Genomic DNA, 115,343 nt, shown 5'->3' with positions numbered 1-115,343 from the left:
ATGCTGATTTTCATGGCATGCAACTGACTGATTCAACGACGGCTATTCAGCCATTAATTGTTGGCGAAAACCAAGCTAGCCAACAGTTAGCCAATTTTTTACGCAACAAAAATATTTGGGTGCAAGCGATTAGGCCGCCAACGGTTCCGCCCGGGAGTGCTAGGCTACGGATCACGTTAAGTGCTGCACACCAACGTCAAGATATCGATCAATTATTGGAGGCTTTACATGACTTTATCGCTCAGTCGTGAAAAGCATAAAATTGCAGCGGCATTTGGCCGTGCAGCTAAAAGTTATGATGCAGTGGCAAGTTATCAACGATCAACAGGAACACAACTCCTTGATCATCTGACTTCAGCCTTAAATCACTCACAATCAACGGCGCCATTGCATATTTTAGATGCAGGGTGCGGTACGGGCTATTTTAGCTATAAATTGAAAAACCAAGGGCATCGCGTCACTGCATTAGACCTTTCTGTGGGAATGCTTGAAATGGCACAAACGAAAGCCGTGGCCGATCACTATTTATGTGCTGATATAGAATCCATTCCATTAGATTCACAAACCTTTGATGTGGTTTTTTCAAATTTATCGGTTCAATGGTGCCAAGATCTGAGTAAAGCATTAAGCGAATTGTATCGGGTGACAAAACCGGGTGGAGTTGCGGTGTTCACTACGCTTGCAGAGCATTCTCTCACAGAATTATCTTCAGCTTGGCATTCACTTGATGGCTATTCGCATGTGAATTCCTTTCTCAGTGTTCAACAGATACGAAATAGTTGTCAGTCATGGAGACATAAACTTATTTTTCAGAAGGATACACTCTATTTTCCTGAGTTAATAGCGTTGCTCCATTCATTGAAAGGGATTGGCGCGACACATTTGACCACTGGGCGTAAAGCTGGGCTAGTGACTCGCCAGCATTTGCAGCAACTTGCTTTGCTCTATCCAATGACAGAGCAAGGCCTACCTTTAACTTATCATACGGTGTTTGGAGTGATTTACCGTGACTAAAGTGTATTTTGTAACAGGAACGGATACAGAAGTAGGGAAAACCGTTGTAAGTTGTGCTTTACTGCAAGCCGCAGGTTATCAAGGTTTGAACACGGTGGGCTTTAAGCCCGTTGCATCTGGAAGTGAACTCACGGTAGACGGGTTGCGTAATAGCGATGCGTTATTATTACAAGCCAATAGCCGAGTAAAATTACCCTATCAGGTGATTAACCCGATTGTGTTTGAAGCACCCACTTCGCCACATATTATCAGTGAAGAATTAAATCAACCTATTGAATTTTCAATAATCAATCAAGGGTTGGCTTATTTGAAATCTCAAGCTGATTGGTTATTAGTGGAAGGTGCTGGTGGCTGGTATACCCCGTTATCCGTAGAAAAAACGTATGCAGATTGGGTGATTGAACAGCAGTTACCCGTTATTTTAGTGGTTGGTGTTAAGTTAGGTTGTATAAACCATGCATTGTTAACCATGGAATCTATCGAGGCTTCAGGTTTGCCTGTGGCTGGCTGGGTCGCCAATGAAGTTGAACCTGCTGGTCGTTTCCAAGCACAATATTTGCTGACACTTAATCGAATGATTAAGGCACCTTGTTTAGGTGTGATCCCACATCAAGACACTCTTAACGGTGAATTAGGCAGCTATTTAGATCTTTCTTTATTAACTCTTTGATTATATAAAATTTATAAATATTTTACCCCAAGTAAGTCAAGTGCTTGGGGCTGATCAATTGTTAAATAGAGATCCGATCTTTTTTAACGTTCTCAACTGAAATACTGTCAAGTATTTCAGTAAAAATACCACTCAGATCTTAATAAAAAAGATAAAATCTGTTTTTCATCGCAGTTACTACGTAAAAATTTTTTCATTAAACTGCCATCTTTTTGTCATTTAGCCTCCATTGAACAAATCTTAGGGATCTTGTGAATCCATGAGCCTAAAGGGCTTCAAGAGTTATCCACCATTTCTGTGGATAACCTTGTGTATTAACGTTATAAAACAAGTTCTACGCTAGGCGACAAGCGGCTTTGACTTTATTTGATGTGATTCTGGACTTTAAATTAATTTTTAATAAATACAAATGGTTAAATAAAATCAAGCCTTCAATTTGCATTTGAGATACGGCATAAAAATGCAATAGCATAAAATATAAAGTTTCAAAAAGGTCAAGCACTTTTTTGGGGATAACATTTTTATAAACATATTAGAACGGAGAATAACAGAAAATTTAGCTTCAATACTTGAAGCTGGTTTTTTATCCAGTATCATAATGGGAGAAACTAGTTAAGGGGCGTTAATATGAGTAAGGATTTTAAGCTGTATTCTGATTTTCAGCCGGGAGGGGACCAACCCGAAGCCATCCATAAGTTAAGGGAAGGGCTACAAGATGGACTTGCTCATCAAACCCTATTAGGGGTAACGGGGTCTGGTAAGACGTTCACTATTGCCAACGTTATTGCGCAAGAGAACCGGCCTACCATGTTAATGGCGCATAATAAAACCTTAGCGGCACAGCTTTATAGCGAAATGAAAGCCTTCTTCCCAGACAACGCTGTGGAATATTTCGTTTCTTACTATGACTATTATCAGCCTGAAGCTTACGTCCCAAGCTCCGATACTTTCATTGAAAAAGATGCGTCTGTAAACGAACACATTGAGCAAATGCGGTTATCTGCGACCAAGGCCTTACTCGAACGTCGCGATGTGATTGTGGTGGCTTCTGTGTCGGCTATTTACGGTTTGGGTGACCCTGACAGCTACTTAAAAATGATGTTGCACCTAACGGATGGCATGATCATCGACCAACGCTCAATTTTAAGGCGTTTAGCGGACTTGCAATATACGCGGAATGACCAAGCTTTTACGCGGGGGACTTTCCGCGTCCGTGGTGAGGTTATCGACATTTTTCCTGCGGAATCAGACGAGTATGCCTTACGTGTTGAGCTATTTGATGACGAAGTTGAACGGTTGTCATTATTTGACCCATTGACAGGGCAAATACAACATCGTGTTCCTCGTTTCACCGTTTATCCAAAAACGCACTATGTCACACCGAGAGAACGCATTCTTGAGGCAATGGAACAAATTAAGGTTGAATTGGCGGATAGACGAAAAGTATTACTAGAAAACAATAAATTACTGGAAGAGCAACGTATTACTCAACGAACGCAATTCGACTTAGAGATGATGAATGAGCTCGGTTATTGTTCAGGTATTGAAAACTATTCACGCTACTTATCGGGTCGTGCTCCTGGTGAGCCACCGCCGACACTATTTGATTACTTACCCGCAGATGGCTTGCTGGTGGTGGATGAATCTCACGTTACTATCCCGCAAATAGGCGCGATGTATAAAGGGGATCGCTCAAGAAAAGAAACCTTAGTTGAATATGGGTTTCGTCTTCCTTCTGCATTAGATAACCGCCCAATGCGCTTTGAAGAATTTGAAGCCTTAGCTCCTCAAACTATTTATGTGTCGGCAACGCCGGGTAACTACGAGCTTGATAAATCAGGCAATGAAGTGATTGAGCAAGTTGTTAGGCCTACTGGCCTACTTGACCCGATTATAGAAGTCCGCCCAGTTACTACCCAAGTGGATGATTTACTGTCTGAAATCCGTATTCGTGTACAGAAAAATGAACGTGTATTAGTCACTACTTTAACAAAACGTATGGCAGAGGATTTAACGGAATATCTCGAAGAGCACGGTGAGCGAGTGCGTTATCTTCACTCAGATATCGATACAGTCGAGCGTGTGGAAATTATTCGCGACCTGCGACTTGGTGAGTTTGATGTACTGGTTGGGATCAACTTATTAAGAGAAGGCTTGGATATGCCAGAGGTCTCTCTGGTGGCTATTTTGGACGCGGACAAAGAAGGTTTCTTGCGCTCAGAGCGTTCACTTATTCAAACCATAGGGCGTGCGGCTCGTAACTTAAATGGTAAGGCAATCCTTTACGGAGACAGGATCACCAACTCCATGCAAAAAGCGATTGCAGAAACAGAGCGTCGCCGTGCTAAACAAATGGCGTTCAACGAAGAACATGGAATCGTACCACAAGGTTTGAATAAGAAAATCGGTGATATCCTGCAAATTGGCCACAAAGTGGGTGGTAAAGGAAAAAACCGTACGAAAGACAATGGTAAAAATAATAATTCGGTTGATATCCAATCGATGTCGACAAAAGAGTTGGAGCAACGGATTTCGCAACTTGAAGCGCAAATGTATAAGTATGCTCAAGATCTTGAATTTGAAGCGGCTGCGCGAGTCCGAGACGAATTGCAGGAGATACGCTCTCAGTTTATCGCTAATTCGTAATTTTCCTCATACCTCACGTTGTGGGGGTGTTGGCTACGTTTAGTCACTCGGGTCACATATTTATGTATGCTCCCCGAGCTGCCTTCACTTGCCGCCTACCCATAACGCAAAGTATTTTGAAAATAGATTTTGTGGAAATACGGGAAACAAAGGGCTAATTTTAGGGAAGGTTTTCCGCTGCGGGTATTTAGCAGCGGAATGGCGGTTAGGGGGTTATAACAAGTTGATGGTTTCTTCGATGGCTTGCAGTAACAGCTTTCTATCATGGCGATAGGGAATATCGTCAGCTTCGAGTACCCGTTGAATTATTTTGCGTTCAGGGCTGATATTGCTTGTTTGTGTGCGAGGGCCAAGGATTAACGCATCAATTTTTTGGCAACCAATATAATGCTCCATCATTTTTAGCTTGTCAGGCAAAGACAGGTTTGCTGCTGGGGAGCTAATTTCTTTCGCTAAGTTACCAATATAAATCATCGGGGCTTTACATTCGCGCAGTGCAGCTGCAATTTCATCCAAAAGCAATAATGGCATTAAACTGGTAAAAAAGCTGCCGGGGCCGATAATAATTAAGTCTGCTTGGTGGATAGCCTGTAAGGCTTCTTTCGTTGCCTTTACTGTCGGGTATAAGCGTAATTCTTGCGGGATTTCATGTAAGGCATCAACATTCACCTCACCGTATACTTCATTGCCCATTTCATCGATAGCCATTAAATCAACAGGGGATTCCGACATCGGGATCAACTGCGCATCAACTTTTAGCATATTACGGATAAGATTTATGGCTTCTAACGGACGAACACTTAGGTGGTCTAATGATTTTAACATTAAATTACCTAAATTATGGCCTGAAAGTTCACCATTACCGCTGAAACGGTATTCAAACATCGCAGAAGCAATGGATGGTTCAGTAATTAGCTGATTTAAACAGTTACGCATATCTCCCCAAGCGATCCCGCCTTCAGAGCGACGAATACGGCCTGTTGAGCCCCCATTATCGGTTGTGGTAACAATACCCGTTAAACGAGAACCTAAAGAAGAAAGTGAAGACATCACGCGACCAAGTCCATGCCCGCCACCTAGAGCGACAACATGCCTGAGATCCGCCAGACTGCAATTCGGCATAGTGTTCCTATATCAGTTAATTTTCAGTACTTATAAAAGCAAGTAAACCAGCGAGTTACGAAATGCGTTTTTTACGCTAAGCCCGTTTTATGGCGACTAAAATAAATTGGGCGTTAATCTATCATAAAACATCATTCTTAGCTTAAGTACTGTGACAAAAAACAATAAAAGAGACGATTCTGTATTGATGTGAGTCTTAGAAGGAAAAATGCGCTAGGGAGTTTTCATTTTAAATTATTATCTATATCATGTAAATAATTCTCATTTTCATTATTTATTTTATGGATCAATATGTCTGATTCAGAATTACAGCGCCTGTTTGCTCGCCATTCATCGTCGTTATGCCGTTATCTGAATATGTACCTTAAAGACCATAATTTAAGTATGGATATCACACAGGAAAGCTTTGCTCGAATGGCAGAGTTAATGAAAACATCAACTATTCAAGATTTTGATGCGTATTTGTATCGAATTGCGAAAAACCTGATGGTTGACCACTTCCGGCTACAGAAAAAACAACAATTAATGGCGATCAGTGACCAACAATGGCAAGAGATCCCATCGCGGGTAAAAGGTATTGAAGCCACGGTTATTCATGATCAACAACTTGCACAAATTCAGAAAATTATTCAATCTTTGCCGCCCAGGACTCAGGAGATATTTCGCTTGCATCGAGAAGAAGGATTAGCTCAAACGGAAGTAGCGCAGCGCTTAAATATTTCATTAAGCACAGTCGAAAAACATTTAGCCAATGCATTGGCAATGCTAATTCATAAATGGAGAGACTAGTCATGAAGCCATCTGATAGTCCATCTGAAATTGAAAACAAAGCCGCAATGTGGGTTGTTAAAACCACGCAACGAGAGCTGACGTCGCAAGAAAATGAAGATTTCCAGTCTTGGCTCAATGCGTCAGAGTTACATAAGTCTACATACTATCGTGCACGGCAATTATGGGCATTAACAGCCAATAAACCGCGACAACAAACAGTAGATAACCAACAGGGAATGAATAAAAAGAGGCGGCCTCGCTATATTGGTTTATCAATAGCGGCGGTTGTGCTAGTGAGTGTGTTATCCATGTCAATTTGGTATTTTCAATATACACAGCCAGTGGATTACTATGCGAAAACCGGTGAAATACAGCATATTACCTTACCTGATGGTAGCCGTGTTGACCTCGACAGTGGTGCGCAATTGCAATTAGCGTTTAGCCCGCAGTATCGGCAAGTTAATTTATTACGAGGGCGTGCTTATTTTACTGTTGCACCAAAAACGGATACGGAACCAAGGCCTTTTCAGGTTATGGCGAAAAATGGGATAACTCAGGCACTTGGCACTGAATTTTCAGTTGATAATGAAAATAGCAAAGTGGCAGTCAGTGTTTATCAACACAGTGTAAAGGTGTCACTATTCTCAGGGCAAGAAATGGTCATTCCAGCAGGAAATTTCACTCAATATCAATCAGATATAACGCCTATGACTTCAATGGTCAACTCACATTCTACGGTATGGCGAGAAGGACAAATTATTTTTCAGCAGCAAACCTTTCCGGAGGTTATTGCTGAAATAAATCGATACCGTGACAAGCAAATTATTTTATTGACTGAGGAGCGAGTAGGGCACATTAGTGGTGTATTACAAATTAACACACTTGATAGTGGGCTAACGCATTTGGTGTCATCATATGGCTTATCCGTTTATGAAATCCCATTTTTCACTTTAATATATTGATTATTAATAATTAATATAGATATCGAATAATAATAAATTATTTTTTTAAAATTTATTTACGGGTTTTCCTAATTCCCGCGTCTTAATCTAAGTGATTATGATTTTTATTACCATTATCATTTTAGGGATGGGAAATGACTCAAAAAAAGCACCACTATAAAAAAGCAACACTCTGTGTTCACCTTGCATTATTTACGTTACCTGCATTTTCATTTTTCAATCTAGCACAGGCTAACTCAGCGGTAGCATCCGCACAGCAGGAAATAACATTTTCTGTTGCTGCAGGTTCACTTGAAAATGCTTTGCTGCAATTCGCTAGGCAAGCAAAGGTAGAAATAATCATTCAGAGCCGAGAAATTAATGACTTACAAAGTCAAGGCTTGAAAGGAAGCTTTACGCTACAGGAGGGATTACGTCGATTAATTGGTTCAAACCCTGTGCAATATCAATTACAAAATAACCGAATAACAATAGAGCGTATCGCGCCTATTACCGGTGATTCGGTGATTAAGCTAGATAACATTACCGTCACAGCAAGCCAGATCCAACAAGGAGATTGGGTATATAACAGTCCATCATCTGTCAGTGTAATTAGTAAAAAACAAATTGATGACCGCCCACCAAAGCACATAGCTGATGTGTTAGAGCTAACGACAGGTGTCTATTCGAGTGTTAGCCAACAAGACCCTTCTTTATCTGTGAATATCCGTGGGATACAGGATTATGGTCGTGTGAATATGAATATCGATGGTATGCGGCAAAACTTTCAAAAAAGCGGACATGGGCAGCGCAATGGTTCTATGTATATCGACTCAGAACTGCTTTCTGGGGTGGAAATACAAAAGGGCAATACAAGTGGAATGGGAAGCGGTGGAACCTTAGGTGGTGTGGCGACCTTCAATACAGTCAATGCGTCTGATTTTTTATCAAAAGATAAAACTTTTGGTGGAAAATTACATGCGAGTATGGGGTCAAATAATACTCATTTTATTGGCAGTAGTGTGCTGGCATTAGGGAATGAAAACGCGGATTTGTTATTTGCGGCCAGTGAACGACGTCTTGGGGATTATAAACCAGGAACTCACGGTAATATCGGTAATATTCGAGTCAATAATGGGACAGGGCATTATGATGAACTTGCGCACCAATTAAAACACACTCGTATTAATGACAGTAATTACCGAATGACCTCTTATTTGGCAAAAGCCGGTTGGAATATAAGTGACGAACAGCGTTTACAATTTAATTACTTAGAAACCAAAGTGGCAACGCCAAATGCAGGAACGCTAACGAATTTAGGTAGCTCGTGGCCTTATAAGCTAGGGTGGAAAAGTAGCGGTTTCAGTGATGTAACAGCCAAGAATTATTCCCTTGATTACACTCAATTCAGCGATAAACCATGGAGCACCGAGCTAAAAGGAAAAGTGTATTTTGTTGATACCAAAGACAATACAGACACCTATTCCACTAGCCAAATTTATAATAATGGCTACCAGATGGACACTCGAGTCAAAACGGTAGGGATACAGCTTGAAAATCATTCAGAAATTGAATTTAACCATAACAATGTATTAAAAGCGCATTATGGTTTGGAAACTTTCCAAGACAAAGCGAGTAGTAGTTCGACACGTGAAGCGGCGAGTGGAGTGACACCGGACGGAAAACGTTCATTGAGCTCACTTTTCACTAATTTGACTTATGAATACGATGATTGGTTAACATTAGAAGGGGGAATGCGTTATGACTATTATTCTCTCAAAGGCCAAACGAGTATGAGTTATGCAGTACTTCCTTATACCAAAGACAATCCATGTACAGGAAGAAGGTTACGTGATTGCAAGGTTGTTATGACGACGGAAAATTGGGATGTTGATAACTCAGAAGGGGCATTTTCACCCCATATTCGTTTAGCGGTACGTCCTAATCTTGAATGGATGGAATTGTTTACCAGTTATGGGCGGTCATGGCGCCCGCCAGCGATTACAGAAACGTTAACCACAGGAAGTGCTCACAGTAGTTCGACTCAATTTCCCAATCCGTATTTAAAACCTGAGCGTTCAAATGCTTGGGAAGTGGGGATGAACATCAATTATCCGCAATTGTTTATCGAAGAAGACCGATTTGTGGCAAAAGTTGCCTATTTTGATACACGTGTAGATAACTACATTAACTTAGCGATTGACCGTAAGAAACCAGGGATGGTTAGCCCTAATATTGGAAATGCTGCTTATAGCAACAACTTGGTTGCGACCCGTTTTAGAGGGGTTGAATATCAACTAAATTACGACGCAGGTTTTGTGTATGCAGACCTGACCTTTACCCATATGATTGGCAAAAATAAATTTTGTTCACATCCTGCATGGCTAGGTGGTGTATTGAAGTATGGCGAAGACGTTGGCCCAGGTAACTGGTATGTTGAGCCAAATGAGGCATCAAATAACCATGTGGATTGTGACAGCAGCGCCATTTTCAGCAGTGCAGCGAACTTACCCGGTGATCGTGGTTCCTTTACATTAGGTGGGCGAGCGTTTGATAGAAAACTCGATGGTGGTGTAGTCGTTCGCTTCACGCCAGGTTTTCAAGACTACTCAGTACAATCAAATTCCCCTTACTTAGCTGACTGGCCTAAATATACATTGATTGATTTATATGCAAGTTATGCTTTAACCGATAATTTAACTATTCGAGGAAATGTCGAAAACTTGACCAATCGGGCGTACGTGGTTAGTTATGGGGAAAGCTTGGCCAATACATTAGGTAGAGGGCGAACGGTGTCGGGCGGGATAGAATACCGTTTCTAAATATACGTCATACTTTACGCTGTCGTGTTATTGGTTAATAAATTTTGCACCTTACTATTTATTTTTAATTGATATGCCAATTATTCAATTTGAAATATCGGTTTTGATAAGCGTTGAGTGTTGATATTTATAACGTAAACAATTAGATGGGGAGCTTGCTCCCCATTTTAGATCTATATCAATAAATGTTTAATTAAATAGTTAGAGATGTTAATCAATTAGTATGAAATTATGCTTTTTAAAACCATCTAAAATGGAAAATTATCAGTGATAATAATAGCTTCGGTGATTCTATAATATCTTTTGTAAGTCGTTGTATATAATAGTATATATCGAATTGCAATTCGCTTTTTCAATTTCTATCGGCTAGAATCCTTACATAAATTAAGTGAACAGAGTGACGCATTTTACAGTTTAAAATCAGTGACTCGGTTCCAAATAAAACTCCTAGCCTTTGCGTCTAAGTTTGAATGACTGAATATGATGCACTGGCCGTGGCCTAGAGCCACCAGGGTGCAAGATAGAAATGTCTGCATCTCCCGTACTTGGAAAGGTGTGATTATGCAGCAACTTGTCGATCAATTTGACCGGAAATTTTACTATCTCCGGCTTTCTATAACAGATGTTTGCAACTTTCGTTGCACATACTGCCTACCCGATGGCTATAAGCCAAGCGGTCGTCATGAATTCTTAACACTGGATGAAATTCGTCGTATCAGTACGGCATTCGCAGAATTAGGCACAGAAAAAGTGCGTATTACGGGCGGTGAGCCGACCATGCGCAAAGATTTCAGTGATATTATTGCTGCCATCAATGAAAATGAATCGATCAAAAAAATCGCCGTGACCACCAATGGCTATCGTATGGCCAGAGACGTGAAAGAGTGGAAAGATGCTGGACTGAACGCGATCAACGTGAGTGTTGATAGCCTCGATCCACGTCAATTTGCGGCGATCACGGGACAAGACAAATTCTTTCAGGTGATGAAAGGTATTGATGCTGCTTTTGAAGCTGGCTTTGAAAAAGTCAAAGTGAACGCGGTATTAATGAAAAATGTCAACGATATCGCTTTGAAGTCATTCCTAAACTGGATCAAACATCGTCCTATTCAATTACGCTTTATTGAGTTAATGGAAACCGGCGACGGCAGCGATATTTTCCAACGTTTTCATATTTCGGGTGAAACTATTCGCGAGCGTTTAATTGAAGAAGGCTGGTATATGCTTCCACGTTCCCGAAGCGACGGCCCTGCTCAAGTCTTTAGTCACCCAGATTACCAAGGCGAAATCGGGCTTATCATGCCGTACGAAAAAGATTTTTGCCAAAGCTGTAACCGCTTACGTGTTTCCTCACTAGGAAACCTACATTTATGTTTATTTGGTGAAAATGGCATTCCGCTGCGTGATTTATTGGGTGCAGATGACCAAAACGAAGCGTTAAAAGCCCGCATTCAGCGAGGCTTACACCATAAACGAGAAACCCATTTTCTGCATATGGGTGATAGCGGAATTACACCTAATTTATCTGTAATCGGCGGTTAACTCTTTTTTATTTCAGGAGAAGATATGTCCCAACTGACTCACCTCAATGCGTCGGGCGAGGCGCATATGGTTGATGTTTCAGCCAAAGCTGAAACTGTTCGTGAAGCTCGCGCAGAAGCTTATGTCACTATGAATCCAGCAACTCTAACGATGATTGTTGACGGTAGCCATCATAAAGGCGATGTGTTTGCCACGGCGCGTATTGCGGGTATTCAAGCGGCAAAAAATACCTGGCAGCTTATCCCATTATGCCACCCACTGCTGTTAACCAAAGTTGAAGTGATACTCAAAGCGGAACCTGAGCATAACCGAGTTCGTATTGAAACTTGTTGCCGATTAACAGGGAAAACAGGGGTTGAAATGGAAGCATTAACTGCTGCATCCGTTGCTGCTTTGACGATTTATGACATGTGTAAAGCAGTGCAAAAAGATATGGTGATTGGCCCTGTTCGTTTATTAGAAAAAACAGGCGGTAAGTCTGGACATTTTAAGGTGGAATAATGATCACAGTATTATTTTTTGCTCAAGTACGTGAGCTAGTCGGAACAGAACGCTTAGAACTCACTGACACTTACCAAAAAGTTGAAGATTTACGTCAAGCGCTTTCACAAAAAGGCGATCGCTGGGCGTTGGCACTTGAAGATGGCAAATTACTTGCCGCTGTTAATCAATCATTTGTTTCACTAGACCACCCACTCTCAGAAGGGGACGAAGTGGCCTTTTTCCCACCAGTCACTGGGGGGTGATATGGAAAACACCCATATTGCAGTACAAACAGAAAATTTTAGTGTTGGCGAGCAATATCAATGGCTTGCTCAATGCGATAGTGATGGTGCAGTCGTGACTTTTACGGGGAAAGTGCGTAACCATAATTTAGGTGACAGTGTTGCGGCATTAACACTCGAACACTACCCGGGAATGACAGAAAAAGCGTTAACAAATATAGTTGTAGAAGCAAAAGAACGTTGGCCATTGCAGCGAGTCAGTGTGATCCACCGTATTGGTACCTTACAACCTGGCGAAGAAATTGTTTTTGTTGGGGTGACGAGTGCCCATCGAAATGCAGCATTTCAAGCTGCTGAATTTATTATGGATTACTTAAAAACTAAAGCACCATTTTGGAAAAAAGAAACATTACCTGAAAATGAGCGATGGGTGGAAGCGAAAGAAACCGACGAGGCGTCTGCAAACCGCTGGTAATCGCACTTTTTCCTCTGAAAAATACGAATTTGCTGAATGGTATTGTCAAAAGAATGTGTTAGACTTTGGTTAATTTCTCCGATTACAGTATTTTTACTGGGTCGATTTTTCTTTTAGCGAAAGGGTAACCATCATGGGTCAGTTTGATCAACGTAATGATTCTCTTGTCCAGGGTGCCAATACTGGCGTTCAGGCATTTATGTCGCAAGTATACGGCTGGATGACAGTCGGTCTACTGCTGACAGCTTTTGTTGCATGGTATTCAGTTAGCAGCGGTTTGTACTACACCATTGCAACCAATAAAATTCTCTTTTTTGGAATGATTATTGCTGAGCTCGGTTTAGTGATGGGAATTTCATTCCTACTGCAAAAAATTAGTGGCATGGCAGCAACGGGCATGTTTATGCTCTATTCATTGCTCACAGGCTTAACGATTTCAGTTATTCTTGCTGCGTATACAGGTGAGTCTGTTGCGGGTACATTTGTCATTACCGCGGTAATGTTTGGTGCATTAAGCTTCTACGGCTATACCACTAAACGTAGCTTAACAGGTATGGGTAACTTCCTGTTTATGGCGCTGATTGGTATTGTTGTTGCTTCTTTGGTTAACATCTGGCTGCAAAGCACCATGATGTATTGGGTGATCACATACGGTGGTGTTTTACTGTTTGCTGCTTTAACCGCGTATGACACACAAAAACTGAAAGAAATGGGTTCACAAATTGATGAAAACGACAGAGAAACAATGCGTAAATACTCTATCATGGGTGCATTATCTCTGTATTTAGACTTCATTAACCTGTTCTTAATGTTACTGCGTATCTTTGGCGACCGTCGCTAATTTGGTTGGCATTCCTCATTACTCAGTGAAATGAGGGGATAGCAGTCGTTAAAATTGAAAACCCTTGTTACTTTGGTAACAAGGGTTTTTTGATCTAAATACTATCGTAAAATATGATTTGAATATTATTAGCTCATTTGTAATTCAAGATGTTAATGGTAGTTCCAGCACTTTTAGTTGTACTTTCAAAGCGTAATGTTGTTTCTTTATGATCACGCTATTTTCTTCCTAAATAAATAATAAGCCACTGAACTGGTGATTATCGCAATGATAAATAATGGCCATAAACTATGGAAGATAACTGAAAAATCAGCATTTTTTAGGTATATCTGCTTAGTGATTTCAGTAAAGTGGCGAATTGGGTTAATCCAAGTAATTTGTTGCAGCCAAACTGGCATGTTCTCGACTGGGGAAATATAACCTGATAACAACACCGCTGGCATCATAAATACAAATACCCCAATGAACGCTTGTTGCTGAGTTGAACACAGTGCTGAAATAAGTAAACCAAATCCCACCAATGACAATCCGTAAAATAACATGGTGGCATAAAACAGGAGCAGGGAGCCAGCAAAAGGAATTTGATAGCAAAAGATCCCAATAACTAGGACTAAGCTCGCCTGTGCAGTCGCAACGATCAATGCAGGCACCGCCTTACCAATAAATATTTGCCAAGTGGTCAGGGGAGAAACGAGTAATTGGTCAAGGGTGCCTTGTTCTCTTTCCCTCGCGATAGAAAGAGATGTCACAATCAATACCCCAATCGTCGTTATTAAAGCTACCAATGAAGGTACAATAAACCATTTATAATCTAAATTTGGGTTGTACCAATTACGAACGATTAATTTACTGTTGTTTGGTACGGGTTGTGATTGAGTTAGCTCATGTTGGTATTGAGTGACAATTTGTGCAACATAGTTTGCTGCAATTTGCGCACTATTTGAATTACGTCCATCAAGGAGTAACAGCATATTAGCATTATGGTGACTTGCAATATCAGCACTAAAATTTTGCCCAAAACGGACAACCAGCAGCGCCTTGCGGTTATCAAGCGTTTCACGAATATCGTGTTCATTCTTCAATAATAAAACTTGAGAAAACGCACTGGCTTTAGCGAGACGTTGCGTCAGCTCGATAGAATGCTCACCATTGTCTTGGTCAAAGATAGCAATAGTTGTGTTAGTCACCTCAAGTGTGGCGGCCAGAGGAAATAAAATCATCTGAAATATTACGGGTAAAATGAGGATAACCCGTGTTTGCGGTTCTTGAAGTAATGATTGAAGTTCTTTCATAATTAAGGTGTATAGACGATAAAACATAACTTCACCTCAATCCAAACGACGGCGAGTTTTTAGCGCCGTTAGTCCAATAAATAGTATTGCAGATGCGATTAATAGCAGAAAATCTATCAATAAAACGATATAGATATCACCTGCAAGAAAGAGTGTTTGTAAGCTACTGACAAAATACCGGGCAGGGATAAAATAAGTTACAGCCTGAATAATGGCTGGCATACTATCAATTTCAAAAATAAACCCAGATAACATGATGGCAGGTAAGAAGGCGGCATTCAGAGCGACCATTGCTGCATTAAATTGGTTACGAGTAATTGTTGAAATCAATAACCCCATCCCCAGTGCGGTTGCCAAATAAAGACTGGTAATGACAAATAAGACCAATAGAGAACCGCGATAGGGTACCCCTAAGATAAATGTGGTGACAAACATGCATAACACCATCACAAAAGTACCGAGAACTTGGTAAGGCAATAATTTTGAAAGCAATAATTCAGTTTTAGTAATCTGAGTTGAAAGTAATGCTTCCATCGTGCCACGTTCCCATTCTCTTGCAATAACTAAAGAGGTCAAAATGGCACCAACTACGGTAATAATGATACTAATTGCCCCTGGAATAATAAAATGCTGACTAATTGCAGCTTCATTAAACCAATAGCGCATATTGAGCTCAATTAAGGGTTCTGTTGGGTAGCCTTTATTTTCCCCTTGTTGAATTAGCCACGTTTGCCACACGCCTTGAGTATAAGCTTGTACAAAGTTAGCGGTATTTGGTTCGCTACCATCAGTAATGACTTGAATTGCAGCATTGCCTTGTTTTTTCAACAATTCGGCTGCGAAATTCACTGGGATGACGATAATGCCGCGAATTTCTCCTGCTTGCATTTTATCGATTAATAAATGGCGGTTATTACTAATGGTGGCATCAATAAATGGTGAGCCCGTGAAGGTATCAACCAATTCACGTGCTTGCGAACTTTGTTGCTCAAGTAAAATACCGACACGTAATTTACTTGAGTCTAAATTGATACCGTAACCAAAAATAAATAATAACATCAATGGGATAAGTACAGCTATAAGGGCGCTGCTAGGATCCCGCACAATTTGTTTACTTTCTTTCCAGCATAGCGCTTTAAGCCTACGCCATGAAAAATGGGAAGCGGAGCGAGTCATTGAGCCTCCTGTTGCTTATCATAATTCATGATAAGCTCAATAAATGCATCTTCCATGGAAGGATCAGGGTTTTCAGTACTGGCGATTTGCTGTTTCAGTTCATCAGGGGTTCCTGCTGCAATAATTTTTCCATGGTAAACCAACCCGATACGGTCACAATACTCTGCCTCATCCATAAAGTGGGTCGTAACCATAACGGTAACGCCTTTATCAACCATCCCATTGATATGTAACCAAAATTCCCTACGAGTTAGTGGGTCAACTCCTGAGGTCGGCTCATCTAAAAATAAGATATCAGGCTCATGCATCAATGAGCAGGCGAGGGCTAAACGTTGTTTATAACCCAAAGGGAGGGATTCAGTAACCTGATTGATAATCGGTTTGAAGTTAAAAGCCTCAACCATTTCTTGGATTTTTTTTGCTTGCTGTTGATGATGCAAACCATAAACACCTGAAAAAAATTTCAGGTTTTGCCCTACTTTTAGGTTGCCGTACAGCGAGAACTTTTGTGCCATATAACCAAGGTGCTGTCTGACTTTGTTTGAACTTGTTTTTAAATCCATTCCAAGAACGAGTGCTTGCCCATCTGTTGGCTTCATTAACGCACACATCATTTTAAAAGTCGTCGATTTCCCTGCGCCATTTGGCCCCAATAAACCAAAAATTTCTCCACGTTTAACTTGGAAATTTACGGTATCAGTTGCCGCAAATTGACCAAATTTTTTGGTTAAGTTACGCGCTTCTATGACGGTTTCTTCAGGATTAGGCGGAATTTGCGGTACGATAGCGGCTAATTCTGAACGATGAGATGGACCCCCACCTAATAAGTCAATAAACGCATCTTCAAAACGCGGCTGCGCCTCAATGAGTTTTCCATCTGCCATATTTAATGCAGTTAATAAATTCGCTTGTGACGCATTAGGTTTCAAAATTAAGCGAATATAGCGGCCTTGGATCACACCATCGGTGGTTTCAGGTAATACGAGTGCATTTTGCAATACCGTGCGTTTTTGTGAGGCAGGTACATCAAGTAAAAACGAACGTCCCGCCATTTTTTGAGTCAATAATTCGGGTTTTCCTGCATAAAGCTGTTTGCCTTTATTTAACAGCAGCACATTTTTACATTGCTGAGCTTCATCTAAATAGGAGGTACTCCAAAGAATTAGCATTCCATCATCGGCAAGTGTATGAACCATTTGCCATAATTCGCGTCGAGCGATGGGATCAACACCAACACCGGGTTCGTCGAGTAAAAGAACTTTGGGTTTTCCTAATAATGTACAGGCTAATCCGAGTTTTTGCTTCATTCCTCCCGATAACTTACCGGCTAGCCTATCGGTAAAAGGAGCTAGGCTGGTGAAAGAAAGCAGTTGTTGGTAGGTTTTTTGCCGCTCTTCGCCGAGTACCCCACGCAAATCTGCATACAAATTTAAATTTTCTTGTACGGTCAGGTCTTCATATAAACCAAATTTTTGGGGCATATAGCCTAGGCTGGCTCGCATAGCAATGCTGTCGTCGATAGGGTCGAGCCCCATCACGCTAATTTTCCCTGCATCTGGTTTTAATAGTCCTGCAATCATACGCATTAAGGTTGTCTTTCCTGCACCATCAGGGCCGACAAGGCCTGTTACAGAACCCCCATGAATCTCGATTGTTAAACTTTCAACGGCTGGAGTATCCAAGCCAACAAATGTTTTCTCGACATTGGATAGGCGGATACTGTAATCATCACTCATAGCAAACTCTTACTGTTTATTATCAGCAAATTGAATAGTCACTGGCATTCCTTGACGTAAAGCATCATCAGCATCATTGACGACGATACGTAGTCGATAGACTAAGTCGGTTCTTAAATCGGGTGTTTGTACGCTTTTAGGGGTAAATTCGGCAGTAGGGGAAACAAAACCGATGGTGCCATGGTAAGGCTGGTTTGGGCGGCTATCCGTATACAGTAAGACTTCTTTACCGGGGATGGCATCACCAAGGTGCGGTTCACTCACATAGGCTCGAACCCAAACTGGATTTGTTAAAGTGACGCTAAAAACGGTATTACCTGCACCGATGATCGTGCCTGGCTCTATTGCTCGGGTTAAAACAGTTCCAGGGGAAGGCGCAGTTAAAACGGTATCTTGTAAGTCAAGTTCAGCTTGAGCGACAGCTGCCTCGGCTTGTAGCCATTCGCCTCGCGCAGCCGCTATCTCCTCTTGGCGAAAGCCACTTTGGTATTGATTCAGCTTATCTTGTGCTGCTTGAAGGGCGGCAAATGCTTGGTTTCGATTGTTCTTCGCGTTGTCTAAGTCATTAGCTGAAATAACGCGAGACGCAGCAAGCCCTTGCTGACGTTTATAAAAGTTATCGGCATACTGCCAAGCGGCTTGTTTTTGCGCTACTTCAGCTTCAACCTGTGCAATCTCTTGAGTTCGGTAACCACTTTCTTTCAAAGCAAGTTGAGCTTTGGCGCTATCACGTACCCCTTTGGCTTTATTTAAGGCGCTAATGTAGGGGCGATCATCCAGTTGACCAAGTTGCTCGCCTGCAATAATTTTTGCACCTTCATCAACGTTTAGGGATTTGAGCTTACCTGATACTCGGAAACCAAGATTCACTGTCCGAACATCTACATTGCCGTAGAGTGTTAATATTTTGTCTTGCTGTGATTGATAGTAGTAATAACCGCCAATTGCAGCACTGATTAATATGAGAATAATGAAAACAACAACAGAACGGTTTTTATTGCTCATAGCTAACCTTACTTAAAGAATCCATGATATGAAAACAAATTATGTTGTTAGAGGCCGCTGTTTTTAATGGGAAAATGTGGCTCAAGTTGCAATAAAATCATCAGCCTCTAGTTATTATCAATGTGAATGAATCACTTTAATATTTTTATCATATCACTTTTCATATTGTTTGCGATGGCGTAAGCCTGCTAATAATATATTTGTATGTTCAATAAGAACTTGATTAATAATTTTAAATTCATTTTCATTAATATGTTTCCAACCAGTTTGGCGTAATAACGTTTCTCGAGCAATACGAAATGAAAGGGTTTCGCCAAGGATTGCGTGTGTATGAATTAACGTTGTTAAATGATTGGGGTCAGCACCAATATAAATCGCTATCAAACGGTTTAGGCGCGAATGTATTGGGCCTAAAGCCTGTTCATGAATTATCGTATAGGCTTCGGTGGGGTTGAGTTGTTCACGTGCTAATATGCGAGAAAAGCTTAAATTTTTCTTTTCCAACTGAAAATGATTATAAGCAATGACTGTTTTTTGTAGTAAATCAAGCGCATCATCAGTTACCTGTACTGACAAAGGTTGATTTAGAAAGTTGTCAATTGCTTGAAAAACATCATGGAAATCGTCCCTGATTGTTTTTGCAATAAGCTGAGCAACAGCTAAGTAAAGCCCTTCTTTTGATCCAAAATAATAAGAAATTGCGGCAATATTTTGCCCTGATGCCTGTGCGATTTTGCGTGTAGTAGCGCCATCAAGCCCTTGTTCTCCATATACATCAGCAGCAGTGAGAAGCAATTGCATTTTCGCATTTTCTCCTCGCAACGTTGACGATGAACTTGTATTCATAACCATTCCTTTAAAAATTCAGAATTAAATAACACCTAACTAGCTCTTAATGGCTTTTCATGTTAATAAAAAGTAAAAAACGACATCTCATAGTACCATATAAGTATATATACTATACGAATGAGATTTTATATTAATTTATTAAGCAAACTAAATTAATATATTTATCATCTGCAAATAATGTTAGAATTTTACACAGTGTCGCACGGCAGTTTGCGCTTTTTCTTCTGACTCACTTCCCCCATAACTGCCACATTCAATTTGAAGCGGTGAAGCCCGGAGTAATTTAATTTGACTACTTTTTCAGACCTCGCGTTAAACGAGGAAATTTTGCTTGCCATTAATGAATTAGGTTATGAAAGCCCTACGCCTATTCAACAACAGGCTATCCCAGCTGTGCTTGCAGGAAACGACCTTTTAGCTAGCGCTCAAACTGGTACGGGTAAAACAGCAGGTTTTACATTACCAATTTTACAAAAGCTTATTACAACTCCTCGTGCAGGAAAGGATCGCAAGCCTATTCGTGCGTTAATTTTGACGCCAACAAGGGAGCTTGCAGCGCAAGTTGCTGAAAATGTAAAAGAATATAGCCGTCATTTACGTATTCGTTCTTTTGTGGTCTTTGGTGGGGTGAGTATTAACCCACAAATGATGAAGTTGCGTGGTGGGGTTGATATCTTAATTGCGACTCCGGGGCGTTTATTAGATTTAGAACACCAGAATGCGGTAGACCTTTCTCAAGTCGAAGTTTTTGTACTGGATGAAGCTGACCGTATGTTAGATATGGGGTTCATTCATGATATTCGTAGGGTGATTAATAAGTTACCCAAAAAGCGCCAAAACTTATTATTCTCAGCAACGTTTTCAGATGAAATCAAACAACTGGCAAATAAATTACTCAATAACCCTGTGACTATTGAGGTTGCTCCGCGAAACTCAGCTTCTGAGCAAGTGACTCAATATGTGCATTTGGTTGATAAAAAACGAAAAGCGGAATTACTTTCGTTTATGATTGGCCGTGAAAACTGGCAACAAGTCCTTGTTTTTACACGTACAAAGCATGGTGCAAACCGTCTGGCTGAGCATTTAAATAAAGATGGTGTCAAAGCTGCTGCTATCCATGGCAACAAAAGCCAAGGGGCTCGTACTCGTGCACTAGCTGACTTTAAATCTGGAGATATTCGTGTGTTAGTGGCAACGGATATCGCAGCCCGTGGTCTCGATATTGAACAGCTTCCTTATGTGGTGAATTTTGAGCTTCCTAATGTTGCCGAAGACTATGTTCACCGTATCGGTCGTACAGGCCGCGCAGAAGCAACTGGGATGGCAGTTTCCTTAGTGTGTATCGATGAGGCTAAATTACTCAAGGATATCGAAAAATTATTGAAAAAATCGATTCCATTGATGGCGATTGAAGGCTATGAGCCCGACCCTTCCATAAAGGCTGAGCCAATTCAAAAAACACCACAACGCAATGAACGTCGTTCAGGCGGTTCAGGTGATAGGAATCAAAGTAAAGCACCACGTCGTAGCAATGCACCATCATCAAAGCCGAGTTCAGGGAAGGGGGCGGGTTCCCCATGGAAAAACGCACAGAAAAAAGTTAAACAAGGGCGAAGTGACAGCTAACCTTCCATAAGCTTGCGGCTCTTTTTAATGTTAATAGCATTAAAAAGAGCTACTTGCAAAGTCACGTTAAGCTAGTTTTTGGTATCTCCCACCTTAGAAGTTTTTCTGCTCATCTATTAAATAAACGGTATGATAAGCAGGTATTATTACGTTTTTTGTGAGCCATTTATGCGCGTTTTGTTAGCTCCTATGGAAGGAGTTTTAGACCCTCTAGTTCGTTGTTTATTAAGTGAAGTTAATGACTATGACCTGTGCATAACCGAGTTTGTTCGCGTGGTTGATACCCTTTTACCGGCAAAAACATTCTACCGTTTATGCCCTGAACTAAAGTATGGAAGCCGCACCCCTTCAGGGACATTAGTTCGTGTGCAGCTATTAGGGCAGCACCCTCAGTGGTTGGCAGAAAATGCAAACCGAGCGGCTGAATTAGGATCTTGGGGAGTCGACTTAAATTGTGGTTGCCCATCAAAAACAGTCAATGGTCATGGTGGTGGTGCGACTTTATTAAAGCAACCCGATTTAATCTATCGAGCCGCTAAAGCAATGCGAGAAGCAGTTCCAAAAGAGTTACCTGTTTCGGTTAAGGTTCGTTTGGGGTGGGATAGTTCTGAATTTGCTTATGAGATTGCAGATGCAGTTCAACAAGCAGGAGCAACAGAACTTACTGTTCACGGTAGAACCAAAGAAGACGGTTATAAAGCAGAGAACATTAATTGGTCTGCCATTGGCGAAATCCGTCGTAAATTGTCGATTCCAGTGATTGCTAATGGTGAGATTTGGGATTATACAAGCGCACAGCGCTGCCTTGAAATCACAGGATGTGATGCCGTAATGATTGGCCGTGGAGCACTCAATACGCCAAACCTTAGCCGGGTGGTCAAATTTAATGAGTCTAAAATGCCTTGGGAGCAAGTTGGCAAGTTGCTATTAAAGTATACGGAACTTGAAAAACAAGGAGATACAGGCCATTACCATGCAGCCCGAATTAAACAATGGCTAGGCTATTTACGCAAAGAATATCATCAGGCAGATGAACTATTTTCTCAAGTTAGATCATTAAAAAATGCCCAACAGATTGCACAAGTGATAACTGAAATAGTGAACAATTAATTATGAATAATGTTAATTAGCAAGAATTTATAGTTGCGAAATTAACTTATAGGGTCTTTACTTAATTGGTAGGAGAGTGATTTAATTTATTTAAAGCTCTACTATTATATGGGAACATTTTAACATTATAGTGAAATTACCGAGTCTGGGAGGCGTAAGATGGGTGTAATTGCTTGGATTATTTTTGGTTTAATTGCTGGTGTTTTAGCTAAGTGGCTGATGCCAGGTACTTATCACATGGGGTTCATTATGACCACCGTGCTGGGGATTGTTGGTGCTGTTGTGGGTGGTTACATCAGTACTTTCTTTGGTAAAGGAAAAGTTGATGGCTTCAACTTTGGGAGTTTTGTTGTCGCGGTCATCGGTGCGATTGTCGTACTGTTCTTAGCCGGGATATTTGCCAAATAGCCATTTCTTCTACTTGGTAAATGCTCATTCTATAAGCCACTTAAATATCGAGTGGCTTATATTTTTATGGAAGAAGAGGGTTACGACTCGATTGGCAGGCCGTTATCTTGCCCCCATTGGGCCCATGAACCATCATACAAACGCAGGTTTTGGTTACCTAATAAGGTTAATGCCATTAATACCACTGCAGCGGTCATTCCTGAACCACAGGTCGTCACAGAAGGCGCATGGATATCTACACCTTGCTTAGCAAAGATAGCTTTAAGTTGCTCTGGTGATTTGAATGTACCATTTTCCACAAGAAGATCCCATGGGACGTTTTTGCTCCCTGGAATATGCCCCATACGTAAACCCGGACGCGGTTCTGGCGCTTGGGCAAGAAAGCGTGGCTCTGCGCGAGCATCAATAATTTGAATTTTGCCTTGATTTACAATCTCAAGTACTTGTTCTTGATTCAGTGCGTTACTGTCTTTACGTGTGGCATGGAATTGCTTCGCAGCTGGCGGAGTGACTTCCCCTGACTGAACATCAAACCCAGCAGCTTTCCAAGCATCGATGCCACCGGCTAAAATTTTAACGTTTTTGCAGCCCATCGTGGTGAAAGTCCACCATGCTCTTGGGGATGAAAATAAGTTATTCTGAGAATAAATAATAACTTGGGTGTCATTGCCAATACCCATGGCACTAACTGCTTGGCTAAAAACTTCAGCACTTGGCAGCATATGAGGTAAATCACAGCTTTTGTCTGCAATTTCATCTTGATGAAAGAACTGAGCGTTAGGAATATGTTCTTCTAAATATTGTTGGCGGCAGTCATAAGGTGCGGTTGGTGGTGGAGAGGAAGCATCGAGCACAATGATGTTATTATCAAATAGATGTGAATTTAACCATTGTGGGGTTACGAAATAATCGTTGTACATAAGCTATCTCCATCCTGGGTTGCTAAATTATTTAAAAATTACTGAATTTGATTAGGTGCTGGCAGTGCTGAAGGGGATTGCGGTTGACCTTGTTCAAGTGGTGTTGTTGAACGGGTATAAATGTTCATACCAGCTAAAACAATACCGCCTACAGAACCAAAAGCACATAATGCGCAAAGTGCGATAACAACCTTTTTCATTTTCTATAGCCTGCCTAGTGATAAAAATCCAAATAGTGTAAGAACTCAAAGTATAACCGGATGAGTGTTGCAAACAAGTTAAAAGCTATTTTTTCTGTCGCATAATGGGCGTTTTGCAAAAAGCTTCCCAATTTTTATGTATAATGGGTATTAATACAGTAGTTTTGCGAAGCGGTTGGCAAAAGAGTTTTTTTCATATTTCGTATTGTTGTCAGTTTCGTTATCTTTCATTTTAACTTTGGTCACCTGCATAATTTATGTCCCTGTCGAATAAAACTAAAGAACAAATAACTCAGTGGTATAAAGGGTTGTCCGTACAAATTGATGGGTTTGTTTCAAGAGCCCCGCAGCGGCAGATGATAGCGCAAGTCGCGAAAAATTTAGCGGATGATGACGGCCGCCATTTGGTCATAGAAGCGCCTACTGGGGTAGGGAAAACTCTATCTTATTTAATACCGGGGATAGCGGTTGGTAGGGAAGAAGGAAAAACCTTAGTGGTTAGTACGGCGAATGTGGCATTACAAGACCAAATTTATAGTAAGGATTTACCGTTATTAAGCAAAATTATTCCTGATCTAAAATATACAGGTGCATTTGGGCGTGCTCGTTATGTTTGCCCCCGTAATTTAGAAGCTATTTGTGCAGCAGAAGGTGAGCAAATAGATTTAATGTTATTGGTGGAAGACAAAACGGAAATTGCGAATAGTGAAGAACGGGCAATTTGTCAGCAGCTGCGGCATGATTTTCAAAGCTTTGCATGGGATGGGCTAAGGGATCATCACAAACGGGCATTTAGCGATAGCTTATGGCGTAAAGTCAGCACAGATAAAATGAACTGTTTAGGCCGTAATTGCCAATTTTATCAGCGGTGCCCATTTTTTATTGCTAGGCGAGAAATCGAAGATGCAGATGTAGTGGTTGCTAACCACGCGTTGGTAATGGCAGCTATGGAGAGTGAGTCGGTATTACCTGACCCGAAAAATTTATTATTAGTGCTTGATGAAGGTCACCATGTTCCAGACGTTGCAAGGGATGCCCTTGAAGTTGAAGGCGAAATTACGCTAGTTCAATTAACGGCACAGCTTGATAGCTTTATTCAGCATGTTGGGCAATATATGGGGCAATTTCGCCCAGCAAAACCACCAAAGTTAGCTAACCCTGAACGATTACAGCAACATGCAGAAAAATTGCGTGAAACATTTCGTGATTTTTCATTACTAGCAAATGCCTTATTGCCAGAAACGTCAAAAGAAACTGAGTATTTATTTCCGCTAGGTGTATTGCCTGAAGCAATGCAATTAAGCTGTCAGGTGCTATTTAAGCAGACAGATGCCCTACAGGGGTTAGCGGAAGCTATCTTAAATGATTTGACGGAACAAACTGCGAAGCAAGATATTGTTCGCTTACATCGGTCGATTATTGTAACTAGTAGGGCTATGGGATACTTTGAAAATATGTCGAAGCTCTGGCGGCTGGCGGCATTAGAGCAAAGTTCAGGTGCCCCTGTGTCAAAATGGTTAAGTCGGCGTTATGAGAAAAACCAATCTCGTTTCTTTATGCATTGTGCTGGGATCCGGGTGAGTGAGCAATTACAACATTTGTTATGGCGAAATATTCCTCATATTGTGATTACATCAGCAACGCTGAGGTCGTTGAACAGTTATTCACGTTTTATGGAACTTACTGGGCTGTCTGAAAAAAGTGATGATCGCTTTGTGACATTGTCCTCTCCTTTTAACCATGTTGAGCAGGGAAAAATTATTATTCCTAAAATGGAATATGAGCCAACGATAAACAATGAAGCGGAACACTTAGCGGAAATGGCGGTGTTTTTTCGTGAACAATTTATTAAAAATACTCACCGTGGCGTGTTGGTTTTATTTAGTAGTCAAAGAGCAATGGAAGGTTTTCTTGAGCACGTAAAAGATTTGCGTTTGCAGCTTTTAGTTCAAGGAGATCAACCACGTTATCGGTTAGTCGAAACACATTGTGAAAGAATTAATCAAGGGCAATCTAGTGCTTTAATTGGCTTACAATCGTTTGCTGAGGGGTTAGACCTAAAAGGGGAATATTTAACGCAGGTCCATATTCATAAAATTGCATTTCCACCAGTAACAAACCCTGTGATTATCACTGAAGGTGATTGGTTGAAGTCGTTGAAGCGATACCCGTTTGAAGTTCAAAGTTTACCGAGTGCTTCATTTAATTTGATACAGCAAGCAGGTAGGTTAATTCGTAGTCATGAATGTTATGGTGAAATTATTATTTATGATAAACGGTTATTAACTAAAAATTATGGCAAAAGATTATTAAATGCATTACCTGTATTTCCGATAGAACAGCCTGAAATATCTAAAAACAGTAAATAATTATCATTAAGTTAATGTGTTTTGTTAAGGTATTTAAATTTCAATAATAGTTTGATTTATATAGCTAATTGTTAGTAAATAAAATGGCCACTTTGCAGTGGCCATTGGTCAATTTGAATTGACTCTATTTACGACATTACTCAATATTAGCTTCTAAAAACCAGAGGAATTTATCCATATCGCGGGAAGCCGCGGTAAACATATCTGCGGTATCTTCGTCTTCCACTTCATCAATTGCTTTTCGAATATCATTCGCGACGACCGCATAACGGTCTGCTAATGCTTTCAAATGATCTTGTACACTGTGAATATTAATTGGGTAAGCCTCTAACGAAGTGAAGCGGCTAACCTCTTGGGTTGTACCAATAGCAACGCCTCCCAATTGAACTGCGCGTTCAGCGAATTCATCTAAGTGTTCAACTAGCGTGGTTCTAAAACCATCTAACATTTCATGTACGGCGATAAAATTGCGACCACGCATATTCCAGTGGGCTTGTTTAGTCATTAGAGAGAGATCGGTAAAATGGACTACCATAACATTAAGTATTCCAATGGTTTCCAATTTTACGCTGTCTTCCATATCATTGCGTGTATATAAAAGTTCATTTGAAGATGCTTTAAATAATTTAGCTGTACTCATGATTCATCCTCTCTTAAATATGAATTTGTTTAGTAACCTCATCTGTCAATAAATATAAAATAATAAACCGACTTTGTCATAATGTAATAAACGATTAGTTTAATAGGCCTATTCGATAGGTTTTATTAACTGTTAATTTATTGTGGATCTTGAATGCTGATAGTTTTTAGCAATAAGTGCTATAGCACCAATTAAATAATAAAATAAAAATAAAAAATGATTATTTCAAATTGATGAATAAATCTTTACATGAAAAAAGGTTAATAAATATCAGCATATCGAATTTATTAACCTTAACGGCTTCGTTTGCCATTAGATTTTGTAGCTAGGACACTTTTTCTATTTTTGACTTTGGTACCGCTGTTGAGGTTGAACCAATAGAAGCACAGACAATACATAACAATGCCAACCATTGAGTCATCGTTAAGTGTTCATGTAGAAAAACGATCCCCAAAAATGCGCCCATACAAGGTTCAAGGCTCATTAATGTACCAAAAGTTCGAGCAGGCAAGCGAGTTAGCGCGATCATTTCTAATGTATAAGGGAATGCGGTTGATAAAATCGCGACGGCTAGCGCAAGAGGTAAGATTGATGGGTCAAACATCACCTCGACTCCAGTTTGCATTAAGCCAATAGGGAAGAAGATCAAGGCAGAAATAAATGAACCGATTGCGACGGTTGCTGCACCGTAGCCAGCACCTGCGCGTTGTCCGAAAATAATATAAATACCCCAACAAACCCCTGCACCAAGTGCATAAATGGCGCCAAGTGGGTCAATGGAATCGATATCATCGCCAATAGGAAGTAAAAATAACAACCCAACAATAACCAGCGCTATCCACAGAAAATCAATAGGGCGACGAGAAGAAAACATCGCAACGGCTAATGGCCCTGTAAACTCTAATGCAACGGCTATCCCTAATGGAATACGCTCAAGAGAAAGGTAAAATAAATAATTCATGGTTCCTAAGGACAAGCCATAAGTTAACAATGGAACCAGTGAATTTCTTCTGAATTTTAAACGCCAAGGCTTAAAAATAACAAATAATATAATCGTAGCAAGCAATAAACGTAAACCAGTAACACCGGGAGCGCCGATAACGGGAAATAAAGTTTTAGCTAAAGAAGCCCCGCTTTGAATAGAGGTCATTGCAAGCAGTAATAACCCTATAGGTAATAGCGGAAATGCGCTCTTTTTAGTGTCGGCAGACATAAATAAGTAAACCTCGGAAAACGTAACTTAATTGATAATAAATATTTAGAAAATAAGTATTTAGTGATGAAAAATAATTTCTTAAAGATTATCTCATAAAACGGCACGGCTTTATATTTCTTTGTGGTTTAGCTATCGCTCATAAGGGGGGAAATGTGCTCTATTGGCTGTCAATATGTTGGTTTAGGTGAATTGTAGTGCTATAAACATGAATTAGTCTCATTTTATTATGACAGAGGGCGAAGCTTGAGCTTCTGCATTAGGCTCGTATAATTCAATTCTCTAAAAAGTCACAATAAAAATGGAAAATGAGGAACAGATGGGAAAGATTAAAAGTATTGCAGTGTATTGTGGTTCCAGTATGGGAAATAATGAGGTCTATCAGCAAAAAGCCATTGAATTTGCTAAAGAAATGGTTAAGCGTGATATTACATTAGTTTATGGCGGTGCTAGTGTGGGAATTATGGGGACAATTGCTGATACCGTTTTGTCATTAGGGGGAAAAGCGATTGGAGTTATCCCATCATTGCTAGAAGAACGCGAAATTTCTCATAAAAATTTAACCGAGCTATATAAAGTTGAAACGATGCATCAGCGTAAAAGTAAAATGATCGAACTTGCTGATGCCTTTGTCGCTTTACCTGGCGGTTATGGCACACTTGAAGAGTACGCAGAAGTATTTACTTGGAGCCAAATTGGTTTACATGCTAAGCCGTGTGCCTTGTTTAATATTAATAATTATTGGCAGCCATTGATTGATATGACAAATAAAATGGCAGATGAAGGTTTCCTGCATGAAAAATATCGTCATATGGCGATTGTGAATGATTCACCTGCTGAATTATTAGAAAGTTTTGAATCTTATATTGCCCCATCAATTAAAACCTACGACTAGCATCAATACTGAAATAACAGAGAGGAATGCATGATAAGGGAAGCTATCAAAAATGATGTGGACTCTATTCTTTCACTTTACCAAATTTTGTTTTCGGAGATGGCATTACTTGACCCTGAGCGCTTACAACCCGCTGAACAGGCTAAGGAATTTATTGAAAATGCAATTATTGACGATAAATTTTATGTGTTAGTTGCTGAATTCAACGGTGAGATTAAAGGGTTTTGTATTGCACAACAGCAAATCGCTGACCCTTATAGCTGCATTGTTCCTCGAAATTTTGGTTATATTTTTGACCTAGTGGTTGATCCTAATTTCCGTGGTGAAAAAGCAGGGCAAAAATTACTAACTGCGATGAAAGCGTGGGCGAAAAGTCGACAACTGAGCCACTTGGAGCTGTCAGTATTAGCGCAAAATCATAAAGCGATTAAGTTTTATGAACGAGAAGGGCTTACTGAAATCAGTCGTACTATGGGGATCACACTATAGTTTGGCAATATAATCGGTCTTTCCTTTCGTGTTAATCAATTTGCTGAAAACAGCACAAGATCTAAGCGGCGTAATATGGCATAATGCGCCGCTATTTATACCTGCCGTACTCTAATGACCATGCATGGAATGCATTTTACTGCTCAAATGATTATTTTGGGTTATTTTGCACGCCGTAGTCATGGGCCTCTAATCATCGCAGGCTATTTTACACCGTTTAATTTAAGGCATAGCAGTGTTAACAACGAACAATATCACTATGCAGTTTGGCAGTAAGCCACTGTTTGAAAACATTTCAGTTAAATTTGGCACAGGCAACCGTTATGGTTTGATCGGCGCAAATGGCGCGGGTAAATCCACATTTATGAAGATCTTAGGGGGAGATTTAACCCCTACAGCTGGAAATGTGAGCACGACTGATCCAAATGAGCGTATTGGTAAACTTCGCCAAGATCAGTTCGCATTTGAAGAATTTACCGTACTTGATACCGTGATTATGGGTCATAGCGAGCTGTGGGACGTCAAACAAGAGCGCGATAGAATCTACGCCTTACCTGAAATGAGCGAAGAAGACGGCTACCGCGTGGCTGATCTAGAGGTCGCTTATGGTGAAATGGACGGTTATAGCGCGGAAGCTCGTGCCGGTGAATTATTGTTGGGTGTAGGTATTCCTGTCGAACAACACTATGGGTCGATGAGTGAAGTTGCACCAGGCTGGAAACTGCGTGTGCTGTTGGCACAAGCCCTATTTTCTGACCCAGACATCTTATTACTCGATGAGCCGACGAATAACTTGGATATCGATACTATTCGTTGGTTAGAGCAAGTGCTGAACGATCGTAACTGCACGATGATCATTATTTCCCATGATAGGCACTTTTTGAATACCGTATGTACGCACATGGCTGACCTAGATTACGGTGAATTGCGTTTATTCACAGGTAACTATGATGAATATATGATTGCGGCAACCCAAGCGCGTGAGCGACTATTATCGGATAACGCGAAGAAAAAAGCGCAAATTGCTGAGTTACAGTCTTTCGTTAGCCGCTTTAGCGCGAATGCCTCTAAGTCGAAACAAGCGACTTCTCGTGCACGTCAAATTGATAAAATTCAATTGGATGAGGTGAAAGCGTCTAGCCGTCAAAACCCATTCATTCGTTTTGAACAAGAGAAAAAATTGTTCCGAAATGCACTTGAATTAGAAGCAGTGACCAATGGTTATGATCAAGGGCCATTATTCAAAAACATCAATTTATTACTGGAAGTTGGCGAAAAAATGGCGGTTATTGGTGCTAATGGTATCGGTAAAACGACATTCTTAAAAACGTTGGTGGGCGAGCAGCCTGCAACTAGCGGAATGGTTAAATGGTCAGAAAACAGTAACATTGGTTACTATGCCCAAGACCACGCAGAAGATTTTGAAACAGATTTAACCGTGTTTGACTGGATGAGTCAGTGGAAAAATGAAGGGGATGACGAGCAAGCGGTGCGCAGTATTTTAGGCCGTTTACTGTTTTCTCAAGATGACATTAAAAAGAAAGTTAAAGTGTTATCCGGTGGTGAACAAGGGCGTATGTTATTTGGCAAGTTAATGATGCAACAGCCAAATATTTTGATTATGGATGAACCAACCAACCACTTGGATATGGAATCCATCGAGTCATTAAACTTAGCCCTCGAATTATACAAAGGAACGTTAATTTTCGTTTCCCATGACCGTGAGTTTGTTAGCTCGTTAGCGAGCCGTATTTTAGAAATCAAAGAAGATAAAGTAATTGATTTCAAAGGTAGTTATGATGAATACCTGACAAGCCAAGGTGTAGTGCTTTAAATATCGTTTTGGATTAGAAACAAAAAGCCCTCAGTTTTGATTGAGGGCTTTTTAATGGGCGAAGTAAACTTAGTTTTTCTTCACAAACTCAGATTTCAATTTCATTTGACCGAAACCATCAATCTTACAGTCGATATTGTGGTCGCCCTCGACCAAACGGATACCTTTAACGCGGGTACCGATTTTTAGCATTGAAGAGCTGCCTTTGACTTTGAGATCTTTAATCACGGTGATGGTATCGCCATCAGCTAGCAGGTTGCCATTGGCATCTTTTACAATTAATTCATCAATATCAGCTACAGGCTCGGCATCATTCCATTCATGCGCGCACTCAGGGCAGATATACATATCGTTATCAGTATAGGTGTATTCAGACTGGCATTTCGGGCAAGGAGGGAATTGCATATTCATACTCTCAGTAACTTTATCAAAAGAATAAACAGTGGTGATATTTAAACCATCAAGCACCACAAAAGAGGGATAGTATAAGGTGAAAGGACAATTAAATTATTTTTTCGGATTATTCTTAATTTTGGTGTGATTGAAATAGGAAAAAGGCGAGAAAAGCCTCGCCTGAATGATGAAAAAAGTCAACTTGCTCGAAAATTTAGCCGTTAGCCTTTAGCACAGACTTCACAATGCGGGTCTTTGCTAAGTCTAAATTGGCGGAAATCCATTGTCATTGCATCAAATAGCAATACTTTTCCTGAATTAACCTTCCCATAATTAGCTAATAATTTAATTGCTTCCATCGCCTCTAGCGTACCAATGGTCCCGACTAAAGGGGACATGACCCCAGCTTCAACGCAAGTTAAGTTATTGTCACCAAATAAACGGCTTAAACAGTGATAGCAAGGAGTACTTTCTTCATAAGTGAAAACAGATAATTGTCCTTCCATGCGGATAGCTGCACCTGAAACCAATGGTTTTTTATGCGGTAAACACAACCGGTTGAGCTGTTCACGAATGGCGACGTTATCAGTGCAATCTAAGATCACATCATGATGTGTGATTAATTCATCAAGTTGTGCATCATCTAGCTGTGCATTGACGGTATCAATTTGGATATGTGGGTTAATGGCTGCAAGCTGTGTTTTTGCAGAATCAACTTTTGGCATATCAATGGTCGCATCACGATGCAACACTTGCCGTTGTAAGTTAGATAATGACACGGTGTCGAAATCCACCAATGTCAGGTGACCAACACCTGCTGCGGCAAGGTATTGAGTTGCAGCGCAGCCTAAACCACCAAGGCCAATAACCAGCACTTTGCCAGCTTTAAGTTTTTCCTGCCCATCGAAATCAAACCCACGGAGGATAATTTGGCGGTTGTACCGCAACATTTCCGGATCGCTAAGCTCTTGCACTGTTATTATTCACTTTTTAATAAATAGTTAAACATTTCGACTTCAACCATTTCACCCGCTTCAACACGGCCACGTTCTCTTTCAAGGACAATAAAGCAGTTAGCTAAACTAAATGAACTAAACACGTGTGAGCCTTGGTGACCCGTCGTGGCGACTTGCAATTGTCCTTGTTCATTAGCGCTTAGAATTCCTCGTTGAAAATCTAAACGACCAGGGCTTTTCTTCAACGCGGTGGTAACCGGAACTTTGAAGCGTAGCGGGGCACGCCATTGGCTGTGTCCTGAAAGGCGTGCAATCAGTGGTTGAACCAATTGGTAGAAGGTGAGTGCGGCAGAAACAGGGTTCCCCGGTAGCCCACAAAACCAAGCGTCACTTAACTTACCAAATGCAAAGGGTTTTCCTGGTTTAATGGCTAACTTCCAAAAACCAATCGTGCCTAATTCATCCAAAATTTGTTTGGTATAGTCAGCTTCACCCACGGAAACGCCGCCACTACTGATGACCAAATCAGCGTGTTGGTTAGCTTCGATAAAGGTTTGTTTGAGTTTTTCTGGCGAGTCCGGTATCACACCTAGATCAAGTACTTCGCAGTTAAGTTTTTCAAGCATCAGGCGAACGGTGAAACGGTTAGTATCATAAATTTGCCCATCTGCTAAAGGAAGGCCAACGGCTTGTAGCTCATCGCCCGTTGAAAAAACGGCAACTTTAAGGCGACGATATACGGTGACATCTGCAATCCCCAGTGAAGCAATTAACGGCAGTTGGGCTGTTGTGAGTAACGTTCCTGCTGGGAACACTGCACTGCCTTGGGCAATATCTTCCCCTGCTTTACGAACGTTACTACCTTGTTTAATAGGTTGGGTAAATACAATGCCTTCGTCCGTTTGCTCTGTAGACTCTTGCATCACAACCGTATCCACACCTTGTGGGATTGGGGCGCCCGTCATAATACGCACGCAGCAACCTGCTTTTAATTCGCCTTCCATTGGGTTGCCGGCAAATGATTTACCTGCCACTGGCATTGGTGTTTTCCCATCCCAATCGGCAAAACGTAAGCCATAGCCATCCATAGCAGAATTATCAAATGGTGGGACATTGATAGGGGAAATCAGGTCTGTCGCAATGATGCGCTGTGCAGAGGAGGTCAGTGGAATGATTTCGGTATCTGTGACGGTTTTTGTTTGAGATAGTAATTTTTCCAATGCAACATCTAGAGAAATCAAATCGTTAGTATGACACTGATCCATAAATAATGACCCTCATTATTGTTATCTGCCTTGAGGCTTAAAATGTGTTCGTAATGCATATTATGGCAGAAATCCATTAGTGGGTGAATGAATAGAAATTGATTACAGATAGCTTTTAGTGAGATTTAGTCAATCAGCTGGTATTAGCACAGAGAAAATTATGCACAAAATAACAAAACTGTTGCTGCTATAATCATGTTAAATATTCTAGGCACTTTATATTTATCTTTTAAAATTAATGTATCAATAAAAAATGTGCTATTAATCACCGTATATAAGGTGTAAAACCTTTTAAAGAATAGATTGACAGGGTGAATGAATTGCATGAATAAATGCAAATATTTCACGGTAATTATCCATGTTGTACTGGATTATCTGTACCTGCTGTTTTAGAGTACCGCACACCTGCATTTTATAAAAATAGTTATACCATTTGTGGAGGATCACATGTCATCTCTGAGTAAAGAGGCCGAATTAGTTCATGCCGCACTGGAGGCAAGAGGCTTAGAAACGCCTTTGCGTATCCAGCCAAAATCAGGCGACGAACGCAAGAAACTGATTGAAGGGCACATGACAGAGATCATGACGCTGCTGAATTTGGATTTAACCGATGACAGTTTAGCTGATACCCCTCGTCGCATCGCAAAAATGTATGTTGATGAAATTTTTTCAGGGCTAGATTACGCGAACTTTCCAAAAATCACTCTGATTGAAAATAAAATGAAAGTGGATGAAATGGTCACCGTGCGTGATATTACGCTTACAAGCACCTGTGAACACCACTTTGTTACGATCGATGGAAAAGCAACGGTTGCCTATATTCCAAAAGATAAAGTTATTGGTTTATCGAAAATTAACCGGATTGTGCAATTTTTTTCACAACGCCCACAAGTGCAAGAGCGTTTAACACAGCAAATTTTGGTTGCTTTGCAAACATTACTGGGAACTACGAATGTGGCTGTTTGCATAGATGCAGTGCATTATTGCGTGAAAGCACGTGGTATTCGTGACGCGACAAGTGCAACAACAACAACGTCATTAGGCGGGTTGTTTAAATCAAGCCAAAACACACGGCAAGAATTTTTACGTGCAGTTCGTCATTTATAATTTATGACAACAACGACACCGTCAAGTCGTATTGACGCGCTTGACGCCGTCCGTGGTATAGCGATTTTAGGTATTCTTTTAATGAATATCTTTGCTTTTGCTTTACCACAAGCGGCGTATTTAAACCCTTATTACACCAATACAACACCCGAGTCAGAGGCTTACCTCTGGGGTGTTTTCAATGTCCTTTTTCAAGGTAAAGTTCTCGCTATTTTTTCCATCCTCTTTGGGGCAACTCTCGTGTTGTTGCAGCCTCGTTCTCTTCGTTGGAACCAGTGCCGTTTATTTGTTTTAGCTCTGTTCGGGGTGATTCATGGGGTTGGCTTTTGGGACGGTGATATTCTTTTGGCCTATGCATTAACGGGCTTGTTGGTAACCTATTTGCTTAATCAATATGATGATGGTTTTTTATTGAAAATAGCACTATCACTATATTTGATTGGGTTACTTATCTTGCTCGTGTTGGGAAGTGGTGTAGATCCCTCAGGTTTTTGGCAAACCTCGGATAAGCAATTAGCATTTGAATATACTATACATACCTCTGGGGGAATGGATGGTGTGTATTATCGAGCATCAGAGATGCTCAAGATGGTTGAAATGCTGGTTATCCAATATGGCTGGCAATTATCTGCGTTGATGATTATTGGCGCGTTGTTAATGAAAAATGGTTGGTTACGAGGGCAATTCACCGCTCAACATTATCGCAAAATAGCCTGCATATTTATCTTGCCATCGTTATTGATTCAAATAGTTTCGCTATACATACAAAGCCAATTCAATTGGAGCTATTTTTCAACATCAATCATTGGTTATATTATTAATGAGCTAGTTATTCCATTTCAATCTTTAGGATATATAGCTCTGGTGTATGGCTTTTGGGGGATAGTGGTAAACAACAAAATAATCCATGGGCTGCAATATGTGGGTCGTATGGCGTTGAGTAATTATATTTTGCAAACGCTAATTTGTACCACACTGTTTTACCACTTAGGCTATTTTGGGCAATTTACACGGGTTGAATTACTTGTTTTGGTTCCCGTTATTTGGGGAGCAAATTTATTGTTTTCTTATTATTGGTTAATGTTTTTTAGCCAGGGGCCTCTTGAATGGTGTTGGCGCAAATTGACGGGAAAGTTAATAAGTAGATGAAGGTTCATCTACTTATAGGTCTAATTCAATTTATTGACTTCATCCGGTGAAACAGCCGGATAGCCTTTAATTCCTGCAGGCATTTTAATGGGAGCAGGGATGGATTCTTGCTCACCTAAAAATTTAGGTTCGCGTTTTAAAATATATAAATCCGCCAGAGCACCTAGCCGTGCAAATACTTCACGTACTCTTACTTTATACATTCCAGATGGCGTCGGAACCGCTAAACACTGCGCATCAATACCTTTATGTTTGGCGATAAAAACCGCTCGTTCACAATGAAAACGCTGGGTAATAATGGTAAAGTTATCGGTATCAAACACTTTTTTAGTACGTACCACCGAGTCTAATGTCCTAAAACCTGCAAAATCGAGCACAATTTTAGAGGCTGGAACCCCTTCTTTTATTAAATCTTTACGCATGTTGATTGGCTCATTGTAATTATGTGCGCCATTATCACCACTAAGAAGTAAATACTTAACTTTTCCACTGTGGTATGCCTCAGCTGCGCCTTTAATACGATAGGTATAGTAGAGGTTATTAACGCCAGAGGAATAATATTTGGATGTGCCAAGTACCATCCCGACATCGCGCGCAGGCAATTTTTCTACATCTTCATAGATATAGGGGGCGGTATCCCAGCTTATCCAGCGATCAAGCAACAATATGGTCGTAAATGCGATCCCTGCAAGAATAATAAGACCAAAAAACAGACGTTTCCTCATGTCCTAGCCTTGATAATAAAGAGTCATAATTTAGAAATTGTTAGCCTCAATAGGCCAGTATCTCTAGGCTACTTGACTTAAATTAGTGACGCAAGTCGCGTAACGTAAAATCATGTCAATGTCTACATTACAATCGGGGTTAACTAATATTAAGCCTATTAATTGAATCAAAATTAATCAGACATTGGATGAAAAAGATAAATCACATTCTCATCAAAGAGTGAGCAGCTTCACATCATGATAGTTTTTATAGAATGAAGCTATATATTATGAAATTTTAATTCTATATTTTGAATTGATTGTGAAATATTGTTTCTTTAATGGTTTTTTGTGAATAACAGATTTTTAATCAGGAAGGTGAGGAAAGTATGAAACTAACGACATTATTAGCCACAAGTGCTGTACTTGTTACAGCAAGTGTGGCGGCGAAAGAATACCAAATCAATCATACCGATCAGTTAAAATCACTCAATGATGCGACAAAAAGTACGGAAGTCTGGGAAAAAGCAGAAGTATTAACCGATTTTACTTACCCATGGGAAAAGGAAGCGGCTCCTAAAACAGATTTTCGTGCCCTGTGGAGTGATGACACATTATATTTCCGATTTATTGCAGATGATAAAGATATTCAGCTAGGTGATAACTCAGATAAAGACCAGGCGGTGTTAGATTCTGACCGAGTTGAACTCTTTTTCGCGACTAGTCCTGAATTAAAACCGTATTACACGGCGGAAATGGACCCGAAAGGGCGTACTTTCGATGCAAAAGCTAATTATTATCGTGAAGTTGACCCAAGTTGGAACTGGGAAACATTACAAACGGTGGGTGAAATAACGCCAAATGGTTATGTATTAACAGGAAAAATTGATTTAGATGAATTTACTAAACTCGATTTATGGCAAGATGCGGACAAACAGACACTAATGTGTGCCATTTTGCGCGGAGAGTTTAGTGCAGGTGAGCCAAAGCAAGTGCGTAAATGGATTAGCTGGATCAAACCTGATTCCGTTAAACCTGATTTTCACATCCCATCAGCCTTCGGAACCTGCAAGTTCGTAAAATAGCGCTATCGCCGGTGGCTTTCGTCACCGGTAGCTTTTCAATACAAACGTAATATTGTGAGAAAGATCATAACCTGCAATTAAGTTGGATGAAATCGCAGTGATTTAAATTGAAATAAAAATTCATTTAATGTATTTTTTAATGAAATTAAATTTCATGAGGGCGTTTGAATGTCTCTAGCCGAAAATACTCTGAGTGACTGTCTACACAATGAATTCAATCAGGAAACGCAACAGTTTTCACGTTTGGATACACTCTCTATGGTGAACGTTATTAACCAAGCAGATAGTACGGTTGCAGGTGCTATTCAGGCCGTTCTACCTGCGATTGCCCAAGTGGTTGATGCTGTTGCTGAGTGCTTAAAGCAAGGTGGACGCTTGTTTTACATTGGGGCGGGTACCAGTGGCAGGCTAGCTGTATTGGACAGTGCAGAATGCCCACCAACATTTGGTACTTCGCCTGAAATGGTACAGTCGATTATTGCGGGTGGCCAAGATGCAATGTTAAAAGCGGTTGAAAATATTGAGGATTCAGCGGAATCAGCGATTGATGAGCTTAAAAAGCGCCAGCTTTGCGCAAAAGATGTCGTGGTGGGGATTGCTGCCAGTGGACGTACACCATTTACTTTAGCAGGTATTGAATACGCCAATGAAATCGGTGCGTTAACGGTGGCTATTACCACGCGAGGCTGGGGATTAGTCAGTGATGTCGCAAAATTAGCTATTGCACCCGATGTTGGCCCTGAAGTGTTATCGGGTTCAACTCGCATGAAAAGCGGTACTGCACAAAAAATGATTTTAGGCATGCTAAGTACCTGTGTAATGGGGCGATTAGGTCGTATTCATACTAATTTAATGGTTGATGTCGTTGCTAGTAATATCAAATTACTGCGCCGCGCAGAACGGATTGTTAGTGAAGTCTGCGGTATTGATGAACACACCGCGGCAGGGTTATTGGCACAAGTGGATTATCATCCACGACGCGCAATTTTAATGCATGAGCTACAGATTAATGCACAGCAAGCAACGGATATTGTTCAACAGCATCCAAACACCACCTTGGACAGCATGTTAGCAATCACCGTTAAGTAATGGGATAGCGTGATGAAGAGCGGGTTTACTGGCTCAGTCAACATCAGGGGAATCATATGGCTAATAAGATAGAACATCTGGAAGTACTCGCCAGAGAAATAGAAAAATATGCGGGCGGCTTTGAGAACGTGGCAACATTAACTCACTGTATGACGCGTATCCGTTTAGTTTTAAAAGATAACAGTAAATTCGATGCTGAAGCTTTGAAACAAATTGAGGGTGTAAAAGGCGTTATTTTCAATGGTGAGCAACAACAAGTGATTGTTGGAATGGGAACCGCAGCGAAAGTCTTTTCGGTGATGAACAAACGCATGCAAGGTAGTACCTCTGCAACAACGGAAAGTGCAGCACCAGCAGAGAAAAAAGCATTTTCCATACGACGTATGCTAAATACGTTGGCCGCCATTTTTGTTCCAACCATTCCTGCACTGATTGGTTGTGGTTTGATTATGGGGTTGATCAATATTGTGCGTTTAGTGGCACCAGGCGTTGTTGAACAATTCCCTGAATTATTTAAGTTATTAAAATTGATTGGTAGTGCAGTCTTTGTTTATCTTTCAATTATGATTGGGGTGAATACTGCGAAAGAGCTTGGTGCATCTACCTCAATTGGTGCGGTCATGGCTGGATTACTTTCAATGCCAGGTTTAGCGGATATCACCTTATTTGGCTCGAAGTTAGTCCCGGGTAGTGGGGGAATTTTTGCAGTGCTTATGGTGGTCGTTTTCTCTTCTAAATTTGAAGTGTGGTTTAGAAGTATCATTAAAGAAAGCTTAGACCTCATCGTGACGCCATTTGTGACCATTTTAGTCTCAGCGATGGTGGCAATTGTAGTGTTCCAACCTGCAGGGCATTACTTAAATCAAATTTTAGCGCAAGGCGTTTCGGTCGCTTTATTAAATAGTGGCGGTGGCGCCGTGGCGACGGGCGGTATTTTAGGCGGTAGTTTCTTATTCTTATTATTAACGGGTTTACACCAAGGCTTGATCCCAATTCATGCTGAAATTTTACAAACGTTTGGCCTGAATTACTTGTTCCCAATTTTAGCCATGGGTGGAATGGGGCAAGTGGGTTCATGTTTCTGGGTTTATTTAAAAACCAAAAACCAACGCTTGAAGAAAACCTTAGTCGGTGCGTTACCTGTGGGTATTTTTGGTGTCGGTGAACCACTTTTATTTGGTGTGTCATTACCATTAGGTAAACCATTCATTGCAGGTTGTATTGGTGGCGCAGCTGGCGGCGCATTAATGGCGTTCTTCCATGTCGGGATCATCATTCCATTTGGTACTGCCGGGTTATCATTAATTCCATTAGTGGGTGATGGCCAAATATTGGATTTCTTAATTGCTGTTGCGGGTGCATGGATTGTCGGGTTCATTGCCAGTATGATAATAGGCTTCACTGATCCAGAAAAATAATTAGAAGGAAAAGCCATGTCGACACTGACGGTAAAACTGGAAAGCTTGCAGACACGCGGTAAAGGCACAGAACAACGTATTGCCACCTTTTTGCTGGATAACCGCGAAAGTCTTATCGCGATGAATGCAGCGGAGTTGGCGCAGGCGGCTGGGGTAAGTAGTGCATCTGTTATCCGCTTTTCACGTCAAATGGGGTACCGTGGCTATCCTGAATTTAAAGTCGATTATTTGTCGGATGAGAAACAACACAAAGCCGAAAGCCTATACGGTAATCTGAGTCGCCACGATGATACTTCTCAGATTATCGCTAAAACGGGGCACATGTTTATTTCGGCTATTGAAAAATCACTGGATCTGCTTGAACCACCAGTTGTGGATACGATTGCGCAAAAAATGTACCAGGCCAAACGTATTGTGCTGTTTGGTGTCGGGTCTTCAGCTATTGTTGCCAGTGATATTTTCCATAAATTAATTCGCATTAATAAACATGCACTGTTTAGTTATGATTTGCATGTTCAGCTAAGTTACTCGGCAAATTTGGGGCCAGAAGACCTTGCTATTGCGGTAACGGCACGCGGAAATACTCAAGAAATCAATAGCATGCTTCGTTCTGCAAAAGAAACCGGATGCCCGACAGTCGCACTGACGCGTTTTGGCCAAGATGAAGCGATGAAGTTAGCGGACTTCGCCTTGCCTTATTTTTATGATGAGCAACACTCCCAATTAGGCATCATCACCCCCCAAGTGTTACAGATGATTACTTTCGATACATTATTTTTTAAATACCTCACGTTAGCAGATAGTGATGCAAATGAAGCATTACAAAAAGGGCGACGAGCACTGATACAAGGCAAGAGTTAATGATTGTAACGGAGTTAGCGATAGGTGCACTGATTGGGCTGATTATTAGCACAACGGGTGTCGGTGGTGGTGTGATTGTATTACCGATACTGACCTATTTTTTTGGGCTAAATGCATTAGCGGCAGTAGCCACTGCCAATTTTCTTTCGATGTTAATGAAGGTTTCTTCTTCTTATATGCATTTTCGACTAGGCAATATTCCCTTTAAAGGGGCAATGATTGTGTTAGCGATTATGTTACCGAGCACCTTTCTCTCTAGCTTGTTTGTGACATGGCTGGGGGGGTTACCGGGGTATGAAAAACAAGTTGAGTGGGGGATTAATCTCTTAGTGGCTGCTGCCATTATTTTTTCGCTCTATTTATTTATTCAGCGAATGTTTTTTGTTTCGATCATCAAACAAGAAACGGCGAAAGGGGACCAGCTAAAATCCATGGCTGTGCCAGCTATCTTGGCGGGTGTTGTACTTGGTGCAACGGGTGTTGGTGGTGGGGTGGTTGTTCTCCCTATGTTATTGCGCTATATGCAACTAAATATTAAGCAAGCAATTGGCACATCGATTTTTGTAACAACCGTGTTATCCGGTTCCTCTGCTTTAGCTTATGCGCAAGATGGCTATACGGATTTAAAATTGGCGCTGATATTGTGTGCAGGGGCATTGATTGTGATGCCACTGGCTAAATATTTACTGATCCGTTTATCTGAACGCACCTTTCAATACATTACATTGTTATTAATTACCTGTAGTGCAGTAATGATGACAATGAATTTATTCACCTTCTAGGGTCATGAGTCCTATTATTGATGTTGTTAATAATAGGACTGACTCTTCACTAAAAACGGTGCGTTTATCGCTGATTAAGCTCTTTTGTCATTTCTTGGTAAATAAATTGGCGCTCATAGTTTAGGTCTTCGTCTTGTAAGGAAGAAAACTGGCTGAGTGTAATAGTGAGTAAGGCGGCGGCTATAAGTACAATTAAGCCACTAGACAGCAGTTTTGCTCGAGCTGTTGCATGGGGAGCTAGTACAAAAGCGCCACTGATAACCGCACCGAGTATTGCGCCACCAATATGAGCTGCGTTGTCAATACCTGACTGCAAACCATTGATAAGAGTTAACGCAATCATCCCAATAATATTATATAGCGGGCGTTTTAATTGGTTGCGTTCTTCAAGAGAAAGGTTGGGGTGATTAATTCTTTTTAATAAATCAATGACAGAAGCCGCAGCTAACCCCATAATGGCACCAGATGCACCAATGCCAACAGTAATATACACTGTGTTATCAGGTAAATATAAACTGTTCCATGCATTCATTGATGCTCGGCTTGCTGCTTCCTTAATGGCTTCGCTATATTGCCAATAAGCACTAAAAAATGCGGCACCAATACCTGAAAATAGGTATATCGCGAGCATCCTAAATTTTCCATAGGTGCGTTCGCATTCAATCCCAATAACAAACAAGGCCAATGTATTTAAAGCAAGGTGCATACCACCTGAGTGCAATACCATACTGACTGGATAACGCCACCAATCCCCAGTTAATGAAAGTTGGTAAACATTGGCACCAAATAACAATAAGTTATTTTCTTGGGAATCGAGTGGGGCGGCATAATTGAGCTGGTAAAAATAAACAACAATATTCAGCACTGCAATAAAAAGCGTTAGGGCTATTGCCCATAGGGAAAACTTAGGTTTCTGTGGAATAGCAGTATTGAGGTCGCCAGTCATGTAAATGTCCTATTAATCAGTCATGGCCGTTATCTTAAATAAGTGATTTGTTTAGCGCAATTTATCATTATCTGAGAATGCAGATATCATTTTGTAGGGGTCATAAAAAACAAAAAAAGAGCTCTAAAGAGCAGCAAGTCTGATAGGTTTTGAAAATAAATTAGGAAAATCAATTTATTGATTTTCGGCTGATAACACAAAGCGGGAAAAACCACGCTTTTATCCCGCTTTGTCAACAACCTCAGGAGCTCTAAGAGCTCCTTTCAACGTCATTATGACAAATTAAAACGAAGTTCGTTTATAGGTACGGTACTCAGGCTTCCAGAAATTGCGTTCAATAGCTTCATCAAGCGCGCTATCCGAAGTGACCGTTGCCACACCTTGAACTTGTGCTTCTTTTGCCACTTGTTTAGCAATAATGCGTGAAACATCTTGGATATCAGACAGTAAAGGCAATAGCGCACCTTCGCCATTTTTGGCTAGTGGCGAACAGCTGGCGAGAGCACGGCTGGCAGCCATTAACATGCCATCAGTGACACGTTTAGCACCAGAGGCAATCACACCAAGACCAATACCCGGGAAGATATAGGAGTTGTTACATTGTGCAATTGGGAACACTTGGTCTTTGTAAGACACTGGGTTAAATGGACTTCCTGTTGCGACTAAGGCCTTGCCATCAGTCCAATTGATAATGTCTTCAGGGCGAGCTTCAACACGTGATGTTGGGTTAGATAACGGCATCACAATAGGGCGTTCACAGTGCTTATGCATCTCTTTAATGATTTCTTCTGTGAATAACCCAGCTTGGCCAGACACACCAATCAATATGGTTGGTTTGGCATTGCGTACGACATCTAACAGTGAAATTGAGTCACTGTTAACATCCCAGTCGGTTAAATTTCCACTGCTTTGGGTTAATTTGGCTTGGAAATCGAGTAAATTAGGCAGTTTATCGGTTAATAAACCAAAACGATCAACCATATAAATGCGCGAACGCGCTTCTTCGTCGCTTAACCCTTCAGATTTCATTTGAGCGATAATTTGTTCTGCGATACCGCAACCCGCTGAGCCTGCACCTAAGAAAGTCACGCGTTGGTCACTTAGCTTACTGCCTGCGGCATGGCTGGCGGCAATTAAACTACCTAATGCAACTGACGCGGTGCCTTGAATATCATCATTGAAACAGCATAGTTCATCACGGTAACGGGTTAATAAAGGCATCGCATTTTTCTGTGCGAAATCTTCAAATTGCAATAATACGTTTGGCCAGCGGCGTTTAACTGCCTGAACAAATTCATCAAGGAACTCGTTGTATTCATCACCAGTAATACGTGGGTGACGCCATCCCATATACAGAGGGTCATTCAGACGCTGTGGGTTGTTGGTTCCTACGTCAATAACAATAGGTAAGGTATAAGCAGGGCTGATACCCCCGCACGCGGTATAGAGAGAGAGTTTCCCAATTGGGATGCCCATACCACCGATACCTTGGTCACCAAGACCTAAAATACGTTCGCCATCAGTAACAACAATCACTTTCACATTTTGTTTAGTGGCGTTTTGTAGCATGTCGTCGATGTATTCACGATTCGGATAAGAAATAAATAAACCACGTGCACGACGATAAATGTCAGAGAAATGCTCACAAGCTTCACCCACGGTTGGGGTATAGATAATAGGCATTACTTCAGTGAGGTGAGCATCTATAAGGCGATAAAATAAGGTTTCGTTGGTGTCTTGAATATTTCGCAGATAAATGTGTTTATCAATATCTGATTTAAAATCAATTAATTGGCGATAGGCGCGTTCAACTTGTTCTTCGATGGTTTCAACTTGTTCAGGAAGTAAACCATGCAAGTTAAAATTTGCACGCTCTTCTTCGGTGAAGGCGCTTCCTTTATTCAGCAAAGGGAATTCAAGCAAAATTGGGCCAGCGTAGGGTATATAGAGAGGGCGTTTTGTTTCGTACTCATGTTCCATGAAATATCACTCTTCGGACGATTAATCAACAAAGTCAGGGTAGATCCTAAGCTAAACAGCAAATATGTACAGTAAATAATGATAAAAAAGCGTTAAAAAATTTACTGAAAAATATTGTGCATATGATAAGGAGTTTATGCGCGAAAGGGAATGAAAGCCGATAACGGCATACGCATTACGGTAGGTAGATCACGCTTAGGCAAATAATGAATGTCTCATCGTTATTTTTACGTTTTCAAACGTTAGTTTAGCTTTTCTGCGGGTTCAATTTTTTCATGTTTTTTCTTATTTTTAGTCAGTTACAGAGAGAAAAAACGGATTCACTGAAAGTTAAATTATATTTTTAAATATCATATATTGCTGCAAGTTTTAAATTTATATAAGTTGAATTTTATTTTATATTTCATTTTTCACTAAGGAGTTTTATGAATTTAATTAATGGGGTGTTAAGAAATAAGCGTATTTATATATTACTTATTATGGCATTTCTAGGAGGAATGAATCATTCAAGAGCAGACTATAACCCAATCGAAACACTAAGGAATATTGACAGCTATTTCTATGAAAACAAATATGGCTCATCAATTTTTGGTCGAGTTATAACAGATTATTTTTATTTGGTGATGAAAGAAAAAAACAAAACAATTAATAACACATTGATAGACAAAATAAATTATGACCATGCATTAGAAATGCTTCAAGTATTGAAGCGAAAAGCGAAGAAACAGAGTACAGGTGAAAAAGTCTCTCATGATATGACTTATAAAGAAGCAGATGAAATACACTATCTGGTCATGTTACGTAATAAAATACCCGAAGAAGCTTGGGTTTTAGGTGTGGTATTTTCTGTATTAGATGAAAAAGAAAAAGAATTTTATTGGCAAAAAATTATGGCAGCTTCCGGAGACCGTGGCCATGAATTATCGGTAATATACAGCTTGATGAAAGTGATGTTAGAAAAGGAAAAGAAGGCCACTAAAAAACAGAAAATAATTATTAATAAATGGTATGAACGTATGAGTAAAACATTAGCTTCTGCTAAATCATAGTTTTCATTTAAATAAGTTTGAAAACTAAATGTTATATAAGTATTAAGGTGTCAATTATTATGAAATTATATTTTTGTTTAATTCTACCGTTATTATTATTTTCCTGCATTGTAAATGGCGAGAACCGCCCCGGTTTTGTCTGTGGGCAGTTTAATAAGAATATTATAGAAGTTCCTGGCGAGTATGTTTTTCCATTTGCTGAATATGAAGGGTATAGCTATTTTGACCCAAGGTTTATTGAAAATAAAAAAGGGTGTGAGGCTAATTTTAGAGTGCTGCCAATGCGAATGTCTTGGTCTGATTTGAAACCATCTAATGAGGTAAGTAATGATGTTAAAATTATAGAAGTTTATGCTGAACCATTAAAAGGAAACCCTGAAAAATATTTGAGTTATAGAAAACACGTGTATTTAGATATGGGGTACCTCAAAAGAAAGGGGGAGTTATATTATGATGAAGAGTTGGATCTTTATTTTACTGAAGTGACTGTAACAATACGAAGAAGTATTGGTCATAAAGATGATATGTATTTTAATAAAAAAGGATATTATTGGAAGGAAATTAATAATGAAGTAATTTTTTTAATTGAGTGTGAATGGTTACCAATTGATGAGAAGTATCATAAGTGTTTTCAATATTTTTTGATTCCAGAAATAGGAACTAAGGTTAAATTTTATTTTGATGCTAAAGAATTATCTAATAGCAATATAATGAGGGAAAAAATACGCATTTTTTTACTCGACCATGTTAAAAATTAGGAGATAATATGAGAACTCAAGAAATTAGAAAGGGTGATTTAAAGTTAACTCGTAGTGATGTTTCTAATGCAATTAAAATTTTATACGTAACCAAAGAACCAAAGTTGATGTATGAATATTTGGAAAGTAAAGGAGACCGATATGCTAAATTAGCTAATAGTGTGGTTAAAGGTGATTCTCTTTCAGGTGCTTTTGCGCTTAATTATTTAGATGAAGCTATTTTAGAGCATATTGGAGTGCAAGATGAGTTTATAATTGAGCGTATTCGCTATGATATGGCAATAGCTTATGTTCAAACCCTAAAAAATAGATTTGAAGATGGAAAGGATGTAATCTATGGTGATATAAATCACATAGAGGCTAAATTATTTCATAGTAGTGTATTTTCTTATTATAATCTTCCTTCTGATGCATGGACTTTAGAACCTGTATTTTTTGTGTTACCTAGAGAACAAAGAGAGAGTTATTGGCAGAGAGCTTTAAATTCTGTAGGTGATATAGAAAGTGAAATATTATTAAGTATAAATACTAAAGATATAATGTTTAGAGCATTATATGAAGCTCCAGCGCATATGCAGCCTAAAATACATAGTTGGACTAAACGAGTTCTGGATATTGATAATGTAGTAGATGGCGTGGTGGTTACAGCCAAGAAATCTTATCAAAATATTATATCTCATATAGAAGAAGATAATATGGATAGAATAAATACAATTATTTATAATACAGGAAACCCTTTAATTGATAGAGGAACAGAGCGTTTTTCATTTTGGGATTATCCTTCACAACATTTAGAATCATTTCAAGTACAAACAGATTGGCGTGGCCAAACGGAATTTACACATAAAAATCTATTGTCTGAATATTATTTAGAAAGACCTGACTATATATTACCAGAAACAGGCTTATTTGATTCACCATCAGTTAATTATCAACCAGATGTTGCTCATTATGATCGTATGATTGATGATTTAAGGGGAAATATGCCATCAATAAACAACAAGTCAACACCTCCAATTAAGTATCCACACAATATGGTAGATAAATCGATATTGGAAAGCACTTATCCAAAATCCGAACCGAATAGACAATTAGCACCTCGTACAACAAACCTACTTGATAGGTTTAAGGATAATGAAACACCAACAAATTATTATCTAGAACGCCCGAGTGTTGTTCTTCCGGGAACGCCAGGATTTAAAGACTTCCCTACAGATACCATAAGAAATAACCATCATTTTGAAAATATGATTGGCCAGTTAAGAGACAATATGTCATCAATGAACAATTCAATGGACTCATTTGAAGATAAATACTCAATACCCTCAATGCCAAGTATACCTGAATTTAGTTATAGTGGTTATTCTTCTGGAGGATCTTTTAGTTTTAATTAATATTTAAAAAGTCTACTTATAATAAAATAAATTATTTTAGTTATTAGTAAACGAATGGTGATTACTGATGTTTCTTTTTATGTGGGCAATGTGTTTTTTACATAATTTATTTTTAAGATTATTGGTTTCTAACTTTATGAATCACAAGGATGTATATGAATTATAAATTAATAGTTGTGCTTTCAGTTTTTCTTCTCGGTGCTTGCCAAAATCCTCAAGGAAATAATGTAAAATATAATAAAAAAAATACAACTAATTTTTGTGAAAAAAAAGGTGTTAAAACGCCACGTCTTTTCTTTATGCTACAGATGTTATACTTTTCTGAATCTAAGGATTTAATATTTGATAGAAAAAAATTAGTTATTTTCAAGGGGGGAAAAGATAATAACCCAATGTTAGAATTTTTAAAGTATCCAAAAGAAGCATTTATTAAAAAATTAAGCCATGAACAGGCAATGGATTTTTATCGTGAGAATTTAAATGAAATGGGAATGTCTTATCATGCTTGGATTTTAGCAGATGTTTTAGATATTATTAATGAGAGAAACCGAGAGGCACTATGGCAACAGTTCGTTTTTGTGATGAATAACAACGATCCTGCGAAGGAAGCTAAATTATTCATGATGCTTTGGTATGCAATGGTAAGAGAAGCTTCCAAACCACCATCAGACAAGCAAATTAAAAGCAAAAGATGGCTGGAGAAAATGAGGCGGATTACTTTAGTTAAAAATATAGAAAAAGAATTAGACTTTATGTTTGAAGAAATGATTAATAATTCAATGAATTTTAATAAGAATAAAAGGAGTTCTAATGATGGTTTCTAAATTTATTATTTCTAAATTAATTTTTATAATTTTATCATGTTTAATTCTCATAAATAAAGGTTACTCTTTTAATGAAAAATATAACCCTCAAAAGGTAAATGATTCAAGTGATAAATATTTCAGTATTTTTATTTATCTAGAAAAAGAGTTTTTAAATAATCATATGAAGGCACGGGGTGAGTCATTCACCAGTGAAAAACGGAGTCGGTATCAAAAAGAAGTCAAATTAGCATATGGACGAATTATGAAAAATCGCAAAGAAAGTGATAACATCCCAATTGGTGATATTACACATCAAGAATTTATTAAAATAAAAAAAGAAGCGATGTTAAATTCAGGGATTCCTTATGAAGGTTGGTTGTTTAAAGATGTATTTGAAGTATTATCTATAGATAAAAAGAATAAAATTATAGGGAAACTATTAAATAGCTTTTCTAATAAATCACTTAATGGTGAATCAGCGTTATTTGCTAGCATTTGGCTAGACATGAAAGAAGAAGCCGCGCAATCTGTATCGATAAAACAGCAACAAAGCCAAGCTTGGCTAGAAAAAATGCGAAAGATCCCTTTAGTTATTACATTAGAAGACACGATAAATGAAACAGAAAAATTGTTTAATGAATTTACTTACTAGGGCATATATTAATCAAAACTAGTGAGTCCTATTATGGATGGCCACTTTGCAGGTAAATAGTTTTGTGAACAAGATTAAAGTTCTAATAACAACTATACGGTTATTGCTATTTATTCAAGCTCCCAGCAATAACCGTTATATTTAAATAAATATAAAATTAATCCAAATAAGCTAATTCAATATTTTGGCAACCTAGTGCCTGTAATGTATTTTCGGTAACATACCAATGTTTGATAATTGCATCTTGTTTTTCAACAAACTTAGCTTGGTCGATGGCGTGAATATCTTTACCTGCAAGGTTAATCATAATTAAAGCGGCTTGCAGTGGTGGTAAACTTGGGTTGAATGCGGCATTTTCTGCGTAGCGGCCTGTAAATAATGAACCATCTTTTAACTGTAACGCAATACCTGAATGAGATTGGCTATAAGGCGCATGGGATTGGTTTGCTGCCTCGATTGCTGCACTTAATAACCGGTCACGGCTTTGGTTTTTATAGCCATGGTCAACCGGGTCGAGTAGTAAAGTAGTAATGTTTAAGTCAGACGGCCCAAATGAGTCGGGTAAATAGTGGTGTAGTACTGCGGGTGTGCGGCCCGGTAAATTCACCATAATTTTACCGCCTTCACGCAATTCATTCATAAATTGGCGGCAGTGCCCACAAGGTGTGTAATTCACGGTAATTGAGGTAATCTGCGTTTCACCTTTCATCCAAGAGTGTGTCACTGCACACTGTTCTGCATGGATCACTTGCCCCATTGAAACATGGCTAAATTCCATATTGGCGCCGAAATATAAATTACCACTTGCGCCGCAAGCGATTGCACCAACGTGAAAATGGGAGATTGGAGTAATTGCATAAGCCGCAGCGAAAGGCAACAACGCAAAGGCTAATTCAGCGTCGCTTACACCTGCTTCAGCTTTAATCTGTTTGACTTGTTCCGCTGTTAACATACCTCGGAAATCAGAATTATCAATGATTGGTCTAAGTACCGACTGTAACTTTTCTGGAAGTTCGGCCCAAGCGGCCTTAAATCGTGAATGCATGTGTTACCTCCCTAATTAATTATTTTTATTCTATTCAATAATGCGCTCAACAATATGTGACTTAAGTCACCATTTTAAATGAAACATATGAAACAAATTCTTTAATTGAGAGATATATCTCATGTTTTCTCCGTGTGTTAGTGAGTAAGAGGCTAATAAATTCCTCTTACTCATTTGCTTGGATATTGGCTTAGTGAATTAAGCTTAGCTAAAAAGATGTAAAATAACAGGAAAGATAAACGGGGCTATAAGTGAGGTGATAACCCCACAGGTCATCAATGCAAGGGAACTGTAAGCACCTTCAATGTAATTCACTTCGGCACAGCGGGCAGTGCCTAGGGCGTGGGAAGCGGTTCCCATCGCGAGTCCCCTTGATGCGTGGGTTCGTACACGCAGCACATCAAATAAGCTATGGCCAAACATGGCGCCTAAGATCCCAACAAATAACACGCAGGCGGCACTAATCGCAGGGATCCCACCAACCGAATCAGCAACAGCCATCGCGATAGGGGTAGTAACCGATTTAGGCAAAATAGAACCCGCGATATCAGGGGTTGCCCCCAACCATAACGCGATGGCGGCACCGCTAAACATGGCCACTAAACTACCTGCAAAACAAATACTTAATAAAGATTTCCACTGGGCTCGAATTTGGTGCATTTGTTCGTAAAGTGGAAAAGCGAGCGCGACGACTGCAGGCTGTAGTAAATCATTGAGTATTTTGCTACCTGCAAAATAGTGCTCATAAGAGGTATTCGTGATCACTAGTAGTGCAATCAATACCGCAATAGTAATTAATAGTGGGTTTAAAATCGGTAACTTAAATGTGGTCGACAGCTTACGAGCCAAATAAAACACCACAATGGTCAACGGCAATGACCACCAAATATGTTCTAACATTATTCATTCCCCTTAGTTTTATCATTATTAATGACCGAAGAAATTGGGTCTTCGGGGGGTAAAGGAACGTCATCAGGTTGAGCCCCAACGACAGGGCGTTCCTTATGAATATAGTTGGAACTGATGGCGACAACGACCATAACGATTAAGGTACTAACCACGCAGGAAACGATGATAGGAACCATTTGTTGGCTGAGTAATTCATAGTAATTCATTATGCCAACACCAATAGGAACAAACAGGATGGTCATATTTTTCAACAAAATGCTGCAACCGGGTTGTGCCCACTTCGCGGGAATAATTTGTAACGCAAGCAGTATGAATAAAATTAACATGCCGACAATGCTGCCAGGGATGGAGAATGGAAGTAGTGTTGAGATAAGGTTTCCAATAATCAGGCAAAGGTAGAGTATTGCGAAAGCTCGCAAATATTGCCATCCCGTTATCAGTACCTGTTTAAATGACATGAGACTGGTCCTGTAATGTAATATCTATTCATCATACAATTAACTTTATTATTGTGCTACCGATCACAATAAAAAGCCAATAAAAAAGTGGGAAGTATTTAGCTTCCCACTTTTAATGAATAACAGACTAGAGCAAGTATGGGTTATTTAACTTGCATACCGGGTTGTGCACCACTGTCTGGGCTGAGTAAGAAGATATCTTTACCGCCAGGGCCAGCAGCCATTACCATACCTTCCGAAATACCAAAACGCATTTTACGAGGTGCGAGGTTGGCAACCATCACGGTTAAACGTCCTTCTAAAGCTTTAGGGTCTGGGTAAGCGGAGCGAATACCAGAAAATACTTGGCGAGTTTCACCGCCAATATCTAATTGTAATTTCAGTAGCTTGTCTGAGCCTTCAACAAAATCAGCTTGCTTGATTAATGCAATTCGCAGGTCAATTTTCGCAAAGTCATCAAAGGTGATGGTATCTTGAATTGGGTCATCGGCTAGCGGCCCCGTAAGTTGCTGAACGGGTTTGATACTCTCTTTTGAGGCTTCGACCATTGCATCCACTTTTGCCATTTCAATGCGGTTAAACAATGCCTTAAATGGTGCGACGTTGTGGTTCAATAATGGGGTGTTAATCGTATCCCATGATAATTCACTGTTTAAGAAAGCTTCAGCGCGCTCAGTAAGGCCTGGTAAAACAGGTTTTAGGTAAGTCATTAGAACGCGGAACAAGTTGATGCCCATCGAGCAAATATCTTGCAGCTCTTGATCTTTACCTTCTTGTTTTGCCACAACCCAAGGGGCTTTTTCATCAACATAGCGGTTTGCGATATCGGCTAATGCCATGATTTCACGGATCGCTTTGTTATATTCACGGTTGTTATAATCCTCACCGATAACTTTAGCGGCATCAACAAATTGTTGGTATAACTCTGGCTCAGCAAGGTTTGCTGATAATTGACCGCCAAAGCGTTTAGCAATAAAGCCCGCATTACGTGATGCCAAGTTAACCACTTTATTGACGATATCGCTGTTGACACGCTGGACGAAATCTTCCAAATTAAAATCGATGTCATCAATACGCGAAGACAGTTTTGCTGCATAGTAATAGCGCAAGCAGTCGGCATCTAGGTGATCTAAGTAAGAGCGGGCAGTAATAAATGTACCGCGCGACTTCGACATTTTTGCCCCATTAACCGTGACATAACCATGAACAAACAGGTTTGTTGGTTTACGATACTGGCTACCTTCTAACATGGCAGGCCAGAACAGGCTGTGGAAATAGACGATATCTTTACCAATGAAATGGTAAAGATCGGTTTTTGAATCTTTATTCCAAAACTCGTCAAAGTCGAGGTCACCGCGTTTATTACACAGGTTTTTAAAGGAGCCCATGTAACCGATAGGCGCATCTAACCAAACATAGAAATATTTACCCGGCGCATCAGGAATTTCAAAACCGAAATAAGGTGCATCACGGGTAATATCCCATTGTTGTAGGCCTGATTCGAACCATTCTTGCATTTTGTTGGCGACTTGTTCTTGTAATGCGCCTGAGCGAGTCCACGCTTGAAGCATGTCGCTAAATGCAGGAAGATCAAAGAAAAAGTGTTCTGAATCACGCATGACAGGTGTAGCGCCAGAAATCACTGAACGTGGGTTAATCAGCTCTGTTGGGCTATAGGTTGCGCTACAGACTTCACAGTTATCACCATATTGGTCTTCGGCTTTACATTTTGGACAAGTGCCTTTAACGAAGCGATCTGGTAAGAACATGCCTTTTTCTGGGTCGAAAAGCTGTGAGATAGTGCGGTTTTTAATAAAACCGTTATTTTTCAGTTTCCCGTAAATTAGCTCTGATAAGACTTTGTTTTCTTCACTGTGTGTGGAGTGATAGTTGTCATAACTAATGGCGAAACCAGCAAAATCGTTCTGATGCTCTTGGTTCACTGCCGCAATCATCTCTTCTGGCGTTACGCCAAGTTGTTGAGCTTTAAGCATGATTGGAGTTCCGTGCGCGTCATCGGCACAGATAAAGTGAACCTCTTTGCCGCGCATTCGCTGATAACGGACCCAAATATCAGCCTGAATATGTTCCAGGATATGACCAAGATGGATTGAACCGTTAGCATAGGGTAACGCACAGGTTACCAGTAATTTATTCGCGACTTGAGACATAGTAACTTTCTTACTTCCATTATTTGAAAAGGGTCTTTGATGTTAACCGATCAAAACCATCGCTGCTAGGGGTATAAAATATTAATTGGCAATTTGTTCGAAAAAGAAATTTTTACCTCTTTGTGGTTTTTACTATGCGGGGTAATCACTATTTTTTGTGTTCTCTGTTATGATTAATCTCAGTCAAAGTATATCAGTTTAATTTTATGTAGCTTATTATTCAGGATGTACCTAGTTCAAAAATATAAATAAAGGAGCCGGGATGAACGATAAATCCCCCGAGCAGAACAAACCAGAACTGCTGACTGAACAAGTCTCCAAAGTTTTGGCTTCATTTACACACCCAACACTGCAACGTAATTTGATTTCTATCAAAGCGTTACATCATTGCGCAATGTTGGACAACGTGCTGCATGTCGAATTAGTTATGCCATTCGTTTGGAAAGGGCCGTTTCAAACTTTAATTAGCGAAAAGACCGCTGAATTGAAGCAACAAACAGGCGCTCATGCTGTTGAATGGAAACTGCGTCATGACATCACGACATTAAAACGTGCAAATGATTTGCCGGGTATTAATGGTGTTCGTAATATCTTAGCCGTCAGTTCGGGTAAAGGTGGCGTTGGTAAATCAAGCACTTCTGTGAACTTAGCGCTCGCTCTGGCACAAGAAGGGGCGAAAGTGGGGATCCTTGATGCGGACATTTACGGCCCATCAATTCCAAATATGTTAGGCACAACATTAGAGCGCCCAACCTCTCCAGATGGTCAGCATATGGCCCCGATTATGGCGTATGGCTTGGCAACAAACTCAATCGGTTACTTAGTGACGGATGACAACGCCATGGTTTGGCGTGGCCCAATGGCAAGCAAAGCATTAATGCAGATGCTGCAAGACACGCTATGGCCGGATTTGGATTACTTAGTTATCGATATGCCACCGGGAACGGGAGATATCCAATTAACACTTTCTCAAAATATCCCTGTCACTGGGGCAGTGGTAGTGACAACACCACAAGATATCGCCTTGGTTGATGCCATGAAAGGTATTGTGATGTTTAAGAAAGTCAATGTCCCAGTACTGGGTGTGGTTGAAAACATGAGCGCACATATTTGCAGCAATTGTGGGCATGTAGAGCCGATTTTTGGTACCGGTGGTGCTGAGAAATTAGCAGAAAAATACCATACTAAATTATTGGGACAGGTTCCTCTGCATATTTCTTTACGTGAAGACCTTGACCGTGGCCAGCCTACTGTTATGCGTGATCCAGAAGGCGAATTTGCCGATATCTACCGCGAAATTGCTTCAGGAATTTCTGCTTTGATGTATTGGGAAGGGGATAAAATCCCAACAGAAATTTCTTTCCGTGCAGTTTAATCGGTTATAGAGCAAAAAGGCTATTTAGTTTATGACTAAATAGCCTTATTTATTGTCGACACTTTCCTCTACTAAACGCATTTGTTTTAGCCTTCTATTTTTCTGAATTGTTCGCGGAATATTTCTTTATTGAGTCATGTTCGCGTAGAATAGCCGCATCTGTTATTTAATCAGTTTTCTTTCTACGGGTAATCCGAAAAGGTGACTATGAAATTTTTAATTTTTATTGTTGTCGTGGTGCTGATCGTTATTTATTTTTATAACCGTATCGTTGCGTTGCGAGAAGCTGTTATTTCGAGTGAAACAGAAATTTCAGTTCAATTAGACCGTCGTGGAAAAGTATTTGATAGCTTATTGGCAACAGTTAAAAAATATTTAAGTCATGAAACCGAGGTGTTCAGTAAAATTACTGAACTACGGACACAAGCACAAAATGCGACAGGGGATAAAGCCCGCGAAGCCGAAGATGCATTATCAAAAATGGTGACCAGTGGGGCGATTAATGTCGCAGTTGAAGCTTATCCTGAGCTAAAATCCGATGCAATTATGGCAAATTTACAAGAAGAAATCGTTTCTTCAGAAAATAAATTGTCATTTGCTAAACGTGGTTATAACCGCTCATTAGAAACTTATAATGCGTATATTGCGTCTATGCCTGCGGCACTAATTGTTGGCATTATTCCTAGCTTAAAAATTTCCAAGGAATATTGGCGTCTTGATGAAGAAACCATCAAGACTGAGGAATCACGTCGTATTAATTTTGATTAAAAACCGCTTAACCTTTGAAGTTATCAATCATCGGAATGCCTTATGGTGTTCCGATATTATATGAGTGGTAGATAACAGGTCACATTATGGATTTTAGAAACGTCATTCGTAAAAATAATATTCGCACACGCTTAGTGGTGATGAGCTATATTTTTTTAATGCTAATTATTGGCTTATTGGCGGATATTGCAACACACCCAAATGAGCAATTGGACTTAGTCGATAATGCGATGATGTTTGTGACACTTCATGAATTACCTATCGCCACTTTTATTGTTTTAGGCTTAACCTTTCTTGGGTTGATTTATATTCATTTTAGAGGCCATAAAATGATGTTAGCTGGGATGAATGCCAGAGAAATAACCCAAGAAAATGCGAGTAGCCCCCAAGAAAAACAACTTTTTAATATTATTGAAGAATTAAGTTTAAGTGCTAGTTTAGGTTATATTCCCCGTTTATATATTTTAGAAACGGATGAGCCGAATGCTTTTGCGGCAGGGTGGAATAACCGTAATGCGCTTGTGGGGGTAACCAGAGGTTTGTTGCAAACGCTTAATCGGCAAGAAGTTCAAGCCGTTCTCGCTCATGAAGTTGGGCACATTATTCATGGTGATTCAAAATTAACCCTGTATGTGGGGATTTTGGCAAACGTGATTTTAACGGTAACGAATTTATTTAGTCAGATTTTTATCCGAACAGCAGGGCGCAGCCGCAATAATGCCGCTAATAAAGCGCAAATGATCCTATTAGTTCTAAATTTTGTTTTGCCGTGGATAACCCAAATACTCTATTTTTATTTATCTCGCACTCGTGAATATATGGCTGACGCCGCGGCAGTGGATTTGACTGCAGATAACCAAGCCATGATTAGTGCGTTGAAAAAAATCTCCGGTAATCATGAAACCCATGAATATCATAACAGTACCACAGGGCAAGCTTACCGTAAGGCCGCTTATATTTTTAATAAGGGCGATTCTGTGTTTTCAACTCACCCCTCGATTGAAAATCGCATTGCGGTATTAGAAGGAAAAAAACAGTTTTAGTGTATAAATGACATTTTGTACGCTCCGATTTACGGCATTTCCTATCTAATGGGTGTTTTTTTAGCGAACTTTGTTGAGGTATGCTGGAACAACACGCCATTACCCCCTATAATTCCGCCAACATAACATTTTTCTGTTGTGTATCTCATTTCTAAATATTTAACCAGGTTATCATTTTATGACTGACATAGCGCATCACTGTACCATTGTAGGTATATCGGGAGCCTCTGCATCTGGCAAAAGCTTAATTGCAAGCACGTTATACCGTGAGTTAAGAGAACAGGTCGGTGATCATAATATCGGTGTTATTCCAGAAGATTGTTATTACAAAGACCAAGCCGATGTCCCAATGGAAGAACGCCTTAAAGTAAATTATGACCATCCTAACTCGATGGACCACAGCTTGCTTTATGAACATCTCAAATCACTGAAAAGTGGCCAAGCAGTAGAAATTCCGCAATACGACTATGTCGCTCATACACGTAAACAAAAAACCATCACGTTCAAACCTAAAAAAGTCATTATCATTGAAGGTATTTTGTTATTAACAGATAAACGCTTACGTGGTGAAATGGATTTTTCTATTTTTGTTGATACACCACTTGATATTTGCTTGATGCGCCGTATTAAACGTGATGTAAATGAAAGGGGCAGAACGCTTGATTCCGTTATTGACCAATATAATAAAACGGTTCGCCCAATGTTTTTGCAATTTATTGAGCCATCAAAGCAATATGCCGATATCATTGTTCCTCGCGGTGGGAAAAACCGTGTAGCGATTGATATCTTGAAAGCGAAAATTGGCGAATTCTGTCAAGATTAAACCGCGCAGAAATTAAAATAATGAAGGGGGAAACAACCATGCGTCTTTGTGACCGCGATATTATTCAATGGATGGATGATGGTAAATTAGTTATTAGCCCACGCCCACCAGTTGAACGAATCAATGGTGCAACTGCAGATGTTCGTTTGGGAAATCAATTCCGCGTTTTTCGAGGACACACTGCTGCATTTATTGACCTTAGTGGCCCTAAAGATGAGGTTAATGCCGCATTAGATCGCGTCATGAGCGATGAAATTGTTCTTGATGAGGATGAGCCATTTTTCCTGCACCCAGGAGAATTAGCACTTGCAGTGACGCTTGAGTCTGTTACGCTCCCTGATAACCTTGTAGGTTGGTTAGACGGGCGCTCTTCATTAGCGAGACTAGGTTTGATGGTACACGTAACCGCACATCGAATTGATCCCGGTTGGCATGGGCAAATCGTGTTAGAATTTTATAATTCAGGTAAATTACCGTTAGCATTACGTCCCGGCATGGTGATTGGTGCATTAAGCTTTGAGCCGTTATCTGGCAGTGCCGATCGCCCTTATAATAGCCGACAAGATGCTAAATATAAAAACCAACAAGGTGCTGTTGGTAGCCGTATCAGTGAAGACTGATAACCGGTGAACTTTGCGGAAATTGTTGTGTTTAATGGAGATTAAACCGGTAATTTCCGCCCATTTTCAGGGATAGGTGTGAGTTCATTTTTGTGGCGAGCGCAAGCGGAATTTAAGAGAGGGAAGGATGAAACGTTTTTTGACGACACTGATTATTTTACTTGTGGTAATTGTTGCTGGGTTAACAACACTCGTAATGTTAGTGAACCCGAATGATTTCCGTCATTATATTGTTGAACAAGTAGAGAAAAAAAGTGGTTATCAACTTGAATTCAACGGTGATATGCGTTGGCATGTGTGGCCAACCTTAAGCATTATTACTGGGCCTGTTTCTCTTACTGCGCCGAATGCGGCTAAACCCATACTAAGTGCAGATAATATGCGCTTAGATGTTGAATTATGGCCTCTCATTTCCCATAAACTCTCTGTTGAGCAAATTGTTATTGATGGTGCTGTTATCCGCAAGACACCCGATAGCGAAATCCAAAATCACCGTAACGCCCCTGTAGCGCCTGGTGGTGTGCCAACATCAACCTCTGCACAAGAGAAAAGTGACTGGTTATTAGATATAGAAAAAATTAATATTTCTAATAGCTTAGTTATTTGGCAAACTGCTAAAGATGAATTTAATCTGCGCAATATTGATTTATCACTGAAGAAAAGTGATAAAAAACAGGTCGCAGTTAAATTCAGTGGAAATCTAAATAAAAACCAACAAGAGTTTGTATTTAATCTACGCGCAGATATCGATTTATCAGATATTAATCAAAGGATTAGTGGCAAATTAACTCAGTTTGACTATAAATTGAGTGGTGTTGATTTACCTGAAAGTGGAATTGAAGGGCAAATAACAAGTGATTTCCTATATACCAAAGGGAAAGTGGAAAGTGCGAGTTTAAGCAATTTGTTAATAACAGCTAACGAAAGTGGCCTATCAGGTAATGGCAGTATCCAATTAACGAATACCCCAGAAATTAGGGTTAATTTAGTCGCCGAGAAATTAGATTTAGATAATCTATTAGGAACAGCGCCTGCCAGTACCAGTGTAGAATCAGAGACGAATAATAACCGTGTTGGTGTTAAGCCTGTTATTTCTGGTGCAAATCCTCAACAGTATGATTTATCAGGCTTGCAGGCATTTTCCGCCGATATCAATTTAGCCATTAAGCAGTTAATCTATCGTGGAATGACGGTTAGTGATGTAGTTTTTGAGGCACAAAACCAAACACCTCGTTTAACTGTTTCAAAATTACAAGGTAAGGCATTTGGTGGTGATTTTTCAATACCGGTGACATTTAATTACAGTTCAACTCCCGCTTATGTTTCAGCAAAACCAGATTTAAAAAATATCGATTTAACTCCATTATTAAAAGCCTTCAATATGCCACAAAAATTAAGTGGAATAATTTCGTTAAATGCGGCGTTATCGGGTGTGGGTTATGATGACAATGCAGTGAAAAACCAGTGGCAAGGGCCTGTTAATTTTGAGTTAAGAAATGCCAAATTACAGGGATTGAATATTCCGTTATTAATTCAGCAATCGGTTTCCAGAGTAACCAGTAAAATTAATGCGCCCGTGAATACGGGGAACGTCACTGAGGTTGATTCTTTCACTGTGGCAGGTAAATTAAATAAAGGTACGTTGAACATTTCCTCTATGAATGCGATGTCATCCTTAGTTAACATCAGTGGGCAAGGCCGTATGAATATCCCTAATGAAACCATTGATGTCAATTTAGGGGTTAATATTGCTAATGGCTGGGGTGGGGATTCACGTTTAGTTCAACAATTACAAGCGATGACCATTCCACTGCGAATTTATGGTAATTGGCATAATTTGAAATACCAATTAGATGTGGAAAAATTACTGCGTAATGAATTACGTACACAAGCTAAAGAAGCGCTTGGTAATTTCTTGAAGAAAGAAGAAAATAAAGGGCTCAACGATTTATTGAATGCCCTTTAAGACAACAAAACGCCCTTAAATGGGCGTTTGAGGTTGTTGACAAAGCGGGATAAAAGCGTAGTTTTTCCCGCTTTGTGTTATCAGCCGAAAATCAATAGTAGCCATTTCCTGCTTTATAGTCTTTTTGTCTTTGCAGTTTATCTGCAGAAGTTCTTGACGTTTTATCCCTCGAATAGTCTCCAGATAAATAGTCATTTTTAGCATTACCTTGATGAAATATTGCTGTTGTATTATTTATTTTACCTTCTAATTTATTGAGTGTTTTTTCTTTATTACTATTGTGTTGATAAGTTGAACGTTCTAAATCTTTCTTATAGCTTTGAATGTTATCTTTTAATTTTGAGAGCTGATTATTCAATGTAGTCATTGTATTTTTAGATAAGATGACCTTACATCCTCGTCCATCTGAGGTGCCGATACTTTTTATTTTTTTTGCGATTGTTGATAAATTCTTAGATATTTCATTTCTCAATTTTTTAATATCTTGATTATGTACGGTTTTTTCTGAAGTAATTATTGGCGTCTTTTTAGAGACTACTGGGCATTGTTCCGCATTATTTTGAATTCGACTTGTTGTAACTGCAATTTTTCCTGATGATTTATCAGCACTTTTATTAATATTTGATGTTTTTAATGTATTTACATTGAGAGGCTGGGTATTTACTCGCATAGCATGACCTTTATTAGAGTTTGGGTGTATTTAATGCTATGAATTATTCAGTGTTTCAATGTCTATTTCTTTTAAAAAACGATGGCGGTTTTTTATTTACAGTTATTAAATCGCCATTTTTCACTAAGAAAAAGACAAAAAAATACCGACACAGAGGCCGGTATCCTTGTATTAGCGCTAAAGGTTAGTCATCTTCAAACTCATAACCATCCCCTTCAGGGGCTGGTGGGGTGATTAACACTTTATTGACTCGGTGGCTGTTAACCTCAAGAGGTTGGAAGATACAACCGTTAATGGTCACTTGTTCACCCACTTCAGGAACACGTTGTAAGTGCTCCATTAAAAGACCCGCAATCGTTTCATATTCACGTTTATCGTCTAGTTCCATCGGGATAAACATGATCAGGTCTTCAAGTGGCATAAAGCCGTTGGCAATCCAAGTACCATCATCCAGTTTTTGAATGTCGTGGCGAGAGTCATTTTCTTCATCACCAACCGGCAAGTTACCTGCGATGGTTTCCATTACGTCGGTCAATGTCACGATACCTTCGATAGAACCAAACTCATCCACAACGAAGGCAAAGTGAGTATGCGCCTTACGGAACTGCTCTAACGCTTTTAACAGAGATAACCCTTCTGGGAATATCAATGGTTGGGTAATCAATGCACGTAAGTTTAATGGCTGGCCTTTTAATTGCTGTTTAACCAAATCCATTACATGTACCACGCCAACGGGTTCATCACTGATAGTTTCATCAATGACCACTAAACGTGAGTGTGGGTTTTTCTCCATTAATTGCAGTAAATCTGAAGAAGATTTATTAATGTCGAGGTAATCCACATCATGGCGTGAAGTCATAATGCTTTCTACGTTACGCTGCGCCATACCAAGCACTCGAGCAATCATTAAACGCTCTTGTGGGTCAAAAACGGATTGATTATCAGCGATAAGATCAGAGGTGTGTGGGTCTAATTCTCCACGCTCGTTATTACCGCTAAGAATACGTAATACCGCCTCTGCTGTACGTTCACGTAGTGGACGTGAGCCTTTAAGGAATTTACGTCGATTAAATTGGGCAAATTGGTTTAGGACTTCAATCATGATAGAGAAGCCGATTGCAGCGTATAAGTAACCTTTCGGTATGGCATAACCAAACCCTTCGGCAACTAAGCTGAAACCAATCATCAGTAAGAAGCTCAAACACAGTATGACAATGGTTGGGTGCTGGTTAACAAAGCTCGTTAACGGTTTACTTGCCCAAATCATTAATACCATTGCAATGGTTACTGCTGCAATCATTACACCGATATGGTCAACCATACCGACAGCGGTGATCACGGAGTCTAGTGAGAATACAGCATCAAGAACAATAATTTGTGCAACAACAGCCCAGAAATTAGATGTCTTTCTTTGGGTATTGGTGTGTTCGTCTTTCCCCTCCAACCGCTCGTTTAGCTCCATTGTGGCTTTAAACAAGAGGAATAAACCACCCACCAACATAATTAGGTCTCGAGCACTAAAGGCGTGATCAAAGAGAGTTAATATCGGTTTCGTGAGGGTAATGAGCCATGACAGGCTAAATAGAAGCACAACACGCATAATCAGGGCTAATAAAAGTCCAGTTACACGGGCTCTATCACGCAGCTTTGGCGGGAGCTTATCGGCCAGAATGGCGATGAAGACGAGGTTATCAATACCAAGAACGATTTCTAGAACGATAAGGGTAGCGAGGCCCGCCCAAATCGAAGGATCTGCGATCCATTCCATACAGTTTGTTTTACCTTCTGATATGACGGCTTATACCGACGAGTGAATAATGCGGTTTGTTGAACGAAATATCAATAAAAAATAACGTTAGTTGGACAATTCTTGACAAAAATGGCCTTGTATACGTCATCGATTGCATCAATAACTACCATGCAACACAATCCTAGGTTAATATGTGATCCCGTTAACAGAATGTCAGCACGGTCGAGGCTGACTTGGTCCTAATCAGACAGGAGTTGTTCATGTCAAAGCAGCAGATTGGTGTTGTCGGAATGGCAGTCATGGGGCGTAACCTTGCGCTCAACATTGAAAGCCGTGGTTACTCAGTGTCTATCTTTAATCGTTCTAAAGATAAAACAGATGAAGTGATTGCCGAAAATCCAGGGAAAAAATTAGTTCCCAACTATACAATTGAAGAGTTTGTTGACTCTCTGGAAAAACCTCGCCGCATCTTGTTGATGGTAAAAGCGGGTGAAGCAACGGACAAAACAATTGCCTCGCTGACTCCTCATCTGGACAAAGGGGATATCTTAATTGACGGTGGTAATACCTTATTTACTGACACTATCCGTCGTAATCGTGAATTATCTGAGCAAGGTTTTAATTTCATCGGTACTGGTGTTTCAGGTGGTGAAGAAGGCGCATTAAAAGGTCCTTCAATTATGCCTGGTGGTCAGAAAGAAGCTTATGAGTTAGTTGCACCAATCTTAAAAGAAATTGCAGCACAAGCAGAAGGTGAACCTTGTGTGACCTATATTGGTGCAGATGGTGCGGGCCACTATGTTAAAATGGTTCACAACGGTATTGAATACGGTGATATGCAATTAATCGCAGAAGCCTATTCATTATTAAAAGGTTCATTGAACCTGAGCAACGAAGAATTAGCTGGTATCTTTGCTGAGTGGAACAAAGGTGAACTGAGTAGCTATTTAATTGAAATCACAGCAGATATCTTCAAGAAAAAAGATGAAGATGGTAAATATCTGGTTGACGTGATTCTTGATGAAGCGGCTAATAAAGGTACTGGTAAATGGACTAGCCAGAGTGCGCTGGATTTAGGTATCCCTCTGACGTTAATTACTGAATCTGTATTTGCACGTTATATTTCTTTCTTAAAAGATCAGCGTGTTGCAGCTTCTAAAGTATTAACAGGTCCAGTACTGAAAGCGGTTGAAGGCGATAAAAAAGAGTTTATTGAAAAAGTTCGCCGCGCACTGTATTTAGGTAAAATTGTGTCTTATGCACAAGGCTTCCAACAGCTGAAAGCGGCATCAGAAGAATATAATTGGGATTTAAACTACGGTGAAATCGCAAAAATATTCCGTGCAGGCTGTATCATTCGTGCGCAGTTCCTACAAAAAATCACTGATGCGTATAACCAAGATGCAAAAATTGCCAACTTGTTGTTAGCGCCATACTTTAAACAAATTGCTGACGAATACCAGCAAGCACTGCGTGATGTGGTGTGCTATGGTGTACAAAATGGTATCCCAACACCAACATTCTCAGCTGCTATTTCTTATTATGATAGCTACCGTTCAGCGGTATTGCCTGCAAACTTAATCCAAGCGCAGCGCGACTACTTCGGTGCTCACACTTATAAGCGTACTGATAAAGACGGCGTTTTCCATACTGAATGGATGGAATAATCCGTCATCATTGATTGTTGATGACATGAAAGGCGCTAAGTTTAGCGCCTTTTTTGACTTTTAAGCACCGTAAAATGTTGAATTTATAATTATGAGTATTTTCTAAATTACATTTTATCGAGTCTAGGCATGGTTTATGCGTAATTTTCTTATCTTATTACTTTTATTAGTCTTACTTGGTCCATTAGGGATTGATTTATATTTACCAACAATACCTGATATTGCGAAGGAGTTAGGTAGCAGTGAGTCGGTGATCCAGTCAACGATAGCATTGTTCATTCTTGTTCTGGGGTTAGGGCAATTGATTTCGGGCCCATTAGTCGATAGATATGGGCGAAAACCTGTCGCGATTGCGGGTATGCTGTTGTACATCATTGGTGCAGGTGTTGCTATTGTAGCAACAGCACCTACGGTATTTATTGCATCACGTTTATTGCAAGGTGTTGCGGTTTGTTGTACTTCGGTAGTGGCATTTAGTTGTGTACGTGACCGAATGAATGGTACGGAAGCCGCTCGCGCTTTTGGTTTCTTAAATGGGACATTAAATATTGTTCCAGCATTAGCTCCACTACTCGGAGGTTTGCTGGCAGAGGCATGGGGCTGGCGGGCACCGTTCTGGTTTCTTGTTTTGTATGCGTTGGTTATATTAGTGCTAACTGTTGCTTTTTTACCGGAAACACGGCCAGCTAATTTACCTAAAGCAAAGATTATTCCGCTGAAAACCTATTGGCGAATTTTAGGAAATTATCAATTTATTATTTTTGCCTTAGTGAACGCAGGCACGATGGGTATGGCATTAACTTATGTGTCACTTGCACCAACTGTACTGATGGGGGATGCGCAGTTATCTCCGCTAGCGTTTTCTATTGTATTTGGTATTAATGGTTTTTGGATCATGTTTGCCAGTTATATCGCTAATTACTTTATTCATAAAATAGGGCGACCAACCTGTTTATTAGTGGGTAGTTTAATGATGGCACTTGGTTGCTTAGGATTATTGCTAGGTTTTGTCGTATTGCCGGTAGAAATACAAAGCCATTGGTTAGTCTATATGTTACCTGTCGCCTGTGCTTGTACAGGGCTGGCCTTTATGATGGGAACGGCAACTAGTTATGCTTTAGAACCTTTTGGTCAGGAAGCAGGAACCGCTTCTGCGTTAGTTGGTTTTGTACAAATGGCCGGAGGGGCAGCTCTTGGGCTTTGTGCAATCGGTTTGCCCATTGCCCCAAGATTATCCTTAGCAATAGTGATGTTAGTCGGTTGTCTGTTTGGGCTAATAGCAAGAAAAACGAGTTTATCATTTGCTAGCCATTCACTGACTAAGGCGGGTTAAAAACTATTTTTATTGATACATCAAGATGTCACTGGTTGTTGGATATAACCAGTGACAGGATTGGATTATTTATTCAACAATAGTGCCATTAATCGTAGTGAGAAACCGATTCTCTTTAATTTCAATAGGTCTTGAATGAACCATTTTATTATTAATATACAGCTTAGTCTCAATTGGGATTAAACCGTGTTCAATATTAATATGGAATTTATTCATCATATCTTTATTGCCACGGAAGTTATTAAGCTGATATTGTTTTTTGTTCCCGTCGTTAAAAATCACCTCTAGGTAGGGGGAATCAGTATTAACTCGCGCATCATTTTGATAAACCATGCCATAAGAACCAAATGAAGGGGGATAAATATAGCTATCAATGGTTCCTTCAGGATCATAGAAGCCCATTAAAGTGACAACCTCTACACCCTGTTTTCTGGCTTTTTTATGAATAGCAGATTCTGGTTCCGAAATTCGTTCCCAACTGACCCCATCTGAACGATAGCAAAATAAATCATTTTTGGTGATTGTCTCCACCTTATTATTGACATGTATTTTGCTATTCCATTGTGCATATGACTTTATCTTGATAATGCTATTTTTATTATGCTCGGATGCTGCTGGGAGACTAATATTCGGTGCATAATAGCCATTTCCTTGGCAAAGATAGACTAAGTTACTTTTTTTTAACAGTTCATTTATGCGATCAGTTGTAATATCAGAACCATTTTTTGGGGAAAAATTAATGATATTGAAATTGGAAAGATCTAATTTAGCGTCAACCAATTTTTTTATATTCGGATCCCATTTTTTATATCCCGTCGATGATTCTGAGCTAAAAGTATAATTGCTTTCTAATTTTTTTTGGATAGCAACAAGGGAATTTGGTGTGTATGCGGTATAGGCATTGTATTTGGGATTGTAAGCTTCCCCACCACTCATTGCGTCATGGTTTAATGAACCATCTTGATAGGTATTTGGAATAAAATAGTTATTATAAGGATCCCATAGCCATGTTGAATTCTTTTTATCGGCAGTTGCATGTGTTCCTCCTTCTGTGCCCCCATAGTAATCACTTAGGCCAAAGTTATGGCCAAATTCATGACTAAGCTCATTACTATCGGTTCTATTTAACGTTGCTTTTCCACCGCCGCCTGACCAGCCATGAATAACCCTCCCATTCTCATATACCCCAACAGAATTATAGGCAGTTATTTGGCTCGTAGGATTAAATGACTCAGCATCAGAAGCTGAACTGTTTACACCATAATTTGCTAGATTAATGCCATCGGCATAAAAACGTTTGGTTATCGACTCCCTCATATTGCCGCTATACGCGCCTCCTTTTCCTGTTGCTTTATCGGTGAAAACTTGGCCATTAGGCATCACTACTTTTGTAAGGTGAATTGGCTCATAGCGAGAAACAATAAAATTTTTAACGGGAATAGTTTGGTAATATTGCCGATTAAGCTCGGGTTTTTCTTGGAAAAGAAGTACATCCCTTGGGGGGGTAAGTAGGCCAATATCTAATGTATTGACCAGTAATTCATTTGGGGCGCCAATATCAATATTTGATAGTGTTCCTTTTTGCTCTTTCAAAACAAACTCTAGCTTTATATCAGGGTGAATATACTCTTCAGAAATTGTCGTTGACCATGTATTTTCAATGTATTCCAAATTACTCGTTGAATCGTCATTCTTTGCGATATAAGGTTCGTTATTAAGATAAATAGGGAACCATTTTTTATGTAAATCATAAATAAAAAGAACACTTTCACCCGTTCCTAGTTTTAAACTTTTATTTCCATAATGAATATGGCTATCATAATAGGCACTAGAGCTGAAAAGGATTTTTTTATTATGAAGGTCATTATCTGCCATAAGTGTAAAGTCACGAGCCCAGTTCCCGTCACTTGTAGCAATTTTTATTGATTCATTGTTTTTTAATAATTCCAATAAGTTTTTTTTATTTTCAGATGATTCATTAATCGACTTGTTATTATCTAAAGTTAAATCATAGTTTTCTGGTTGTGAATAGTCTAGCGGTGGGATCTCTCTGGTGATAGGTATATTTTCCCAGTCCCCATTAGTGTTGCACTTGAATAAATATAAGTCTCCTTTTTTTAATTCAACACATTTATATTTAGTATGAATAAGAGTCGTCTCATCGGATGTTGAGGTAAATAGGATTTGTTTATATACATGATTAATATTACTTTTTAACATTAAACTATTAGTCGTATCATAATCAACCTTGGTTATTTTTATTGTTGAATGTTCATTCAAGATATCATTCATAAAGTTTGCATCAATTTCGCTAACATCGATATCTGGCAGACCTTCAATTTCAGAATCGAAAAATGGAGGAAAATTACGTGCTGAAATATCAGGTGATTTCCAGTATTCGATTAGATTGACATTTTCTTCAGTGAGCCAACGTCCATTATTGTCACAAATAAATTGAATCGTGAGACCTTTTGGTAATGTGACTGTTTCATTTCCATAGCTAATATTAATGTCTTTTTTATGAATGTTTTCTAAAACTATAGTTTTTCCTTTATATCTCATATCATTATTTAGTGTGAATGTTTCCTTCATATATTTATGATTAAATGTTAAGTGTATTATTTTATTTTTTAAAATTAAATAATGTAAAGCTTTTTGGTTGGAAACTATAACATTTAAATGATTTTCATTTTCAATGAAAATATCAAATCTTTTAGGTGGTTTGAAATGGTGAGGCAATAAATTTGTCTCTATGGTACTGTTGTCTACAATCTTAGGTAATTTGGTAGGAGGGCTTAGGTTTTCACTAGTTACCAATTTATTATTTTCATCATAAATATTTAATTTAATGTTTTCATTTTGTTGAATTGATGATTGAGGTTTAAACATGACTAAAGTTTTTCGACCGGATACCAATTTAGGTTGTATATCTCCTTCAATTCGATTCACAGCAGGAATGATTGAGTTTTGAGCGAAATAAACGCTTCCCTTTAATTCACCACTCGTGTCACTAATTTCTTTATATGTTAAAGGGTTAATAAACTTATTTTTATTAAAGTAAATAGCCTTATCCGGTTTTATTCCATTACTGCTTTTTTCGTCGTTTCTATCTAAGTTAATAAGTGGATTACTTGTTTTATCTGCATGGAGAATCATTTCCAAGTTTGATTCGTTATTTTCATTATTTAATATATGAAATATTTCATAAATGTTATTGACTAAGTTTGTTGAATAATGGGAAGTTAATGAATTATAAGTGTTTTGATTAATAATATTTTGAATTATTGGTTTTTTTACTATCATTTTGTATCTTTCTTCTATTTAACAGTATGCTGAAATTATTTTTATTTAATTTATAATAAAATATATTAATTGTGTGCTTTTTTATTTTAAAGTTAGTCTTAAATACTATTCGGTTGTTTTCTATTATTTGATAATTAATTATATGGAAATTATTTTCTATGATATTATTTGCACAAGTAATTTAAATAATAACAGGTTTGTTAGGATGAATAACATGTTGAATCCATTATTAAAACAACCTCGAGTGGCTAAAGGTGGTGTATTTTGAACGCGAATGCATCACCATAGAATGCGTTCTATGGTAAATATAAACGAATTAAAAGGTTTAGTGCCATGAATCAAAAACATTGGTCAAAATACGAACTACTTCATGAGGTCGTACAAAATCCCAATATCCATATTAAAGGTCAGCATAGTTATTACAGCGACTGTTGGGATAACGGGTTTGAGCAGTCAGTTGTGCGCTATTTACAAGGTGACGAACAAAGCCGAGATTGGCAGCTAGCATGGGATGTTGATCAACTTTATATCGGTGATTATGTCTGTATTGGTAGCGAAGCGGTGATATTAATGGGAGGGAACCATACTCACCGAATGGATTGGTTTTGCTTATATCCTTTTCTTGAATATATTGAAGAAGCTTATGTAGGAAAAGGCGACACAGTGATTGGCGACGGAGCCTGGGTTGGCATGCGTGCCTTTATCATGCCCGGAGTTAAAATAGGTGAAGGAGCTGTAATTGCTGCTAATAGTGTAGTGATCAAAGATGTCGAGCCTTATTCTATTGTTGGGGGGAACCCTGCAAAGCCGATTAACTATCGCTTTTCACACGACGTCATTACTGAACTATTAGCATTGAAAATCTATGATTGGCCGGAGGAAAAATTTACCGCATTAAAGCGGTTTATTTGTGGTTCCGATTTTGTGGCATTAAAAAATGCCAGCCAGAAATATGACCAGCGATTGATTAGCTAGCTTTTCTTATTAAGGTTAAGGGGGATTCTGTGGAATCTCCCTTTTTACATATAACTAATTTTCTTCTGTGCGAATAAATTCAACTAAACTAGGCGCTGCTATTCTTTGATAATCTTCTGTATTTAAAATAATAGAGCGTTCTAATGTACCAGCATTAAAGGCGAGTTCCTCAAAACGTTCAAAAAGTAGCGGGTCAGCAATTAATTTTAAATTGGGATGAAAGCTAAAGGGGGGAATAGCCCCAAATACGCATTGAGTGAGCTCATCGACTTCTTTTGGGCTTGCTAAAGATGCGCGAGTCCCGCCAATTGCTGTGGCAATTTTACTCAAATCAGCTTGTTTATCGGCAGGTAAAATTGCCAGTACGTGTTGGCGTATACCATTTCCTTTGACATGGCATACTAATCCTTTTGCCCCTTGCCCAAGTTGCGTGCCACGTATTTTTGCCACTTCTTCTGATTTCCCCGCAGTGGAATGTTCCATCACACGATATTTGGCATTATTTTTATCAAGTAATTGTGTGAGTTGCATAAAAATAGAATTTTCAGACACTGTTTTTTTCCCTTTAAAACCACATCAATAACAGGGAATGATAACAAGTTTGGAAGTAGATACAACCTTGGGGCCGAAGGCTGCTAAAGCGTTAAAATAGGTGAAATATTAAAAAATAAGTATCAGATGTATTTTGTGTCTGTTATTACTAATATTCTTGGGTATTTATTCAGTCACGAGCAAATTGAACACATCTTGCATCTATGATAAAGCTGCCAGTGAGACTGGCAGCCTGTTGTTTACTGATGACGCTCTTTTAACCGTTTGATTATTGTGCTTAAATCCAGCTCTTGGTCTTGTAGTAAGACTAATAAGTGGTACATCAAATCAGCGGCTTCATTGGTCAATTCTGCGCGGTCATTCACGGTGGCTGCCAATGCAGTTTCAACACCTTCTTCACCGACTTTTTGCGCAATGCGTTTAGTCCCGCTAGCGTATAAACGTGCGGTATAGGAGCTTTCAGGAGAGGCAGTTTTGCGTTCTTTTAGTAACGTTTCTAACTCAAATAAAAAGCCCCAGTCGCTTTGTGCTGGTGCGAAGCAGCTTTGTGTACCGTTATGGCAAGTTGGGCCATCTGGCAGTGCGAGAGCTAGCAGCGTATCACTGTCACAATCTGGGTAAATATCCACTAAATTTAAAAAATTATTAGAGGTTTCGCCTTTCGTCCACAAACGTTGTTTTGTGCGAGAGAAAAAGGTGACTTTACGGCTATCTAAAGTGACTTGTAATGCTTCTGGGTTCATATACCCAAGCATTAGCACATCACCTGAAACAGCGTGTTGCACGATAACAGGCATTAGGTTATCGACTTTTTGCCATGCTAGCTGGCTAGATTGTTCTGTGGTTAACATACTCTAATTTGAACTCCATTTTCGGCTAGGTATTGTTTTAAGTCACCGATATTAATAATTTGTTTATGAAATACAGAAGCGGCTAAAGCACCATCAACGCCTGCGTCAGTGAAGGCATCAAGGAAATGTACTTTTTCGCCTGCACCACCTGAGGCAATCAATGGCACTTGGCATACTTCGCGAACTTTTTTTAGTTGCTGTAGGTCATACCCTTGACGAACACCATCTTGGTTCATCATATTTAACACAATTTCACCCGCGCCACGTTGTTGAACTTCTTTTACCCAATCAAGGGTTTTCCACGTAGTTTGTGTGGTACGTTTTTCATCACCGGTAAATTGATAAACGAGATATTCACCCGTACTTTCATCGAACCAAGTATCAATACCCACAACGATGCATTGTACGCCAAAACGCTCCGCTAAGCGGCTGATTAATGTAGGGTCGGATAATGCTGGGGAGTTAATGGAAATTTTGTCAGCGCCAAAAGACAGAATTTGTGCAGCATCATCGACACTTTTAATTCCACCTGCAACACAAAAAGGAATATCAATCACTTCAGCGACTTTGGCAACCCAGCTTTTATCTACCACTCGACCATCAGAAGAGGCGGTAATATCATAAAATACCAGTTCGTCTGCACCTTCTTGGGCATAACGCTGTGCTAATGGAACAATATCACCGATAATTTCGTGATTACGAAATTGGACACCTTTAACCACTTGCCCATCACGGACGTCTAAGCAAGGAATTATGCGTTTTGCCAACATTTGATTGCCTCCGCAACGGTGAATTTACCTTCTAATAATGCGCGACCCACAATCACGCCAGCCGCACCAGATGGCGGGATAGCCGCAATATCATCTAAATTGCCAATGCCCCCTGATGCTTGGAAGGCAATGTCGGGGAATTTTTGGCTTACTTCTTGGTATAAATTCACATTAGAACCCGCTAAGGTGCCATCTTTGGAAATATCGGTGCAAAGGACATGTTTTAAGCCATAAGGACGATATATTTCAATGGCTTGTTCTAATGTTAAATTTGAATTTTCTTGCCAGCCGCTAATGGCGATTTCTTTTACGCCTTTGTCATTAATGCGTACATCTAACGCAAGTACAATGGCTTCCCCACCATAGGTTTCAAACCATGTTTTAACCAATTCAGGTTTGGTCACCGCAGTTGAGCCAATGACAACACGAGCCGCTCCGGCTTCCAGTAAGGCCTTAATATCTTCTTCGGTACGAATACCCCCACCAACTTGTACTGGAACATTCACGCCAGCCAATAATTTTTTCAGCAGTGGAATTTGGCGTTTTTGTGGATCTTTGGCGCCCGTTAAATCCACTAAGTGTAGGAGCTTTGCCCCTTCTTTTTCATATTGCTGCAAACGTGGGAGCGGGTCATTGCCATAATCAGTTTGCTTGGCGTAATCCCCTTGGTGCAATCGCACTACGGTGCCATCGATTAAATCTAATGCGGGAATGATCATGGTAATTACATCTCCAAAAAGTTTTGAATCAAGCGTGAACCTGCGGTGCCAGAACGTTCTGGGTGAAATTGGACACCGTAGAAGTTATCGCGATTCACCGCGCTACTAAACGGGTTGCCATACTGAGTTTGTGCGATGGTATTACTGGAAATTGGCATCGAATAACTGTGTACAAAATAGAAATAGGCGTTATCAGGGATATCCCTAAACAAAGGGTTCCCTGCTAGGGCTTTGACTTGGTTCCAGCCGCTATGTGGAACTGGAAGCCCATTGGCATCCATTTTTTGTACAGGGCTATCAATTAACCCCAGTAGTGGCACCGTTGATTGACCTTCTTCACTGAAAGAACCGAGTAATTGCATACCTAAACAGATGCCTAACACGGGTTGAGTCAGTGCTCTAATTAACGGCACTAATTCACGTTCAGTGAGCTTTTCCATGGCCGCGCTAGCCGTACCGACACCCGGTAAAAAGACTTTGTCGGCTTGTAAAATGGTATTGGTATCCCGGCTCACCACAGGGTCATAACCTAGGCGTTTCACCGCATAAGCCACGGAGGCTAAATTTGCACAGCCAGTATCAAGGATGACAACGTTCATCAAAGAACCCCTTTTGAGCTAGGTAACGTATCCCCTTCAACGCGTATTGCTTGGCGCAAGGTACGGCCAAAGACCTTAAATAAACTTTCCGCTTTGTGGTGATCGTTTTTCCCTTTGGTTTTCAGGTGTAATGTACAACCCATAGCATAGGAAAGTGAGCTAAAGAAGTGCTCAATCATTTCAGTGCTTAAGTCACCGACACGTTGGTATTTGAATTCTGCTTTATATTCAAGGTGTGGGCGACCTGAAATATCCAGTGCACAGCGTGCTTGGCATTCGTCCATTGGCAGAACGAAACCAAAACGTGCGATACCGCGTTTATCACCAAGCGCGATTTTCAGTGCTTCACCTAAAGCAAGGCCCGTGTCTTCGACAGTGTGGTGGTCATCAATAAATAAGTCGCCATTGACTTCAATGTTTAACCGGAAACCGCCGTGAGTCGCGATTTGGTCTAACATGTGGTCAAAGAAACCCACACCGGTGCTAATTTTGCTGCCGCCTTCTTGGTCTAGCCACACTTCGACTTGGATATTAGTTTCTTTTGTCACGCGTTTGACTAGCGCATGGCGGTCGCGTTTGGTTAACTGCGTGGTGATAGCTTCCCAGTCTAGTTCCATTGGGTTATAACGTAACCCTTTAATTCCCATATTTTTAGCGAGTTGAATGTCCGTTTCGCGGTCACCAATCACATAGCTATTTTCACTGTCTAGCACGTTGCTATCTAAATAGCGCTCAACCAACTGAAGTTTAGGTTTACGGCAAGCGCAGTTATCTTCAGGCTTATGTGGGCAAATCAGCACGTCATCAAATTTTATGCCTTGTGATTCAAAAACTTGCATCATTAGGTTGTGTGGTGGTTCAAAGTCAGCGGTCGGAAAGCTATCTGTTCCTAAGCCGTCTTGATTGGTTATCATCACTAAGCGATAATTGGCTTTTTGCAGGGCAAGTAAGCTAGGAATGACTGCTTTTTCAAAGGCGAGTTTACTTAAGCTATCAACTTGGAAGTCAGTTGGCGGCTCGGTAATTAATGTTCCATCACGGTCGATAAATAAAATTTTCTGGCTCATGAGTCATTCCTAATTAGCAAAGTGCGGCAATAGCTTCAATAACACGGGTATTTTCAATTTCTGTCCCGACAGTAATACGCAGGCAATTAATGAGACCCGGCTGTTTGCTTTGGTCACGTAAAATAATGCCTTGATCCCACAGGGCTTTAAAGACTTTACTGCCATCGGTGAAACGCACCAAAATATAGTTAGTTTCACTCGGATAAACATGTTCAACCACAGACAAGTCGCGCAGAGCTTCACTGAGTGCAATACGGTTTTCGGTTACCGTTATTACACGGCTTTTCATTGTTTCAATACCTTGTGGTTCAAGGGCTTGAGCGGCAATCATCGCAACAGGGGTTGATAAAGGATAAGGGGCGATAACCTTTAATAGCACCTCAATCACTTCAGGAGAAGCTAAGGTAAAGCCACAGCGTAAACCGGCTAATGCAAAGGCTTTAGATAAGGTTCTTAAAATCACCAAATTGGGGTATTGTGCAAGCCAGCTTGCCACACTGTATTGTGGACAGAACTCAATATAAGCTTCATCGACAACGACTAATGCGCGGCCTGCTGCCATATTTAGCACTTCACGCAAATCTTTATTATCGATGATATTGCCCGTTGGGTTATTTGGGCTGCAAATATAAATCAGTTTGGTATTAGATAAATTTTCACGGATCGCGTTAACGTTTAATGCCCAGTCAGGCAACGCCATGATTTTCTTTTGTTCAACGCCAAAGGTTTCTGCACTGACGCTGTACATGCCATAGGTTGGTGGGCAGAACATCACCGCATCTTTACCCGGCTCACAAAATGCGCGGATCAATAATTCGATAGACTCATCGGCCCCACGGCAAACCAGTACTTGTTCTGGTGTGATTTGCGCATAAGCCGCATAGTTATTGATCACGGCAACCGGTTGGCATTCAGGGTAACGGTTCAGGTTACGTTCACTGAATTGATAATCAGGAGCAATAGGATACTCGTTGGCATTGAGCCAAACATCTCCATTTCCCCCTAAGCGGCGCGCCGACATATAAGGGGTCATGGTTTTAACATTTTCACGTGCAAGACTGGCGGCATTAAATGGTTGGCTCATGACTTACTCCTGATTTTGTTTTTTTAGTTCGTTAACGCGTAAGGTAACGGCATTTTTGTGAGCGGTGAGTTGCTCTGCTTGCGCTAAAGTTTCGATGGTGTTGGCTAAGCCTAATAAGCCTTGCTGCGACAGTTTTTGCACCGTCATTCGCTTCATAAAGTCAGCGAGGCCAAGGCTTGAATAGGTTGCAGTATAGCCGTAAGTCGGTAATACGTGATTGGTGCCTGAAGCGTAGTCTCCTGCAGATTCGGGTGACCAGTCTCCGACAAACACGGAGCCTGCGCTAGTGATAGAATCGACTAGGTCATCGGCATTGCGTGTTTGTAAAATCAAGTGCTCTGGTCCATAGCGATTGCTAATTTCGACGCATTGTTCGATCGAATCAGCAATAATGACACGGCTGGCACTTAGTGCTTCTCTGGCAATTTCGGCACGAGAAAGTTGCGCTAATTGTGTTTCTGTTTCTTCAATCACACGCTGGGCAAAGTTTTCATCGTCAGTTAATAAAATGACTTGTGAATCAGGGCCATGTTCCGCTTGTGATAGTAAATCAGATGCGGTGAACGCTGGATTTGCTCCGCTATCCGCAATCACTAACACTTCAGAAGGCCCCGCAGGCATATCAATGGCGGCTCCATCATGGCTTTGACTCACTTGGCGTTTTGCCTCAGTGACATAGGCATTACCGGGGCCAAATATTTTATCAACCGTAGGAATGCTTTGGGTGCCAAATGCCATTGCTGCAATCGCTTGCGCGCCACCTACTTGGAAAATATCGCTGATGCCGCACAGTTTCGCTGCATACAAAATTTCATCGGCAATAGGTGGGGGAGAACACAAAATGATTTTGCGACAGCCTGCGATATTCGCCGGAGTTCCTAACATCATGACTGTTGATAACAAGGGAGCAGAACCCCCCGGAATATATAAACCGACTGCATCTATTGGGCGTGTGACCTGTTGACATACTACGCCTGCCTGTGTTTCCACTGTAATCGGAGTGGGTTTTTGGGCTTCGTGAAAACGACGAATGTTGCCAATGGCGGTTTTCATTGCTGTTTTGATTTCATCGCCAAGACGAGCCTCTGCCGCGTCAACGGCATTTGCAGGTACTCGCACTGTGTCGATTTCAGTTTTATCGAAACGACGGCTTAGTGCTTGGAGGGCGGTGTCGCCCTCGTTACGGACTTGGTCAATAATTTGGCTCACCGCAGTACTAATGCTGCCAGAGGCCGCAATTGCGGGGCGCATCAGTAAAGCACTTTGTTGCTCTTGATTACAAGCCGACCAGCGAACAGGTTGGTTAAATCCCATTTTCATGGCGGCTTACTCCATCATTTTTTCAATTGGTAATACAAGGATTGAGCTTGCCCCTAATGCCTTGAGTTTTTCCATGGTTTCCCAGAACAAGGTTTCTGAGCTGACCATGTGCATGGCAACGCGGTTGTTGTCACCGGCTAATGGTAAAATAGTTGGGCGTTCAGCACCTGGTAATAAGGCAATGATTTCTTCTAGTGTTTCACTTGGCGCGTGTAACATGATGTATTTAGATTCGCGCGCTTGGATAACACCTTGGATACGGGTCATCATACGGTCGATAAGCTGTTGTTTATCAGCTGACATTTCACCGTCACGTTGAATTAAACATGCTTTCGAACGGTAAATGACTTCCACTTCTTTTAGGCCGTTTGCTTCTAATGTGGCGCCAGTAGAAACAAGGTCACAAATCGCATCCGCAAGCCCAGCACGCGGGGCAACTTCAACCGAACCATTTAACAGACATGATTTAAACTGAATGCCTTTTTGGTCGAAATAGCGTTTTAACAAGTGTGGATAAGAAGTCGCAACACGTGAACCATTCAGGCATTCTGCACCCGTGTAGTTAAAGTCCAATGGCGCCGCTAATGACAAGCGACAGCCACCAAAATCGAGGCGGCGCAGTGTTTTGTATTGTGGGTTTTCGCCTTGCGCGCGGCGGTTTAATAACTCTTCTTCAAGAACGTTTTCACCAATGATCCCTAAATCAACAACGCCATCCATGACCAGTCCTGGAATATCGTCATCACGAACACGAAGTAAATCAATAGGCATATTTTCTGCATAAGCAATCAAACGTTGTTGTTGTAAGTTGATTTTGATGCCGCAGCGAGCCAGTAGTTCTCTTGATTCTTCACTCAGACGACCTGATTTTTGAATTGCAATACGTAAACGTGATTTATCCAACATGACTTTACCCTTATCCCTTTAAAATTTTTTGTTTAGTAACTCTTTGTTCAAGAATAAAAAAACCCTCGGAAGATTATCTTCCGAGGGTTCTCTCAATTTGCATTTCAGCCACCGGAAGATTCGTTGAACGTCTTCCAGCACACATCGCCCGAAAGACTAGTCAGGATGATGGTGATGATGATGGTTGCGTGAAATACGATTCATAATGTCTTCCGTTCTGTTATTTAAGTGAATGACTAAACATTCATTGTGTTAACTAAATACTCATTGGTATTCAACCTATCCGATTTCCCCCTATGAATGCAACCTTTTTTTAAAAAATAACCAATAATAATTAGTTGATGCGCTTTTATAGTGATTAATCTCTCAGAAATTGTGTTCGGAAGTTTTATGGTTTTCAGCTACTCTGTGATTAATTTCAGTCAGTTGGTCGATTGAGGAGTTATCGAATGAAGAAAATCACCATTATTGGATTAGGGTGGGTAGGGTTGCCCCTTGCCCAAGCTTTATTGTCCCAAGGCATTCATGTGGTTGGAACTAAAACAACACCAGATGGTATTGAAGCCGCTCAAGCGGTAGGAATTGAGTGTTATGCATTGAAATTAACCCCTGAACTTGAATGTGATAACGATGATTTAGCGCAATTGATGATGCAAAGCGATGCTATCGTCATCTTGCTTCCCCCTTCTAAAATTAATACCGAATACTATATGGCAGCGATTGAAACACTGGTGAATAGCGCAATAGCATTTCAGGTACCCAAAGTTATTTTCACGTCATCTACTGCGGTTTATGGGGAGCAAAATGGTGAAATGACCGAAGATAGCCCATTGGATGGAGTGACGGATTCAGCTAAAGCTTTAGTGGCGACAGAACAGTGGTTGCATCAATTACCGAACATATCGGTAGATATTCTGCGATTAGCTGGATTAGTCGGGGAAAAACGACATGCAGGGCGTTTTTTAGCAGGTAAAACCGGAGTAAAGGGGGCAAATCAGCCTGTCAATATGGTGCATCAAGACGATGTAATTGACGCCATTTTATTATTGCTCCAGCAGCCACAGGGAGGGCATATTTATAACCTTTGTGCGCCAATCCACCCGACACGAGCTGAATTTTATACTCATGCCGCTCAATCTATTGGTTTAGTTCCACCACAATTTATTGAAGAGGAGAATGCATTAGAGGGGAAAGTCATTAACGGTAATAAAATTTGCCAAGAACTTGAGTTTGAATACCAGTACCCAAACCCAAGTTTGATGAGTATGACCTTGTGATTACTTAATTGGGATCATGACAATTTTTTGGAACGCAGGACGCGTGGTCAGCTGCTGATACCAGCGTTCCAAATTGTTAAATTCAGGGCGTTCAGTCACAATTTCATGCCAAGGGTAAAATAGTGGCGCGATAGCAATGTCTGCGATACCAAATTTATCACCACTGAAATAGGCTTGGTTGGCTAATGTATTATCAGCAATTGTGAGTAATCGATTAATATTGCCATATATAATTTTAGCTTGTTCCGGGTCTCTATCCGCTTCAGGAACACGAACAATTTTGTTCATCATTTGCTTAATGTGGCCGAATAAATTAGCACCACTCCAATCCATCCATTTATCGGCGGCAGCTCTCTCTTGTAAGTCTTGTGCGAGTAATAAGTGAGAATGATCAAATTTTTCCGTAAGGTAACGTAAAATCGTATTTGATTCCCACAGCGCAAAGTCATCATCCTGTAGAGTTGGAATAGTGCTGTTTGGATTCATTTTTATATATTCAGGTGTATCTAGTCCACCAAATGGGCCACCCACATCTTTTTGATTGTAAGCGATATTTAATTCTTCTAAGCACCAAAGTACTTTTTTGACATTGGAAGAGTTGACGCGTCCCCAAACAGTTAACATTGCAGTCTCCTAAATTGATTTTTTGGTATCGGCCATGGTTAAGATAGATTAAATTCACTCTTAGGCAAATGTTTATTTGTTAGCGGTGGCCTCTGTGAAATTAAAGTCTTATATTAGGTCCAGTTATCGAATTTTGTCACGGCGATGGGTTCTCGTTTAGTGACGCTGAGTCAATGACCGTATTTTAAATGTGTAGAATTAAGTGAAGGAATAACCGATGAGTAAGAAAATATTGTCTTTAAAAACCCGCCGAGCAGGTATTGGGTTGAGTCTTTTGGTTGTCGTAAGTACCAGTGCTTATGCGGCGCAGACACCGGTTGCTCCTCAAGTCGATGCAAAAGCATTTGTTCTGATGGATTATAATAGCGGTAAAATTTTAGCTTCTGGGAATCCAGATGAACGCTTAGACCCCGCAAGTTTAACCAAAATTATGACCAGCTATGTGATTGGTCAGGCAGTAAATGCAGGGAAAATTACCCCACAAGACATGGTCACGGTAGGGGAAGACGCATGGGCGACGGGTAATCCTGTTTTGAAAGGCTCTTCTTTGATGTTTTTGAAGCCAAAAGACCGCGTTTCTGTATTAGATTTAAATAAAGGGATTGTGATCCAGTCAGGAAACGATGCCAGTATCGCGCTTGCTGATTATGTTGCAGGTAGCCAAGACTCATTTGTGAGCTTAATGAATCAATACGTGCAAAAGATTGGTTTGAAAAATACTCACTTTAAAACGGTTCATGGTCTCGATTCTGAAGGGCAATACAGCACGGCACGGGATATGGCATTGTTAACCCAAGCGATGATCCGTGATGTACCGGATGAATACGCACTGCACAAGGAAAAGGAATTTACCTTTAATAAAATTCGTCAACCAAACCGTAATCGTTTGTTATGGAACCAAAATTTAAAGGTGGATGGTGTAAAAACTGGGCACACGAGTGGTGCAGGTCATAATCTAGTCGCCTCTGCAACAGAAGGTGATATGCGTTTAATTTCAGTTGTGTTGGGGGCACCAAGTGACCGAGTGCGTTTTTCTGAAAGCGAAAAATTACTGACATGGGGTTTCCGTTTCTTTGAAACTGTCACGCCAATTAAAGCTGATGCCACACTGAAAAAGCAGCGTGTCTGGTTTGGTGATACTTCAGAAGTTGATTTAGGTGTTGCCGATGATGTTTCTATTACTATTCCTAAAGGGCAATTGCAAAACTTAAAAGTGGATATTCAACTCACCAACGATTCACTTGAAGCGCCTCTTGCTAAGAACCAAACAGTGGGAACGATTAACTTTATTCTTAATGATGAAGTTGTCGAACAGCACCCTTTAGTCGCAAAAAATGCGGTTGAAGAAGCGGGGTTCTTTGGGCGTATTTGGGATTATATCATGAAAACCATTAGTGGCTGGTGGAGTGCCATTTTCGGTTAATAATGATTGAGTGAAAATGATGTGAACAAAAAAATGCCTGTTAATACAGGCATTTTTATAGAGATGATAGATAAACAATACTATTCGCAGTGAGCCAATTTAATCGCTAAGCCGCCTTGAGACGTTTCACGATACTTAGCGTTAATATCTTTACCAGTTTCATACATGGTTTCAATGACTTTATCGAGGCAAACACGTGGGTCACTGACGCGACGTAGTGCCATGCGTGCCGCATTCACGGCTTTAACGGAAGCGATGGCGTTACGTTCAATACAAGGTACTTGAACTTGCCCTCCAACAGGGTCACAGGTGAGACCTAAGTTATGCTCCATGGCAATTTCTGCTGCGATACACACTTGCTCAGGGCTACCGCCCATTAATTCGGCGAGTCCCGCGGCGGCCATCGAACAAGCAACACCCACTTCTCCTTGGCAACCCACTTCGGCACCGGAAATTGACGCATTCATTTTATATAATGCACCAATGACACCGGAAACTAGAAAATAACGGGTATAGGAATTTTCATTCACAGGGCGAATAAATTTATCATAATAAGCTAATACCGCAGGAATGATGCCACATGCACCATTAGTTGGTGCCGTGACAACACGACCACCCGCTGCATTTTCTTCGTTAACGGCAAGCGCATACATATTGATCCAATCTATGACGGCCATTGGGTCCATATTGGTGTTATCCGTTGTCACGAGTTGACGGCGTAATGCGGCTGCTCGGCGTGGTACACGTAATGGTCCGGGTAGTAAACCTTCGGTTGTCACTCCCCGTTCAATACCGGATTTCATGACATCCCATACGGACGAGAGATATTGTTGGATTTCTTCTTTACTACGTAATGCTAATTCATTCTGCATCACGAGTGCGGAAAGTGATAAACCTGTGTCTTTACAATGTTTTTGCAGGTCGGCCGCATATTTAAATGGGTAAGGGACTTGCACTGCATTTTCATCAGACTGGCCAAAGTGCTCTTCATCGACGATAAAACCGCCACCGATAGAATAGTAATTTTTGCTGTAAATAACATCATCACCACTGAATGCCGTAATACTCATTCCATTTTCATGGAGTGGTAGGTTGGTAGTATGAAAATTCATGCCACCTTCAGTAGGGAAATCAACTTCATGTTGCCCGTGTGCAAGGGAGAGCCTTTCAGTTTGCTCTACATTACGCATAAAAGCAGGAATAGCGTCAATATCAATGGTGTCTGGTAAGTTACCTGCAAGGCCCATAATAATCGCCATATCCGTTGCATGGCCTTTACCCGTCAAAGAGAGTGAGCCATAGACGTCTACTGAAATTCGTGTCGTGCGAGTGAGTAATTCTTGCTGGATAAGGTCGTCAACAAACTGTTTGCCTGCTTTCATTGGGCCGACAGTATGGGAGCTTGAAGGGCCGATACCAATTTTGAAGATATCAAATACACTAATCATATTCAGTGCTTCCTTTTGTAGAAAGTCATTGAAATTAGGTAGCTTCCATTACTGGTCGCTACCTAGTGGCTTCAATTAGAAGAATAACTTATATGTTGCCGCAGAGATAGCGACCAGACCCATAATTACGATAAATACATTACTGATTTTACCTGAGTATTTACGCATCGCAGGTACTTTGCTAATTGCATACATTGGCATTAAGAACAGTAAGATAGCGATAACTGGGCCACCGAGGCTTTCAATAATATCCAATACACCCGGGTTTAATGTTGCCACTAGCCAAGTGGTGACTAACATGAAAATTGCAGTACCGCGGTTTAACTTGCGAACATCAATGGTTTTACCTTTTGCACGGTAAGCACGTTCAACTAAGCCATTGAAACCTTCACGAGCACCTAAATAGTGGCCGAGGAAAGATTTAATAATTGCGATAAATGCAATGATTGCAGCAGCATATTTGATGAATGGCTGGTCAAAATAGCCAGACAAGTAGTCAAGGATACTAATATTTTGTGCTTTAGCTTGTGCGAGATCCGCTGAAGATAAGGTAAATACACAGCTGATCACGAAGAACATAACGGTCAGCACCATCAAAATGTGCGCGGAGGCAAGGATCCGTGAGCATTTTTGTTCAGCGGCATCACCGTATTCTTCACGTTTTGCCACAGAGAAAGCAGAAATAATTGGTGAGTGGTTAAATGCGAATACCATCACAGGGATTGTCAGCCAAATGGTGACCCAAATACTTTGCCCACCCGTATTTTTTGTTGCCTCAGTGATACCTTCCCAAGTTAAGGTATTTAGTACATCACCAGACCAATGTGGGATCATATACAGTGAGAATGCAACCAGTACGGCGATAAATGGAAACACTAACATACTCATGACTTTGACGATGTATTTTTCACCAAATGCCACAATCGCCATGACTCCGCCGACAAGAATTAAGGCAAGTAACCAGCGTGGTGGTGCCCCAACGCCCAATAATTCGGTTAAGAATTTATTGACGTTATTGGTGATGGAAACACCATAAACAAGAAGAATAGGGTAAATAGCAAAGAAGTAGAGTAGGGTGATCCAGTTACCTGCTGTGCGACCAAAGTGTTCCTCGACGACTTCAGTAATATCACCGTCAGGTTTTGAACCAGAGAGAACGAAGCGTGTTAACCCACGGTGAGCAAAAAATGTCATTGGGAAGGCTAATACCAGCATCAGTAAAACAGGTAATAAACCACTCATACCTGCGTTGATTGGCAAAAACAGCACCCCAGCACCGATAGCTGTACCATATAAACCCAGCATCCATACTGTGTCAGTTTTGCGCCAAGCATTACTCGTTACTGTTTGCGAGGCTGTTTTGTCGATGGAACCAACTTTTGTTGCATCCATAATAGTCTCCGAAAATATAAGTCAAAAAAATCATTTAGCGTAACGGCAATTGCGTTACGAACTTTTAATCTTTAGGTACGAACAATTACTCAATAACAATTGTTTTCTTTTGCGTAACAATCTGATTGGAAATAAAACTAAAATTTACGGTAAATTGATTTTCAATCAGTTTTGTATTTTTATCATTTAATTTTAACAGTGGATTTTGAGTGTGTGAATTTATATTTTACCAGAATAAAATGCCGTGATCATTATCTCAAAAGAGAAATATCCCCCAAAATTGCGCAAAATAATCATATTTTATAAAATTGTTAAATAAATTTGTGTTAAGTTTATTTTTGTTAGCAATTAAATACTGAGTAAATAAGTTTTGCTTTGCTGAAATATGAGCAGAATAATATTCTGTTAGAAAAATATTATTATATTAATGATCGAAATATAGCTGGCTAAAATATCATCTATATCAATGTGAATATTGAACTGTACTGTAACGGTAGTACGATTTTTTAGGCTGTGTATTTTTGTATTTATATGAAAAACAACGGGATATTTTTTATTTGCTGATTGGTTTATTGCGTGATTAATTAGTTTAAAAACTGGAGAGAATAGAACTATACATTAATTATTTTACGTTTTTCTCAGACCTATATTTGTCACTTTTTTCGCAACGAAAAAAATAATTGAAAAAGGTAACGAAATATTTGTTAATTAATTGTTTTAATAATTTTATTGATAACTTCAAAAAAGTTTTAATGATGAAAGTGAAAATAAACAGAAACTTTGATTTAGCGCAATTTTTATAATGCGAAGAATACTGGCATTAATTAATGCCAGTATTTGAATATACGTTGTTATGGCTGAAACCAGCCTTTACGAATAAGAGGAGCAAAAATAAAGCTATATAGTTGCGTGATAGGTAATTGAATTTTATTCGCACCAAGAGACCAGAGAATTTGAGCTAAGCCGCATGCCACCATTGCAAGTATGAAAGCACCAGCCATATCTAAAGGCCAATGAACACCGAGGTAAATTCGTGACCAGGCAATAACAATGGCAGGGATCATCATTACAAGCCCTACCCAAGTTCTTAGCCAGAAAAGAAATGCGAAAGCGAATGTAAACACAATTGTGCCATGATTACTCGGGAAGGAAGGTGTGGCTTTATGCTCAGAAAAATTGGTGCCAATCCCCATGACAAATGGGCGGTCATGTGGAGCAAAATAACCAATTAACCATGAGATAGTTAAACCAATGACGATAGCAATAGCGGCTTTACAGGCAAAGGCACGTTGGCGAGTCATATTTGGCTGGGCGCCCCAAAACCAACAGGCAACCGTAAAAAGTGGAAATAAGAGGATTAAGCGCTTAGCAATCACGTTCGCTACAGCAATGGTTCCACTTGCGGTCTCGGGTGTGGCATTGATCAAATTGAAAAGATCAAGATTCAGTTGTTCCAGCACAGTTCAGTACCTCGGGCAAATAGTGAGTAAGACAGGGTAGATACATAAAGAGAGGAGGTTAAAGTGTCTTACCTCGCAGGTAAAGTCCCTTTGTCTTATTATTGAAAGCTTTGTGTGACAAATTTACTTGCGGTTTAACTATTACTCAATAATTATTTAGTGCAGTAACAGACATAGAAAAGTAAAAGGAAGAAAAAGTGATGTGGTGGCAAAAAGAGATACAACTTAGCGCAAAAGCAAGAGGATTTCATTTAGTGACAGAAGAAATTTTCAAGCAACTTCCCGAACTTAGCTTAATCAATGTTGGTTTAGCCAATATTTTTATTCAACATACATCGGCATCTTTAACGATAAATGAAAATGCGGATTACACTGTCAGAGAAGACTTCGAAAGTTTTTTTAATCAGGCCGTTCCTGAAAATGAGCCTTATTATAAACATGATTATGAAGGAAGTGATGATATGCCAGCTCACCTAAAAAGCAGTTTATTGGGTGCAAGTTTGACTATTCCGATTACTAAAGGGCGTTTAAACTTGGGGACGTGGCAGGGGATTTATTTATGTGAGCACCGAAATTATGGTGGAAAACGTAGGTTAATCATTACATTACAGGGTGAACTCAGCCGTTAAAAACAAAAAACCCGATAGCAGGAAAACAAAAAGTTGGCTATCGGGCTCCTCAATATGGGGACATCAAAGAAAAGCAGTGGCATTAATTAAGACTCCGTCTAAAAAAGAAAGTTCTCACTTAGATGAAAAAAAGTGCAATATTTTTATTAAATTTGGCTTAAATAGCACAAAAAGAACAAGCAAAGTGTCAGCACCGATAAATAAGTGAACAACTTTGCTTGTTGAGATGAAAAACAGGTATGGCTAACTATTTGTAAAGATTTAAATTTTCTTTTGCGTAAGCTTCAAAATCTGTGTACCCACCAATGTGTTGCTCATCAATGAAAATTTGTGGAACGGTTTCAACAGGTTTGCCGACAGTTTTAGATAAATCTTCTTTAGAAATACCTTCTGCTTGAATATCAACATAGCGGTAGTCAAAATCTTCACGTTCATTTTTCAGTTTTTCAGCGAGTTCTTTTGCACGAACGCAGTATGGGCAGCCAGGACGACCAAAAATAACAGTATACATAGTATCTCCTTTTTATCTTGAACTCAGATTCTAATTACAATGCTCAATACTATGCCTACATAAGTTATGAAATAAAAGTCGAATTTTCCTGTTATACCTATAGGTATGGCATATAATCCTCAGTTTGAGGAAGAGACACAATAATGAGAGGAGAAGAAGAATGAGTAATAAACCTCAGTCTAAAGGGACGATGCGTTCATTGGCGGATATGCCAAAACCCATTATCGTGTTAGAAGGTGTCGGGATCATTCTGCTTATAATTGTGTTGTTGGCATTAAATGACTATATCACTCTGCCGGAGCCTTTAATGCAGTCAGGAGCGATCGTCAGCATTATTATGGTCGGTATTGGTTGTTTGGTGCCTGCAATGATCAATATTGTCTGGCGGGCAATTCATGGCCTGAGTTTTTTGGGGATAGATAATAAACAACCAGAAAAGAAAGCCTCTAAAAAGTCGGACTCTACAGATAATAAACCTGATGAATAAATAGATTAAACGCGGTTTTACTGGTGTTTCGGCCTACAATATGTGAGAATTATTCGTTTTTTCGTTAGGGGGAAGATGTGCCGAAACCCTAACAAATCGATATTGCACGACTATTTTGAGTTGAAGAAGGTTACTGCCCATGGATTCTATTTGTTACCCTGACATCACTAAGTTACGTGAATGGCTAGACCAACTCAAAACCTCTTATTTCGAGTGTGATTCCTGCTCTGCATTACATTTACCCCATATGCAAAATATTGATGGTATTTTTGATGCGAAGCTCGATATTTTAAATAATGTTTTGGTGTTGTCTGCATTAGCTGAGCTCAAACCGACAGCGATTGTGACGTTAGTGGCGAATATCAGCCAAATTAATGCCAGCTCATTAACGGCAAAAGTTTTCCTGGAAATAAATAATGAAAACTTGCCTAAATTGATTGTTAGCCAATCATTTTCATTAGCAGCAGGGATGACGTATCGTCAATTCGGCCATTTTTTACAGCAAGCAGAGGAACAAATTTCTGCCATTGTATTTGAAATCTTTAGCAATAACTTGCTCTATGCGAATCAAGATGATTTCGGTGAAGACGATGACAATTCTGATGAAGACTCAGAGCATTCTCTTGACGACAAACCCTCGATAATACTCCACTAAGTCTTTGTTATGCATTGTGAAAAGTATGCCACTGGGCAATGCCATTCATGCCAATGGCTGACACTAACTCCTGAACAGCAAATTATTGAAAAGCAGAGCCAACTACAGGCTCTTTTACCTACTATTGATACCTCCCTATTTCAGCCTCCAGTTACAGGGCCGCAAACGGCTTTTCGCAATAAAGCTAAAATGGTCGTTAGTGGTAGTGTTGAGAAGCCCATTTTAGGTATTGTTGGGCGAGATGGGCAAGGTGTAGATTTAACGGACTGCCCGTTGTATCCAGATGCCTTTTCTGATGTGTTTAGTGCCATTATTCCTTTTATTGCAAGGGCAGGGCTGACGCCTTATAACATTGAACGCAAACGTGGTGAGTTAAAATACCTATTATTGACTCAAAGTCATCATACTGGGAAATTTATGCTGCGGTTTGTGTTGCGCTCAGAGAAAAAAATTGAGCAGTTAAAAAAGGCACTGCCATGGCTACAAGAACAGTTGCCACTGCTTGCGGTGATCACCGCCAATATTCAACCAGTGCATATGGCAATACTTGAAGGTGAGGATGAGATTTTCTTAACGGAGCAGCGCACACTTCGTGAAGAGTTTAATCAAGTCCCTTTATTTATTCGGCCACAAGGTTTTTTCCAAACGAATCCTATAGTGGCTGCAAAATTATACCAAACCGCGAGGGAATGGGTTAAAGCGTTAGATATCGATAGCTTGTGGGATCTGTTTTGTGGGGTGGGCGGCTTTGGGTTGCACTGTGCTGAAAAAGACACTCGCTTAACAGGGATAGAAATTAGTGCACCAGCGATTGCCAGCGCACAGCAATCCGCGGATGAACTTGGATTAAAGCATGTTGAGTTTAAAGCCCTTGATTCAACGCGTTTTGCCACGGCGAATCAGGATATCCCTCAGCTTATTTTAGTTAATCCGCCACGTCGAGGGATCGGTAAGGAATTATGCGATTACCTTACGTATATGCAGCCTGAATATATTTTGTATTCTAGCTGTAATGCACAAACCATGGCGCAAGATTTACAACTGTTGGCTGGCTATCAAGTCTGTAAAGTCCAGTTATTCGACTTATTTCCTCATACAGCACACTTTGAAGTGCTGACGTTGTTAAAGCGAATCGAACAGTAAAGCCTATTTGAACAGCTTATAGTTCGATATTTTTATGCTCTATTTTCAAAATTTATTCTAGTTATTTTATAAAATATTATAACTTGAATTATTAAGTGATTCCATTGAGATTATTTCAACTGGAAAATCCAGTGTTTTGATTAGAGTTTTATCTGAACTATGATTGGAGAGTAACTCTTCAATATCATCAAAAAAAGATTCTTGAGTTTTATATTTTTTTATCCCTTTATTAGAATCAAAGAATTTATAGATATAATCGGAGTTTTTTGAGTTGCGTTTAATCGAAATAGCCATGCAGTGATTATCATAAATAATTAATGAATAAAAAACATGTTCATTGTTTATTATGCTTTTTATTCTGTCCTTAAGTTCCTGAATGGATGAAAGGTCATTATCGAAAATTAAATTTTCATCGTCATTGATTTTTCGTTCTTTACAGTTTACTAAACCAAAGTTTAATTTTTTAGACGTGTTTTTATACATTTCATTTTTAGCTAAAAATTTAAATGAGATTTTTAAAAAATCTATTATTTCAGTTTCACTTAATTCTATGTCATTTTTTATTTTATGAAGGATATCTATATTTAAATCTGATTTAGGATAGAATTCAATATTTTCTGTTTTTAACAGATTGTAGTATAAATTCACTAGTTTTAAAACTTCATGACTCTCTTTTGAAAATAATATTTTATCATTAATTACATCTTTTCTTTCATTAAGAAAAAACAGTATGTTATATAAGTTGTTGTTTTTTCTGTTGCCAATTATTAAGGGTTTAGTTTCTTCCTTAGTATTTAGGTAGCTTATCTTTTTATCTAGAGAGAGCTTTGGGGATACTGTATCACCAATAATTGAATCTAAATTGTATGAGATGTAATTGAAATTATATGCGCGTGAGCAATTTATTTGAATGTTTAAAATATTAGCTAAATGAGTGTTCAATGTCGATGTATTATAATTGTATTCCTCTGTTTTTGTACTAAGTAACTTAAATTTGTTTGATGCTTTATCTTGATTGCATTTTTTTAATTGTGAAGCTATGGTTTTTATTAATTTATCACCTTGATTCTTGTTTTCATTACAAAGATAAGCAGAGGACAATCCATAACAAAGGCCATTAGTTATATGTGATGTATTCTTTACAAGAGATAGTTTGTTACTTATTATGTTTTTTTTGTCATTTTTAAAATAGGTAATTAACTTATTTTGATTAAAAGGAATGTCAAATTTAATATCAGGCATAGTTACCTCAATTATTGATTTTATTTATGTAATAACCTGAATTATGGCATTTGTAACTTTAATGCTCTTTCAAAAATCAATGAATCTTATTAAAAAAAAGCTTGGCATAATACCAAGCTTTTTTTACTTGTCGGCGAGAAAGAAAGACTAACCTCTGTGCTCAAATTCCAGCGCTTTGCGTTCAATTAAACGCATTAGAACGGTCAAAATTGCATTGACTACTAAATAAATAATTCCCGCAGCAACAAACGCCATCACATTCCAGCTTTGACCAAAGATCAGTTGGCTGTAGCCCATGACATCTAACATTGTAATCGTACTGGCAAGTGAAGTACTTTTGAAAATCAGGACAACTTCATTGGAATAAGACGATAACGAACGCTTAAAGGCATAAGGCAAAATAATACGCATGGTTTGCATTTTGCTCATCCCGAGGGCTTGGCACGATTGCCATTGGCCTGACGGAATAGCTTTAACTGCACCGTGGAATAACAAAGTAGAATACGCTGCACTATTTAGTGCCAATGCTATCATGGCGCATACCCAAGGGGTTGAGATAAACTCCCATAGCATTGGGTAATTCTGCAGTGATTTAAACTGGCTTGGACCATTATAAATTAAGAAGAACTGCACCAATAAAGGCGTACCGGTGAAAAGCGTGATATAGACTTTAACTGCTTGAGAAACCACGGGGGTTTTAAGTGAAAGAATTAAAGTAAATAATATCGCTAAGATAAAAGCTACAATAAGAGCACTAAATGTCAGTGATAAGCTGGTTGGTAGCCCGGGAAGAATATCTAAAATTAAATCCATCATTTTGATTCACCTCGCTCAAAGCGAGTCGTACGCAATTCAATACGTTTTAAAATAACTTGGCTGACTAACGTAATGGCAAGGTAAATCAACCCTACAATGGCGTACCATGTGAAAGGTTCGTGAGTTCTATTGACGATTGTTTTTGTTTGTAGCATTAAATCATTAACACTGATGAGTGAAACTAACGCAGTATCTTTTAATAATACAAGCCATTGGTTACCTAAGCCAGGAAGCGCATGGCGCCACATTTGCGGCATAATGAACCGAAAGAAAATAGTGCGTTTGTTTAAACCTAATGCAAAACCAGCTTCCCACTGACCATAAGGTACTGCTTTTAAAGCCCCTCTTAATGTTTGTGATGCATAAGATGCATACAACAAGGCGAGGGCAATGACACCACAGACAAATGGGGTGTAATCAAATTCACCGCTATCAGCAAAGAAAATGCTGGGGTCAATTTGGATAGTGGTTTGCCAAAAACCGAGGTTTATATCGAACCCATCACCAAACAAATTGATCAGTTGTAATGTACCGAAATAAACAAACAACACGACCAATAATTCAGGCAGACCGCGGATCAAAGTAACCCAGCAAGTCCCTAAAAAGGCAATAGGTTTAAAACGGACGGACTCCCACGCAGTAAATAACATGGCGAGGATCAGCCCCAAAACCAGTGCAGAAACAGCAAGGCCGACGGTGATACCGGCGGCACTTGTTAAAAATAGAAAGTTGCTCATTAATTATATCAATTACTGTTGAAACCATTTTTTGTGGATAGCATCATAAGTGCCGTCTGCTTTAACTTCAGCTAAGGCTTTATTCATTTTATCCAACAGCTCTTTATTTCCTTTACGCACTGCAATGCCTAAACCAATACCGAAATATTGTGGATCAGTCACTTTTTCACCTACAGCGGCTAAGTTTTCGTTACCTTTAGCTTTTAACCACTCGTCAGCAACAGCGGTATCACCGAAGACGGCATCGATACGGCCATTTTGCAGGTCTAAAATAGCAGATTGGTAGTTATCATAAGGAACGGTTGTCATACCTTTATGTTGTTCCATGATATATTTTTGGTGAGTGGTTCCGTTTTGAACACCAATTTTTTTATCTTTTAATTGGTCTACTGAGCTGATTTTTTCTTTCACAGCAATAAACTCTGCTGAGTTAGGGTAGTAAGTCTCAGTGAAATCCACTTGCTGTTGGCGCTCAGGGGTAATATCGATACCTGCCATTAATGCTTCAAAGCGACGGAATTTTAAGCTAGGGATTAAGCTGTCGAAAGATTGGTGAGTAAATGTGCAAGTTGCATTCATTTTTTCACACATGGCATTGGCTAAATCAACGTCAAAGCCAACGATTTGGTTATTCTTATCGAACATTTCAAAAGGTGCGTAAGTCGCTTCTGTTGCAAAACGGATGGTTTCTTTTTCCGCAGCAGTTGCAGATAGGGTTACAGCGCCCAGTAGTGCAGCTAATATAATTTTTTTCATTGCTTAATCCTATATCTATTAATGTGACAGATAATTTGCAAATGCTTCTGTTTGAGGTGCAGTGAAATGGCTTGCACCCCCTTGTTCAACTATATGGCCATTTTCCATATACACTACACGGCTAGCGGTTTTGCGAGCAATTTCCACTTCGTGAGTAACGATGACTTGCGTAATTCCAGTTGCAGAAAGTTCTCGAATAATATCAACAACTTGCGCGGTAATTTCTGGGTCAAGTGCAGCGGTTGGTTCATCAAATAATAAAACTTTTGGTTCCATCATCAATGCTCTAGCAATCGCAACACGCTGTTGTTGCCCACCCGATAAATGTAAGGGGTAGCGATCAGCAAATTGAGACAACCGTAAGCGCCCTAATAACTTAGAGGCTTTTGCTTGCGCTTCTTGCTTGGACAATTTTAACACGCGGCACGGTGCTTCAATTAAGTTGTCCATAACGCTCAAATGAGGCCATAGGTTATATTGTTGAAATACCATTCCCACATTTTGACGCAGCTCACGAATCGCTTTCGCATCTGGAGCAGAAGAAAAGTCAAATTGCTGACCCACAATATTTAAGTGGCCTGAACGTGGCATTTCTAATAAATTGAGGACACGCAACAACGAGCTTTTACCTGCTCCGCTTGGCCCGAGTAATACCATAGTCTCACCAGCAGAACACTCTAGATTGATATCAAAGAGTGCCTGATGGGAACCATAGAAACAGTTGATGTTTTTTAATTGAATGCTCATGTGTACCAATAATATCTTATTTCACTACCTGCGATATTAATCCTACGAGCATATTTATGCAATAATTTATGCATAAAAATTTGGTTTTTACGCTAAATTTATTCTGATTTAACGGTCAGTTGCTCTGCTTGCTGTTGTTTAGCGAGTTGTTTATCCCGCTCATAAGCTAGCTCACTGATGCGTTTTGCCATGCCTTTAAAAATAAATAAATGTGCAGGCATCATGGCAAACCAATAGAGTAGACCGCAAAAGCCAGCAGGGTGCCACCATGCCCGAACATCGATTGAACGGCGGTTTCCGCTATCATGAATAGTAAAAGTTAGGCGGCCAAGTCCTGGCGCTTTCATACCAAATAACAAGCTAAGTTGTTTATTAGGCTCAAGATTAATCACGCGCCAGCCGTCAATCTCATCACCGAGTTGGAGCTGTTCACGATCGGGGCGGCCATATTTCACTTTATTCAACATCATATCATCCATGATGGCGCGGGTTTTCCACAGACCATTGGCATAGAAGTAGCCGTTTTTTCCGCCAATCTGTTGCACTGTATACCAGAGCGATTCTGAACTGGCCGTTGTTCCAAGGGTTGCTCCCGCTTGTTTTGGGTAATAGCCATAACCAGGACGCCAACGTTTTCTGACTTCTGGGTCATAACCCCAATCTGCGTTATCAACGGCATCGGCTTCTTCAGCTAAAGTGGTTCTAACAGCATCATCAAAAGAAATTAAGGTTTGTGGGATCAGTTCTCGTAACGCTTTATCATCTGCCGGGAGGTCGTGCTGCAAGCCTTGGATTAGCTCCTTAGCAATTGACGGTGGCACAGAGGTGATCAAACTGATGAAATGCACAGAGATCATACTGATGGGGATCGGAATGGGAATAAGTAAACGCCGTTTACCACTGACTTTAATAAAGCGTTTAAATAGTTCTTGGTAGCTAATAAACTCAGGGCCACCCGCATCGAAAATTCGGTTTTCGGTTGTTGGTATTTTTGCCAGTTGCGTTAAATAATACAAAATATTCGACAGAGCGATAGGTGACGACTTAGAGCGAACCCAGCGTGGTGGCGTTAAAATCGCTAAGTTGTAGACCATATCGCGCATAATTTCGAATGCGGCAGAACCAGAGCCAACGATAATTGATGAACGAATTTCAGTAACCGGGACTTGGCTTTCACGTAAAATATCACCGGTTAAACGCCGTGCTATTAGGTGTGGTGAATAGGTATGCCCGTGTTGTAATGCGCTGAGATAGATAACATGTTTAACGCTTGAGCCTTCAAGGGCTTGTTGCACATTGCGAGCGGCTGCGCGCTCACGTTCGACTAAATTGGCTTGGTCAGCCATGCTATGAACGAGGAAATAAACAATATCGATGCCTTCCATGACACCTTTTAATGTTTCGGGGTCGTGAAGATCCACATAAATGCATTGGGTATCTTGCCAGCCTTGAGATAGCATCCAATCAACACGGCGAGCACCTGCTGTTACGTCATATCCTTGCTCAATGAGTTTAGGGATCAAATTCTGACCAATATAGCCACTAGCGCCCAACACTAAAACACGTTGTTTATCTGTCATGTTAATTTCCTGTTTCACGCAAATTAACGGCTATTGTGACTGAAATTTTACCTATGTAAAGAAGGCCATAAGAATTGGCGTAATTAGACTAAGTACGAAGCCGTGAACTATGGCGGCAGGGACAATTGAAACTCCACCGCTGCGTTGTAAAACAGGTAATGTAAAATCCATTGATGTTGAACCGCAAATGCCAAGAGCCGTTGAGCGGTAACGGTTGATAATAATAGGAATGAGCATGATGGCAGCAAGTTCCCTTGCTAAGTCATTGAAAAAAGCCGCACTTCCCATGACTGGGCCATATGCATCGGTAAGTACGATGCCTGTTAATGAGTACCAGCCAAAGCCAGAAGCCAGCGCTAGCCCCATTTTCACCGGAAGATCGAGTAAAAATGCAGCTAACGCGCCACCAGCTAACGCACTGATTGCCATGACAAACGCGATGGTGGTACCACGGCGGTTGATTAAAATTTGCTTGATGCTCATGCCACTATTGCGTAGCTGGATACCGACAAGTAATAACAATAGCATTAACGCCAGTTGGCTGCCTTTGTCGGCATAGTGTAGAAAGTCAAAATGCGTCAAGCCAACGGCAAATCCGAGCAGTAGCACACCGCATAGCTGTAAAGATTCGAGAACCATTTTGATTCGTGAAGGTGGCTTTTCTTGTTTATGTTGCGGAATTCTCCATGGATCAAATCTATCGAGCAATAACAGTGAGATTACATTCAATGAAAATATGCAACCAAAAAAGGTAACTGCATAAATTAAAATAGAAAATAAGTGAACGCTTAAGTTTTCAAGCAGTGCGAGGGTAATTCCCATTAAAAATAAAATAACATATACCATTGAATTCAGGGATTGATGAACTCGATGGAGAATACGTTTATTTTTAATAGGAATAAGATAACCGAGTGTTAACGGTAGAAGAATAATTAAGAGTCCTGAATACATGGCCGTTTCCTTAAAGGTTATCCCATCGACTAGGTTAATGTAAACAAAGGGTTATGCTTATCTTTTTTATTTAGGTTATCGAAGCATAAACCTGATTTAGCGCCCTGTGCTAAAAGAACTTATTGTTATAAAATTTTTTTATTGGCTAAAGAAAGAAAAATAGGTCAAAAACACTAAAAATGAAAGTTTTACTATTTTATAACACTGTAATTAGATGCTCAACACAGTTCGCTGTTTTGTTATAAGTATTTTTATTTTGCTTACATATTTATAGTAATAAAGGCGCTTAATCGGTAAGCTCTAAATAGTGTCTTTTAGTCTGTTTCATTGACGGAATCACCCGGTATGTAATGAAAACTAATAATATTGAGGGTGAATTAAAAATCTTCCAAGGAGAGTAATATGTACCTGGAACGTGTGGAAATATACGGATTTAGAGGAATTAACCGGCTTTCTTTAGAACTGAATAATAGTACGGTTTTAGTCGGTGAGAATTCTTGGGGAAAATCAAGTTTACTGGACGCACTTGACCTTCTTCTTTCCCCTGAGCATACAGATTACCAATTCAGCCTTCATGACTTTCATCACCCAGCAGGGAACGATGAATCGCGTTACCGCTCATTACAGATTGTTCTAAAATTTTGTGAACGCCGAAAAGGACGTCATCAATCATATCGTTTTCATAATCTTAACTCTGTTTGGGTCGATAACGGAGATGGCCTTAAACATATTTTCTATCGTGTTAGTGCAGAGCTGAGAGATGATGACACGATTGTTGTAGATAAAAACTTTTTGAACTCAGGTGGTAATAAACTTTCTTTGGATAATGTAGGTAAATACATTAAAGAAATTATTAGGTTGTATCCGGTTATTCGCCTGCGAGATGCCCGCTTTTTGCATACACTTAACACTGAAACTATTGTTACAGGCCAAAAAGATTTACGTGATTTGTTCAACGTCCGCATTAAAGAATTAACCCATGCATTGGTTAATAATCCTGAATGTTTAAGTGATGAGGACCTTGGTGATGGTATTGATGCAATGCAACAGCTGCTCAGTCATTATTTTTCAGGGCAGAGCGCACATCTTATAAAACTGGATAACTCAATTGTCAATATAGAACCGCGCAAGCGCGGGTGGAAAGCACTTGATAATATTAGCCGTTTAATCGCAAAACCAAACCAACGCAATATTCGATTAATTATCTTAGGAATGTTTTCTTCGTTATTACAATCAAAAGGTAATATTCAGTTAGATAAACATGCACGGCCATTGATTATCGTTGAAGATCCAGAAACGCGCTTACACCCGATTATGCTCTCCATCGCATGGGGGTTATTTAGCCTATTTTCTCTACAGCGGATTACCACGACGAACTCAGGGGAGTTGCTTTCATTAGCACCTCTGGAAGATTTGTGTCGTTTGGTGCGCAATACCAATAAAGTTTCAGCTTATCGATTGAGTGAAAATGATTTAAGTGCTGAAGAATTACGTAAAATTTCTTTCCATATTCGCTTTAATCGTCCATCAGCGCTGTTTGCTCGCTGCTGGTTATTAGTGGAAGGGGAAACGGAAATTTGGTTGATGAATGAATTTTCGCGCCAGTGTAACTATTACTTTGAAACTGAAGGAATAAAAGTTATTGCATTTGCACAAAGTGGTTTGAAACCATTGCTGAAGTTTGCCAATAAAATGGGTATTGAATGGCATGTTTTAACCGATGGTGATGAGGCGGGGCGCAAGTATGCAGCAACAGCGACTCATTATGCCAACAAAATTAACTCTTCAGATAGAGATAGGTTAACGATGCTCCCCGCACCAGATATGGAACATTTCCTATATCGTGAAGGGTTTAGAAGCCTTTATCATGAAATTGCGGATATTCCAGATAATGCGAAGGTTTCAACCAGACGTGTAATTATTAAGGCGATTTCTCGTACATCGAAACCAGATTTAGCGCTAGCTACTGTAAATAGAGCCGCAGAATTAGGGCCAGACAGCATTCCGCTGCAATTGAAAAGTATGTTTTCTCGCGTGGCATGGTTGGCAAGGGGGAAAGCAAATTAATCGTGATATCGAGAAATATTACTTGTTGTTGATTGATTATTAAGAAATGGTTCTTTCAGGTTTATCACATGTTGAATCAATTGATAACTTAAGTGATATATAATTTGATCATTAGTTTTTAGCTGACAACTAATTGGAACCTCCTTTTTACACGTTGTCAGCGATCTTAGAGGGCAAAGCCCTCTTTTTGTTCATAGGAAGCAAGTAAACATGAAGGCAAAGCCTAAGAAAAAGTGGCCGATTTATTTGGCAATCATTATTGTTGCCCTAATCACCGCTGGGTTTCTTTTTAATCGTGAGGAAGCCGAGGTTTTTCAAACCGTAGATGTCACTCGAGGCAATTTAGATAAACAAGTACTGGCAACGGGGAAACTTGATGCCGTACGTAAAGTCGATGTGGGCGCTCAGGTGAGTGGGCAGCTGCAAACGCTGTATGTCAAAGAGGGTGATTATGTTAAAAAAGGTGACTTATTAGCGGTTATTGACCCGAAAAAAGCTCAAAATGATGTTATTGAGTCTGAGGCAACAACACGTGAGCTCGAAGCCAATTTATCATTAGCTCAAGCCGAGCTGCGTCTTGCCCAAGTGACTTATCAGCGTCATTTAAGCCTAGCAAAACAGCAAGCAGTTTCTCAACAAGAACTTGATAAAGCTAAAACCGATGTGGAAGTAAAAAAAGCGCAAGTCGCCACTTATCAAGCTCAAATTAAGCGTAACCAAGCCACTCTAGATTCGGCAAAAACAAATCTAAAATATACGCAAATTACGGCACCAATGGATGGTATTGTCACCTTTATTAAAACACTACAGGGACAGACGGTTATTGCTGCCCAAGAAGCACCAACAATTTTAACGCTTGCGGATTTGGACACGATGCTAGTGAAAGCCGAAGTTTCTGAAGCCGACGTAATTTATTTGGAACCCGGTCAAGATGCTTCTTTCACTGTTCTAGGGGCTCCAGATAAAAAATTTGCTGGGCAATTAAAGGATATTTTGCCAACTCCTGAAAAAATTAATGATGCCATTTTCTATTATGCGCGTTTTGAGGTGCCTAACCCGCAACATTTGTTGAAATTACAAATGACCGCTCAGGTCACGATTGAATTAGATTCACGTAAGAATGTGCTATTGCTACCACTATCTGCATTAGGTAATGAAATTTCACCACAAACCTATGAAGTGGATATTCTGCAAGGCAATAAAGTCGAGAAAAAACAAGTTGAAATTGGTGGTCGAAACGATGTGTATGTGGAAATTACCAAAGGCCTAAATGAAGGTGACAAAGTGGTCATTGGGCACAACGAGGCGGAATACTAACTATGGCTGCGTTAATTGATCTTCAAGGGATCACTCGCCGCTATGGGGAAGGTGAAAACCAAGTTACGGTCTTAAAAAATGTCTCACTGCAAATTAATGCAGGTGAGATGGTAGCGATTATAGGTGCTTCTGGTTCAGGTAAATCCACACTCATGAATATTATTGGGTGCTTAGATAAACCAACAGAAGGGAATTACTGTATTGATGGCCAAAGTGTTGCAACATTAGATAACGACCAATTGGCAGAATTGCGTCGAGAACATTTCGGTTTTATTTTTCAACGCTACCATTTATTAAGCCATTTAAGTGCGGAGCAAAATGTTGAGGTACCTGCGGTATATGCAGGAGCGGGTAAAAACCAACGTCGTGAACGAGCCGCCCAACTATTACAGCGTTTAGGGCTTGGAGAGCGAATTGAATATCGTCCAAGTCAGTTGTCTGGCGGGCAACAACAGCGCGTGAGTATTGCTCGCGCCCTAATGAATGGCGGGCAGATAATTCTTGCGGATGAGCCAACAGGAGCGCTGGATAGCCATTCGGGGGAAGAGGTCATGAGTATTTTAAAAGGCCTTTGTGCCCAAGGGCATACAGTGATTATTGTTACTCATGATCCCGAAATTGCTCAGCAAGCGGAACGTATCGTAGAAATTAAAGATGGCGAAATTTTGAAAGATTCGGGGAGTAAAGCCTCGATACGTGCAAATTCATTACCAAAAGCCCCCGCAAGGAAACTCACATTAAATCAAATGTATGGCCGATTTAGTGAGGCATTACTGATGGCTTGGCGTGCCATGGTTGTCAATAAAATGCGCACGCTGCTAACGATGCTTGGGATTATTATTGGTATTGCCTCTGTGGTTTCAATTATGGTGATTGGCGATGCGGCGCAGGGCATGGTACTCAATGATATTAAATCGATCGGAACCAATACCATTTCTATCTATCCCGGGAAAGATTTCGGGAGTGACGATGCAGAAAATAGGCAATCATTAAAATCTTTGGATATTGACGCGATTGCTAAGCAGCCTTATGTCCACGCTGTCTCTGGAGAGTTGAACAGCTCAACTCGGTTAAGGAAAGGCAATTTAGATGCATCAGCTCAACTTTCAGGTGTTGGGCGTGATTATTTTAATGTTTATGCTTGGAAGTTTTCAGAAGGAATGGGGTTTACTCAAGATATGGCGGACAGACGAGCTCAAGTGGTGGTCATTGATGCTAACACCAAGCGCCGCTTTTTTCCTAAGCAAGAGCATGTTATTGGCGAAACTTTACTTATTGGTAATATGCCAGCAACGGTCATCGGTGTACTTGAAGAAAAAAAATCGGCTTTTGGTTCGAATAAGTCATTATCCATTTGGTTACCAGACACCACGGTAAATAGTAAAGTGCTTAACCGGCCATACTACGACAGTATCACTGTGCGGGTTAAAGAGGGCTATGATGCTAAAACAGCGGAGCAGCAACTAATCCGCTTATTGACATTGCGTCATGGTAAGAAAGATATTTTTACCTATAACCTAGATACCTTTATTAAAACGGCTGAGAAAACAACCCAAACTATGCAGTTATTCCTCACACTAGTGGCTGTCATTTCATTAGTAGTCGGGGGTATTGGTGTGATGAATATTATGCTGGTTTCTGTGACAGAAAGGACACGAGAAATTGGTATTCGTATGGCGGTAGGGGCTAGAACCAGCGATGTGATGCAGCAATTTCTCATCGAAGCCGTACTGGTATGTTTAATGGGCGGCCTGATGGGAATCGGCTTATCGTATGGAATTAGTTTATTGGCTCAAATGGCGCTACCGGGCTGGACTTTTTCTTTTGATCCTGTGGCATTAATCAGTGCCTTTGTTTGTTCAACAGCCATTGGTATTATTTTTGGCTTTTTACCTGCGCGAAATGCGGCTCGCTTAAACCCAATTGACGCATTAGCGAGGGAATAGTTTATAGCTTAATCATTTATAACCTAATCATTTATAACCTAAATAATTACTGTGTATCTTCTGCATCACAGGGTTTGGTGCAGAAGATATATAGAAGGCATTAAATGCTAACGTGAAAGAGATATCTGCTCAAGAATAGTCTCATTTATTGGAACCGAGTTCCTCAAATAAATTCTGCTAATTAAATGCGTTATTTTTAACTCCTTCATTTCCTGATAATATTTTTTTCAATCTATATATTCCCTCGTTTCTCAAAATATTTCATAATAAAAAACTATCTGAAAAGATAAATTCTGCTTGCGAATTGGTATCGATCATGGATATCATTTGCCTTGTAGAATAAATGAAACCTAGTTCCATATAATGGAACTTATAATAAAGCCAGTAAAAACTAAGCAAAGACAACCACACAGCAGGTGCGATATGGCGAATAAAGCAGGTGAAGATTATTCTTTGGCTCGAGTACCCCAAAGTGCTCGTAGACCGTTCTATGAAGTGTTAATTCTACGAATTGGTGCGCTAGCTTGTGTTTCACAAGTGATGTTAGGTGCAGCTCTTGGGTATGGGTTAACTTTTTGGCAGGCGTTTTGGGCAACAATGCTTGGCTCTGTAATTTTACAGGTTGTCAGCTGGGGGCTTGGAGCGGCTGCGTGCCGTGAAGGAATGTCGATCAGCCTACTGTCTCGGTGGGCGGGTTTTGGTAAGTTAGGCTCAGCTCTCATTGGTGGCGCGATTGCTATCTCCTTAATGGGCTGGTTTGGCGTCCAAAATGGTTTCTTTGCGGATGGAATGTATAAAGCGACTAATGTGCTAACACCAGGGACTTGGTCACTTATTACAGGTATTGCGGTGACGGTTATAACAGTATATGGGTATCGATTTTTATCTATTACTGCCAATATCTCAACGCCGCTATTTTTATTCGCGTTAGGCTGGGCGACATATAATTTATTATCAGGTCAAGATATTGGTACACTTATCAATGACACTGAACCCGCCGGGCCATTAATGACTATGCCTGCGGCCATCACAATGGTTGCTGGTGGTTTTATTATTGCAGCAGTAACAACACCCGATATCAGCCGCTTTATGAAAGGGCCTAAAGATGTGTTTTGGATGACTCTCATCGGCACATTTTTTGGTGAGCTACTGGTCAATATGATAGCGGTACTAATGGCATTATCATTACGTACAAGCCAAGTATTTGATTTAATGATGGCACTGACTGGCCTATTAGGTGCATCGATTGTTATCTTCTCGACAATAAAAATGAATGACATCAATCTGTATTCGTCATCTTTAGGTTTTTCAACACTGCTAAATGCCATCTTCAATAAGCGCTTTGACCGCCGCTATTTAACGTGGGTGATTGGTATCTTCGGCACAATTGCTTCAATGTTAGGGATCTTAGATAACTTTATTGGTTTCTTAATTTACTTAGGAATAGCCATCCCGCCTGTCGCAGGGATTATGGTTGTTGACTATTATTTATTGAAGCGTGATCGCAAAGAATTAGATATCACTCGAGAGCAAGGCATATTACCACCAAGCTGTTAAGCATATAACCCTGTTACCTTAGTTGTGTGGGTGATTGCCGTAGCTGTTGGATGGGGAACTTCGGAATTAGGTCCATTGCACGCTGACTATGGTATCCCTGCGCTTAACTCTTTGATTACTGGTGCAGTAGCCTATTGGATAGGCATGCGCTGGCAGGCGAAAGCGAAAGGTGTTGAAACGGTACACTTTCGCAAAGTCTCTCATTTAGATTAAGGATTAAACAATGTCAGGTACAAAAGTTAAAGTTGCTCTGGCTCAGTTTGATTCAGAACTAGGCAATAAAACCAATAACTTGCAACGAATGGCACAGTTGTGCCAACAAGCCGCGGATTCAGGAGCAAAATTGATCTGTTTTCCTGAACTGGCGACAACAGGTTACCGTGGCGACTTACTGACCACTAAGTTGTGGGATTTAAGTGATTCTATCGGAAGTGAAACTTATACGCTATTTAGCGAGCTTGCTACTCGTCTAAATATCACTATTGTGAGCGGTTTTGTTGAGCGCGGTGAATATTTAGGCGATATATATAACTCTGTCGGTGTTTGGAACCCTGGATGCGAGGGTATCAGTGGTGTTTTCCGTAAAGTTCATGCTTTTGGACTAGAAAAACAGTGGTTTGGACGCGGTGATAGTTTCCCTGTGTTTGAAACACCGATTGGTAAAATCGGTATCATGATTTGTTATGACATGGGCTTTCCCGAAGTCGCACGAATTTTAACATTACAAGGTGCCGAATTGTTATTAGCTCCTTCAGCTTGGTGTGTTCAAGACCGAGATGTCTGGGATATTAACAGTGCCTGTCGTGCATTAGAAAATGGAACTCACTTACTTGCAGTGAACCGTTGGGGTCATGAAGAAGATTTGCATTTATTTGGTGGTAGTAAGGTTTTAGGTCCTCGCGGCCAAGTACTTTGTGAAGCCAGCTGTGAGGGTGAGGCGCTATTAATTGGTGAGGTTGATTTTTTAAACCAAGCCCATACCCGCTTAAAAGTGCCTTATCTGAGAGATAGAAAGCCACAAAGCTACAGTGTATTAACCCAAGGTTTAGGGTCATGAGTATTTTATCTAGCGTTGTTGACGTTTACCAACTGTTCCTGCGTTCTGGAAATGAGCTGACTGTGACAACGTTGGTTAATGAATTAGGTATGCCTAAAAGCTCGGCTTCCCGCCTTTTAAAGCAAATGGCAGAGCTTGGGTTGCTAGAAAAGAAAAACAATGCACCGATATATCGGCCAGGTTTGCTGATTATGGAATTAGCGCATCGAGCTAGGGGAATGAATCCGTTAATCGATATGATGCTTGAAGCGCTTGATGAACTTGCGAAAGATAGCGGTTTTACCAGTTATGTGTCAGCACTTGACGATGATATGGTTCGTGTCGTTCATGCACGCTTTGGCAATAGCATGTTGCAAGTGATTACTCAACCGGGGACACGTTTACCTATACTGGGAACGTCAACGGGGCGTGCATTATTAGCAAGGTTACCGCTAAATGAGCGGTCAAAAATTATTGACCGTGAACCCAAAGAAGAGCGCGGTAAATTAGTTGAGCGTTTGGATTTAGTGGCTGAGCGCGGCTGGGAATTTTCGATGGATGAATCCGTTGCTGGAGTCGCTTCCATATCTAGCACGGTGTTCGACCCAGCGCAAAATACGTTATATGCCTTGTGTTTAAGTTTGCCTGCGACGCAAATGAATGATGAGGTTATGGCGCTGTTATCCAAGAGTCTTTGCCATAAAGCCGCTTATCTTGGTTGTATGGTGGGTGACCCATATTGGTTGCAAAAAAGCATAAATAAGTCATGAACTTATTTCGTGTCATAAAAGCAATCAGTAGTAAGAAGTAGGTAGTAGAAGTAATCAGTAAATTATAAATATTTATATTGTTAGTATTTTAAGTGCGTGAATACGCCTTCATCAGGAAAAGTGGAACCTCAATTACGTGAGGCTCCATCTAGAGCGAAATGAGGTTAACTCGCTATTTTATGCAAGTTAACCTCAAAGTAGCTCTTCACTCCCATAAAAAAAATTAAAGGAAGTACAATGAGTCTAAAACAAACTCTTTGCCTATATGAGCTAATCGATTGCGCTAGTGTTAAAGGTGAAGACATTGTTGCATTGTTCCAAGATTTCCCACACATTGAAGTCATGTCTAAAACGGTTAAGGATAACAAAGGGCAAAGCGATTTTGTTCGTATTCTTATTCCAGGAACACAAGGTAAATCACACCATAAAGATGCGCCAACGCTGGGGATCATCGGGCGGTTAGGCGGAATTGGTGCTAGGCCTTCTCGAATTGGTGTTGTCTCTGATGCAGACGGTGCGATTGCCGCACTTGCAGCAGCGCTTAAACTGGCACAAATGCATGAAAAGGGCGATCGGCTACTCGGCGATGTCGTGATCACGACACATATTTGCCCCAATGCGCCAACACGTCCGCATACACCTGTTGATTTCATGGACTCCCCCCTTGAAGATGCCACGATGAATCAACATGAAGCTATCCCTGAAGCGGATGCTATTTTGTCTGTAGATACCACAAAGGGAAATCGTTTACTCAATCATAAAGGGTATGCGCTGTCTCCAACGGTAAAAAATGGCTATATTTTACCTGTATCAGAGGATTTAATCCGTTTGATGGAGTGGAGCAGTGGCCAAAAAGCGGTGACATTCCCGTTGTCAATTCAAGATATCACGCCATATGGTAATGGCCTGCATCATATCAACAGTATATTACAACCTGCAGTATCTACATCTGCGCCTGTGGTTGGCGTCGCTATCTGCTCAGAAACGGTGGTGCCTGGTTGTTCTACAGGGGCTAGCCATGAGATTGACATTGCAGCGACAGTGAAATTTATGATAGAAGTGGCTAAAGCATTCACAGGAAAGCAATGTGCGTTTTATGATGTTGAACAGTATGATTTATTAACGTCACTATATGGTGATATGTCGCACCTGCAAACCGCGGGCAATGGTGCAGTAAAGAAGTGATTAATTGATAAATAGTCACAGTTAATTATTAGTGTTGTCAGTATTACTAAAATAATTAACTGTGCTCTATTGCTGAGCTATTGATTTAATTCGGTAATGTTGTCTGGGACATCCTCAGTGTTAATAGGAACAATGAGGTCTGCATGATTACCTTTTGGGCCAATAGTCACACTAAATTGAACTTTCTGGCCAGCTTTTAGTGTCCTGTAACCGTCCATTTGAATACAGGAATAATGAGCAAAAATATCTTCTCCGCCATCAGCCGGGCAAATAAAACCAAAGCCTTTTGCGTTATTGAACCACTTAACGATACCCGTCTCCATATTTCATCCTTCAGATTTACCAATATTTGCGTTTAAAGTAATGTATAAAAAACACACAAAATAAGTATAAGTACGATGTTATTTGTTCGTAAAATATACTGTAATAAATTGCCTTCTAAGGTCAAGAGGCGAGGTACAGGAATTAGTGGAAAGTGTTAAGAATTCGCTAATCAATAGCGCTCATTTTCTATAATATTTGATGTGGCTCACAGATTGCTAACCATGGAAGCAAAGGTGATTCCCATGGTACACTGTGACTTGAAGCAATATAAACAAAAACAGCATGGTTACGAAATGGTATAGTTTTGTGGTGTTATCAATATGATTGATAGAAATCGTTGATAATAAAGACTATGCTTAAATTGAAGTTAAACACTGAGCAAGAAAGTAATGAGTGATTTTCTGGGCACATTTAAAACTGATGTCATTTTTAAAGATGAAATAGAACAAACCTTACAGCCACCTTCGATGTATAAGGTGCTATTAAATAATGACGATTACACTCCGATGGATTTTGTTGTCGAAGTGTTACAAAAATACTTTTCTTTTGATGAAGAACGCGCTACACAGATAATGTTAGATGTCCATATTCAAGGAAAGGGAGTTTGTGGAATTTTTACTGCAGAGGTTGCTGAAACAAAAGCGTCACAAGTCAATACTTTTGCTCGTGAACATGAGTACCCTTTGCTTTGCACTATAGAGAAAGTCTAATTTGGCTTAATATCAATTTTGGGAGGTGCTTATGCTCAATCAAGAACTGGAGCTTAGTTTAAACGTAGCTTTTACGAAAGCGAAAGACAGCCGCCATGAGTTTATGACTGTAGAGCACCTATTGCTAGCGCTACTGAGTAATATCTCTGCTCGCGAAGCTTTAGATGCTTGTAAGGTTGATCTTGTTGCATTACGTCAAGAACTTGAACACTTCATCGCGCAAACGACACCTTTGTTACCCGAAAATGATAGCAGAGACACCCAGCCTACGTTGAGTTTTCAGCGTGTATTACAGCGCGCCGTTTTTCATGTGCAATCATCTGGGCGTAACGAAGTTAGCGGCGCAAATGTATTAGTCGCAATTTTTAGTGAGCAAGAATCCCAAGCTGCGTACTTATTACGTAAACATGATGTTAGCCGTTTAGATGTGGTTAATTATATATCCCATGGCACGATAAAAGGCGAAGAGTCGCCATCAGAACAAGATATCCCCTCTAATAGCATGCAAAATGAAGAGCAGCCGGTCCCAGAAGACCATATGGACAACTTTACGACCAACTTGAACCAGCAGGCCAAGAAAGGGAATATCGACCCTCTAGTTGGACGTCAGGCTGAATTAGAGCGTACCATTCAAGTACTGTGTCGCCGTCGTAAAAATAACCCACTATTAGTTGGCGAGTCAGGTGTCGGTAAAACCGCGATTGCGGAAGGGCTAGCATGGCGTATTGAGCAAGATGATGTTCCTGACGTAATGAAAGGCTGCACAATTTATTCATTAGATATTGGCTCATTACTGGCGGGAACTAAATACCGTGGTGACTTTGAGAAACGCTTCAAAGCATTATTAAAAATGCTGGAAAAAGATCCGAAGAGTATTTTATTTATCGATGAAATACACACTATCATCGGTGCAGGGGCGGCCTCTGGTGGGCAAGTTGACGCGGCAAATTTAATTAAACCGTTGCTATCCAGTGGCCGAATTCGTGTTATTGGTTCTACAACATATCAAGAATTTGGCAGTATTTTTGAGAAAGACAGAGCATTGGCGCGTCGTTTCCAGAAAATTGATATTGTGGAACCAACTCCAGAAGAAACAATTCGCATCATCAATGGGTTAAAGCCTAAATATGAAGCGCATCATGATGTTCGGTATACCGCAAAGGCAATTCAAGCCGCGGTGGATTTATCTATTAAATATATCACTGATAGACATTTGCCTGATAAAGCCATTGATGTGATCGATGAAGCTGGTGCCCGAACGCGATTGGTTGCACCAAGTAAGCGTAAAAAAACCATTGGTGTACCCGAAATTGAAACTGTTGTGGCGCGTATCGCCCGCATTCCTGAAAAAACCGTTTCTTCAAGTGATAAAGACAAACTCAAGACACTCGACTCTCGTTTGAAAATGTTAGTGTTTGGGCAAGACAAAGCGATAGATTCGTTGTCTGAGGCAATTAAAATGAATCGGGCAGGTTTAGGGTTAGAAAATAAACCGGTGGGTTCTTTCTTGTTTGCAGGTCCGACGGGGGTGGGTAAAACGGAGGTCACTGTTCAGTTAGCCAAAGCGCTGGATATTAAATTATTACGTTTTGATATGTCCGAGTATATGGAGCGTCATACTGTTAGTCGTTTAATTGGGGCTCCTCCTGGCTATGTCGGCTTTGATCAAGGCGGTTTACTGACTGATGCAGTTATTAAACATCCTCACTCAGTGGTGCTGTTAGATGAAATCGAAAAAGCCCATCCTGATGTGTTTAATATCCTCTTACAGGTAATGGACCACGGTACTTTAACGGATAACAACGGCCGTAAAGCAGATTTTCGAAATGTTGTTGTGGTAATGACAACCAACGCAGGGGTACAAGAAACTCAGCGTCGTTCTATTGGTTTTGCTGAGCAAGATAATAGTACTGATGCGATGTCAGAAATCAAAAAGGCATTCTCACCAGAGTTTCGCAACCGCCTTGATGGTATCATTTGGTTTAACTCATTAACTCCGGAAATTATTACGCAAGTTGTTGATAAGTTCATTGTGGAATTACAAGTTCAACTTGATGAGAAAGGCGTATCAATTGAAGTTAGCGCGGCGGCTCGCCGTTGGTTATGTGAAAAAGGTTATGATAAAGCGATGGGTGCCCGACCTATGGCTCGCACCATTCAGGATAACCTGAAAAAACCATTAGCAAACGAGTTGCTATTTGGTTCACTAACGAATGGTGGCTCTGTAAGTATCGGGCTTGATGAAAAAAGTAACACACTGACATACAGCTTCAGTAGCGTGCACAAGGCCTCTCCGGAGGATGCGGTATTCTGACGAATAGACCACAGGTGTATCAATGCACCTGTGGTTGTCAGGCCTTGCCTGAAGCGAATATCAACGGCTACGGAAAATGATTCGGCCTTTGCTCAGGTCATAAGGTGTTAACTCTACAGTTACCTTGTCGCCTGTCAGGATGCGGATATAGTTTTTACGCATTTTTCCAGAAATATGAGCAGTCACCACGTGACCGTTTTCCAGTTCAACACGGAACATTGTGTTTGGCAGGGTATCTAAAACTGTGCCCTGCATTTCAATATTGTCTTCTTTGGCCATCTAATCCTCTAAGTTTAATAACCGTGATTTTTAACGGGCAAGATAATGCCCAAAAACCCGCACTAAGTAAAGAAGTGTCGCATTTTAACGCGATCTTTATTTTTAAGTGAAGGAATAAAATTAATGTAAAACCAAAATTCATTAATCGAAAATTGGCGGTATTTCAATCGATTGCGGTATCCAGCAGGCGGGGTCAATCGCTTTGTCACGCCACCGATAAAGAATATGTAAAAAATCCCTACGGGATATCTCTTTTGCGCCCATTGAGGCGGTATGGTGGTTAAGTACCTGACAATCAAAAAGTTGCCCATTATAGCGCAAAAAATGAAAATAGAACGTAATAAAAGCAAATTTGGATGCATCATTCATTCTACTGAACATAGATTCCCCACAAAATAGGTGCCCCATGTTCACACCATACAGGCCTCCAACGAGTTTATCGCCATACCAAGCTTCAATGGAATGAGCCATTCCTGCTTGGTGTAATGCCAAATACCCAGCTTGAACTTCGGGTAAAATCCATGTGCCTTCTTGGCGTACAGAACAAGCTTCAATAACTTGCTTGAATGCATGGTTAACGGTAATGCGATAAGTCTGCTTTTTTAATACTTTTTTCATTGACCGGCTAATATGAAGCTCACCAACCATGAGTACTGCTCTAGGGTCCGGAGACCACCATAAAGGCATCTCTCCAGGATTAAACCAAGGAAAGATACCATCATAATAAGCGGCTTGCAGCCTTTTTGATGAAAGATCTCCGCCAATCGCTAATAAACCATTGGGCTCCCGCATGGCTTCAGACACGGGAGGGAATAAATAGGAGTCGTCATCTAATTGATACATATACGCCTCAGAGCGGTTGCTGTGCCCAGTGGCGCTGGCGGAACTGATAATACTGGCCTTGCATGCCTAACAGCGCTTGATGAGTACCTTGTTCGATGATTTTACCATTATCCATCACACAAATGTTATCCATTTCCTCTAAGCCCTGCATGCGGTGAGTAATGACAATTAATGTTTTATCAGCACATTTTTCTTTGAGTAGTGCTAAAATCTGTTGTTCTGTATGCGCATCAAGCCCTTCCGTTGGCTCATCCATTAGAATTAATGGGGTATTATGTAACAAAGCACGGGCAATGCCTAAGCGGCGCTGTTCCCCACCTGAAAGCTGTCGACCGCCTTCTCCCATCCATGCATTAAGCTTTAATTCGTTTTCTAATAAATTGCCCAAGCCAACTTGTTGCAATACTTCATTTAATTCGATATCAGTCGCTTGTTCATTGGCGAGTAATAGATTATTGCGTAATGTATCACTAAAGACATGAACCCGTTGTGGCACAACAGACATCATATTGCGTAACGATTTTTCGCTAAATTCGTTAATAGGCGTGCCATTTAAGTAGATGGTTCCGCTATCAACATCCCAAGCACGAGTTAATAATTGAAGGAGCGTTGATTTACCGCAGCCAGTTTTACCTAATAAAGCAAGGTGTTGGCCTTTATTTAACGTTAAAGATACATTGTGAAGAACGGCAAATGGCTGCTCTGGATAGGTAAATGAAATATTGTCGACAGTCAGGCTTTCCAATGTTGCGATTGAAGGGCTTTCACTTGGGAAAGTTACCTCCGGTTTCGCGGTCATTAATTGAGAAACGCGAGTAGCAGACGCAATCACTTGCCCCATATGTTGGAAGGCTACCGCAACTGGGCCTAGTGCTTCGAAAGCAGCCAGCGCACAGAAAACAAACAAAGCAATGAGTGCACCTGGTTTGGTATCCCCTCCCACATGGTCGGCAGCCATCCAAAGAAGTAGTGTCGCAGTCACACCAGAGGCAAATAAAATAATGGCTTGAGATAGCCCGGTAAGTGCCGCTTGCTGTTGTTGGCGTATTTGCCATTTGTTTTCAATATTAAGCAAGTTTTGGCGAAAACGGTCAGTGGCACCAAACAATGTTAGCTCAGCTTGCCCTTGCAGTGCAGAGGTTAAAATAGTGCGATAACTTCCACGTAATTCGGTTAGTTCACGGCCGATGGGTTTGCCTGCACGATAAAATATAAATGGCATGGTAAACAGTAAGAACAGCATGATGCCACCCAGTGTCCACGCAAGACGAGGGTCGAGATAACTTAAACCAAAAATAAGGACAAAGGTAACAAAAAATGCAGTAATGATCGGTGATAAAACGCGTAAATAGAGATGATCTAGGGTTTCTACGTCAGCGACGAGGCGATTGAGTAACTCCCCTTGACGGAAACGGCTGATACCTCCCGGTGAAAGGGGTAATACTTTACTAAAAGCAAAAACCCGTAAATGGCCAAGTACCTTAAAGGTGGCATCGTGGCTAACTAGGCGTTCTCCATAACGGCCAGCGGTACGAAAAATAGCGGCGCCACGGACACCCGCAGCAGGTAACATGTAATTAAAATAGTAAAGACCCGGAAAACCAGCAATTGCGGTTCCGGCTAAAAACCAACCGGAAAGGGTAAGTAAACCAATACTCGCCAGTAAGGTCACAATCGCTAAGATGATACCTAATGTAATTAAAAACCAATGGCGGCGGTAAAGGGCTAAGAAAGGTAATAAAATTTTCATTATCAAAGCTCCTCACTGCGATGGGCAAGTAACTGGGCAAAAGCGCCTTCTGATTGACTTAGTTGTGTGTAATTACCTTGCTGAATGATTTGACCATTAGCCATTACCCAAATTTGGTCATAATCAAGGGTTTCTTCCAGCAAATGGGTGACTAAAAGGGTTGTTTGCTGACTTGATAGCTGGTTAAGTGTTTGCATAACACGTTGCTCACTGTGGGAGTCTAAGCTCGCAGCGGGCTCATCTAGAAGTAGCATACGAGAAGGTTTCAACAGGGTTCGTGCAACGGCAACACGCTGAGCCTGCCCGACCGAAAGGCGGGCGGCATAGTCACCTAATTTGGTATTTAGACCGTCAGGCAAATGGGCTAAGAATTCGGAAACATATGCATTATCAATAGCCTGTTGAATTTCTGCCTCTGTAGCATTTGGCTTGCCTAAACAGATGTTTTCAACCAGTGTTTGCTCTGGAAGGTGAGGGTTTTGCCCAACCCAGCCAAGTAATTCACGCCATTTATCAGTACATAATTCACGAAGTTCAACACCATTTACGGTGATGGAGCCGCGATAAGGCAAAAAGCCTAACAATAAATTGAGTAATGAGCTTTTCCCTGCGCCACTTTGACCAACAATCGCAATACGTTGTTGTGGTTCAATATTGAAATCTAATGGCCCAGCAAGGCGCACTCCATCATGGGATAAAATTTCTAATTGTTTAGCCTGAATATAGATAGCATCATCGCTTAGTGTTTGGGTTCCTTGTTGAGTGTTTTGTTCCCCATCACTGTTTAACAATGTTTCGAGTGTTTCAGCGGCACCAACAGCTTGTGCTTTGGCGTGGTAGTATGTGCCAAGATCTCGTAGTGGTTGGAAAAACTCTGGAGACAGTATCAAGGCAAGAAAACCTGCAAATAGCGTGACAGGTAAACCGTAGCTACCAAAATTCATTTCACCTAGGTAAGAAAAACCAAAATAGACGGCAACAACAGCAATAGAAATCGATGCAAAAAACTCAAGTACACCGGAAGACAAAAATGCCATTCTTAGTACTTCCATCGTTCTGGAACGAAAATCCTCTGTTGATTCGCGAATTTGCTTAATTTCTGCCTTTTCACGAAAAAATAACCGTAAGGTATCAAGGCCTCGTAATCTATCGAGAAAACTACCGCTTAAACGACCTAATGCAATAAAATTACGGCGGTTAGCGTCCGCAGCACCTAAGCCGACTAATGCCATAAAAATAGGAATTAGCGGGGCAGTGACGAATAAAATAAGTGCAGCAGCCCAGTTAAATGGGAAAATAGCAATCAGGATCATAATGGGGATGATCCCCGCTAAATACATTTGTGGAAGATAGCGTGAATAGTAGTCTTGCATGTCTTCAATTTGTTCAAGAATAATCGTGGCCCAGCTACCCGCAGGCTTACCTTTAACCCATACAGGGCCGAGCTCTTGAAGTTTATCGAGTACCATGGTGCGTATTTCTTGGCGCACCACTTGGCCACAACGAAAGCCAACACGTTCTCGTATATAGGTGACAATTGCACGTAAGATGAAAACGCAAATCAGAAGAATAAAGGGAGTTAATAGCTGTTCTCGAGGAACGTTATCCATAATCAATGCTTGTAAGATAACAGCTAAGAACCAGGCTTGAGCAATAATCAGTAATCCGCTCAAAATACCTAGTAACATAGAGATCCGCAACCAGCGCTTGGCAGGGGCACTGTGTTGTTTTAACCAACGTACCAATTCAGTCTGTCTTGATTTATCCATAATGATTTAGTTAGCAGGTGTAGTTTTAATGTCATTGAGTATAGTTAGGAAATACCAACCTAACGTTGCTTTTACCATGCGCTATATTACAGTTGGACTATTTTATACCGCATGAGAACGATAATTTTTTGATCTGGTAACGCAATTGGTGGTTATAAGAAAATCTGCGTTTTTGATCTTACCCATAAATTCGGGTACTAGGGTACATCATAACAGCTTCACCACGATATGTTACATAATAAAAGTGGGTTATTTACGGTGAGTTGTATTTTGTTATTAAATTGTTTTATAAAGGTAAGTTTAATATTTCAGTAAAGTTTGGGATGTAATAATCTTGAGATGTTACTGTATTTTTACGTAATGAAAAGGTGGCTTAACAAAGAAATGTTAAGTCACCTGCATTTTTAATTAGTATTAAGAAGTGGGGTCTATCATTAACCATTCTTTGGGTTTTAATTTAAAATTTCCTTTTAATAAATTATCCCAAGCCTGAGCTTTTTCTTGCATGGTATTAAATGTGCGAGTTTGCGTATCCATTAACTCCCAGCTCTGTTCCGTTTGTTGCCATATATTGCAATCAATACTCGAACTACTTGGGTAGGAATAGCACATAACCACATCATTTTGGTTGTTTTGGTTTACATCGGCCATAAAGCCTACACATGGGTATGGGTCGTATTGTGAAGTGCAATACCACGCACTGCTAAGGTTTTCTCCGAGATCGAACCAGTTGTCTGGTATTGTAGGGCTATTTTTAGCTTGAATTAATACTGATTTCAGCGGCTTACGCTGTTCTTCTTCATAAGGGCTAGTTTGGAATAGTTTTTGATATTCAGGGTTGTTATTGAGTTGCTCAAAAGCCTGTAGCCCTTTTTCACCTAATTGTTTTAAGTCATAAGCAAGCGAACTATTGACTTTAATTTTGCCATTTTCAACGCCAGCAAGAATACTGTTTAGTGTGATGCGTTTAAAATCAGCAATAGGGCTGTTAATGACCAATATAATGGCAATTAGAGACAAAATTCCCGCTTTATTGATAAACCCTAAATAGGACATCCAAGTTGATCTTTTATAAATAATGGCAATACTGTAAGCAAAAACCAATACAAATAGAAATAAGGCAATAGTA

At 40.1% G+C, this 115,343-nt stretch carries 106 protein-coding genes, 1 riboswitch and 1 other annotated feature (2 of these 108 running past the window's edge); of the genes, 56 read left to right on the top strand and 50 right to left on the bottom strand.

The window, feature by feature from the left end:
* The 4 genes from bioF to uvrB all read left to right on the top strand — a co-directional run.
* On the top strand, positions 1–251 hold the final stretch of the coding sequence (gene bioF / locus P3L37_RS13895) for an 8-amino-7-oxononanoate synthase (RefSeq protein ID WP_123382142.1). The gene continues 907 nt to the left of window position 1, outside the view; the window shows 251 of its 1,158 coding nt (coding positions 908–1,158); its start codon lies beyond the left edge, outside the window; it ends in the stop codon at positions 249–251.
* On the top strand, positions 229–1,014 hold the full coding sequence (gene bioC / locus P3L37_RS13890) for a malonyl-ACP O-methyltransferase BioC (RefSeq protein ID WP_109910968.1): 786 nt from the start codon (positions 229–231) through the stop codon (positions 1,012–1,014). Before bioF ends, bioC begins: the two co-directional genes overlap by 23 nt.
* Positions 1,007–1,684, top strand: coding sequence for a dethiobiotin synthase (gene bioD / locus P3L37_RS13885; RefSeq protein WP_109910969.1), 678 nt, complete (start codon positions 1,007–1,009; stop codon positions 1,682–1,684). The genes bioC and bioD overlap by 8 nt, the downstream gene beginning before the upstream one ends.
* A 627-nt stretch (positions 1,685–2,311) precedes the next feature.
* Positions 2,312–4,330, top strand: a complete 2,019-nt coding sequence (gene uvrB / locus P3L37_RS13880; RefSeq protein WP_004909151.1) for an excinuclease ABC subunit UvrB — start codon at positions 2,312–2,314, stop codon at positions 4,328–4,330.
* A 213-nt stretch (positions 4,331–4,543) separates the two neighbouring features.
* Here the strand turns inward: uvrB and P3L37_RS13875 are convergent, their stop codons facing one another.
* Positions 4,544–5,452 carry a uridine diphosphate-N-acetylglucosamine-binding protein YvcK gene (locus tag P3L37_RS13875; protein WP_004909155.1) on the bottom strand — a complete coding sequence of 303 codons (909 nt, stop codon included), beginning with the start codon at positions 5,450–5,452 and terminating at the stop codon, positions 4,544–4,546.
* Positions 5,453–5,743: 291 nt separating this feature from the next.
* Between P3L37_RS13875 and P3L37_RS13870 the strand changes: the two genes are divergently transcribed.
* The 8 genes from P3L37_RS13870 to P3L37_RS13835 all read left to right on the top strand — a co-directional run bounded on the left by P3L37_RS13870 (position 5,744) and on the right by P3L37_RS13835 (position 13,569).
* Positions 5,744–6,241, top strand: coding sequence for an RNA polymerase sigma factor (locus tag P3L37_RS13870; protein ID WP_004909157.1), 498 nt, complete (start codon positions 5,744–5,746; stop codon positions 6,239–6,241).
* Between the two features lie 2 nt (positions 6,242–6,243).
* Positions 6,244–7,185: a FecR family protein gene (locus tag P3L37_RS13865; RefSeq protein ID WP_162598816.1), complete on the top strand. Its 942-nt coding sequence runs from the start codon at positions 6,244–6,246 to the stop codon at positions 7,183–7,185.
* Positions 7,186–7,319: 134 nt separating this feature from the next.
* Complete coding sequence (locus P3L37_RS13860; RefSeq protein WP_222959870.1) at positions 7,320–9,986, top strand: TonB-dependent hemoglobin/transferrin/lactoferrin family receptor; 2,667 nt, start codon at positions 7,320–7,322, stop codon at positions 9,984–9,986.
* A gap of 432 nt (positions 9,987–10,418) precedes the next feature.
* Positions 10,419–10,558: riboswitch (molybdenum cofactor riboswitch) on the top strand.
* The gene (gene moaA / locus P3L37_RS13855; RefSeq protein ID WP_109910973.1) at positions 10,548–11,528 is read left to right on the top strand and encodes a GTP 3',8-cyclase MoaA; all 981 of its coding nucleotides are present in this window, start codon (positions 10,548–10,550) and stop codon (positions 11,526–11,528) included. (Overlaps the previous riboswitch by 11 nt.)
* A gap of 24 nt (positions 11,529–11,552) precedes the next feature.
* On the top strand, positions 11,553–12,029 hold the full coding sequence (moaC, locus tag P3L37_RS13850; RefSeq protein WP_109910974.1) for a cyclic pyranopterin monophosphate synthase MoaC: 477 nt from the start codon (positions 11,553–11,555) through the stop codon (positions 12,027–12,029).
* Positions 12,029–12,274 carry a molybdopterin synthase sulfur carrier subunit gene (gene moaD / locus P3L37_RS13845; RefSeq protein ID WP_004909166.1) on the top strand — a complete coding sequence of 82 codons (246 nt, stop codon included), beginning with the start codon at positions 12,029–12,031 and terminating at the stop codon, positions 12,272–12,274. Before moaC ends, moaD begins: the two co-directional genes overlap by 1 nt.
* Position 12,275: 1 nt before the next feature.
* Positions 12,276–12,728: a molybdopterin synthase catalytic subunit MoaE gene (gene moaE / locus P3L37_RS13840; RefSeq protein WP_004909169.1), complete on the top strand. Its 453-nt coding sequence runs from the start codon at positions 12,276–12,278 to the stop codon at positions 12,726–12,728.
* 133 nt (positions 12,729–12,861) lie between these two features.
* Complete coding sequence (locus tag P3L37_RS13835; RefSeq protein ID WP_109910975.1) at positions 12,862–13,569, top strand: Bax inhibitor-1/YccA family protein; 708 nt, start codon at positions 12,862–12,864, stop codon at positions 13,567–13,569.
* Between the two features lie 212 nt (positions 13,570–13,781).
* Here P3L37_RS13835 and P3L37_RS13830 read toward each other — a convergent pair whose 3' ends face one another.
* From P3L37_RS13830 to cecR, 5 genes are all read right to left on the bottom strand, one after another.
* Positions 13,782–14,888, bottom strand: a complete 1,107-nt coding sequence (locus P3L37_RS13830) for an ABC transporter permease (RefSeq protein WP_109910976.1) — start codon at positions 14,886–14,888, stop codon at positions 13,782–13,784.
* 9 nt (positions 14,889–14,897) lie between these two features.
* Positions 14,898–16,037, bottom strand: a complete 1,140-nt coding sequence (locus P3L37_RS13825; protein WP_004909176.1) for an ABC transporter permease — start codon at positions 16,035–16,037, stop codon at positions 14,898–14,900.
* Complete coding sequence (locus P3L37_RS13820; RefSeq protein ID WP_004909178.1) at positions 16,034–17,773, bottom strand: ATP-binding cassette domain-containing protein; 1,740 nt, start codon at positions 17,771–17,773, stop codon at positions 16,034–16,036. The genes P3L37_RS13825 and P3L37_RS13820 overlap by 4 nt, the downstream gene beginning before the upstream one ends.
* A gap of 9 nt (positions 17,774–17,782) precedes the next feature.
* The gene (gene hlyD, locus P3L37_RS13815; RefSeq protein ID WP_109910977.1) at positions 17,783–18,778 is read right to left on the bottom strand and encodes a secretion protein HlyD; all 996 of its coding nucleotides are present in this window, start codon (positions 18,776–18,778) and stop codon (positions 17,783–17,785) included.
* Between the two features lie 153 nt (positions 18,779–18,931).
* Complete coding sequence (gene cecR, locus P3L37_RS13810) at positions 18,932–19,630, bottom strand: transcriptional regulator CecR (protein ID WP_109910978.1); 699 nt, start codon at positions 19,628–19,630, stop codon at positions 18,932–18,934.
* Positions 19,631–19,915: 285 nt separating this feature from the next.
* Between cecR and rhlE the strand changes: the two genes are divergently transcribed.
* The 3 genes from rhlE (at position 19,916) to P3L37_RS13795 (ending at position 22,771) form a co-directional block, all read left to right on the top strand.
* On the top strand, positions 19,916–21,253 hold the full coding sequence (rhlE, locus tag P3L37_RS13805; protein WP_109910979.1) for an ATP-dependent RNA helicase RhlE: 1,338 nt from the start codon (positions 19,916–19,918) through the stop codon (positions 21,251–21,253).
* 168 nt (positions 21,254–21,421) lie between these two features.
* Complete coding sequence (gene dusC / locus P3L37_RS13800) at positions 21,422–22,363, top strand: tRNA dihydrouridine(16) synthase DusC (RefSeq protein ID WP_109910980.1); 942 nt, start codon at positions 21,422–21,424, stop codon at positions 22,361–22,363.
* Between the two features lie 159 nt (positions 22,364–22,522).
* Positions 22,523–22,771 (top strand): GlsB/YeaQ/YmgE family stress response membrane protein, encoded by a 249-nt coding sequence (locus tag P3L37_RS13795; protein WP_004256598.1) that lies wholly within the window; start codon positions 22,523–22,525, stop codon positions 22,769–22,771.
* A gap of 80 nt (positions 22,772–22,851) precedes the next feature.
* Here the strand turns inward: P3L37_RS13795 and sseA are convergent, their stop codons facing one another.
* Positions 22,852–23,691 carry a 3-mercaptopyruvate sulfurtransferase gene (gene sseA, locus P3L37_RS13790; protein ID WP_004909190.1) on the bottom strand — a complete coding sequence of 280 codons (840 nt, stop codon included), beginning with the start codon at positions 23,689–23,691 and terminating at the stop codon, positions 22,852–22,854.
* 38 nt (positions 23,692–23,729) lie between these two features.
* On the bottom strand, positions 23,730–23,891 hold the full coding sequence (locus P3L37_RS13785; protein WP_004256593.1) for a hypothetical protein: 162 nt from the start codon (positions 23,889–23,891) through the stop codon (positions 23,730–23,732).
* A gap of 257 nt (positions 23,892–24,148) precedes the next feature.
* Between P3L37_RS13785 and dinG the strand changes: the two genes are divergently transcribed.
* On the top strand, positions 24,149–26,260 hold the full coding sequence (gene dinG, locus P3L37_RS13780; RefSeq protein WP_004909193.1) for an ATP-dependent DNA helicase DinG: 2,112 nt from the start codon (positions 24,149–24,151) through the stop codon (positions 26,258–26,260).
* 136 nt (positions 26,261–26,396) lie between these two features.
* Here dinG and dps read toward each other — a convergent pair whose 3' ends face one another.
* Positions 26,397–26,900 carry a DNA starvation/stationary phase protection protein Dps gene (dps, locus tag P3L37_RS13775; protein WP_004909197.1) on the bottom strand — a complete coding sequence of 168 codons (504 nt, stop codon included), beginning with the start codon at positions 26,898–26,900 and terminating at the stop codon, positions 26,397–26,399.
* A gap of 325 nt (positions 26,901–27,225) precedes the next feature.
* A complete protein-coding gene (gene rhtA, locus P3L37_RS13770; RefSeq protein WP_109910981.1) occupies positions 27,226–28,113 on the bottom strand; it encodes a threonine/homoserine exporter RhtA in 888 nt (295 codons plus the stop codon).
* A 319-nt stretch (positions 28,114–28,432) separates the two neighbouring features.
* On the opposite strand from rhtA, the gene P3L37_RS13765 reads away from it, so the two are divergent.
* The 3 genes from P3L37_RS13765 to P3L37_RS13755 all read left to right on the top strand — a co-directional run bounded on the left by P3L37_RS13765 (position 28,433) and on the right by P3L37_RS13755 (position 31,331).
* Positions 28,433–29,008 carry a TIGR00730 family Rossman fold protein gene (locus P3L37_RS13765; protein WP_109910982.1) on the top strand — a complete coding sequence of 192 codons (576 nt, stop codon included), beginning with the start codon at positions 28,433–28,435 and terminating at the stop codon, positions 29,006–29,008.
* Positions 29,009–29,038: 30 nt separating this feature from the next.
* On the top strand, positions 29,039–29,497 hold the full coding sequence (locus tag P3L37_RS13760; RefSeq protein WP_004909204.1) for a GNAT family N-acetyltransferase: 459 nt from the start codon (positions 29,039–29,041) through the stop codon (positions 29,495–29,497).
* 235 nt (positions 29,498–29,732) lie between these two features.
* Positions 29,733–31,331: an ABC-F family ATPase gene (locus tag P3L37_RS13755; RefSeq protein ID WP_004909206.1), complete on the top strand. Its 1,599-nt coding sequence runs from the start codon at positions 29,733–29,735 to the stop codon at positions 31,329–31,331.
* A gap of 69 nt (positions 31,332–31,400) precedes the next feature.
* On the opposite strand, the gene P3L37_RS13750 is transcribed toward P3L37_RS13755, so the two are convergent.
* The 3 genes from P3L37_RS13750 to moeA all read right to left on the bottom strand — a co-directional run bounded on the left by P3L37_RS13750 (position 31,401) and on the right by moeA (position 33,945).
* Positions 31,401–31,736: a zinc ribbon domain-containing protein YjdM gene (locus tag P3L37_RS13750; protein ID WP_004909208.1), complete on the bottom strand. Its 336-nt coding sequence runs from the start codon at positions 31,734–31,736 to the stop codon at positions 31,401–31,403.
* 209 nt (positions 31,737–31,945) lie between these two features.
* Complete coding sequence (gene moeB / locus P3L37_RS13745; RefSeq protein ID WP_181937022.1) at positions 31,946–32,698, bottom strand: molybdopterin-synthase adenylyltransferase MoeB; 753 nt, start codon at positions 32,696–32,698, stop codon at positions 31,946–31,948.
* A 5-nt stretch (positions 32,699–32,703) separates the two neighbouring features.
* Positions 32,704–33,945, bottom strand: a complete 1,242-nt coding sequence (gene moeA, locus P3L37_RS13740; RefSeq protein WP_110731801.1) for a molybdopterin molybdotransferase MoeA — start codon at positions 33,943–33,945, stop codon at positions 32,704–32,706.
* Between the two features lie 447 nt (positions 33,946–34,392).
* Between moeA and folE the strand changes: the two genes are divergently transcribed.
* Together folE and yeiB are read left to right on the top strand one after the other, a co-directional pair.
* Positions 34,393–35,052, top strand: a complete 660-nt coding sequence (folE, locus tag P3L37_RS13735) for a GTP cyclohydrolase I FolE (protein WP_004256561.1) — start codon at positions 34,393–34,395, stop codon at positions 35,050–35,052.
* A gap of 3 nt (positions 35,053–35,055) precedes the next feature.
* The gene (gene yeiB / locus P3L37_RS13730; RefSeq protein ID WP_109910984.1) at positions 35,056–36,201 is read left to right on the top strand and encodes a DUF418 domain-containing protein YeiB; all 1,146 of its coding nucleotides are present in this window, start codon (positions 35,056–35,058) and stop codon (positions 36,199–36,201) included.
* A 20-nt stretch (positions 36,202–36,221) separates the two neighbouring features.
* Here the strand turns inward: yeiB and sanA are convergent, their stop codons facing one another.
* A complete protein-coding gene (sanA, locus tag P3L37_RS13725) occupies positions 36,222–36,926 on the bottom strand; it encodes an outer membrane permeability protein SanA (protein WP_109910985.1) in 705 nt (234 codons plus the stop codon).
* A 368-nt stretch (positions 36,927–37,294) separates the two neighbouring features.
* On the opposite strand from sanA, the gene P3L37_RS13720 reads away from it, so the two are divergent.
* The 5 genes from P3L37_RS13720 (at position 37,295) to P3L37_RS13700 (ending at position 42,140) form a co-directional block, all read left to right on the top strand.
* Positions 37,295–37,990, top strand: coding sequence for a sugar-binding protein (locus P3L37_RS13720; RefSeq protein WP_109910986.1), 696 nt, complete (start codon positions 37,295–37,297; stop codon positions 37,988–37,990).
* Between the two features lie 168 nt (positions 37,991–38,158).
* The gene (murQ, locus tag P3L37_RS13715; RefSeq protein WP_109910987.1) at positions 38,159–39,079 is read left to right on the top strand and encodes an N-acetylmuramic acid 6-phosphate etherase; all 921 of its coding nucleotides are present in this window, start codon (positions 38,159–38,161) and stop codon (positions 39,077–39,079) included.
* 56 nt (positions 39,080–39,135) lie between these two features.
* Positions 39,136–40,497 carry a PTS transporter subunit EIIC gene (locus P3L37_RS13710; RefSeq protein WP_004909226.1) on the top strand — a complete coding sequence of 454 codons (1,362 nt, stop codon included), beginning with the start codon at positions 39,136–39,138 and terminating at the stop codon, positions 40,495–40,497.
* A gap of 15 nt (positions 40,498–40,512) precedes the next feature.
* Entirely contained in the window at positions 40,513–41,358 is an 846-nt protein-coding gene (locus tag P3L37_RS13705; RefSeq protein WP_004909230.1) for a MurR/RpiR family transcriptional regulator, read from the top strand.
* On the top strand, positions 41,358–42,140 hold the full coding sequence (locus P3L37_RS13700; RefSeq protein WP_004909234.1) for a sulfite exporter TauE/SafE family protein: 783 nt from the start codon (positions 41,358–41,360) through the stop codon (positions 42,138–42,140). Before P3L37_RS13705 ends, P3L37_RS13700 begins: the two co-directional genes overlap by 1 nt.
* Positions 42,141–42,204: 64 nt before the next feature.
* Here P3L37_RS13700 and P3L37_RS13695 read toward each other — a convergent pair whose 3' ends face one another.
* Together P3L37_RS13695 and P3L37_RS13690 are read right to left on the bottom strand one after the other, a co-directional pair.
* On the bottom strand, positions 42,205–43,086 hold the full coding sequence (locus P3L37_RS13695) for a rhomboid family intramembrane serine protease (RefSeq protein WP_110731802.1): 882 nt from the start codon (positions 43,084–43,086) through the stop codon (positions 42,205–42,207).
* A gap of 282 nt (positions 43,087–43,368) precedes the next feature.
* Positions 43,369–45,066, bottom strand: a complete 1,698-nt coding sequence (locus tag P3L37_RS13690) for an NAD-dependent malic enzyme (RefSeq protein WP_109910989.1) — start codon at positions 45,064–45,066, stop codon at positions 43,369–43,371.
* 425 nt (positions 45,067–45,491) lie between these two features.
* On the opposite strand from P3L37_RS13690, the gene P3L37_RS13685 reads away from it, so the two are divergent.
* The 5 genes from P3L37_RS13685 to P3L37_RS13665 all read left to right on the top strand — a co-directional run bounded on the left by P3L37_RS13685 (position 45,492) and on the right by P3L37_RS13665 (position 49,725).
* Positions 45,492–46,115: a hypothetical protein gene (locus tag P3L37_RS13685; protein ID WP_004909242.1), complete on the top strand. Its 624-nt coding sequence runs from the start codon at positions 45,492–45,494 to the stop codon at positions 46,113–46,115.
* A gap of 59 nt (positions 46,116–46,174) precedes the next feature.
* Positions 46,175–46,873 (top strand): hypothetical protein, encoded by a 699-nt coding sequence (locus P3L37_RS13680; RefSeq protein ID WP_109910990.1) that lies wholly within the window; start codon positions 46,175–46,177, stop codon positions 46,871–46,873.
* Between the two features lie 8 nt (positions 46,874–46,881).
* Positions 46,882–48,267 (top strand): serine protease, encoded by a 1,386-nt coding sequence (locus tag P3L37_RS13675; protein ID WP_109910991.1) that lies wholly within the window; start codon positions 46,882–46,884, stop codon positions 48,265–48,267.
* Between the two features lie 155 nt (positions 48,268–48,422).
* Complete coding sequence (locus P3L37_RS13670) at positions 48,423–49,091, top strand: hypothetical protein (RefSeq protein WP_109910992.1); 669 nt, start codon at positions 48,423–48,425, stop codon at positions 49,089–49,091.
* Positions 49,078–49,725, top strand: coding sequence for a hypothetical protein (locus tag P3L37_RS13665; protein ID WP_109910993.1), 648 nt, complete (start codon positions 49,078–49,080; stop codon positions 49,723–49,725). Before P3L37_RS13670 ends, P3L37_RS13665 begins: the two co-directional genes overlap by 14 nt.
* Positions 49,726–49,882: 157 nt before the next feature.
* On the opposite strand, the gene cdd is transcribed toward P3L37_RS13665, so the two are convergent.
* The 4 genes from cdd to metG form a co-directional block, all read right to left on the bottom strand.
* On the bottom strand, positions 49,883–50,770 hold the full coding sequence (gene cdd / locus P3L37_RS13660; protein ID WP_109910994.1) for a cytidine deaminase: 888 nt from the start codon (positions 50,768–50,770) through the stop codon (positions 49,883–49,885).
* A gap of 204 nt (positions 50,771–50,974) precedes the next feature.
* Positions 50,975–51,670 carry a CidB/LrgB family autolysis modulator gene (locus tag P3L37_RS13655; RefSeq protein WP_004256514.1) on the bottom strand — a complete coding sequence of 232 codons (696 nt, stop codon included), beginning with the start codon at positions 51,668–51,670 and terminating at the stop codon, positions 50,975–50,977.
* Entirely contained in the window at positions 51,670–52,137 is a 468-nt protein-coding gene (locus tag P3L37_RS13650) for a CidA/LrgA family protein (protein WP_004256512.1), read from the bottom strand. Before P3L37_RS13650 ends, P3L37_RS13655 begins: the two co-directional genes overlap by 1 nt.
* A gap of 143 nt (positions 52,138–52,280) precedes the next feature.
* A complete protein-coding gene (gene metG, locus P3L37_RS13645) occupies positions 52,281–54,308 on the bottom strand; it encodes a methionine--tRNA ligase (RefSeq protein WP_109910995.1) in 2,028 nt (675 codons plus the stop codon).
* Between the two features lie 262 nt (positions 54,309–54,570).
* Between metG and apbC the strand changes: the two genes are divergently transcribed.
* From apbC to asmA, 6 genes are all read left to right on the top strand, one after another.
* Positions 54,571–55,683, top strand: coding sequence for an iron-sulfur cluster carrier protein ApbC (gene apbC, locus P3L37_RS13640; protein ID WP_004256506.1), 1,113 nt, complete (start codon positions 54,571–54,573; stop codon positions 55,681–55,683).
* A gap of 207 nt (positions 55,684–55,890) precedes the next feature.
* Positions 55,891–56,451, top strand: a complete 561-nt coding sequence (locus P3L37_RS13635) for a LemA family protein (RefSeq protein ID WP_004909264.1) — start codon at positions 55,891–55,893, stop codon at positions 56,449–56,451.
* A gap of 86 nt (positions 56,452–56,537) precedes the next feature.
* Positions 56,538–57,494 carry a zinc metalloprotease HtpX gene (gene htpX / locus P3L37_RS13630; protein WP_109910996.1) on the top strand — a complete coding sequence of 319 codons (957 nt, stop codon included), beginning with the start codon at positions 56,538–56,540 and terminating at the stop codon, positions 57,492–57,494.
* A gap of 178 nt (positions 57,495–57,672) precedes the next feature.
* Positions 57,673–58,317, top strand: coding sequence for a uridine kinase (gene udk, locus P3L37_RS13625; RefSeq protein ID WP_004256495.1), 645 nt, complete (start codon positions 57,673–57,675; stop codon positions 58,315–58,317).
* Positions 58,318–58,355: 38 nt separating this feature from the next.
* On the top strand, positions 58,356–58,937 hold the full coding sequence (gene dcd, locus P3L37_RS13620) for a dCTP deaminase (protein WP_004909269.1): 582 nt from the start codon (positions 58,356–58,358) through the stop codon (positions 58,935–58,937).
* Between the two features lie 127 nt (positions 58,938–59,064).
* On the top strand, positions 59,065–60,903 hold the full coding sequence (asmA, locus tag P3L37_RS13615) for an outer membrane assembly protein AsmA (protein WP_272667331.1): 1,839 nt from the start codon (positions 59,065–59,067) through the stop codon (positions 60,901–60,903).
* A gap of 91 nt (positions 60,904–60,994) precedes the next feature.
* Here the strand turns inward: asmA and P3L37_RS13610 are convergent, their stop codons facing one another.
* A complete protein-coding gene (locus P3L37_RS13610) occupies positions 60,995–61,573 on the bottom strand; it encodes a hypothetical protein (RefSeq protein ID WP_110731806.1) in 579 nt (192 codons plus the stop codon).
* Between the two features lie 184 nt (positions 61,574–61,757).
* Positions 61,758–63,341: a TerC family protein gene (locus P3L37_RS13605; RefSeq protein WP_109910999.1), complete on the bottom strand. Its 1,584-nt coding sequence runs from the start codon at positions 63,339–63,341 to the stop codon at positions 61,758–61,760.
* A 242-nt stretch (positions 63,342–63,583) separates the two neighbouring features.
* Here P3L37_RS13605 and gndA point away from each other — a divergent pair, with 242 nt between their 5' ends.
* Positions 63,584–64,990 (top strand): NADP-dependent phosphogluconate dehydrogenase, encoded by a 1,407-nt coding sequence (gene gndA, locus P3L37_RS13600; RefSeq protein WP_004909277.1) that lies wholly within the window; start codon positions 63,584–63,586, stop codon positions 64,988–64,990.
* A gap of 136 nt (positions 64,991–65,126) precedes the next feature.
* Positions 65,127–66,323: a multidrug effflux MFS transporter gene (locus tag P3L37_RS13595; protein WP_110731807.1), complete on the top strand. Its 1,197-nt coding sequence runs from the start codon at positions 65,127–65,129 to the stop codon at positions 66,321–66,323.
* 69 nt (positions 66,324–66,392) lie between these two features.
* Here P3L37_RS13595 and P3L37_RS13590 read toward each other — a convergent pair whose 3' ends face one another.
* Positions 66,393–69,626, bottom strand: coding sequence for a M66 family metalloprotease (locus P3L37_RS13590; RefSeq protein ID WP_272667330.1), 3,234 nt, complete (start codon positions 69,624–69,626; stop codon positions 66,393–66,395).
* A 333-nt stretch (positions 69,627–69,959) separates the two neighbouring features.
* Here P3L37_RS13590 and P3L37_RS13585 point away from each other — a divergent pair, with 333 nt between their 5' ends.
* Positions 69,960–70,601, top strand: a complete 642-nt coding sequence (locus P3L37_RS13585; RefSeq protein ID WP_109911002.1) for a CatB-related O-acetyltransferase — start codon at positions 69,960–69,962, stop codon at positions 70,599–70,601.
* A gap of 54 nt (positions 70,602–70,655) precedes the next feature.
* Here P3L37_RS13585 and P3L37_RS13580 read toward each other — a convergent pair whose 3' ends face one another.
* The 9 genes from P3L37_RS13580 to hisG form a co-directional block, all read right to left on the bottom strand.
* Positions 70,656–71,132, bottom strand: a complete 477-nt coding sequence (locus P3L37_RS13580; protein WP_109911324.1) for a YbaK/prolyl-tRNA synthetase associated domain-containing protein — start codon at positions 71,130–71,132, stop codon at positions 70,656–70,658.
* Positions 71,133–71,392: 260 nt separating this feature from the next.
* Positions 71,393–72,004 (bottom strand): bifunctional phosphoribosyl-AMP cyclohydrolase/phosphoribosyl-ATP diphosphatase HisIE, encoded by a 612-nt coding sequence (gene hisIE / locus P3L37_RS13575; protein ID WP_004909325.1) that lies wholly within the window; start codon positions 72,002–72,004, stop codon positions 71,393–71,395.
* A complete protein-coding gene (gene hisF / locus P3L37_RS13570) occupies positions 71,998–72,774 on the bottom strand; it encodes an imidazole glycerol phosphate synthase subunit HisF (RefSeq protein WP_004909328.1) in 777 nt (258 codons plus the stop codon). Before hisF ends, hisIE begins: the two co-directional genes overlap by 7 nt.
* On the bottom strand, positions 72,756–73,493 hold the full coding sequence (hisA, locus tag P3L37_RS13565; RefSeq protein WP_109911003.1) for a 1-(5-phosphoribosyl)-5-[(5-phosphoribosylamino)methylideneamino]imidazole-4-carboxamide isomerase: 738 nt from the start codon (positions 73,491–73,493) through the stop codon (positions 72,756–72,758). Before hisA ends, hisF begins: the two co-directional genes overlap by 19 nt.
* 5 nt (positions 73,494–73,498) lie before the next feature.
* Positions 73,499–74,092, bottom strand: a complete 594-nt coding sequence (gene hisH / locus P3L37_RS13560; RefSeq protein WP_004909333.1) for an imidazole glycerol phosphate synthase subunit HisH — start codon at positions 74,090–74,092, stop codon at positions 73,499–73,501.
* Positions 74,092–75,159: a bifunctional histidinol-phosphatase/imidazoleglycerol-phosphate dehydratase HisB gene (gene hisB, locus P3L37_RS13555; RefSeq protein ID WP_004909334.1), complete on the bottom strand. Its 1,068-nt coding sequence runs from the start codon at positions 75,157–75,159 to the stop codon at positions 74,092–74,094. The genes hisH and hisB overlap by 1 nt, the downstream gene beginning before the upstream one ends.
* Positions 75,160–75,172: 13 nt before the next feature.
* Positions 75,173–76,243, bottom strand: coding sequence for a histidinol-phosphate transaminase (gene hisC, locus P3L37_RS13550; protein ID WP_004909336.1), 1,071 nt, complete (start codon positions 76,241–76,243; stop codon positions 75,173–75,175).
* A gap of 3 nt (positions 76,244–76,246) precedes the next feature.
* On the bottom strand, positions 76,247–77,563 hold the full coding sequence (hisD, locus tag P3L37_RS13545) for a histidinol dehydrogenase (RefSeq protein WP_109911004.1): 1,317 nt from the start codon (positions 77,561–77,563) through the stop codon (positions 76,247–76,249).
* A gap of 6 nt (positions 77,564–77,569) precedes the next feature.
* Positions 77,570–78,469 (bottom strand): ATP phosphoribosyltransferase, encoded by a 900-nt coding sequence (gene hisG, locus P3L37_RS13540; RefSeq protein ID WP_109911005.1) that lies wholly within the window; start codon positions 78,467–78,469, stop codon positions 77,570–77,572.
* 53 nt (positions 78,470–78,522) lie between these two features.
* Positions 78,523–78,650: a sequence feature (His leader region), on the bottom strand.
* A gap of 268 nt (positions 78,651–78,918) precedes the next feature.
* Between hisG and P3L37_RS13535 the strand changes: the two genes are divergently transcribed.
* Positions 78,919–79,746, top strand: coding sequence for an SDR family oxidoreductase (locus tag P3L37_RS13535; protein ID WP_109911006.1), 828 nt, complete (start codon positions 78,919–78,921; stop codon positions 79,744–79,746).
* Here P3L37_RS13535 and P3L37_RS13530 read toward each other — a convergent pair whose 3' ends face one another.
* On the bottom strand, positions 79,747–80,370 hold the full coding sequence (locus P3L37_RS13530) for a glutathione S-transferase family protein (protein ID WP_109911007.1): 624 nt from the start codon (positions 80,368–80,370) through the stop codon (positions 79,747–79,749).
* 217 nt (positions 80,371–80,587) lie between these two features.
* Between P3L37_RS13530 and P3L37_RS13525 the strand changes: the two genes are divergently transcribed.
* Positions 80,588–81,793 (top strand): serine hydrolase, encoded by a 1,206-nt coding sequence (locus P3L37_RS13525; RefSeq protein WP_109911008.1) that lies wholly within the window; start codon positions 80,588–80,590, stop codon positions 81,791–81,793.
* An 80-nt stretch (positions 81,794–81,873) separates the two neighbouring features.
* Here P3L37_RS13525 and P3L37_RS13520 read toward each other — a convergent pair whose 3' ends face one another.
* From P3L37_RS13520 to ybjG, 3 genes are all read right to left on the bottom strand, one after another.
* Positions 81,874–83,241, bottom strand: a complete 1,368-nt coding sequence (locus tag P3L37_RS13520; protein ID WP_109911009.1) for an L-serine ammonia-lyase — start codon at positions 83,239–83,241, stop codon at positions 81,874–81,876.
* A 75-nt stretch (positions 83,242–83,316) separates the two neighbouring features.
* The gene (locus P3L37_RS13515; RefSeq protein ID WP_004909352.1) at positions 83,317–84,633 is read right to left on the bottom strand and encodes a serine/threonine transporter; all 1,317 of its coding nucleotides are present in this window, start codon (positions 84,631–84,633) and stop codon (positions 83,317–83,319) included.
* Between the two features lie 851 nt (positions 84,634–85,484).
* Positions 85,485–86,093: an undecaprenyl-diphosphate phosphatase gene (ybjG, locus tag P3L37_RS13510; RefSeq protein ID WP_109911010.1), complete on the bottom strand. Its 609-nt coding sequence runs from the start codon at positions 86,091–86,093 to the stop codon at positions 85,485–85,487.
* Between the two features lie 200 nt (positions 86,094–86,293).
* On the opposite strand from ybjG, the gene P3L37_RS13505 reads away from it, so the two are divergent.
* On the top strand, positions 86,294–86,722 hold the full coding sequence (locus P3L37_RS13505; protein ID WP_004909357.1) for a secondary thiamine-phosphate synthase enzyme YjbQ: 429 nt from the start codon (positions 86,294–86,296) through the stop codon (positions 86,720–86,722).
* Between the two features lie 247 nt (positions 86,723–86,969).
* Here P3L37_RS13505 and P3L37_RS13500 read toward each other — a convergent pair whose 3' ends face one another.
* Complete coding sequence (locus P3L37_RS13500; protein ID WP_004909359.1) at positions 86,970–87,233, bottom strand: GrxA family glutaredoxin; 264 nt, start codon at positions 87,231–87,233, stop codon at positions 86,970–86,972.
* Between the two features lie 160 nt (positions 87,234–87,393).
* Here P3L37_RS13500 and P3L37_RS13495 point away from each other — a divergent pair, with 160 nt between their 5' ends.
* The 3 genes from P3L37_RS13495 to rlmC all read left to right on the top strand — a co-directional run bounded on the left by P3L37_RS13495 (position 87,394) and on the right by rlmC (position 89,518).
* Positions 87,394–87,720: a YbjC family protein gene (locus P3L37_RS13495; RefSeq protein WP_109911012.1), complete on the top strand. Its 327-nt coding sequence runs from the start codon at positions 87,394–87,396 to the stop codon at positions 87,718–87,720.
* A gap of 139 nt (positions 87,721–87,859) precedes the next feature.
* On the top strand, positions 87,860–88,375 hold the full coding sequence (locus P3L37_RS13490; RefSeq protein WP_109911013.1) for a YbjN domain-containing protein: 516 nt from the start codon (positions 87,860–87,862) through the stop codon (positions 88,373–88,375).
* A gap of 9 nt (positions 88,376–88,384) precedes the next feature.
* The gene (gene rlmC, locus P3L37_RS13485) at positions 88,385–89,518 is read left to right on the top strand and encodes a 23S rRNA (uracil(747)-C(5))-methyltransferase RlmC (protein WP_110731812.1); all 1,134 of its coding nucleotides are present in this window, start codon (positions 88,385–88,387) and stop codon (positions 89,516–89,518) included.
* Positions 89,519–89,584: 66 nt separating this feature from the next.
* Here rlmC and P3L37_RS13480 read toward each other — a convergent pair whose 3' ends face one another.
* From P3L37_RS13480 to P3L37_RS13450, 7 genes are all read right to left on the bottom strand, one after another.
* Entirely contained in the window at positions 89,585–90,760 is a 1,176-nt protein-coding gene (locus tag P3L37_RS13480) for a hypothetical protein (protein WP_110731813.1), read from the bottom strand.
* Between the two features lie 147 nt (positions 90,761–90,907).
* Positions 90,908–91,576: an arginine ABC transporter permease ArtM gene (artM, locus tag P3L37_RS13475; RefSeq protein ID WP_004909376.1), complete on the bottom strand. Its 669-nt coding sequence runs from the start codon at positions 91,574–91,576 to the stop codon at positions 90,908–90,910.
* Positions 91,573–92,313: an arginine ABC transporter permease ArtQ gene (gene artQ, locus P3L37_RS13470; RefSeq protein WP_004909379.1), complete on the bottom strand. Its 741-nt coding sequence runs from the start codon at positions 92,311–92,313 to the stop codon at positions 91,573–91,575. The genes artM and artQ overlap by 4 nt, the downstream gene beginning before the upstream one ends.
* 12 nt (positions 92,314–92,325) lie before the next feature.
* Complete coding sequence (gene artJ, locus P3L37_RS13465; RefSeq protein ID WP_004256405.1) at positions 92,326–93,069, bottom strand: arginine ABC transporter substrate-binding protein; 744 nt, start codon at positions 93,067–93,069, stop codon at positions 92,326–92,328.
* 18 nt (positions 93,070–93,087) lie between these two features.
* On the bottom strand, positions 93,088–93,816 hold the full coding sequence (gene artP / locus P3L37_RS13460; protein ID WP_109911017.1) for an arginine ABC transporter ATP-binding protein ArtP: 729 nt from the start codon (positions 93,814–93,816) through the stop codon (positions 93,088–93,090).
* A gap of 98 nt (positions 93,817–93,914) precedes the next feature.
* Complete coding sequence (locus P3L37_RS13455; RefSeq protein WP_004909389.1) at positions 93,915–95,396, bottom strand: DUF2867 domain-containing protein; 1,482 nt, start codon at positions 95,394–95,396, stop codon at positions 93,915–93,917.
* A 51-nt stretch (positions 95,397–95,447) separates the two neighbouring features.
* A complete protein-coding gene (locus P3L37_RS13450) occupies positions 95,448–96,347 on the bottom strand; it encodes a lysine exporter LysO family protein (RefSeq protein WP_004909390.1) in 900 nt (299 codons plus the stop codon).
* Between the two features lie 402 nt (positions 96,348–96,749).
* On the opposite strand from P3L37_RS13450, the gene P3L37_RS13445 reads away from it, so the two are divergent.
* From P3L37_RS13445 to P3L37_RS13410, 8 genes are all read left to right on the top strand, one after another.
* Positions 96,750–98,414: an ATP-dependent nuclease gene (locus tag P3L37_RS13445; protein ID WP_109911018.1), complete on the top strand. Its 1,665-nt coding sequence runs from the start codon at positions 96,750–96,752 to the stop codon at positions 98,412–98,414.
* Positions 98,415–98,624: 210 nt separating this feature from the next.
* On the top strand, positions 98,625–99,731 hold the full coding sequence (gene macA, locus P3L37_RS13440) for a macrolide transporter subunit MacA (RefSeq protein ID WP_109911019.1): 1,107 nt from the start codon (positions 98,625–98,627) through the stop codon (positions 99,729–99,731).
* Between the two features lie 2 nt (positions 99,732–99,733).
* On the top strand, positions 99,734–101,677 hold the full coding sequence (gene macB / locus P3L37_RS13435; RefSeq protein ID WP_109911020.1) for a macrolide ABC transporter ATP-binding protein/permease MacB: 1,944 nt from the start codon (positions 99,734–99,736) through the stop codon (positions 101,675–101,677).
* A 423-nt stretch (positions 101,678–102,100) separates the two neighbouring features.
* Complete coding sequence (locus tag P3L37_RS13430; RefSeq protein WP_272667329.1) at positions 102,101–103,234, top strand: purine-cytosine permease family protein; 1,134 nt, start codon at positions 102,101–102,103, stop codon at positions 103,232–103,234.
* A gap of 30 nt (positions 103,235–103,264) precedes the next feature.
* Positions 103,265–103,447 (top strand): hypothetical protein, encoded by a 183-nt coding sequence (locus P3L37_RS13425; RefSeq protein ID WP_272513421.1) that lies wholly within the window; start codon positions 103,265–103,267, stop codon positions 103,445–103,447.
* A 10-nt stretch (positions 103,448–103,457) separates the two neighbouring features.
* On the top strand, positions 103,458–104,291 hold the full coding sequence (locus tag P3L37_RS13420; protein WP_109911021.1) for a nitrilase-related carbon-nitrogen hydrolase: 834 nt from the start codon (positions 103,458–103,460) through the stop codon (positions 104,289–104,291).
* Complete coding sequence (locus P3L37_RS13415) at positions 104,288–105,040, top strand: IclR family transcriptional regulator (protein WP_109911022.1); 753 nt, start codon at positions 104,288–104,290, stop codon at positions 105,038–105,040. The genes P3L37_RS13420 and P3L37_RS13415 overlap by 4 nt, the downstream gene beginning before the upstream one ends.
* A 237-nt stretch (positions 105,041–105,277) precedes the next feature.
* Positions 105,278–106,225 (top strand): DUF1177 domain-containing protein, encoded by a 948-nt coding sequence (locus tag P3L37_RS13410; protein WP_272667328.1) that lies wholly within the window; start codon positions 105,278–105,280, stop codon positions 106,223–106,225.
* Between the two features lie 77 nt (positions 106,226–106,302).
* On the opposite strand, the gene cspD is transcribed toward P3L37_RS13410, so the two are convergent.
* Complete coding sequence (gene cspD, locus P3L37_RS13405; RefSeq protein WP_004909408.1) at positions 106,303–106,548, bottom strand: cold shock domain-containing protein CspD; 246 nt, start codon at positions 106,546–106,548, stop codon at positions 106,303–106,305.
* Between the two features lie 390 nt (positions 106,549–106,938).
* Here cspD and clpS point away from each other — a divergent pair, with 390 nt between their 5' ends.
* Together clpS and clpA are read left to right on the top strand one after the other, a co-directional pair.
* Positions 106,939–107,259: an ATP-dependent Clp protease adapter ClpS gene (gene clpS, locus P3L37_RS13400; RefSeq protein WP_004909410.1), complete on the top strand. Its 321-nt coding sequence runs from the start codon at positions 106,939–106,941 to the stop codon at positions 107,257–107,259.
* A gap of 31 nt (positions 107,260–107,290) precedes the next feature.
* The gene (gene clpA / locus P3L37_RS13395; protein ID WP_109911024.1) at positions 107,291–109,573 is read left to right on the top strand and encodes an ATP-dependent Clp protease ATP-binding subunit ClpA; all 2,283 of its coding nucleotides are present in this window, start codon (positions 107,291–107,293) and stop codon (positions 109,571–109,573) included.
* Between the two features lie 60 nt (positions 109,574–109,633).
* On the opposite strand, the gene infA is transcribed toward clpA, so the two are convergent.
* The 5 genes from infA to P3L37_RS13370 form a co-directional block, all read right to left on the bottom strand.
* A complete protein-coding gene (gene infA, locus P3L37_RS13390; protein ID WP_004244560.1) occupies positions 109,634–109,852 on the bottom strand; it encodes a translation initiation factor IF-1 in 219 nt (72 codons plus the stop codon).
* Positions 109,853–109,993: 141 nt separating this feature from the next.
* Complete coding sequence (gene aat, locus P3L37_RS13385; RefSeq protein WP_004256353.1) at positions 109,994–110,695, bottom strand: leucyl/phenylalanyl-tRNA--protein transferase; 702 nt, start codon at positions 110,693–110,695, stop codon at positions 109,994–109,996.
* A 7-nt stretch (positions 110,696–110,702) separates the two neighbouring features.
* The gene (gene cydC, locus P3L37_RS13380; RefSeq protein ID WP_110731814.1) at positions 110,703–112,445 is read right to left on the bottom strand and encodes a heme ABC transporter ATP-binding protein/permease CydC; all 1,743 of its coding nucleotides are present in this window, start codon (positions 112,443–112,445) and stop codon (positions 110,703–110,705) included.
* 2 nt (positions 112,446–112,447) lie between these two features.
* Positions 112,448–114,214: a heme ABC transporter permease/ATP-binding protein CydD gene (gene cydD / locus P3L37_RS13375; protein WP_109911026.1), complete on the bottom strand. Its 1,767-nt coding sequence runs from the start codon at positions 114,212–114,214 to the stop codon at positions 112,448–112,450.
* Between the two features lie 414 nt (positions 114,215–114,628).
* On the bottom strand, positions 114,629–115,343 hold the end of the coding sequence (locus tag P3L37_RS13370; RefSeq protein ID WP_272667326.1) for a DUF4153 domain-containing protein. Its footprint extends 965 nt past the window's final position; 715 of the gene's 1,680 nt are visible here — the last part of the coding sequence; the start codon falls outside the window, past its right edge; the stop codon is at positions 114,629–114,631.

The organism is Providencia sp. PROV114 (assembly GCF_032704305.1).
Taxonomy (GTDB): domain Bacteria; phylum Pseudomonadota; class Gammaproteobacteria; order Enterobacterales; family Enterobacteriaceae; genus Providencia; species Providencia rettgeri.
This window is presented reverse-complemented; position numbering and strand designations above follow the sequence as displayed.

Coding starts and splice junctions, on each gene's coding strand:
- apbC (WP_004256506.1), top strand. CDS start 54,571: ATGAACGATAAATCCCCCGAGCAGAACAAACCAGAACTGCTGACTGAA.
- infA (WP_004244560.1), bottom strand. CDS start 109,852: ATGGCCAAAGAAGACAATATTGAAATGCAGGGCACAGTTTTAGATACC.
- bioC (WP_109910968.1), top strand. CDS start 229: ATGACTTTATCGCTCAGTCGTGAAAAGCATAAAATTGCAGCGGCATTT.
- cspD (WP_004909408.1), bottom strand. CDS start 106,548: ATGGAGACGGGTATCGTTAAGTGGTTCAATAACGCAAAAGGCTTTGGT.
- artQ (WP_004909379.1), bottom strand. CDS start 92,313: ATGAGCAACTTTCTATTTTTAACAAGTGCCGCCGGTATCACCGTCGGC.
- hisF (WP_004909328.1), bottom strand. CDS start 72,774: ATGTTGGCAAAACGCATAATTCCTTGCTTAGACGTCCGTGATGGGCAA.
- moaA (WP_109910973.1), top strand. CDS start 10,548: ATGCAGCAACTTGTCGATCAATTTGACCGGAAATTTTACTATCTCCGG.
- dinG (WP_004909193.1), top strand. CDS start 24,149: ATGTCCCTGTCGAATAAAACTAAAGAACAAATAACTCAGTGGTATAAA.
- moaC (WP_109910974.1), top strand. CDS start 11,553: ATGTCCCAACTGACTCACCTCAATGCGTCGGGCGAGGCGCATATGGTT.
- P3L37_RS13825 (WP_004909176.1), bottom strand. CDS start 16,037: ATGACTCGCTCCGCTTCCCATTTTTCATGGCGTAGGCTTAAAGCGCTA.
- rlmC (WP_110731812.1), top strand. CDS start 88,385: ATGCATTGTGAAAAGTATGCCACTGGGCAATGCCATTCATGCCAATGG.
- P3L37_RS13595 (WP_110731807.1), top strand. CDS start 65,127: ATGCGTAATTTTCTTATCTTATTACTTTTATTAGTCTTACTTGGTCCA.
- P3L37_RS13480 (WP_110731813.1), bottom strand. CDS start 90,760: ATGCCTGATATTAAATTTGACATTCCTTTTAATCAAAATAAGTTAATT.
- hisH (WP_004909333.1), bottom strand. CDS start 74,092: ATGAACGTTGTCATCCTTGATACTGGCTGTGCAAATTTAGCCTCCGTG.
- P3L37_RS13455 (WP_004909389.1), bottom strand. CDS start 95,396: ATGACAGATAAACAACGTGTTTTAGTGTTGGGCGCTAGTGGCTATATT.
- P3L37_RS13605 (WP_109910999.1), bottom strand. CDS start 63,341: ATGGAATGGATCGCAGATCCTTCGATTTGGGCGGGCCTCGCTACCCTT.
- cydD (WP_109911026.1), bottom strand. CDS start 114,214: ATGGATAAATCAAGACAGACTGAATTGGTACGTTGGTTAAAACAACAC.
- artP (WP_109911017.1), bottom strand. CDS start 93,816: ATGAGCATTCAATTAAAAAACATCAACTGTTTCTATGGTTCCCATCAG.
- P3L37_RS13430 (WP_272667329.1), top strand. CDS start 102,101: ATGGCGAATAAAGCAGGTGAAGATTATTCTTTGGCTCGAGTACCCCAA.
- hisD (WP_109911004.1), bottom strand. CDS start 77,563: ATGAAAATGGGATTTAACCAACCTGTTCGCTGGTCGGCTTGTAATCAA.
- yeiB (WP_109910984.1), top strand. CDS start 35,056: ATGACAACAACGACACCGTCAAGTCGTATTGACGCGCTTGACGCCGTC.
- hlyD (WP_109910977.1), bottom strand. CDS start 18,778: ATGAGCAATAAAAACCGTTCTGTTGTTGTTTTCATTATTCTCATATTA.
- P3L37_RS13490 (WP_109911013.1), top strand. CDS start 87,860: ATGGATTCTATTTGTTACCCTGACATCACTAAGTTACGTGAATGGCTA.
- hisC (WP_004909336.1), bottom strand. CDS start 76,243: ATGAGCCAACCATTTAATGCCGCCAGTCTTGCACGTGAAAATGTTAAA.
- cdd (WP_109910994.1), bottom strand. CDS start 50,770: ATGCATTCACGATTTAAGGCCGCTTGGGCCGAACTTCCAGAAAAGTTA.
- hisA (WP_109911003.1), bottom strand. CDS start 73,493: ATGATCATTCCCGCATTAGATTTAATCGATGGCACCGTAGTGCGATTG.
- P3L37_RS13695 (WP_110731802.1), bottom strand. CDS start 43,086: ATGACTGGCGACCTCAATACTGCTATTCCACAGAAACCTAAGTTTTCC.
- P3L37_RS13515 (WP_004909352.1), bottom strand. CDS start 84,633: ATGGATGCAACAAAAGTTGGTTCCATCGACAAAACAGCCTCGCAAACA.
- P3L37_RS13750 (WP_004909208.1), bottom strand. CDS start 31,736: ATGCAATTCCCTCCTTGCCCGAAATGCCAGTCTGAATACACCTATACT.
- P3L37_RS13765 (WP_109910982.1), top strand. CDS start 28,433: ATGGGAAAGATTAAAAGTATTGCAGTGTATTGTGGTTCCAGTATGGGA.
- asmA (WP_272667331.1), top strand. CDS start 59,065: ATGAAACGTTTTTTGACGACACTGATTATTTTACTTGTGGTAATTGTT.
- cecR (WP_109910978.1), bottom strand. CDS start 19,630: ATGGTTATGAATACAAGTTCATCGTCAACGTTGCGAGGAGAAAATGCG.
- P3L37_RS13585 (WP_109911002.1), top strand. CDS start 69,960: ATGAATCAAAAACATTGGTCAAAATACGAACTACTTCATGAGGTCGTA.
- aat (WP_004256353.1), bottom strand. CDS start 110,695: ATGTATCAATTAGATGACGACTCCTATTTATTCCCTCCCGTGTCTGAA.
- uvrB (WP_004909151.1), top strand. CDS start 2,312: ATGAGTAAGGATTTTAAGCTGTATTCTGATTTTCAGCCGGGAGGGGAC.
- P3L37_RS13875 (WP_004909155.1), bottom strand. CDS start 5,452: ATGCCGAATTGCAGTCTGGCGGATCTCAGGCATGTTGTCGCTCTAGGT.
- P3L37_RS13710 (WP_004909226.1), top strand. CDS start 39,136: ATGGCTAATAAGATAGAACATCTGGAAGTACTCGCCAGAGAAATAGAA.
- dusC (WP_109910980.1), top strand. CDS start 21,422: ATGCGCGTTTTGTTAGCTCCTATGGAAGGAGTTTTAGACCCTCTAGTT.
- P3L37_RS13685 (WP_004909242.1), top strand. CDS start 45,492: ATGAATTTAATTAATGGGGTGTTAAGAAATAAGCGTATTTATATATTA.
- P3L37_RS13785 (WP_004256593.1), bottom strand. CDS start 23,891: ATGAAAAAGGTTGTTATCGCACTTTGCGCATTATGTGCTTTTGGTTCT.
- hisB (WP_004909334.1), bottom strand. CDS start 75,159: ATGAGCCAGAAAATTTTATTTATCGACCGTGATGGAACATTAATTACC.
- artM (WP_004909376.1), bottom strand. CDS start 91,576: ATGATGGATTTAATTTTAGATATTCTTCCCGGGCTACCAACCAGCTTA.
- sanA (WP_109910985.1), bottom strand. CDS start 36,926: ATGAGGAAACGTCTGTTTTTTGGTCTTATTATTCTTGCAGGGATCGCA.
- P3L37_RS13610 (WP_110731806.1), bottom strand. CDS start 61,573: ATGCGAGTAAATACCCAGCCTCTCAATGTAAATACATTAAAAACATCA.
- P3L37_RS13795 (WP_004256598.1), top strand. CDS start 22,523: ATGGGTGTAATTGCTTGGATTATTTTTGGTTTAATTGCTGGTGTTTTA.
- P3L37_RS13870 (WP_004909157.1), top strand. CDS start 5,744: ATGTCTGATTCAGAATTACAGCGCCTGTTTGCTCGCCATTCATCGTCG.
- P3L37_RS13525 (WP_109911008.1), top strand. CDS start 80,588: ATGAGTAAGAAAATATTGTCTTTAAAAACCCGCCGAGCAGGTATTGGG.
- P3L37_RS13495 (WP_109911012.1), top strand. CDS start 87,394: ATGAGTAATAAACCTCAGTCTAAAGGGACGATGCGTTCATTGGCGGAT.
- P3L37_RS13665 (WP_109910993.1), top strand. CDS start 49,078: ATGATGGTTTCTAAATTTATTATTTCTAAATTAATTTTTATAATTTTA.
- murQ (WP_109910987.1), top strand. CDS start 38,159: ATGTCTCTAGCCGAAAATACTCTGAGTGACTGTCTACACAATGAATTC.
- P3L37_RS13865 (WP_162598816.1), top strand. CDS start 6,244: ATGAAGCCATCTGATAGTCCATCTGAAATTGAAAACAAAGCCGCAATG.
- P3L37_RS13835 (WP_109910975.1), top strand. CDS start 12,862: ATGGGTCAGTTTGATCAACGTAATGATTCTCTTGTCCAGGGTGCCAAT.
- moeA (WP_110731801.1), bottom strand. CDS start 33,945: ATGGATCAGTGTCATACTAACGATTTGATTTCTCTAGATGTTGCATTG.
- P3L37_RS13860 (WP_222959870.1), top strand. CDS start 7,320: ATGACTCAAAAAAAGCACCACTATAAAAAAGCAACACTCTGTGTTCAC.
- P3L37_RS13530 (WP_109911007.1), bottom strand. CDS start 80,370: ATGTTAACTGTTTGGGGACGCGTCAACTCTTCCAATGTCAAAAAAGTA.
- rhtA (WP_109910981.1), bottom strand. CDS start 28,113: ATGTCTGCCGACACTAAAAAGAGCGCATTTCCGCTATTACCTATAGGG.
- P3L37_RS13830 (WP_109910976.1), bottom strand. CDS start 14,888: ATGTTTTATCGTCTATACACCTTAATTATGAAAGAACTTCAATCATTA.
- macB (WP_109911020.1), top strand. CDS start 99,734: ATGGCTGCGTTAATTGATCTTCAAGGGATCACTCGCCGCTATGGGGAA.
- htpX (WP_109910996.1), top strand. CDS start 56,538: ATGGATTTTAGAAACGTCATTCGTAAAAATAATATTCGCACACGCTTA.
- P3L37_RS13690 (WP_109910989.1), bottom strand. CDS start 45,066: ATGGAACATGAGTACGAAACAAAACGCCCTCTCTATATACCCTACGCT.
- clpS (WP_004909410.1), top strand. CDS start 106,939: ATGAGTGATTTTCTGGGCACATTTAAAACTGATGTCATTTTTAAAGAT.
- dps (WP_004909197.1), bottom strand. CDS start 26,900: ATGAGTACAGCTAAATTATTTAAAGCATCTTCAAATGAACTTTTATAT.
- P3L37_RS13505 (WP_004909357.1), top strand. CDS start 86,294: ATGTGGTGGCAAAAAGAGATACAACTTAGCGCAAAAGCAAGAGGATTT.
- hisIE (WP_004909325.1), bottom strand. CDS start 72,004: ATGTTAACCACAGAACAATCTAGCCAGCTAGCATGGCAAAAAGTCGAT.
- hisG (WP_109911005.1), bottom strand. CDS start 78,469: ATGTTGGATAAATCACGTTTACGTATTGCAATTCAAAAATCAGGTCGT.
- P3L37_RS13445 (WP_109911018.1), top strand. CDS start 96,750: ATGTACCTGGAACGTGTGGAAATATACGGATTTAGAGGAATTAACCGG.
- P3L37_RS13650 (WP_004256512.1), bottom strand. CDS start 52,137: ATGTCATTTAAACAGGTACTGATAACGGGATGGCAATATTTGCGAGCT.
- P3L37_RS13820 (WP_004909178.1), bottom strand. CDS start 17,773: ATGAGTGATGATTACAGTATCCGCCTATCCAATGTCGAGAAAACATTT.
- folE (WP_004256561.1), top strand. CDS start 34,393: ATGTCATCTCTGAGTAAAGAGGCCGAATTAGTTCATGCCGCACTGGAG.
- artJ (WP_004256405.1), bottom strand. CDS start 93,069: ATGAAAAAAATTATATTAGCTGCACTACTGGGCGCTGTAACCCTATCT.
- moaE (WP_004909169.1), top strand. CDS start 12,276: ATGGAAAACACCCATATTGCAGTACAAACAGAAAATTTTAGTGTTGGC.
- P3L37_RS13675 (WP_109910991.1), top strand. CDS start 46,882: ATGAGAACTCAAGAAATTAGAAAGGGTGATTTAAAGTTAACTCGTAGT.
- P3L37_RS13635 (WP_004909264.1), top strand. CDS start 55,891: ATGAAATTTTTAATTTTTATTGTTGTCGTGGTGCTGATCGTTATTTAT.
- P3L37_RS13700 (WP_004909234.1), top strand. CDS start 41,358: ATGATTGTAACGGAGTTAGCGATAGGTGCACTGATTGGGCTGATTATT.
- P3L37_RS13520 (WP_109911009.1), bottom strand. CDS start 83,241: ATGATTAGTGTATTTGATATCTTCAAAATTGGTATCGGCCCTTCAAGC.
- P3L37_RS13760 (WP_004909204.1), top strand. CDS start 29,039: ATGATAAGGGAAGCTATCAAAAATGATGTGGACTCTATTCTTTCACTT.
- P3L37_RS13705 (WP_004909230.1), top strand. CDS start 40,513: ATGTCGACACTGACGGTAAAACTGGAAAGCTTGCAGACACGCGGTAAA.
- P3L37_RS13580 (WP_109911324.1), bottom strand. CDS start 71,132: ATGCAACTCACACAATTACTTGATAAAAATAATGCCAAATATCGTGTG.
- gndA (WP_004909277.1), top strand. CDS start 63,584: ATGTCAAAGCAGCAGATTGGTGTTGTCGGAATGGCAGTCATGGGGCGT.
- P3L37_RS13410 (WP_272667328.1), top strand. CDS start 105,278: ATGAGTCTAAAACAAACTCTTTGCCTATATGAGCTAATCGATTGCGCT.
- udk (WP_004256495.1), top strand. CDS start 57,673: ATGACTGACATAGCGCATCACTGTACCATTGTAGGTATATCGGGAGCC.
- P3L37_RS13415 (WP_109911022.1), top strand. CDS start 104,288: ATGAGTATTTTATCTAGCGTTGTTGACGTTTACCAACTGTTCCTGCGT.
- P3L37_RS13590 (WP_272667330.1), bottom strand. CDS start 69,626: ATGATAGTAAAAAAACCAATAATTCAAAATATTATTAATCAAAACACT.
- P3L37_RS13720 (WP_109910986.1), top strand. CDS start 37,295: ATGAAACTAACGACATTATTAGCCACAAGTGCTGTACTTGTTACAGCA.
- P3L37_RS13535 (WP_109911006.1), top strand. CDS start 78,919: ATGAAGAAAATCACCATTATTGGATTAGGGTGGGTAGGGTTGCCCCTT.
- P3L37_RS13670 (WP_109910992.1), top strand. CDS start 48,423: ATGAATTATAAATTAATAGTTGTGCTTTCAGTTTTTCTTCTCGGTGCT.
- P3L37_RS13680 (WP_109910990.1), top strand. CDS start 46,175: ATGAAATTATATTTTTGTTTAATTCTACCGTTATTATTATTTTCCTGC.
- P3L37_RS13420 (WP_109911021.1), top strand. CDS start 103,458: ATGTCAGGTACAAAAGTTAAAGTTGCTCTGGCTCAGTTTGATTCAGAA.
- metG (WP_109910995.1), bottom strand. CDS start 54,308: ATGTCTCAAGTCGCGAATAAATTACTGGTAACCTGTGCGTTACCCTAT.
- clpA (WP_109911024.1), top strand. CDS start 107,291: ATGCTCAATCAAGAACTGGAGCTTAGTTTAAACGTAGCTTTTACGAAA.
- dcd (WP_004909269.1), top strand. CDS start 58,356: ATGCGTCTTTGTGACCGCGATATTATTCAATGGATGGATGATGGTAAA.
- macA (WP_109911019.1), top strand. CDS start 98,625: ATGAAGGCAAAGCCTAAGAAAAAGTGGCCGATTTATTTGGCAATCATT.
- moaD (WP_004909166.1), top strand. CDS start 12,029: ATGATCACAGTATTATTTTTTGCTCAAGTACGTGAGCTAGTCGGAACA.
- P3L37_RS13450 (WP_004909390.1), bottom strand. CDS start 96,347: ATGTATTCAGGACTCTTAATTATTCTTCTACCGTTAACACTCGGTTAT.
- P3L37_RS13500 (WP_004909359.1), bottom strand. CDS start 87,233: ATGTATACTGTTATTTTTGGTCGTCCTGGCTGCCCATACTGCGTTCGT.
- P3L37_RS13655 (WP_004256514.1), bottom strand. CDS start 51,670: ATGTTAGAACATATTTGGTGGTCATTGCCGTTGACCATTGTGGTGTTT.
- sseA (WP_004909190.1), bottom strand. CDS start 23,691: ATGTACAACGATTATTTCGTAACCCCACAATGGTTAAATTCACATCTA.
- cydC (WP_110731814.1), bottom strand. CDS start 112,445: ATGAAAATTTTATTACCTTTCTTAGCCCTTTACCGCCGCCATTGGTTT.